Origin of the sequence: Cupriavidus mimosae (assembly GCF_023952485.1) — a bacterium.
Lineage (GTDB): Bacteria > Pseudomonadota > Gammaproteobacteria > Burkholderiales > Burkholderiaceae > Cupriavidus > Cupriavidus taiwanensis_C.
In genome coordinates this window covers 1-115343 of sequence record NZ_JALHRY010000010.1, presented here as the reverse complement: position 1 = coordinate 115343, position 115343 = coordinate 1, and the positions used below count along the sequence as shown (strand labels likewise).

Genomic DNA, 115343 nt, shown 5'->3' with positions numbered 1-115343 from the left:
TAGCTCCTCGAGATAAGGGAGGCCCGCCAGCAATACCACCGCCACCAGCAGGCCGGCCAGGTACGCCGGCGGCAGCGGCTGGGCCTTAAGCTCCAGCGCCATCCGCGCCGGCTCGGGGCCGCGCCCGAACAAGGCCAGAAACTGGTCCCAGTGCAACACCACCACATACGACGCCGCGGCCAGCGGCAGCACTTCCAGCAGGCTGTGCATGTGCTGCTCGACCGGTGCGATATGGCGGCGCCTGCTGGCGTAATGCACGTCCCACCATGCGGTGATCTCGTGGATGACCAGCGCCGCCAGCACCACCGCGATCACCAGCGCGTTGACCTCCACGAACAGCACCAGCAGCAGCGGCAGGCCCACTTCGGCCAGCATCAGCATGTGCAGCAGCGATTCGGTGACACCGGCGTTGCGTTCGATCTGCGTGGCCCGGTGGCAGAGCCAGTCCCCCACGCCAGCCAGCAGCCACAGCGGCACCAGCCCGTACATCAGCACGAGCCGGGCGGCATGTTCGAAGGCAGTGAGGTCGGCTGGCATGGCAGTGGTGTGGCCCGATGCACGCGGGCTACGGCCGCTCTTGCGGCGCGCGGTACTGTTGTCGCAGCACCCGGAACAGCTCGTGGTTCACCTGCACGCCGCGATACTGCCTGCGCACCACGGCGCGCAGGCGCGAGCCCAGCACATGCGTGCGCAGCGCCCGCGCATAGCGGCGCTGCACCGCGTGCTCGCGCTTGCTGATGGCGTGCACGATGGAACGGTCTGACCTGAGCTTGCCCATCACTTGTGTCGTCTCCGGGGCCGGGCCAGTGGCCGGCATCGGCAATGCCTCCGGCACCTCGCCCAGGTCGAGCAGGCACGTCTGCAACTCATGCGCGGCCTGCGCGAACGCATTGGCGCGGCTGGTGAGCACGGACTTGAGATGCGGGTTGGCCGCGGCGGTGGCGGCGCGGCGGCAGCCCAGTTCGCCCTCGCGCGAGGCCGCGATCAGGGCGTTGAGCAACAGGACTTTTTTCTTCGCCATGGCACACCTGCCCTTGGTCCGCGGGCGGACCGTGAAGTCACCGATCGGAGCCGGCGGCTGCCGGCGGTTGCGCATTGGCGCCGGACATGCGGTGCATGCCGGACTGGTCCAAGGATAGCGGCTGGCCGGGCCTGGCGCCAGCGGCGCTGAAGGCGTGCTGCGATGCGGCCCGCCACGCCTTGCGCGCCTCGCGCATGCCACGCAGGTTCATGGCGATCAGCGCCAGCTGCAGCACGATCAGCGCATGCGCGTCGCCATGCCAGCCCCACGCAATCCACAGCACGTTGCTGGCCAGGAACACCCAAAAGCCGGTGCGCCGCCGCGCGATCGAACGCGAGCCGACCAGCCAGGTCGCCAGTACCGTCACCACCATTGCCGGCCATTGCGCCGCCTCCAGCCACTGATCCATGGGTCCCCTTAGATGGCTTGCCACCGTGCCGGCGATGGCACGCATGGGTTCACAGGGGCAAGATCCATACCGGGGCATGCGGCGTCCGGCAGCGCCCGCGCGGCCTTGCGCGATATTTCCATCATCGCGGCGGTCACCAGTATTTTTTACAAGCCGTTGCCGAATCGGCTCATGCGCCGCGCGCCGCACGCCCTTGCGGTGCCTCGGCGAACCGGCCCGTGGCCGCGTGCGGGCGCGCTGGCACGCACTTCGCATGGCAGAGCCATCCCGGCGGCTGGCCGCAAGGCGCCGCTCCGGGATTTTTGTTGCTCCGCCGGAGCGAAACACCGGGAGGACATGTGCGGATCTGCCAGATCGACCTGACCGGAACGCCCGAAGCCGATCAGCATGCGCTGCAGCGCGTGGCGGCACTGGGGTTCGACCACGTATTGATCGGCGGCTGGCCGCACCTGCCCGAGGACGACACGCTCGCGGCGTGCGCCCGGCATGGTCTGGCCCCGCTGCTCGATATCTCACTGGACCGCTATATGGCGGACGGCGCCGCCGGGACCGACGACCTTCCCGATGCGGCCTGGCTCGACACCGCGGCGCCCGCTTTCGCGCCGCATGAAACCGACAACCACATCCCCGGCTCGCGCCTGCGCTGGCATGACCGCCAGATCGCCGAGGCGCTGGTGCAATGGTGGGCGGCGCGGCTGCGCCTGGCGTGGGCCGCCGGCGCAGCCGGCTTTTGCTGCCGTGCGCCGGCACGCGTGCCGGGCCAGTGCTGGGCCGCACTGCTGGCGACCTTGCGTGGCGATGCGGTGCCGGAAACGGCGCGCGGCACGCCGCGCTTTCTCGCCTGGACCCCGGGGCTGACGCCGGCACAGCTCGACGAGCTGGCGCCCGCCGACTTCGACGGTGCCTTCTGCTCGCTGCCGTGGTGGGACTACCGCAGCGCCTGGCTGACCGAGGAAATGGCGCGGCTGCGCCGCCTCGGCCGGGTGCTGGCTGCGCCGGCGCTGGCGCCGGCGCGCCATGACGCGCTCAGCGCGCGGCGCGCGCTGTGGACCGCCGCGGCGATCGGCGACGGCATCCTGGTGCCGGCGGGGTTCGAGACCGGCGGCGCGCAGGCGCGCGATCCGCTGGCGCCGGACGGCCACGTGCATGACGGCGTGCCCTACGACATCACCCACGAAGTGCTGGAAGCCAATACCTGGCTGGCCGCGCGCGACCCCGCGCCGGCCCTGGCGGTGCGGCTGGTGAGCGGCCCCGACGCGCCGCTGACCGTGCTGGCGCGCCTGCCCACCCCCGACGGCCATGGCAACGGGCCTGATGCCGCGCCTCGCCGCGATGACCCGGCCGTGCCCGACGCGGGCCCCGCGCTGGCGGTGGTGCTCAATCCCGATCCGATCGAGCCGGCCAGCCTCGGCGCCGACCGCGTGCTCAGTGCCATGCCGCATGCAAGCGCCCGCCTGGAGCCGGCCGCGGGCGGCCCGGGCGGCACGCTTGACGGCACCAGCCGCCTCGATGCGCTGTCCAGCATCACGCTGGCGCCGGCCGACATCCGCCTCTATGAAGTGCCGCCGGTGCCGCTGAGCCGGCCCGGCATGCCGCGGCCGGACGCGACCGCGCCGCACGGCCACGAAACCCTGGCAGTCACCGGCCTGGGCAGCGTGGTCGCCGCCATGGAGGCGCCGCGCATCGCCATCGAACGGGTCGAGCCCGCCTGCGATGCCGGCCGCTTCGCCGTTCGACGCGTGGTGGGCGAGCGCGTCGCGGTCAGCGCCGATATCTGGATGGATGGCCACGACAAGCTCGCCGCCGCGGTGCTGTGGCGCGCGCCCGGCGAGACCGACTGGCGCGAGACGCCGATGCAGCCAGGCATCAACGACCGCTGGGAAGGCAGCTTCCCGCTTGTGGCACTGGGCCGACATGAATTCACGGTCGAGGCCTGGCGCGACACCTACGCCAGCTGGCTCGACGAGATCGGCAAGAAGCGCGCGGCGGGACTCAACGTCGCGCTCGAGACCGAGGAAGGCGCGCGGCTGGTGGCCGATGCGCTGCTGCGGCCGGCGGGAAATGGAAAAGCGGCCAACGGCAAGGCGGGCAACGGCAGGAAGTCCGGCAGGAAGGACAGCCAGAAGGCCGGCACCGACAGCGAACTGTCCGCCATCGTCGACGAACTGACCGCCGCCGCCGGCGATGACGAACGGCGCCTGCAGCTGCTGCTGTCCGAGCGCACCGCCGCGGCCATGCAGGCCGTGATGCAGACCCCGGCCGGACGCCCGTTCGCGTCGCGCCATCCGGTGGCGATGCCGGTCGAGGCCGACCGGCTGGCCGCGCGCTTCGCCAGCTGGTACGAGCTTTTTCCGCGTTCGCAAAGCAACGACGCGCAGCGCCATGGCACCTTCGACGACGTCATCGCGCGTCTGCCCGCGATCCGCGCGATGGGCTTCGACGTGCTGTACTTCCCGCCGATCCACCCGATCGGCCGCACCCATCGCAAGGGACGCAACAACAGCCTGCGCAGCGAGCCGGACGACCCGGGCAGCCCCTATGCCATCGGTGGCGCGGAAGGCGGCCACGATGCGCTGCATCCGGAGCTGGGCACGTTCGAGGATTTCAGCCGGCTGATCGACGCCGCCGCGGCCAACGGCCTTGAGCTGGCGCTGGATTTCGCAATCCAGTGCTCGCCCGACCATCCGTGGCTGCGGGATCATCCGGAGTGGTTCGCGCACCGGCCCGACGGCTCGCTGCGCTACGCCGAGAACCCGCCCAAGAAGTACGAGGACATCGTCAACGTCGACTTCTACGCCGCGCCGCCGGCCGGTGCCGCGCTGTGGCAGGCACTGCGCGACGTGGTGATGTTCTGGGCCGACCACGGCATCCGCATCTTCCGCGTCGACAACCCGCACACCAAGCCGCTGCCGTTCTGGGAATGGATGATCGCGGACGTGCGCGCGCGCCACCCCGACACCATCTTCCTGGCCGAGGCCTTCACCCGGCCCAAGATGATGGCGCGGCTGGCCAAGCTGGGCTTCAGCCAGTCGTACACCTACTTCACCTGGCGCAACACCAAGTGGGAGCTGACCGAGTACCTGACCGAGCTGACGCAGAGTCCGCTGCGCGATTTCTTCCGGCCGCACTTCTTCGTCAACACGCCGGACATCAACCCTTACTTCCTGCATCACGGCGGCCGCCCCGCGTTCCTGATCCGCGCGGCGCTGGCGACGCTGCTGTCCGGGCTGTGGGGCATGTACAGCGGCTTCGAACTGTGCGAGAGCGCGCCCTTCGTGCTCGATGGCAAGGTGCGCGAGGAATACCTGGACTCCGAGAAATACCAGCTGCGCGTGCGCGACTGGCAGCAGCCCGGCAACATCGTCGCCGAGATCTCGCGCCTCAACGAGATCCGTGCCGGCCACCCCGCGCTGCAGAACCATCTGGGACTGCGCTTCTACCATGCCGGCAGCGACGCGGTGCTGTGGTTCGCGCGCTTCGTGCCGGGCACCGATTACCTGTTTGGCGACGACGTGCTGCTGGTGGCGATCAATCTCGACCCGCGCACCGCGCACGATGCCGATATCGAAATCCCGCTGTGGGAATGGGGCCTGCCCGACCAGGCCGGCCTGACGGTGCAGGACCTGATGCGCGGCCAGCGCTTCGAGCTGCGCGGCAAGCACCAGCGCATCCGGCTCGACCCGGCGCAGCTGCCGTTTGCGGTCTGGCATGCGCAGCCGCTGGAACGTCCCTCACCCCGCCCACCTGCTGCGCCGGTCTCGACCGACCCGCACGGCGCCTGACAGGCATACGTGGAGACACGGATGAAACGCCTTACCGAAACCGCCAGCGCCGCACTGCTCAACGCCGATCCGCTGTGGTACAAGGATGCGGTCATCTACCAGCTGCACATCAAGTCCTTCTTCGACGCCAATGGCGATGGCGTGGGCGACTTCGCCGGCCTGCTCGGCAAGCTGGACTACCTGGTCAACCTGGGCGTCGACACGGTATGGCTCCTGCCGTTCTATCCGTCGCCGCGCCGCGACGACGGCTATGACATCGCCGACTACCGCAACGTCCACCCCGACTACGGCACGCTGGCCGACGCGCGGCGCTTTATCGCCGCGGCGCACGCGCGCGGCCTGCGCGTGATCACCGAGCTGGTGATCAACCACACCTCGGACCAGCATCCGTGGTTCCAGCGCGCGCGCAAGGCCAAGCCCGGCTCGGCGGCGCGCCGCTACTACGTGTGGTCGGACCATGACCAGGCCTACGCCGGCACGCGCATCATCTTCTGCGATACCGAAAAATCCAACTGGAGCTGGGATCCGGTGGCGGGCGCGTATTTCTGGCACCGCTTTTACTCGCACCAGCCGGACCTGAACTTCGACAACCCGCAGGTGCTCAACGAAGTGCTGTCGGTGATGCGCTTCTGGCTCGACATGGGGGTCGACGGCCTGCGCCTGGACGCGGTGCCCTACCTGGTCGAGCGCGAAGGCACCAGCAACGAGAACCTGCCCGAGACCCACGCCGTCATCCGCAGCATCCGCTCGCACCTGGACCAGCACTTCCCCGGCCGCATGCTGCTGGCCGAAGCCAACATGTGGCCGGAGGACGCGCAGCAGTACTTCGGCCTGACCGGCCCCGACCCGGAGGGCGACGAATGCCACATGGCGTTCCACTTCCCGCTGATGCCGCGCATGTACATGGCGATCGCGCGCGAAGACCGCTTCCCGATCACGGACATCATGCGCCAGACCCCGGAGGTGCCGCCCAACTGCCAGTGGGCGATCTTCCTGCGCAACCATGACGAGCTGACGCTGGAGATGGTGACCAGCAGCGAGCGCGACTACCTGTGGGAGGTCTACGCCACCGACCGGCGCGCGCGCATCAACCTGGGCATCCGCCGCCGTCTGGCGCCGCTGATGGAACGCGACCGCCGCCGTATCGAGCTGATGAACAGCCTGCTGTTCTCGATGCCGGGCACGCCGGTGATCTACTACGGCGACGAGATCGGCATGGGCGACAACATCCACCTGGGCGACCGCGACGGCGTGCGCACGCCAATGCAATGGTCGCCCGACCGCAACGGCGGCTTCTCGCATGCCGATCCCGAGCGCCTGGTGCTGCCGCCGCTGCAGGGCCCGCTGTACGGCTACGAGGCGGTCAATGTCGAGGCCCAGGCGCGCGACCCGCATTCGCTGCTGAACTGGATGCGGCGCATGCTGGCGCTACGGCGCAAGCACCGCGCCTTCGGCCGCGGCACGCTGCGCTTCCTCTTCCCCGGCAATCGCAAGATCCTGGCGTACCTGCGCGAGTTCGAAGGCGAGCACATCCTGTGCGTGGCCAACCTGTCGCGCGCGCCGCAGGCGGTGGAGCTCGACCTGTCCGCGTTCAACGGCCGCGTGCCGGTGGAGATGATGGGCGCGACGCCGTTCCCGGCGATCGGCACGCTGACCTACCTGCTGACGCTGCCGCCCTATGGCTTCTACTGGTTCGTGCTCAGCGACGAGGCGCAGCCGCCGTCGTGGCACGTGGAGGCGCCCGAACAAATGCCTGACCAGATCACCCTTGTGATGCAGAACACGGGCCGGCCCGAGCTGACCGAAGCCTCGCGCCGGCTGATGGCCAGCGAGGTGCTGCCGCACTACATCGGCCGGCGCCGCTGGTTCGGCGCCAAGCACGAGCGCATCGAACGCGTCGCGCTGGCCTACCTGCTGCCGTTTGCGCGCGGCAGCGGCGGCGAGGACATCTACCTGGGCGAGGTCGAGGTGGGCCTGCCCGGACGCACCGAGCGCTATCAGTTGCCGGTGGGCATCCTGTGGGACCGCGAAAGCGCCGACGGGGTCTCGCAGCTGGCGCACGGGCTGTCGATGGCGCGCGTGCGCCAGGGCAGCCGCGTCGGGCTGGCCACCGACGGCTTCGTGGTCGAACCGTTCGCGCGCGAGGTGGTGCGCGCCCTGCGCAACGGCCTGCAGGTGCACGCCGGGCACGACCTGATCCAGTTCCGCGCCGAGCCCGGCCTGGCCGCGCTGGAACTGGAGCGCGACCCGATCGAGTACATGTCGGCCGAGCAGTCCAACAGCTCGCTGTCGTACAACAACACCGCCGTGCTCAAGCTGGTGCGCCGGGTCTCGGGCGGCATCCACCCCGAAGCCGAGATGACGCGCTACCTGACTGCGCAGGGCTATGCCCACGCCGCGGCGCTGCTGGGCGAAGTGGTGCGCACCGGGCCGGACGGCGTGCCGCATACCATGATGCTGCTGCAGGGCTATATCCTGAACCAGGGCAATGGCTGGGACTGGACCCTCGATTACCTGGGCCGCGCCATCGACGACGCGCTGCCGTCGCAGGACAGCGAGGACGAGTTCGACGAGGCCATGAACGGCTACGCCGCGCTGGCCGGCACGCTGGGGCGCCGGCTGGCGGAGCTGCACGCGGTACTGGCGCGCCCTAGCGACGACGATGCCTTCGCGCCGCTGCCCGCCACCGACGACGATGCGCGCGCCTGGGCCGCGCAGGCGATGGAAGCGTTGCAGCGCGCCCTGGGCAGGCTGCAGGCACCGTCCGCCACCGAGACCGCCAGCCCGGCCTTCGAGGCCGATGTGCAAACCCTGATGGCCGCGCGCGATGCGCTGCCCGGGCTGGTCGAGCAGCTCGCCGCCGCGGCGCCTGGCAGCTTGCAGACCCGCATCCACGGCGACTTCCACCTGGGGCAGGTGCTGATCGCGCAGAACGACACCTACCTGGTGGACTTCGAAGGCGAGCCGGGCCTGCCGCTGGACTGGCGCCGGCGCAAGACCTCGCCGCTGCGCGACGTGGCGGGGCTGCTGCGCTCGCTCGACTATGCCGCGGCCACGGTCGGCACCGACTGCAGCGAACGCACCCACAGCGAACTGCCACCGCAGCTGGCGGAACGGCGCGCGGTGCTGCTGGAGCGCTTCCGCACAACCGCCAACGAGGCCTTCCTGAACTGCTACCGGCAGCACATGGAGGCCGCGCCCGTGCCGTGGGTGGCGCCCGACCAGCTGCAGCCCCTGCTCGACCTGTTCCTGCTGGAACGCGCGGCGTATGAAGTCGAATACGAAGCCGCCAACCGGGTCGCCTGGATCGACCTGCCGGCCAGCGGGCTGGCCCGCCTGCTGCGCAAGCTGGTGCCGACCGGAGAACCGGCATGAGCGCTCCCGCCAGCACCGCCGTCGGCACGCTGCCCGGCCATGAACTCGACGCCCTGCTGGGCGGCCGCCATCCCGATCCGTTCGGCGTGCTGGGGCCGCATCCGGATGGCGACGCCACTCTGGTGCGCGCCTGCCTGCCGGGGGCGGCGTCCGTGCAGCTGGCCGATGCCGGCGGCGCGCCGCTGGCGGATATGGAGCGGCTGCATGGCGGCGGCGTGTTCGCTGCCCGCTTGCCGCGCGCGGCCGCAAACGGCGCCGCGGCCTACCGGCTGCGCGTGCAATGGTCCGACGGCACCGAGCAGTGCAGCGCCGACCCCTACGCCTTCGGCCTGCTGCTGGGCGAGCTGGACCTGCACCTGATCGCCGAAGGCCGGCACTTCGAGCTGGGCGCCTGCCTGGGCGCCCAATGCCAGCGCGTCGACGGCATCGACGGCGTGCGCTTCGCGGTGTGGGCCCCCAATGCGCGGAGGGTTTCGGTGATCGCCGACTTCAACGGCTGGCATCCGGCGCGGCATCCGATGCGGCTGCGCCATCCCAACGGCATCTGGGAGTTGTTCGTCCCTGCCGCGCTGGGTGCGCAGCCAGGCAGCCGCTACAAGTACGACCTGCTCGATCCGCACGGCACCGAGCTGCCCGACAAGGCAGACCCGCTGGCGCTGGCCGCCGAGCCGCCGCCCGCCACCGCCTCGGTCGTGACCGGTCCCGGCCAGGGGGCGCCCCCGTTCGCCTGGCACGATGACGACTGGATGGCCCGCCGCCAGCAGCGCGACCCGTACCGCACGCCGATGTCGGTCTACGAGGTCCACGTGCTGTCGTGGCTGCGCGCGGCCAACGACGCGCAGCACGGCTGGAACATCCTGGCCGACCGGCTGGTGCCCTACGTGCAGGAGCTGGGCTTCACCCATATCGAGCTGCTGCCGATCACCGAGCATCCGTTCGGGGGTTCGTGGGGCTACCAGCCGCTGTCGCTGTACGCGCCCACCGCGCGGCTGGGACCGCCGCAGGCCTTTGCCGCCTTCATCGACCGCTGCCACCAGGCCGGCATCGGCGTGATCCTGGACTGGGTGCCGGCGCACTTCCCCACCGATCCGCACGGGCTGGCGCAGTTCGACGGCACCGCGCTGTACGAGCACCAGGACCCGCGCGAAGGCTTCCACCAGGACTGGAACACGCTGATCTACAACCTGGGCCGCAACGAAGTGCGCGGCTTCCTGCTGGCCGGCGCCCTGCACTGGCTCGAGCACTTCCACGCCGACGGCCTGCGCGTCGATGCGGTGGCCTCCATGCTTTACCGGGACTACAGCCGCGAGCCCGGCCAGTGGGTGCCGAACCGTTTCGGCGGCCGCGAGAACCTCGAAGCGGTGGACTTCCTGCGCGAACTCAACGCGGTGGTCCATGAACGCTGCCCGGGCGCGCTGACCATCGCCGAAGAGTCCACCGCGTGGCCCGGCGTGACCGCCAGCGTGGCCAGCGGCGGGCTCGGCTTCGACTTCAAATGGAACATGGGCTGGATGCACGACACCCTGCACTACCTGGCCCATGAGCCGGTCCACCGCGCCTGGCACCACCAGAACATGACCTTCGGGCTGGTCTACGCCTGGTCCGAAGCCTTCGTGCTGCCGCTGTCGCACGACGAGGTGGTGCACGGCAAGGGCTCGATGATCGGCAAGGTGCCGGGCGACGAGTGGCAGCGCTTTGCCGGCCTGCGCGCCTATTACGGCTTCATGTGGACGCATCCCGGCAAGAAGCTGCTGTTCATGGGCGGCGAGCTGGCGCAGTGGCAGGAATGGAACCACGACGCCGAGCTCGACTGGCCGTTGCTGGACCAGCCCATGCACCGCGGCATGCACACGCTGGTGCGCGACCTGAACCGGCTCTACCGCGAGCTGCCGGCGCTGCATGCGCTGGATCACAGTCCCGAAGGCTTCCAGTGGGTGGTCGGCGACGACAACCACAACAGCGTGTTCGCGTGGCTGCGCCGCGCGGGGGCGGACAGCCGCGAGGTGGTGCTGGCGGTGGTCAACATGACGCCGGTGCCGCGCCAGGGGTACCGTATCGGCGTGCCTTATGCCGGCACGTGGCGGGAGAGCCTGAATACCGATGCTGACGTGTACGGCGGCAGCAACGTCGGCAACGGCGGCGCCGTGACGGCCATCGACGTGCCTTCGCACGGGCAGCCGGCTTCGCTGGCGCTGACACTGCCGCCGCTGGCCACGCTGGTGCTGCGCTTCGACCAGGGTGACGGCAGCGAAGGCGCCGCGACATGACGCGCCAGTTCGCTGACCGGCTGCTGCCCGGCAAGCCGTTTCCGCTGGGCGCCCACTGGGACGGGTTGGGGGTCAACTTCGCGGTGTTCTCGGCGCACGCCGCGCGCGTCGAGCTGTGCCTGTTCTCCGCCAACGGCCGCAAGGAACTGGCCCGGCTGCCGTTGCCGGAATGCACCGACGAGATCTGGCATGGCTACCTGCCCAACGCGGCGCTGGGCACGTTGTATGGCTATCGCGCGCATGGCCCTTACGATCCCGGCCACGGGCACCGCTTCAACCCGCACAAGCTGCTGCTGGACCCGTATGCGCGCCAGCTGAGCGGCCCGGTGCGCTGGTCGGACGCGCTGTTCGGCTATCGGCTGCAAAGCGCGCGCGCCGACCTCACGCTGGACCGCCGCGACAGTGCGCCGACCATGCCCAAGGCAGTGGTGGTGGACGAAAGCTTCCACTGGGGCGACGACCGCCCGCCGGCCGTGCCCTGGCCCGCCACCGTCATCTACGAGGCCCACCTGCGCGGCCTGTCGATGCTGCGCGACGACGTGCTGCCCAATCTGCGCGGCACCTTCGCCGCGCTGTGCGACCCGCGCTTTATCGACCACCTGGTGCAGCTGGGCGTGACCACCGTCGAACTGCTGCCGGTACACGCCATCCTGCAGGACCGCTTCCTGCTGGAGCGCGGCCTGCGCAACTACTGGGGCTACAACACGATGTCCTTCTTCGCTCCCGAGCCGGCCTACCTCGGCACCGGGCAGCTGCAGGAATGCAAGGTGGCGATGCGGCGCCTGCATGCCGCCGGCATCGAAGTGATCCTGGACGTGGTCTACAACCACACTTGCGAGGGCAACGAGCTGGGGCCGACGGTGTCCTGGCGCGGACTCGACAACGCCAGCTACTACCGGCTGGTGCCTGGCGACGAGCGCCACTACATCAACGACACCGGCTGCGGCAACACGCTCAACCTGTCGCACCCGCGCGTGCTGCAGATGGTGCTGGACTCGCTGCGCTACTGGGTGCATTGCTACCACGTCGACGGCTTCCGCTTCGACCTGGGCAGCACGCTGGGGCGCGAAGGCAATGGCTTCGACGCGGGCTCGGGCTTCTTCGATGCGCTCATGCAGGATCCGGTGCTGAGCCGCGTCAAGCTGATCTCCGAGCCCTGGGACCTGGGCCCCGGCGGCTACCAGCTGGGCAACCATCCGCCCGGCTTTGCCGAGTGGAACGACAAGTTCCGCGACGTCAGCCGCCGCTTCTGGCGCGGCGACGCCGGGCACCGCGGCGAGATGGCGGCGCGGCTGGCGGCCTCGGCCGACCTGTTCGACCGCCGCCACCGGCGCCCGTGGGCCAGCATCAACTTCATCACCGCGCACGATGGCTTCACCCTGGCCGACCTGGTCAGCTACAGCGCCAAGCACAACGAGGCCAACGGCGAAGACAACCGCGACGGCACCGACGACAACGCCAGCGCCAACTGGAGCCCGGACGGCAGCGTCGAAGGCCCCACCGACGACCCCGACATCCTGCTGCGCCGCAACCGCGTGGCGCAGGCGCTGATGGCCACGCTGCTGCTGGCGCAAGGCACGCCGATGCTGACCGCCGGCGACGAATGGGGCCGCAGCCAGGCCGGCAACAACAACGCCTACTGCCAGGACAACGAGCTGTCGTGGCTGGACTGGAAGCAGGCCCAGGCGCCCGGCGCGCAGCCGATGCAGCAGATGGTGCGCCGGCTGCTGGCGCTGCGGCGCAGGCTCCATGCGCTGAGCGGCGACCGCTTTGCCCATGGGCGCGAAGAACCGGCGCCGGGCATTGCCGACATCGCCTGGTTCGACACCGACGGCAAGGCCCCGACGCCCGAGGAATGGGCCGATCCGGAGATCCGCACGCTGGCGCTGCGGCGCGCGGCCGCCCCGCCGGAGCCGGAACGCCCGATGCTGGGTACGCTCGCGGAAGCGTCGCCCGGTGACGCGCGCGCGGTGCAGGTGACCCTGCTGCTGCTCAATGCCGGCGACAGCGATGCCACCTTCCAGTTGCCCGAGCCCGCGCTGCCATGGGCCCTGCTGTTCGACAGCAGCCGGCCCGACGCCGGCGACGAGAAGCTGGCTGGCGCACAGGTGCACGCGTCCCAGGCGGTCGCCGCCCACTCGCTGGTGCTGCTGGCCGCGCAGGGCCCCACACCGCGGGAGGACCACGCATGAGCCGCGCTGGCGCGCCCTCGCCGCTGCAGGCGCTCGCGCTGCGCGCCGGCCTGCAGCCGCACTGGACCGATGCCTGGGACCGGCCGCGCGAGGTCGCCGACGCGGCCTTGCGGCGCGTGCTGGAAGGACTGGGCCTGCCCTGCGGCAGTCCCGGCCAGTGCGCCGCCTCGCACGCGTGGCTGGCCGCCGACGACGCGGCGCATGCGCTGCCGCCGCTGCTGACGGCGGAGCGCGGCCAGCCGGTCGCGGTGCCGTGGCCACATACCCTGCCGCAGCGCGCCTACCGGGTGACGCTGGAAGACGGCGCGATCATCGCCGGCACCGCGGTGCGCGGCGCGGGTGCCGATGCCACGCTGATGCACTTGCCCGCCATCGATGTCTGCGGCTACCACCGGCTGGACCTCGGCGATGGCCAGGCCACGCTGGCGGTGGCGCCGCGGCGCTGCTACGGCGTCGCCGACGCGCTGCGGCATGCCGGCCGTGGCAAGGGCGACCGCGACAGCACGCGCTCGCCGCCGTGGGGCCTGGCGGTGCAGCTCTACAGCCTGCGGCGCGGCGCGGCCTGCGGCATGGGCGACCTGACCGCGCTGGCTGAAGGCTGTGCCAGCGCCGCCCGCACCGGGGCCGACGCCATTGCCATCAACCCGCTGCATGCGCCCTTCGCCGCGCTGCCCGAGCGCTACAGCCCGTATGCACCGTCCAGCCGGCTGTTCCTGAACCCGCTCTATGCCGACCCTGCCACGGTGTTCGGCCAGGCCGCGGTGGATGCCGCCATCGCCGGCCTGGACGCGGGCGACACGCTGCAGGCGCTCGACGCCCGCGGCGAGATCGACTGGATCGCGCTGGCGCCGCTGCGCTACGCCATCCTGCGCTGGCTATGGCAGCGGCGCGAGACCCTGCTGCCGCGCGCGGCGCAGGACGAGTATGCCGCCTTCCGCGCGCGCGGCGGCACGGCGCTGCATGCGCATGCCTGCTATGAGGCGATCCAGGCACGCCGGCTCGGCGACAATGCCAACGGCAACGGCAACGTCAACAACCAGCGGGCCGCGCCGGACTGGCGCTGCTGGCCGGTCACGCTGCGCTCGCCGGCGGATGCCGCGGTGGCCGCCTTCGCGCAGGCTCATGCCGATGACGTAGGCTTCCACGCCTTCGTGCAATGGCTGGCCGACGATGGCCTGGCACGGGCGCAGCAGGCGGCGCGGGACGCCGGCATGGCCATCGGCATCATCCGCGACCTTGCGGTCGGCGCCGACCCGGGCGGCAGCCAGGCCTGGACGCGCCAGGCCGAAACCCTGGCCGGCTTCCATGCCGGCGCGCCGCCCGACCTTTACAACCCGCTCGGGCAGGACTGGGGCGTGGCGGTGTTCTCGCCGCGCGGGCTGCGCCGGCACGGCTATGCGGCGTTCCTGGAGATGCTGCGCGCCAACCTGTCGCACGCCGGCGGACTGCGCATCGACCACGTGCTGGGCCTGTCGCGCATGTGGCTGGTGCCGGCCGGCGCGCCCGCCAGCGACGGCGCTTACCTGCGCTATCCGCTGCAGGACTTGCTGCGGCTGGTGGCGCTGGAGTCGTGGCGGCATCGCGCCATCATCATCGGCGAGAACCTCGGCACGGTGCCGCCGGAGTTGAATGCGGCACTGTCGGCGCGCGGCGTGCTGGGTATCGACGTGCTGTGGTTCCAGCGCGAGGCGCAGGACCAGGCGCAGGATGAGGCAACCGAAGATGCCGGCGACCCGGCCGGCCAGGAAGCCGAGCCAGCGGCCTTCCTGCCGCCGCAAGACTGGCCCGCGGATGCCGTTGCCACCACCACCACGCATGACCTGCCCACCGTCGCCGGCTGGTGGGCCGGCCAGGACCTGGCGTGGCGCGACCGGCTGCAGCTGCTGGCGCCGGGCGAAACCCTGGCGCAGGCGCAGGCCGGCCGCGCACGCGAGCGCGTAGCGCTCTGGCAGGCCTTGTGCGATGCCGGGCTATGCAGCGGCGCCGTGCCCGCGCCCGACCACGCCCCGCTGGACGCGGTGCTGGCCTGGCTGGGCACGGCGCGCACCGCGATGCGGCTGCTGCCGGTGGAAGACCTGCTCGGCCTGGCCGAGCAGCCCAACCTGCCCGGCACCACCAGCGGCCACCCCAACTGGCAGCGCCGGCTCGATACCGAGGTGCGTGCGTGGTTCGGCACCCCGGCGCTGCGCGCGCGCGCCGACGCATGGCAAGGCATCCGCCCCGGCGCACGCCATCCGCCGCCGCCGCGATGAGGGCTACAAGCCCCACCGCCACCGCCAATGTGCCGTGTCCGGAACTGCCGTCCGCATCGATCGTGCAACCGCCGTTCGATCCGCTAAGCTTGACCCACCCCCATGCGCAGGAGCCCCGCCATGAACGAAGCCATCCGGCCCGAGCATGCCGATGACACCCGCACCGCCCTGTCCGGCGCCAGCCTGCGCCAGGCCTTTCTCGACCACCTGTTCCACACCCAGGGCAAGCTGCCCGGTCAGGCCAGCCAGAACGACCTCTACCAGGCCGCCGCGCATACCGTGCGCGACCGCCTGGTGCAGCGATGGATCAGCACCGCCGAAGCCTACCTGGGCCAGCCCTCGCGCACGGTGGCTTACCTGTCCGCCGAATTCCTGATGGGCCCGCACCTGGGCAACAACCTGATCAACCTGGGCATCTTCGAAGAGGTCTGCGAGGCCATGGAGGCGGCCGGCCTGGACCTGGCCCGCATCCTCGACCAGGAAGTCGAGCCGGGGCTGGGCAACGGCGGCTTGGGCCGGCTGGCGGCGTGCTTCATGGATTCGCTCGCGACGCTGGAGATTCCCGCGCTGGGCTACGGCATCCGCTACGAGTACGGCATCTTCCAGCAGACCATCATGGACGGCATGCAGGTGGAGAAGACCGATACCTGGCTGCGCAACGGCAACCCGTGGGAAATCCAGCGCTCCGAATGGGCGGTGCAGGTGCGCCTGGGCGGGCACACCGAGCACTACACCGACGACCGCGGCCACTACCGCGTGCGCTGGGTGCCGGCCAAGACCGTGGTCGGCGTGCCGTTCGATTCGCCGATCCTGGGCTACCGCGTCAACACCGTGAACACGCTGCGGCTGTGGCGCGCCGACGCGACCGAGGCGTTCGACTTCCACACCTTCAACCGCGGCGACTACCTTGGCGCCGTCAGCAAGAAGGTGACCTCCGAGAACCTGACCAAGGTGCTCTATCCCAACGACGAAACCACGCAGGGCAAGGAACTGCGGCTGGAGCAGCAGTATTTCTTCGTTGCCTGCTCGCTGCAGGACATGCTGCGGCTGCTCGCGGTCGACGGCATCCCGGTGACGCGCTTCCACGAGAAGTTCGCGGTGCAGCTCAATGACACCCACCCCGCCGTGGGCATTGCCGAACTGATGCGGCTGCTGGTCGACGAGCACGACCTGCCCTGGAACGAGGCCTGGCACATCACCCAGAACGCCTTCGCCTACACCAACCACACGCTGCTGCCCGAGGCGCTGGAGCAGTGGCCGCTGCCGCTGTTCGGGCGGGTGCTGCCGCGCCACCTCGAGATCATCCTGGAGATCAACGCGCGCTTCCTGGACGAGGTGCGGATCCGCTTCTACGGCGACGAATCGCGGCTGGCGCGGCTGTCGCTGATCGACGAGCATGGCCAGCGGCATGTGCGCATGGCCAACCTGGCGTGCGTGGGCAGCCATGCCGTCAATGGCGTGGCCGAGCTGCACTCGCGCCTGATGCGCGAGGATGTGCTCAAGGACTTCTACGAGATGTGGCCCGAGAAGTTCACCAGCATCACCAACGGCGTGACGCCGCGGCGCTGGCTGGCGCTGTCCAACCCGCGCCTGACGCGGCTGGTATCGGACGCGATCGGCGATGGCTGGATCTCGGACCTCGAGCAGTTGCGCGCGCTGGAGCCGTATGCCGAGGACGCCGGCTTCCGCGACTCGTGGCAGACCGCGCGGCTGGCCAACAAGACCGACCTGGCGCAACTGGTGCGCGACACCACCGGCGTGGTGATCGACCCGACGTCAATGTTCGACGTGATGGTCAAGCGCATCCACGAATACAAGCGCCAGCACCTGGCGGTGCTGCATGTGATTGCGCTGTACCACCGCATCAAGTCCGACCCGGGCGCGCAGATCCAGCCGCGCACCTTCCTGTTCGGCGGCAAGGCCGCGCCCGGGTACGCCTATGCCAAGCTGATGATCCGCTTCATCACCTCGGTGGCCGACGTGGTCAACCGCGACCCGCAGGTGCGCGACCGGCTCAAGGTGGTGTTCTTGCCCAACTTCAACGTCACCTACGGCCAGCGCATCTACCCGGCGGCGGACCTGGCCGAGCAGATCTCGCTGGCCGGCAAGGAAGCCTCCGGCACCGGCAACATGAAGTTCGCGATGAACGGCGCGCTGAATATCGGCACCATGGACGGCGCCAATATCGAATTGCGTGAAGCGGTGGGCCATGACAACTTCTTCCCGTTCGGCCTGACCGCGCCCGAGGTCTATGCGCTGCGCGACAGCGGCTACGACCCGGCGGCGTATTACCACAGCAACCCCCAGCTGCGCGCGGTGATCGACCTGGTGCAGCAGGGCTTCTTCTCGCGCGGCGAGCCCGGCCTGTTCCGCCCGTTGTTCGAGCCGCAGCATGGGCACGATCCCTATCTGCTGATGGCGGACTTCGCCGCCTATATCGATTGCCAGCAGCAAGTGTCGGCCGCGTATGCCGACCAGGCGCGCTGGCAGCGCATGTCGGTGCTGTCGTGCGCGCGCTCGGGGCGCTTTTCGTCGGACCGGGCCATCCGCGAATACTGCGAGCGCGTCTGGCATGTCGCGCCGGTGCCGGTGCGGCTGCTGCACCGCGCCAGCGGCGCACCCTGGCAGGTGGAGGCCGGCACCAGCGGGCCGCGCGCAGCCTGAGGCGGGAACCCTTGGCGCACTGGTGGCATGGGCGCAAGGCGCAGCGTAGTTTCTACAATGCCACAGGTAACAAAGCCCGCGCCGCGCTGCGCTGCGGGCTTGCCGGTGGCGCCGCGAATGCGCCGTTCTGCTGGCATGGAGTTCGCATTGCGCAAGCATCCTATTCCCCCAGAAGGCAGGAGCCGAATTTGAACGCCGACCCCTTTCTCCTCGCCCCCGGCATCCGCTCCGCGGTGCCGCCGCTGGCGCCGTTCGACTGCTTTGCCGCGCCTTCGGCATCCGCCTTCCGCTCTCACGACGAACCCTCCCAGGACTACCTGTTCGGTCCGGCCTGGCTGCCGGACGGACAGGTACGCTTCCGGCTGTGGGCGCCCGACTCCGCCGAACAGGGCCAGGCGGTGCGTGTGGAGATCGCCGGGCTGGGCCCGGTGCCGATGGCGTGCGGCGCCAACGGCTGGTTCGAGGCAATCGTGCCGGGCTGCGCGGGCGCCCGCTACTGGTTCCGGCTCGACGACGGCACCACCGTGCCGGACCCGGCCTCGCGCTGGCAGGCCGACGATGTCCACGGCCCCAGCATCGTGCCGGCACGGGACGCCGCCAGCGCGTTTGCGTGGACCTGCCCGGACTGGCGCGGCCGCCCCTGGCACGAAGCCATCGTCTATGAAATGCACGTCGGCCTGTGCGGCGGCTACGCGGGCGCCGCGCAGCAACTGCCGCGGCTCGCGGCGCTGGGCTTCACCGCGGTCGAGCTGATGCCGGTCGCCGAGTTTCCCGGCACGCGCAACTGGGGCTATGACGGCGTGCTGCCGTTTGCGCCGGAGTCCGGCTACGGCACGCCCGACGAACTGCGCGCACTGGTCGATCGCGCCCACCAGCTCGGCATGATGGTGCTGCTCGACGTGGTCTACAACCATTTCGGCCCGGAAGGCAACTACCTGCACCGCTATGCCAGCGCCTTCTTCCGCGCGGACCGCCAGACCCCCTGGGGGCCGGCCATCGATTTCCGCCGGCCGCAAGTGCGGCGCTTTTTTACCGAGAACGCGCGCTACTGGCTCGAGCAGTTCCGCTTCGACGGCCTGCGCCTGGACGCCGTGCATGCCATCGAGGACGAAGGCTGGCTGGCGGCACTGCCGGGCGAACTGCGCACCGCGCTGGCCGATGGCGACGGCCCGCGCCATGTCCACCTGGTGCTGGAGAACGACGACAACGACGCCACGCTGCTGGCCGCTGGCTACGACGCGCAGTGGAACGACGACGCGCACCACGCGCTGCACGTGCTGCTGACCGGCGAGGACGATGGCTATTACCGCGACTACAGCGCAGCGCCGGATACGGCCGATGGCGGCAACGGCGGCAACCTCGAGAGCGCTGCCGCCGGGCGCGGCGCGCCTGCGCTGCGCCACCTCGCGCGCGTGCTGGGCGAAGGCTTTGCCTACCAGGGCGAACGCTCGGCGTTCCGCTCGGCCGCGCTGCCCGCAGTGGCGGAGGGCGTGCGGCGCGGCCAGCCCAGCGCGCACCTGCCGCCCACGGCCTTTGTCTGCTTCCTGCAGAACCACGACCAGACCGGCAACCGCGCGCACGGCGAACGGCTGGCGCAACTGGCCGGGCGCGACGCGCTGCGGGCGGCAATCGCCTTGCAGCTGCTGTGCCCGCAGGTGCCGCTGGTGTTCATGGGCGAGGAAACCGGCAGCGCGCAGCCGTTTTTGTATTTCACCAGCCATCCGCCCGAGCTGGCGCGCGCCGTGCGCGACGGGCGCCGGCGCGAGTTCGCCGCGACCGCCGCGTTCCGCGACGACGCCCGCGCGGCGGCCATCCCCGATCCCAACGACCCGGCCACGTTCGAAGCCTCGCGCCCGCAGCTTGACGATGACGGCGACTGGACGCCGTACTACCGCGAACTGCTCGCCGTGCGGCGACGCGAACTGCTGCACCGGCTGGCCGGCTGCCAAAGTGCCGGCGTCGACGTGCTGGGACCGGCGGCGCTGTGCGCGCGCTGGCGGCTGATGGACGGCGTGGAGCTGAGCCTGTGGCTCAACCTGGGCGACGAAGCCGTGCCCTGCACGCGGCCGTGCCACGACCGCAGCACCGCGCTGCATGAAAGCAGCGCCGGCGCGGCCGCGGCCCTGTCGGCCGGGCTGCTGCCGCAGCGCTCGTGCGTGGCTACCGTGTGCGAGCCCGCCGCGGTCCGCGCGCGATGATGCCTGACGGCGCGCCGCAAGCGCTGCCACGCGCAACCGCCCGGCTGCAGCTGCACCCGGGCTTCACCTTTGCCGATGCCGCCGCCGTGGTCGGCTACTACGCCGCGCTGGGCGTCAGCCACCTCTACCTGTCGCCCATATGCGGTGCGCGGCCCGGCTCCACCCATGGCTATGACGTCACCGATTTCACCACCGTGCGCGACGAGCTGGGCGGCGAGCCCGGCCTGAAAGCGCTGGCCGCACGCGCCCGCGACGCGGGCCTCGGCCTGGTCGTCGACATCGTGCCCAACCATATGGCGGCCGACCCCACCCACAACGGCTGGTGGCGCGACGTGCTGGCGCATGGCCGCGGCAGCCCTTACGCGGCCACCTTCGACATCGACTGGACCCCGCGCGACCCGGCGCTGCACGGCAAGGTGCTGCTGCCGATGCTGGGGCAGTCGTACTGGGACACCGTGGTGGCCGGCGAACTGCACTGGGTCCCGGCCAGCGACGATGCCCCCGCCCATCTTCGCTATTTCGACCACACGCTGCCGCTGGCACCGGGCAGCGTCGACACCGAAGCCGAGCGCGACGGCGCGGCCTGGTACGACGCCACGCGTGCCGAGGGCCGCGGCCGGCTCCATGCCTTGCTGGAACGCCAGCACTACCGGCTGGCCTGGTGGCGCACCGCGGCCGCCGCGCAGAACTGGCGCCGCTTCTTCGAGATCAGCGACCTGGTGGGCGTGCGCGAGGAGGACGAGCGGGTGTTCGACGCGGTCCATGCGCTGGTCCTGCGACTGCTGCGCGAAGGCTGGATCGACGGTGTGCGCGTGGACCACGTCGACGGCCTGGCCGATCCCGCCGGCTACTGCCGCCGGCTGCGCGCCGAACTGGACCGCCATGCCGCCGCGCGCCCGCCCACACTGCGACTGGAGCGTCCGTGGCTGGTGGTCGAGAAGATCCTTGGCCCGCGCGAGCGCCTGGCGCCGGACTGGCAGGTGCATGGCACCACCGGCTATGACTTCATGGACGAGGTCGCCGCGGTGCTGCATGACGGCGACGGCGAGGCGCCGCTGGACGCGCTGTGGGCCGCGGTCAGCGGCGATGCGCGCGACTTTCCCGCGCAGGTCGAGGCCGCGCGGCGCCAGGTGCTGGAGCGGCACCTGGTAACGGAATTCGAAGGCGCCGCCGCCTGCCTGCGCGACTGCGCCGAGCAGGAGCCCGGCACGCGCGACCTGACCCGGGCGGCGCTGCGGCGCGCGCTGGCCGCGCTGATGGCCGCAGTGCCGGTGTATCGCAGCTACTTCGACGCGTGTCCGGCCGAACGCGATGCGGCCGCGGCGCATGCCGATGACGCCATGCTCGAACAAGCCATGCGGGCCGCGCGCGCCGAGCTGGCGCCCGACGAAGCGGTGGCGCTGGCCTTTATCGGCGGCTGCCTGCGCACCGCCGCGCCGGCCGACAGCGAGACCGGCGCGCTGCGCCGCCGGTTGCAGCAACTGATGCCCGCGCTGGCGGCCAAGGCCGGCGAGGACACCGCGTTCTACCGCTACGGCCGGCTGCTGTCGCGCAACGAAGTCGGCAGCGATCCGGCCCGGCTGGCGATGCCGCCGGCGCAGTTCCACGCCCGCATGGCGGCGCGGCGGCTGGCCTGTCCCTATGCCATGCTCGCCACGGCAACCCACGACCACAAGCGTGGCGAAGACGCGCGCATGCGTCTGGCGGTGCTGAGCGAAGTGCCGGGCGCGTGGGCCGATGCCGTGGCCGCGTGGGAGGCTGCCTCGGCATCGCTGCTGGCGACCTTGCCGCAAGCGCCCGACCCCGGCGACCGGCTGATGCTGTACCAGACCCTGGTCGGCGCCTGGCCGATGGAGGATCTGAGCCTTGCCGACGATGGCGTGGCCGCGCAGCCCTTGCTGGAGCGCGTGGGCGCGTGGCAGCGCAAGGCCATCCGCGAAGCCAAGCGCCATGGCAACTGGACCTGCCCCGACACCGACTACGAAGCCGCCTGCGAGGCCTTCCTGCACGGCCTCTGCGCACACGGGACAGCAGGCGCAACCGGCAGTGTGCTGGCGCAGATCGGCCTGTTCGCGCAGCGCATTGCCGCAGCCGGGGCAGTCAACAGCCTGGCGCAGGTGCTGGTGCAGCTGACCGCGCCCGGCATCCCCGACCGCTACCAGGGCTGCGAAGGCTGGGACCTGAGCCTGGTCGATCCCGACAACCGACGCCCGCCCGACTACGCGCGGCTGCAGGCACGGCTGAGCTGCAGCGCGGGCTGGGCCCACTGGCTGGCGCACTGGCGCGACGGCCGCATCAAACAGCAGCTGGTGCGCCAGGTGCTGACGGTGCGCCGCGCCCATGCGGCGCTGTTCGCCGACGGCCAATACAGCATGCTGGCCGCGCAGGGTGCGCTGGTGCCGCAGGTGCTGGCGTTCGCGCGCAGCGCCGACGGGCGCCAGGCCATCACCGTGGTGACCCGGCTTGCCGCCGCGCGCGTCGATCCCGCCCTGCCGCGCATTCCGCAAGCGGCCTGGGGAGATACCACGCTCAACGTCGGTGCGCCGCAACCGAGCCGCTGGACCGATGCCCTGACCGGCCATGTCATCGACGCGCCCATGGGCCGCCTGCGGCTGCGCGAAGTGCTGGGCGGCCTGCCGGTCGCGCTGCTGCTGCGCGAGCCCTGAGGCGTCGGGCTCAGGAGTGCGGCGGCGCCGTCGACTGCAACACGACCGGCGCGAACGGCCCGCGCGAGGCCTGGGTCGGCGAGGCGCTGCGTTCCTGCGGCAGGTAGGGCCGGATCACCACGGCCACGTAGTCGTCTTCCTTGGGCGTTACCACGATGTACGCGAGCCCCGACATCACCAGGCCGACCTCGCCGAGTTCGGTGGCAATGCGCGCCACGATAAAGCGCTGCAGCAGCATCGGGTTGACGCTGTCGTCGATGGCAAGCGCGGCGGTGCAGATGGTCAGGAAGCAGCGTTCGACCTCGCGGCACACCACCACCACTTCATCGATGGCGTAGCCGGCGCGGCTGGCGCGCACCAGTACCGACACCCCCGAACTGGGCGCGGCGCGGTGCCATCCGGGCTTGACCTTGAAGCTGGGCAGCGCGAGGCCGGAACCGGTGTCCTGCGCGACGGTATTGAAACGCTGGGCGAAGTCCGAAGGCGTGATGGCGAGCAGCTGGCGCTCGACCGGTGCCGACGACACCGATACCGACGAGGCCAGGACCACGGTGGACAGAATGCTGGCTAGGTTCATAGCTTCCTCGCAACGGCTATACATTCCCCCGCGCTGTCGGGCCCGGCAGCACCCGGCCGCAAGCTGCGCCGCGGCGGGAAGGCCGGCGTTGCGGGTGCTCGCCGGCACCTGCCGCACGCCAGTTCTTGCCAGCATTTCCTTCACTATAGACAGGACCGCACGCCAGCACAGAACGGAACGCAAGCGCCACGCCAGGCCCCGCGCCGCAGCCCGCGCGCAACGCCATCAGTCACTGCGGCGCGCCAGCCACGCGCGCCATGCAGTTTCTGCAGCCACTGTAAAAACTACGGCGCATGCGGCACCGCCCCGCGCCGGCGGCGCCGCCGCATGGCGCACAGCCCGCGCCGCCGCGCAGCGTGGGCCGGCTGGTGCACTGGCTGCGCCCGTGGCCATGCGGGAACGGAGCTTGCAGGCAAATTGCAGGTGCGGGCTGACCGCAGGCCCGCCAGCATGTACAGGAGGGCCTTATGAGCGCACGCTACCGCTTCATCGCCGCGCTGGCGTTGCCGCTGGCCGTGCTGGCCATGACGGCCTCCGCGCCGGGCATGGCGGCACCGACCGATGCGCCGGCGGCGCCGTCTTCCACCGGCCGTACCGCGGCGCCACGCGACACCGCTGCCGTCAGCGATCGCGCCATCACTGCCGAAGTGCAGGCGCGCCTGGCCAATGCGCGCACGCTCGACCCCGGCAAGATCCGGGTTTCGACCACCGACGGCGTGGTCAAGCTCGAAGGCACCGTGCGCGACGACAAACAGCGTACGATGGCCATGGAACTGGCGCGTTCCGTGCGCGGCGTCAGCGCGGTTTCGGATGAACTGCGCGCCGGCACCGATTGAAGGACCACCTGTCGCCTGCCCGGCAGCGCCATGCCAACCTTGATGGAGACGTGATGAGCACCCATCGCCAGCCCGACCACGACACCACCCGCCGCCGCAGCGAGCCCCGCGACCCGCACAAGGGCGGCCCGGACACCGAGCACGAGCGCGGCAAGCCCGGACGCGACCGGCGCCATGATGTCGAGCGCGAGCACGACATTCCCGACGAAAACGGCGAGCCGCCCTCGGTCAAGCGCCCGGGCGGCAAGCCCGAGGAAAGCGAGCCGCCGGTCGAGAATTACTGAACCGCAGCGATTCGCCATATAGCCACCCGAACAGGAGGCAAACAGGAGGCATGATGAGCAAGACCGTACGTACCGGCCCCATCCGGCATGCCGGCATCCGCACCGATCGTGTGGGCAGCCCGCCAGCCGGCCGGCGCGAAGGCGCGCCAGCCGCTTCCGGCCGCGGCCGTTCGCGCCACAACACGGCCACCCGTGCGGCGCGCGCCGAGGCCGGCAACATCCCCAGCACGCTGGACCCGGATCTCGATCAGGAAACCAACGACATCGAGAACGAGCTCGAGCAGCGCGACGAAAACGCGCACAGCCCCGAGGAAGAGGAAACCCCGGAAGAAGAGATTGCCGATGAAGTGGTGCGTGCCGCGGAAGCGCTGCCGGCGGACGTGCCGGTCGACAAGGCCGACCGCACCGACGAGCGCGAAGAGAATCCGCCGCGCCCGCCCCGGGGGGATTAACCCGGCGCCAGAGCGCGGCGTCGCAAAGCCACCAGCCGGCGGCTCCTGAGGCTACGGAGCCGCCCTGTTCATTCGGACGCCAGGATGCCGTAGGGGCGCACGCGGATGTGGTTGATCACGTCCTGCACGCCAAACACGCGTTCGGCAATCGCCTCGATGTCGTACTTGCTGCGGCGATCGCCCACGTGGCCCTCCAGCGTCACCAGGCCGTCCTGCACCCGCACCGTGACTTCGCTGACATCGAGCTCATGCGCATGCGCGAGCCGGTCGCAGACTTCATCGTGGACGCGGTCGTCGCCGCGGCGGTAGTTCTTCGGGCCGCCGCGGCGGTAGTCCCGGTACGCCGGCGCGTCCCAGTCGTGCGCGCCGTAGCCGCCCGCGCTACCGTATGGCGCGCCCGCAGGCCCGCCATACCAGTCGCGCCGGCCCTCCCAGCGCTCTTCGCCATACGGAACGCGGCGCCGCGACCATTCGTCTTCATAGCGGGCCTCGTCCCAGGGTTCGCTTGCGGGCCCCCGGCGCCAGGATTCGTCCTCCCTGCCGTACCAGCCCTCCTCCGCGCCTTCGAACGGACGGGTGTCATCGCGCGGCAGGCGCTCGGCGGTATTGCCATAGCGGCCCGCGGTCAGGTTGCGCTGCCTGCGGTTGCGCGCCTGCGCGGGAATGCCGCTATAACCCTGGTCGTTGCTGCCGTACTGGTGATCGGGGCGCCTGCGCAGGTATTCATCGTCACGGTGTTTCATTGAAATCCTCCTTTGCGTGCGCAGTGGTACGCCGCTGATTCCACCCGCCTTCGGGCACCTCGAAACAGGCCACCAGCGGCAGGTGGTCCGAGGCTACGCGCGCCAGCGGCGAACGGTGGCTTGCCACCGACACCAGGTGCGCGCGCGGCGACACCCAGATGCGGTCCAGCGCAAACACGGGCAGCCGCGAGGGAAAGGTCGCCGTGTGCGGAGTGTGTTCGAAATAGGCGTGCAGCCAGCGCAGCGGCCGGCCCCACAAGAACCACTCGTTGACGTCGCCAAGCAGGATGGTCGGCAATGGCGGCGCGGCGGCGACGTAGTTGAGCAACTGCTGCACCTGGTGGCGGCGCTCGCCGGGGCGCAGGCCCAGATGCGTGGCGACCACGCGCAGCGGATTGGCGCAGCCGGAGGCGGTGCAGGCAACGGTCGCGTCGATGGCACCGCGCGGCTCGCAGCCCTTGACGGTCAGGTCGATCTGGTTCACTGCCTCGGGGGCGAAGCGCGTCAGCAGCGCATTGCCGTAGTCGGCGCTGCCGCGTACCCGCGTAAAGCCCGACACCACATGCATGCCGGTATGTCCGGCCAGGTATTCCAGCGTATGGTCGTTGCTGCTGCCCGATTCCACTTCCTGCAGCGCAACGATATCGGCGTCGAGTTCCGCCAGCACGGCTGCGATCCGATCGGGGCGATAGCGGCGATCGGTGCCGACGGCGCGGTGGATGTTGTAGCTGACCACCGTCATCTGGGCCAGGCCGGCCGCGCGCGTCGGCGGACAATGCAATGCCGCCGGGGCCCCGGCCCCCGCCGGGGTATCGCCGGGCTCACGCGCGTGGGCAGGATTTACAAGAGACGGTAAGTCCGGTTGCATTCGCATGGCCGGTCTCGGTGAGCGGTTGCAAGGCGCGATTCTCAGGCCCCGTCGAGGAACTGGTTTGGCCTGCCGATGCGGCGGCCCAGGTCAGGGCTTTCCCAGCGGGCCCCTTCCATATACGGGTCCGGCGTGCGTTGCATGGTGGTGCCGGGCATGCCAGGCTGCGCCGGCATGGTCGAGGGCTGCGCCTCCGGCGCGGCAGCCGCAGGTGCCGTCGGGGCCAGGTCAGTACGCGTCGGCGCATTGGTGCCCTGCGTGTAAGGGTCGAACTTGTCGGTGCTGCGCGCGCCCTGCGAATACGGGTCGTAGGAGCCGCGCGGGGTACCCGGCGTCTGTGCCATGGCGGGGATGGCGGCCGCCGCCACGGCAATGGCAGCGAGCAGTCGGCTGGTGCGGATATGCTTCATGGTTACCTCCGTTGGGGCGCGATGTGCGCGCCAGTAACCATGGGCAAGCGAAAGGCGTGCCCGTACCCCTTTCGCTTCGCCGTGCTCCTGTCCTGACCGGCCTCAGGCGATACTCACCTTGCCGGCCTCGGCGTTGCCCCGCGCCAGCACCGGCACCAGCGCCGCGCCCGTATGGCTGGCGCGGTTGCGCGACAGCGCTTCGGGATCGGCCGCGCCGACGATGGTGCCGCCGCCCGCGCCCCCTTCCGGGCCGAGGTCGATGATCCAGTCGGCCTCGGCAATCACGTCGAGGTCATGCTCGATCACCACCACGCTGTGGCCGCCGTCGGTGAGCCGGTGCAGCACGCGGATCAGCCGCGCCACGTCGGCCATGTGCAGGCCCACGGTCGGTTCGTCGAGCACGTACAGCGTGTGCGGCGCCTTCTGGCCGCGCCGCGTGATGTCGTCCCGCACCTTGCTCAGCTCGGTCACCAGCTTGATGCGCTGCGCCTCGCCGCCGGACAGCGTCGGCGACGGCTGGCCCAGCGTCAGGTAGCCCAGGCCCACATCCTTCATCAGCTGCAGTGGATGGGCAATGTTCGACATGGCCGAGAAGAACTCCACCGCCTCGTCGATCTCCATGGTCAGCACTTCGCCGATATTCTTGCCGCGCCAGGTCACGGCCAGGGTCTCGGGGTTGAAGCGCTGCCCGTGGCAGACATCGCACGGCACCTTCACGTCAGGCAGGAAGCTCATGCCGATGGTGCGCACGCCCTGCCCTTCGCACGCCGGGCAGCGCCCGTCGCCGGTGTTGAACGAGAAGCGCGAGGCGGTGTAGCCGCGTGCGCGCGCTTCCAGCGTATCGGCGAACAGCCGGCGGATGGTGTCCCACACGCCGATATAGGTCGCCGGGCAGGAGCGCGGGGTCTTGCCGATCGGAGTCTGGTCCACCTCCAGCACGCGGTCGATGGTTTCCCAGCCGGTAATCGCTTCGCAGCCGTGCCAGTTGTGCTGGACGTTGAGCGGCTTCCTGGCACTGCCCCTGGCCGCGCCGTTGCCTTCCTTCGCCGCGTTGCGCGCGCGCCGGGTGGCCGGCGACGACAGCACCGAGCGGCCCACCGCATCGAGCAGGTTGGTCATCAGCACATCGCGCGCCAGCGTCGACTTGCCCGAGCCCGACACCCCGGTAATGGCCACCAGCCGCGACAGCGGCAGGCGCGCGGTCACGTGGCGCAGGTTGTGCAGCGACGCGCCGTGCACCGTCAGCCATTGCGGCGGATCCGCCGGCTTGCCCGCGGCGCCGGGCCTGACCTTGCGCCGCGGCTGCAGCGGATGGACGATCGGGTTGGCCAGGAACTGGCCGGTGGTGGACGCCGTCGCCGCGGCCAGTTCGGCCACGCCGCCCTGCGCCACCAGCGTGCCGCCGCGCTTGCCCGCGCCCGGGCCGATGTCGATGATGTGGTCGGCGCGGCGGATGGTGTCTTCGTCATGCTCCACCACCACCAGCGTGTTGCCCTTGTCGCCCAGCTTGCGCAGCGCGTCCAGCAGGATCTGGTTGTCGCGCGGATGCAGGCCGATGGTAGGCTCGTCCAGCACGTAGCACACGCCCTGCAGATTGCTGCCGAGCTGCGCCGCCAGGCGGATGCGCTGCGCCTCGCCGCCGGACAGGCTGGGCGCGGCACGGTCCAGGCTCAGGTAGCCCAGCCCCACTTCTTCCAGGAACTGCAGCCGGCTGCCGATCTCGCTGACCACGTCGCGCGCGATCTCGGCATCGCGTCCGGACAGGCGCAATCCGTCCACCCAGCGGCGGGTCTCGGACACGGTCCACTGCGCCACGTCGACGATCGCGTTTTCATCGAAGGTCACCGCGCGCGCCACCGGGTTCAGGCGGGTGCCGTGGCAGTCCGGGCACGGCGTGTCGACCACGCCTTCGGGTTCCTGCTCTTCCGACGGCAGGCTCTGCTCGCGGCCGCGGTTATCGTCGGCCAGCACGGTGTCGTCGAAGGCCGCGCGCTGCTCGCGCGTCAGCGCCAGCCCGGTGCCGACGCAGGTGCCGCACCAGCCGTGCTTGCTGTTGTACGAGAACATGCGCGGGTCCAGTTCCGGATAGCTGGTGCCGCATTGCGGGCAGGCACGCTTGGTCGAGAACACCTTGACCTCGCCCACGTGCGCGGTGCCGCCGTTGTGCATGGCATGGTCGAGACCGTCCAGCGGCGCCAGCAGGTGCATCACGCCCTTGCCGGCTTCCAGCGTCTGCGCCAGCAGCGCGCGCAGTTCGGCCTCGTTCTCGGCCGACACCACCAGGTCGCCTACCGGCAGCTCGATGGTGTGCTCGCGGAAGCGGTCCAGCCTTGGCCATGGGTCCACCGGCAGGAATTCACCGTCGACGCGCAGGTGCGTATTGCCGCGCGCCTTGGCCCACTTGGCCAGGTCCGTGTAGACCCCCTTGCGGTTCACCACCAGCGGCGCCAGCAGCCCCACGTGCTGGCCGCGATGGTCGCGCAGCAGCTGCGCGGCGATCGACTCGGGACTCTGCGAGGTCACCGGCGCGCCGTCATGCACGCAGTGCTGGATGCCCAGCTTGACGTACAGCAGGCGCAGGAAATGCCAGACCTCGGAGGTGGTCGCCACGGTGCTCTTGCGGCCGCCGCGCGACAGGCGCTGCTCGATCGCCACCGTCGGCGGGATGCCGTAGACGGCATCCACTTCGGGCCGGCCCGCGGGCTGCACGATCGAACGCGCATAGGCATTGAGCGATTCCAGGTAGCGGCGCTGGCCCTCGTGGAACAGGATGTCGAACGCCAGCGTCGACTTGCCGGAGCCCGACACGCCGGTGACCACATTGAACTTGCCGTGCGGGATGTCGACGTTCAGCGCCTTCAGGTTGTGCTCGTGCGCATTGACGATGCGCACCACGTCCTCGCCTTCGACCTCGCGGCGCGCGCGCCGCGCCTGCAGCGCGGCCTGGAGCGGCACGCCCTCCGCCTCGGCGCGTTCGGCGGCCAGCGTGCCGGCTTCCCCGAGCGCCGCATCATAGTGGATCAGCGCCTGGCCGGTATGCGACCCGGCGCAGCGCTTCACGTCCTCGGGCGTGCCGGTGCAGACCACGCGCCCGCCCGCGTCGCCGCCTTCGGGGCCCAGGTCGATCAGCCAGTCGGCGGCGCGGATCACGTCCAGGTTGTGCTCGATCACGATGAGCGAATGGCCACCGTCGAGCAGCTTGCCGAAGGCCCGCATCAGCTTGGCGATATCGTCGAAATGCAGGCCCGTGGTGGGCTCGTCGAACATGAACAGCCGGCGCGGCATGGTGCTGGCACGGGTGCGAGACGGCGTCGCCTGCGCGGCTTCGGCGAGGAAGCCCGCCAGCTTGAGGCGCTGCGCCTCGCCGCCCGACAGCGTCGGCACCGGCTGCCCCAGCTTCATGTACTCCAAGCCGACATCGACGATGGGCTGCAGCACGCGCAGCACCGCCGCATCGCCGGCAAAGCAGGCCGCGGCCTCGCTGACGGTAAGTTCCAGCACGTCGGCAATGCTGAGCAGGCGTGGCGGCTGGCCGGACGCGGCGCGCTCGATCTTTACCTCGAGCACTTCGGGGCGATAGCGGGTGCCGTCGCAGTCGGGGCAGCGCAGGTAAACGTCGCTGAGGAACTGCATCTCGACGTGCTCGAAGCCGGAGCCGCCGCAGGTCGGGCAGCGCCCGTCGCCGGAGTTGAAGCTGAAGGTACCCGCGGTATAGCTGCGCTGCAAAGCCAGCGGCGCCCTGGCGAAGAGCTTGCGGATCTCGTCGAAGGCCCCGACATAGCTGGCCGGATTGGAACGCGCGGTCTTGCCGATCGGCGACTGGTCGACGAAAACCACGTCGTCGACCAGTTCCGCGCCGGTCAGCTGGCGGAACGCGCCCGGCGACTCGGTGGCCTTGCCGAAGTGCCGCGCCATGGCGGGATACAGCACATCCTGCAGCAGCGTGGACTTGCCCGAGCCGGACACACCGGTCACGCATACCAGCCGCTGCAGCGGGATCTCCACCGTGACGTCTTGCAGGTTGTGCTCGGTCGCGCCCTCCAGCACGATGCGCGGCTGCTTGCCATCGACCGGGCGGCGCTGCCAGTGCGAGGCGTCGGCCACGCGGCGGCGCCCGCCCAGGTAGTCGCCGGTGAGCGTGCCGGCCTGGCGGATCGCCGCCGGCGTGCCGTCGAAGATGATGTTGCCGCCGCGCTCGCCAGGGCCCGGGCCCATGTCGATCAGGCGGTCGGCGGCCAGCATCACCGACGGATCATGCTCGACCACCACCAGCGTATTGCCCGCGTCGCGCAGCCGGTGCATGGCCTCGACGATGCGGTTCAGGTCGCGCGGGTGCAGGCCGATGCTGGGCTCGTCCAGCACGAACAGCGTGTTGACCAGCGAGGTGCCCAGCGCCGTGGTCAGGTTGATCCGCTGCACCTCGCCGCCGGACAGCGTGCGGCTCTGGCGGTCCAGCGTCAGGTAGCCCAGGCCCACGTCGCACAGGTACTTCAGGCGCGTGCGCACCTCGGCCAGCAGCAGCTTAAGCGCATCGTCCAGCATCGCGCTGGGCAGCGACAGCGCGTCGAAGAAGCGGCGGATCCGCTCGATCGGCAGCAGCATCAGGTCATGCACCGTCAGGCCCGGCAGCGCCTCGAGCCGGGTGCGGTCCCAGTCCACGCCGCGCGGCAGGAAGCGGCGCTGCGGCGCCAGCACGGCGTCGGCATTGTCCTTCGAGCCCAGGCGCCACAGCAGCGACTCGGTCTTCAGGCGCGCGCCGCCGCAGGTTTCGCACGGCGTGTAGCTGCGGTACTTGGACAGCAGCACGCGGATGTGCATCTTGTAGGCCTTCGACTCGAGGTAGTTGAAGAACCGCATCACGCCGTACCACTGCTTGTTCCACTGCCCGTTCCAGTCCGGCGAGCCATGGACGACCCAATCGCGCTCGGCCTCGGTCAGTTCAGCCCAGGGCGTGTCGCGCGGTATGCCGGCCTTGCCGGCATAGCGCATCAGGTCGTCCTGGCATTCCTTCCAGGCCGGCGTCTGCATCGGCTTGATCGCGCCGCCGCGCAGCGTCTTGCGCGCATCGGGGATCACCAGGCCGAGGTCGACGCCGATCACGCGGCCGAAGCCGCGGCAGGTTTCGCAGGCACCGTAGGCCGAGTTGAAGGAGAACAGCGCGGGCTGCGGGTCGGCATAGCGCAGGTCGCTGTCCGGGCTGTGCAGGCCGGTGGAATAGCGCCACACCGGGCCGTCGTCGCCATCGGTCAGCACGTAGATGTTGACGCGCCCGCCGCCCCGCCTGAGCGAGGCCTCGATGGCCTCGACCACGCGCACTTTCTCGGCATTGCCGATGCGGAAGCGGTCCGCAACCACGTCGAGCAGCTTGCGCGCGCCGGTGGGCGACTGCACCACGCGCTGGGCCTGCACGCGCGTATAGCCGCTGACCGACAGCCACTGCTGGACTTCCTCGTCGGTGGCCGATTCCGGCAGCTCTACCGGGAAGGTCACCACCAGCCGTGCGTCGTGGTGCGGCTGGCCGGCGGCCGTGCGCGCGACCAGCTCGGCATAGATGGTTTCGGGCGAGTCATGCCGCACCGGCTGCGCGGTCTGCTTGTCGAACAGCTCCGCCGCGCGCGCGTACAGCAGCTTCAAGTGGTCGTTCAGCTCGGTCATGGTGCCGACCGTCGAACGCGAACTGCGCACCGGATTGGTCTGGTCGATGGCAATGGCCGGCGGCACGCCATCGACGCGCTCGACCTGGGGCCGGTCCATCCGGTCCAGGAACTGGCGCGCGTAGGCGCTGAAGGTCTCGACGTAGCGGCGCTGGCCTTCGGCGTAAAGCGTGTCGAACACCAGGCTGGACTTGCCGGAGCCCGACGGCCCCGTCACCACGGTCATTTCGCCGGGACGCAGGTCGAGATCGACATCCTTGAGGTTGTGCTGGCGGGCGCCGCGAATGCGGATTAGCTGCTTGCTCGACACGGTTTCTCTTTCGGATCAGGACGTTAAGGAAATGCCGGGAGACCCCCGGACCACTGTACATCCATACAGTCTATCAGGTTAGAAACGAATTCGTATCGATTGCCCGGATCGGCGGGTGCATGAAACCGGAATTAGCCCCCACGTGAGCGGCTCCGCCGATTTAGCGCTCCGCTGACACCACTCCGCTCCACGGAACGGCGTATCATCGGCGGCATTCCGCCTGTGACTGCCGGAACGCCCGCGATGACCAAGGATCCACACCTGTCTCCCAAGCTTCACCTGACCGCCGAGCATGGATTCGCCCTGCATGACAGCCGACAGCCTGCTTTTCGCCGGGCATGGCATGTCCACGACTGCGGCATGCTGTTGTGGCCGCGCATGGGCAGGCTCAGGACGGTTTGGAGCAATTCGTCCGGCGAGCCAGACGCACTGCATACCGCTTCGCTGGTACGCGGCACTGCTGTATTGCTGCATGCGTCAACGTCGCACCTGACGGCATCCGAGCACGGCCTTCAGCAGCACGGGGAACTCTATCTGCCGCCCGATCGCCTGCCGGCGTGCCTGCGGTTCGGCGCCATGCACCTGGACGCCGCGACGATCGCGATGCTGGAGGCACTGCTCGCGCCTACGATCTCATGCAACAGCGCGTCCTGGCTCGTGCGCGCCATCGTGGCGCAGATCGCGACGAGCCGGCCGCTGGCGATGCCCGAAGAGCCGGCGTCCGTCGCACTGCGCATGGTCCAGCGCTTCCATGCGGCGCTTGAACGCGACATGCCCCTGCCATCGATCGATACTGTGGCCGGCGAACTGGGTATTTCGATCCGACATTTGCAGCGCGCCTGTCAGATCGAGTTCGGCGCGACGCCCGTGACGATACGGCGTCGTATTCTGGCCGAGCATGCACGCAAGCTGATTGCAGGAGGCCGGTCCGCGGCCTGCGTCAGCATGGACCTCGGCTTTGCCTCCAGCGGGCATCTGCACCGGCTGCTGCGCGAGGTGCCGGCGCCGTCGTAGCCTGGGGGCCGGCGCCTTCAGGCCCTCATCACAATGGCGTCGACCTCAATCTCCGTCCAGGCCCGGTCCGGCAAGCTCGCCACGCCAAGCGCGCTGCGTGCCGGCAGCGGCTGACCGGGGAATGCTGCGCGCATAACCGCCGAGGCCGCATCGAGCACTGCCGCATGTCGTGTGAACTCCGGTGCCGCGCGGATGAAGCCACGCAAGCGAACGATCTGGACCACGCGCGACAACTCGCCATCGCAAGCCAGCCGCAGTATGGCCAATGCATTCAGCACCGATACTTCGGCGGCATGGCGGGCCAGGTCCAGATCATCGTCGCTCCGGCATTGGCCGGCCATGGCCACGCCGTTACGCCGGCATACCTGGCCGGCAATCGACACCCATTGCGATGTGCCGACCTGGATCGCGCAATACGGCGCATAGCTGCCACGTGGACTTGGCACGTCTGGCAACGTGAATCCGGCTGCGGCAAGCCGCGCCTCGGGGGAGCTGCCCGTCATGCATTGCTCCAAGTCACACTGCCGCTGAGCCAGCACCCGTCAGGCTCGCCCGAATCCGTGTGGCGCGGCGCCACGAGAATTTCCGAAGGGCTGCCCATGGCATCGCCTTGCCAGACCGCGATGGAAGACACCGTTCCATCAGGACCAGCCAGTTCCCCCGTCTGGTTCAGAAAGCCCCATAAGGCAGCCGCCGCTATGCCGGTGGCGGCATCCTCGGGATAGCCGGACGACTTTGGAAATTGCCGCGCATGGATCACGGGTCGGCCATCCGCTTTCGATACGCCAAAGGCATAGGGATAGAGCCCGGTCGAGCCGATCGATGCGCAGAGCGACTCCATCGTCGAGAAGTCCGGTTGCAAGCTGTCGAGCACCGTCACGGAAGGCAAGGCGATGAGCGTCTTGACGCGACTCGTCGCGGCATTGGTGGCCGCATACGTACCGGCCGGAAGACCAAGTTGCGCCGCCACTCGGCGCGATGCCCCGGCGTCCAGCGCCTGGGTACGCACCGCCGGCTGCGAGACCCAAACGGATTGCCGCGCATCGTCCCAGTACGCCAGCACGATGCCACTCTGCGTCTCGATGCGCGCCGCCGGGGTCGTCCAGCGACCCCATTGGCGCAACGCCCACAGCGTGCCCACGGTGGCATGGCCGCACATCTCCATCTCGTGCTGCGGAACGAAGAATCGGAAACGCCAGTCGCAACCGATATCGCTCGGCAATACAAAAGCGGACTCGTGCCCATATGCGGCAGCAACGCTGCGCATCTCTGCCGCGCTCATGCCACCGGCATCGGCGACCAGCGGCACCGGATTGCCGCCTCGCCCATCGCGTACAAAAACCCGGATCAGACTGACGTTACTCACCTGTAGCTCCCACGGATCCGGCAATCTTGCCCCAGTACGGGATGTCTGCTTGAATTGCGGCCTGCAGTGCCGCGGGTGTACCGGGGCGCGCCGTCACACCTTTGCTCGATAGATCGGCCGCGACGGCATGGTCAGAGAGCACCTTGTTCAGTGCTGCATTGAAGCGATCGACAATCGCAGCGGGCGTTCCCTTGGGAAAGGCAATGCCATACCACAGTTGCTGCTGGAAGCCTGGCACGCCCTGACTGGCGAACGTCGGTACATCGGGCAGCAGCGGTGTCGGAGCGGTCACGGCAATGGCGGCAATCTTGTGTGCCTTGATGTATGGCGCCAGTCCTACCGGATTGTCGAACATGATTTGCACCTGTCCACCAATCAGATCAGTGTATGCCGGCGCCGCACCGCGATACGGGACGTGAACCATCGGCACCGCGACGAGCTTCTGAAACTGCTCGCCCATCAGGTGCGACACGGTGCCAACACCGACCGAAGCGAAGCTGTGCTGCGCCTTGTCGGCCTTCAGTTTTCTGACAAGCGCCTTGGCATCCGCCACCTGCAAGGTGTTGTTGACGGCCAGCACATAAGGCGACGTGCCAATGAATCCGGCATAGACGAAGTCCTTTGCCGGGTTGTACGCCAGCTTTGGATACAGGGCGACGCTTACCGCGTGCGTGCTGGTCGTGACCACCCCGGCCGTATAGCCATCGGCCGCAGCCCGCGCCACATAGGCAGACCCAAGCGTGCCGCCTGCGCCGCTGCGATTGTCGATCACGACGGGGTGACCGAGCTCACGCTGCAACAGCGGCTGGATGGAGCGAACCACCAGGTCGGTACCGCCGCCAGCCGGAAATGGAACGACCACGGTGATCGGCTTTGATGGCCAGGTCTGCGCATGCGCGCCGACGCAACCTGCTGCCGCCGCGGCCGCCAGCACGCCGCAGCAGGCCTTGCGCGTTGAAATGGACAGGATGGACATGTGCACTCCGCTTGTTGGAATGCATGGAGTCTACGAACGCGTCGGGCGGGCTGCGAACCGGCATGCGACGTTCAGCCATCCGAAATGCGCATGCGCCGGGGGCTTGGAATGACGACCGGCGCTTGGCGGCCAGGAGGCGCCGTTCGGTCGCTCCTTTGTTAAGACGTTCGGACGTTCGGTGTACCGCAAAGGCGCCATGCGCAGGCGACTACGCACGTCACCTCGGTAGGCCACTGGCATGCTTCCTGCGGCCTTGCAGCATCGGCACGTCGGCTGTGTCCCAAGGAGCATGCGATGAAGAACCCCTGGCTCAAAAAGAACCCGATGCTGAGCATGTGGCTCAGCGGCGCGAATGCGGCGGCCGGCGCGGCTCGTGGGCGCGCGGTGGCAGAGGGCAGGCGCCAGACAGCCACGGCCGCCGCGGCGATGACCAAGGCCGCAACGGACGCGTGGATTGCGGCGCTGACGCCGCCCAAGCCCGCCCGCAAGCGCGCGGCCAGGCGCCGCAGCAAGTAGCCGGATGTACATGGTCGCGGCCGGCAATTTGTGCAAGCGAAGGCGCGCATGAGCGCCGATATCCGGCCACCCCGGCGCAAGTCCCGCGCGGGTCGGGAGGCGGACCACGTCGCCACGGACTCGGACAACTTCGTCAGGGTGCGCGGCGCGCGCGAGCACAACCTCAAGGATGTCGATGTCGATATCCCGCGCAATGCGCTGGTGGTGTTCACCGGCGTGTCGGGCTCGGGCAAGTCGTCGCTCGCGTTCGGCACGCTCTACGCGGAAGCGCAGCGGCGCTATTTCGAATCCGTCGCACCCTATGCAAGGCGGCTGATCGATCAGGTGGGCGTGCCCGAGGTCGACAGCATCGAGGGCCTGCCGCCCGCCGTGGCGCTGCAGCAGCAGCGCGGCACGCCGAACGCGCGGTCGACGGTGGGCAGCGTCACCACGCTGTCGAGCCTGGTGCGCATGCTGTACTCGCGCGCTGGCACCTATCCCGCGCGGCAGCCGATGCTTTACGCCGAGGACTTTTCGCCCAACACCGTGGAGGGCGCCTGCCCGGAATGCCATGGTCTCGGGCGTATCTACGATGTCACCGAGCAGTCGATGGTGCCCGACGATTCGCTCACCATCCGCGAACGCGCCGTGGCCGCGTGGCCGCCGGCCTGGCACGGGCAGAACCTGCGCGACATCCTCGTCACCCTTGGCTATGACGTCGATACGCCGTGGCGCGACCTGCCGAAGGAGGATCGCGACTGGATCCTCTTCACCGAGGAGCAGCCCACCGTGCCGGTTTACGCTGGCTTCACGCCGCGCGAGGTGCGCGCCGCGCTCAAGCGCAAGCTGGAGCCGAGCTACCAGGGCACCTTCACGGGGGCACGGCGCTACGTGCTGCAGACCTTCGCCACCACGCAGAGCGCGCTGATGAAGAAGCGCGTGGCGCAATACATGATCGGGCGCGAATGTCCGGCGTGCCACGGCAAGCGGCTCAAGAAGGCGGCGCTGTCCGTGACGTTCGCCGGGCTCGACATCGGCGAATTCACGCACCTGCCGTTGGCCCGCGTGGCCGAGATCATGCTGCCCATCGCGCAAGGCGAATCGCCCGGCCCGCCCGGCCCGGCCGGTGCCGCCGGCGCCGTGCTGAGCCGCAAGGCGGCGCGTGCGGACACCGCGCGGCGCGTGGCCGCCGGCGGCTCGGCGCACAAGGCCGCCCCCGACGTGCGGCGCACACCCAACCTCTCCGACGAGAAGCGGCTCGCCTCGCAACGCATCGCCGAGGAACTGATGGAGCGGTTGTCCACGCTGATCGACCTGGGCCTCGGCTATCTGTCGCTCGATCGCAGCACGCCAACGCTGTCCTCGGGCGAGCTGCAACGGCTGCGGCTGGCCACGCAGATCTCGTCGCAACTGTTCGGTGTGGTCTACGTCCTCGACGAACCCTCGGCCGGGCTGCATCCCGCCGATGGTGAGGCGCTGCTCGTGGCATTGCGCCGCCTGAACGCGGCCGGCAATTCGCTGTTCGTCGTGGAGCACGACACGCAGACCATGCGCCAGGCGGACTGGATCGTCGACGTGGGGCCCGCGGCCGGCGAGCACGGCGGGCGCGTGCTCTACAGCGGCCCGCCCGACGGCCTGGCCGAGATCGCGGCCTCGCGCACCGCGGCCTACCTGTTCGGGCCGCCGGAGACGCAGCAGCGCGCGCCGCGAGAGCCGGCCGGGTGGCTCAGGCTGGCCCATGTCTCGCGCAACAACCTGCATCGCGTGGATGCGGATATCCCGCTTGGCTGCTTCACCGCGGTGACCGGGGTTTCGGGTTCGGGTAAGTCGAGCCTGATAAGCCAGGCGCTGCCTGAACTCGTGAACCGGCACCTGGGCCGCGCCGACGACAGCGATTCCGAGGACCCGCGCGACCCGCTGTTCGCGGTAACCGATGCCCCGACCGAAGGCCGCATCGCTGGTGGCATGGAGTCAGTGCGCCGGCTGGTGCGCGTGGACCAGAAGCCGATCGGCCGCACGCCCCGTTCGAACCTGGCGACCTATACCGGATTCTTCGACCATGTACGCAAGTTGTTCGCCGCGACGCCCGCCGCGCGCAAGCGGCGCTACACGGCCGGCCGTTTCTCGTTCAACGTGGCGCAGGGACGCTGCCCGACGTGCGAAGGCGAGGGCTTCGTCAGCGTGGAGCTGCTGTTCCTGGCGAGCGTCTACGCGCCCTGTTCGGCGTGCAACGGCACGCGCTACCGGCCGCAGACGCTGGAAATCACCTGGAAGGGCCGGAACATCGCCGAGGTGCTGGACCTGACCGTCGACGCGGCCTGCGAGGTCTTCGCCGACGAGGCGCCGGCGATGCGAGCCCTGACGGCGTTGCGCGATATCGGGCTCGGTTATCTGCGGCTCGGGCAGCCGGCCACGGAACTGTCGGGCGGCGAGGCGCAGCGCATCAAGCTGGCCACCGAATTGCAGCGCGCGCAGCGCGGCGACTCGCTGTACGTGCTCGACGAGCCCACCAACGGCCTGCATCCCGCCGATGTGGATCGCCTGCTGGTGCAGTTGCAGGCGCTGGTGGACGCCGGCAACACCGTGGTCGTGGTCGAACACGACATGCGCGTGGTGGCGCAGGCGGATTGGGTTATCGACATCGGACCCGGCGCCGGCGACGAAGGGGGGCGCATCGTGGCAAGCGGCCGTCCGGCCGTCATCGCGGTCTCCATCGCAAGCGTGACGGCGGCCTACCTCGCGAAGGAGTTCGGCTGAGCCGATCCCGGAACAGGTTCGGGTTCGGTAATAGCCTGGCAATGCAGCGAACTGAAGCAGAACGGTCGAGGAAGAATTACGCGAGCTAGACAATATGGATGGAACCACCATTGGCCGAAGGCCCACGGTGATACGCAGTGAGTAGAACGCGAGCTAGTTTCCCGATGCTGGGTTGGGAGGTTGCAGGGTCAAGACCAGCGAGGGCCGAGACCGGCCACAAGCCGCCATCACGAAAAGCGCGCACCGGACAATTTTTCGAACCGATTTAATCGCCATCTGAATCCGTAGGCGTTGCGCGCCGCGCAACGCAGACTTGCTCTGCGTTGTGATTCAAATTGCGCTTCTCGGCTCCTAAGCTTGGGGCACCGCAACCCGAATACCCCAAGCGATGAAATTCACGCGGTTGGATCCGCACTGGCGAGCACGCTGTACACGCATCTCGGTTGGGCCGGCGTGGTTGCGACAGGCAGCGGTCTTGCCACGGTATCGCTGGTGGCACTGGTGATCGCTTCGCGGCGCTGAAAATCATACCCCTTCAAAGAGCAACCACAGGAGTCTTTATCATGACATCGCACTTGTTCGCACCGATCGAAATCGGGTCCTTGAAACTGAATCACAGGGTCGCCATGGCACCGCTGACACGATCGCGTGCTACGCAGCGTGGAAATGTGCCTGGCGCCATGAACGTTGAGTACTATCGGCAACGCGCGTCGGCAGCGCTGATCATTACCGAAGCCACGCAGATTTCGCAGCAGGGACAGGGCTATGCCTGGACGCCCGGCATCCACACCACCGAACAGATCGACGGCTGGCGCGCCGTGGCCGATGCCGTGCACGCCGAAGGCGGCCGGATATTCCTTCAGCTTTGGCATGTCGGTCGCGTATCCCACCCATCATTCCAGCCCGGCGGCGAGTTGCCAGTCGCCCCGAGCGCGTTGCCTGTGCCGGGGAAAACGTTTGTTGTCGACGCCGAGGGCAATGGCGTATGGAAAGAAATTCCGACACCGCAGGCACTGACGACCGAAGGCATCGCGGAAATTGTGCAGGACTACCGCCAGGCCGCGCGCAACGCCATGGAAGCGGGCATGGATGGTGTGGAGATCCACGCCGGCAATGGCTATCTTCTGGACCAGTTCATCAACTCGGACAGCAACCATCGCACCGACGCCTATGGCGGCAGCATTGAGAACCGGACGCGCCTGTTGCTGGAAGTGGTCGATGCCGTGACGGCGAAAGCCGGCGCAGGACGTGTGGGCGTGCGCCTCACACCAATGGGCCGCTTCATGGGCATGGGCGACGCCACTCCTGAAGCGACCTTCGGCTATATCGCGCGTCGCCTCAACGACTGGCCGCTCGCGTACCTGCACCTTGTGGAACCGGCGATGGTCGGCACGGTCAAGGATGAAGTTGCAGACCCACGCTGGGATGCCATGATCCTAGAGATGCGCGAGGCCTACCGAGGCGTAGTGATGCTTGCGGGCGGCTACGACGGCCAGACCGCGGACAAGGCGATTGCAGACGGGCGCGCCGATATCATCGCGTTCGGCCGCCCATTTATCGCCAATCCCGATCTGCCTTACCGCCTCAGAACTTCAGCGGCGCTCAATTCGCCGGACCCTGCCACGTTCTTCGGCGGATCCACCGTCGGCTATACAGACTATCCAAAACTTGCGTGAGCGCAGCGCCGCGATGGCGGCCCGACGAGATGAGGCCACTGTGTCCAGTCATGCCACCATCAGCACACGGCCGAGGACGGTGCACTAACCGTGGTCACGCTGCCACAGCAGGGACGTGCGATCAGTCGCGGCGCCGGGTCGGCCCTGGCAGCACTGCCAGGAAATCCAGAAATGCGGCGATTCTCCGTGAACCGCGCTGGTTCGGCAGATACAGCGCGGAGATCGCGGAACTGGCTTGATCCGGGTTGACTGACCATGCATCGAACAATGGCATTAGTCGTTTGCATTCGATTTCGTCATCGACCAGCCAGTCCGGCAGCAGGCCGATTCCGCCGCCCGCCAGCGCAATATCACGCAAAACTTCGGCGTTGTTGCAGCGAAAATGCCCGCTGACGGGGACCCTGGTCTCGCTGTCGCCCTGGCGAAACGTCCAGACCTGGTCGCGCGTGCCGTAGCTGAACCGAAGGCAACGATGGTTGACCAGGTCAACGGGATCATCGGGACGACCCCGGCTTTCCAGATAGGCCGGACTGGCGACAACCCGGCGACGAAAGCGTCCGATCTCACGCGCGACGACGTTGTCATACGACGCAGGGCTGCCAAGCCGCACGGACAGATCGATGCGCTCGCCCATGAGGTCGATGATATCGTCGGTCAGCGTCACGTCAACCTCAAGCTGTGGATGCTTCGCCAGCCAATCGCCTAAATACGGCGCGATGCATCGCCGCCCGAAGGCCATCGGCAATGACACACGCAATTGCCCCACCGGCTCCTCGCCTCGATCTGCGATCAGCGCATCGGCCTCTTCCACGGCATCCAAGATCCTGCGAGCCCGCTGATAGTACGTAGCACCTGCCTCCGTCACCGTGATCTGTCGCGTGGAGCGGTTCAGCAGCACGGCACCGAGCGACGCCTCCAGTCCGTCGAGCGCACGCGTCACGGACGACGTAGCCAGGTCCAGCCGTCGCGCAGCAGCGGAGAAGCCCTTTGCGTCCACGGTCTCCACGAACATCTTCAGTGCAAGCAGCTTGTCCATTCTTGCCGTGATCCTTTTTGATTGAATTCGCTTGATCGTACCAATGGCATGGACAGATTATGCCGAGGCATCGCGTCAAGGTCCGCCACGCGCTCGCCGCAAGCTCGTTCATGCCCGACTCGCAGCATGGCGTGGCCACGCTTTGTATTGGTCTGATCACTTCCCAGACCCATTTACTCCTCCACCGGCGCGTAAGGGTTAATACCGAGACCCACGCCCCTTGTCTTCTCTTCGTTACGCCCTATTATTTATCAACCGATCACTGATCGATTGATAAACAAAGGAGGAAGCGATGGCACTGACCAAGCTGGCACATTTTTCCATCCGCACCACCGACCTGGAACGGACTTGCGCGTTCTACGAACGCATCCTGGGTTTCCGACGCGGATACCGGCCTCCGTTCGATTTCCCGGGTGCGTGGCTCTACATGGGCGATGACGAGCGCGACTATGGAACCGTGCACATCATCGGCCTCGATTCCGATGGCGCGGAGGGACTGTCCGCCTACCTGGGCGACAAACCCCTGCCCGCATCCGGAACCGGCACGCTGGACCACATCGCGTTCCTTGCCACGGGTGTCCAGCAGATGTGGGTGACTCTGCGCGCGGAGGGAATCGCCTGGCGCGACCGCACCGTTCCAAGCCTTGGCCTGCACCAGGTGTTTATCGAGGACCCGTCTGGCGTGACGATTGAATTGAACTATCCGGCCGCCGAGGTGGCAGGCCTGGAGCAGCCGAAGGCGGCGCAAGCATGAACCGGAGTCATGGCATGAACAACGTACTGCAACAACGACCCAAGGCAATCATCGTAGGTGGCTCGCTCGGCGGACTCTTTGCGGCCAACATGCTTCAACGCAATGGCTGGGACGTCGCGATTTTCGAGCGCACGCCCGAGACATTGACCGGCCGCGGCGCGGGCATCGTCACGCATCCGGAACTGTTCGAAGCGCTCGCTGCTGCCGGCGTGGCGATTGACGACAGCATCGGGGTTCGCATCCGTACCCGTGTCACGCTCTCGCACGACGGCTCGACTGTGTCCGACCGCGAGATGCCGCAGACATTGACAGCCTGGGGCAAGATGTATGACGTACTGGGCAGCGCATTTTCCGGCGTGTATCGGACCGGCGCCATGGTGACGGACGTCGATTCGCGCAGCAACCATGCGGCGGTCACGCTGGAGGACGGTTCCTCGCACAGCGCCGACCTGGTCATTGCCGCCGACGGCTTTCGCTCCGGCGTGCGCGAACGGCTGCTGCCATCCGCAGCCCTGGAGTACGCCGGATATATCGCCTGGCGTGGTCTTGTCGATGAAGCGCACATTTCGCGCGAAACGCATGCGGCAATCTTCGACAAGTTTGCCTTCTGCCTGCCGCCGCATGAGCAGATCCTCGGCTACCCCGTGGCGGGCGATGGCAACAGCACAACGCCGGGGCAACGCCGCTACAACTTTGTGTGGTATCGCGCCACGCGCGAGCACGACGAACTGCGGGACCTGCTGACCGATGCCACTGGCAAGGTCTGGAACAACGGCATTCCGCCGGGGCTGATCCGCCCGGACGTGCTCTCCGACATGGAAGACGCCGCCACCGACCGGCTTGCGCCGCAGTTCGCGGAAATCGTGAAAAGGACTGCGCAGCCGCTGTTCCAGCCGATCTTCGACCTGACCGTGCCCCGCATGGCATTCGGCCGGATCGCGCTGCTCGGTGATGCCGCCTTCGTGGCGCGCCCGCATTGCGGCATGGGTGTCACGAAAGCCGCCGGGGACGCCATGGCACTCGTCCGTGCGCTTGCCGGACATGAGTCAGTCGAAACGGCGCTCGAAGCGTACAGCGCGGAACGCGTCCAGGTGGGACAGGCAGTCGTCGAGCATGCCCGCCATCTCGGCGCGTACATGCAGGCGCAACTCAAAAGCGCGCAGGACCGCGAGATGGCTGAACGCTATCGCACCCCCGAGGCAGTGATGCGTGAAACCGCAGTTTCGCGCCGATTCTGACCGGTCTGGAACCACAAACATTCGGAGACAAAGCATGCCTCACGCCGCCCCCGCCCATTACCCAACAGATCTCGGCCCGGTCGGAGGGATCGATCCGCCGGTACCACACCCCATGCTGAGCGAGCCCGCCTTCGAGCGCCTGCACCGCATGCGACGCCGATTTTCGTGGACGCTCACCGCAGCCATGCTGGCCGTCTACTTCGGCTTTATTCTCACGCTGGCGTTCCGGCCGGACCTGCTCGCCCTGCCGTTGACTTCCGGCCAGCCGATGAGCATCGGCATACCGGTCGGCTTCGGCATGTTTGCGTTCACCTTTGCCCTGGTGGCCATCTACGTGCATCGCAGCAACACCGTCTACGACAGGATGATCGCGGACATCCGCAAGGGAATTCAGCCATGAAACGCCTATTGATCACGGCTGCCGCGCTGGCAGCAACCACGCCGGCCTGGGCGGCGACGCCTCCGGTCGGCCAGGGCCTCAACCTGATTGCCATCGGCATGTTCTTGGTTTTTGTCGCGGCGACCCTCGGCGTCACGCGCTGGGCAGCGCGGCGCAATCACAGCGTTGCCGACCACTACGCGGCGGGCGGCAAGATCACTGCGATGCAAAATGGCTGGGCCATCGCCGGCGACTATATGTCGGCAGCGTCCCTGCTCGGCATCTCGGCGCTGGTGTTCACGAGCGGCTACGACGGCCTGATCTACTCGATCGGCTTCCTGGCCAGCTGGCCGATCATCCTGTTCCTGATCGCCGAGCCGCTGCGCAACCTCGGGCGCTACACGCTGGCCGATGTCCTGTCCTATCGCCTCAGGCAGCGCCCAATTCGGGGCTTCTCGGCATCGAGTTCGATCGTCATCGTGCTCCTGTACCTGGTCTCGCAGATGGTTGGCGCCGGCAAGCTAGTGGAGCTGTTATTCGGCTTCAACTACACCTCGGCGGTCGTGCTCGTGGGCGTGCTCATGGTGGTCTATGTGTTCTTTGGCGGCATGCTGGCCACCACCTGGATCCAGATTATCAAGGCTGTCATGCTGCTGGCCGGTTGCGCATTCATGGCTTACATGGTGCTCAGCCGATTCGGCTTCAGCCTGAACAGCTTGTTCGACCACGCCATTACCGCGCACGGCAAGCACGAGGCGATCATGCGTCCGGGCGGCCTGGTTTCCGATCCAGTCTCGGCGGTTTCGTTGGGGTTGGCGCTGATCTTCGGTACGGCTGGACTGCCGCACATCCTGATGCGCTTCTTCACCGTCGGGAATGTCAAGGCCGCGCGCAAGAGCGTGCTTTATGCGACCGGCATCGTCGGCACTGTTATGCCATGATCATCGTGATCGGATTTGGCACGATCGCGCTGGTGGCGCAGGATCCGCTGTACCACGATGGCGCGGGCGCGGTGATCGGCGGGGTCAACATGGTGGCCGTGCATCTTGCGCACGCTGTCGGCGGCAATGTGTTCCTCGGCTTCATCTGCGCCGTGGCGTTCTCGACCATTCTGGCTGTGGTGGCAGGCCTGACGCTCGCCGGATCGTCGGCGATCTCGCATGACCTCTATGCAACGGTCATCCGCAAGGGACAAGCGTCCGACAAGGACGAGCTGCGAGTCTCCCGCATGACGACGCTCGTGCTCGGCGTACTGTCGATCCTGCTCGGCATCCTGTTCGAGAAGCAGACCATCGCGTTCATCGTCAGCCTGACTTTCTCGATCGCGGCAAGCTCCAACTTCCCGGTCCTGCTTCTGTCCATTTACTGGAAGGGACTGACCACGCGCGGCGCGGTGGTCGGAGGGATGCTGGGCCTCGTGACCGCCGTTGTCCTGACGATCCTGAGTCCTACAGTCTGGGTACAAGTGCTGGGACATGCATCGGCAATCTATCCGTACGAGTATCCTGCGTTGTTTTCGATGCTGGTGGCATTCCTCGGCATCTACGTGTTCTCCGTGACAGACCGATCGCCGCGCGGTGCATGGGAGCGCGAGGCCTTCCAGAATCAGCGCGTAGCTTGCGAACTGGGACTCGGCAGCAAAACCGCCGGCTAACCTGTCCCCATGATGAGAAGCGGGCGACGCAGGCTTCTGCGGGCCCATCTTCTCATTTATCGCCCGATTGGTAGAATCCTGACATTGTCCGCATCACCACTGCGAGAAGAAGCGTCATGGAGACCAGCACTGCATCGGCCGAGGAAGATACCCCTGTCAAAGCGTCCAGGCGGCGGCTGCCCGAGGAGCGCGAACAGCAGATTGTGGAAAAGGCGATCGAGCACTTCACCCGGAACGGCTTTGGCGGGAGTACCCGCGAACTGGCCCGCCAGATCGGGGTTACGCAGCCGCTGCTCTACCGCTACTTCCAAAGCAAGGATGCACTGATCGAGCGCGTCTACAACGAAGTCTTCCAGTGGCGTCCAGGCTGGGAGGGGCAGATCGCTGATCGCTCGTTGCCGCTAACGGAACGGCTTCACGCCTTCTACCTCGATTATTCGTCGGTGATCCTTCGTGAAGAGTGGATTCGCCTGTTCATCTTTGCCGGTCTCACGCACGAAGGCATCAACAAGAAGTATCTCAGCAAGCTGCGCAGCAAGGTGTTCCTTCCGGTGCTGGCCGAGGTCAGAGAGGAGTTCGGCATTCCCGCACCGCGTAATGCAGCCGAAACTGAAGCCGAGATCGAGATGATCTGGAGCCTGCATGCTGCCATTTTCTATATCGGCGTGCGCAAGTGGATCTATGGCCTCAAGGTGCCGACCGACATGGATGCCGTGATCCGACGTCAGGTCGATATGTTCCTGAACGGAGCTGCGGCGGCCATACGTGCGATGCGTACGGGCCCGCCCTCAGCCGCCACTTCTGCTGTGTGAATGGCTACCCCGCTCATTGGGCGACCGTCTAGCGGGCGCTTGCCGGCCATTCTCGGTCGATCATCGCTTGCTTACCGAGCGAGCGTGGGTGCTCCGACACCGGTCTTTACACTGCAGTAACTTCGATGCCACGCACCTAGAGTTTTGCTGTTCCTCTTCGGATCAGCATGTCAAAGAGAATCTGCGCGGCCGGCGCCAACGGGCGTCCTCGTCGCGAGATCAATCCCAACGTTCGAGTTATGGCTGGGTCGGTCAGCGGGATCGCAAGCAGGCCACTGCCGGACTTCGGCGGCAAAGCCATTCGAGGCACAACACCGATTCCCAGGCCGGCCTGGACCAGGCTTACCAGGGCGGGAACATGATTTACCTCGCAGTACCAACGCGGTCTTACCTGCAGCCGCGCAAGGGCCTGGTCAATCAGGAAGCGATTGCCGCTGCCTTGCGCGAGCGTGATGTAGTCAAGACCTCCAAGGTCTTTCCATTTGACGCTTTTTCGCGAAGCCAGCGGATGCCCTTTGCGACAGGCAACAACAAACGCCTCTTCAATCAAGGGGCAGAATTCGATGTCAGGCTCCTGCGTCCCGATATAGGTCAGACCGAAATCCGCATCGCCGCGCGCGACTGCCAGGAGGACATCGCCCGAAGACTCGTCAATGATGCGGAGTCTTATCCCCGGATAGCGCTCGTGATACGGCCCCACGACAGAGGGCAAGAAATGGCCTACCGCAGACGGTACGCACGCAAGCGTCACCTCGCCCGACAGCCGCTCGGCAACGGTCTGAATGCCGAGCATGGCCTCTTCAAGCTCGTTGATGACATTTCGCGCCTTGTGCACAAACATGCGGCCCAGGGTGGTCAATTCGACCTTCCGGGTGGTCCGCGTGAAAAGCGCAACACCAAGCGCGTCTTCCAGTTTGTCGACACGCCGCGACAGTGCCGACTGCGACAAGAACATCGCATCGGATGCTGCCTTGAAGCTGCCCAGATCGGCTACGGCCAGAAACGCCCGCAAGTCCGCCAGATCGAAATTCATGTGCTCAACGCAACAATACTTGTGATATTTGCACTTTACACTGGAATCCAGCAAGCGTGATCATTTGCGGCACGGACAGAGCAAGACGCTGTCATGACCAAGCCGGAGACACAATGCCCAACAAAGTACGAGAGCCGGTGCGGCGCATGCCGCGCCGTACCGCCCTTGCCGCCCTCGCGATCCCGCTAGCCGCTTCACTGCTCCCCGCACATGCGCAGACCTGGACGCCCGTCAGGCCGATCCGGCTGATCGTCCCGTACGGACCCGGCGGAAGCTCGGACGCCATTGCCCGCGCCATCGCGGCAGAAATGTCGAAGGGGCTGGGCCAACAGATCGTCGTGGACAACAAGGGCGGTGGCCAGGGTGTCATCGCCATGCAGGAAACCGCGCGCGCCGCGCCTGACGGATACACACTGGTTCTTGGCCACGTTGGCACGCTTGCCGTCAATCCCGCCATGATGCGCAAGCTTCCCTACGATCCCCTAAAGGATTTCACGCCGGTGACATTGCTCGCGAAAGTGCCGATGGTGTTCGCGGTCGGGCCTACCGTCCATAGCGATTCCATCAAGGCATTCATCGCTCAGGCCAAGGCGAAGCCGGGCGCCATGACATACGGATCGGCGGGCAACGGGAGCGCTGGCAACGTTGCCTTCGAGATGCTCAAGCAGGCCGCGCATATCGATCTTGTGCACGTGCCTTACAAGGGCACCGGCGCCCAGATTACCGACTTGCTGGCCGGAAACATTGACGCCGCATCGGCGGGCCTCGCCGGGATCCTGCAACATGCCAGGGCAGGCAAGCTGCGCATCCTCGCGGTTGGATCGTCAAAACGCCTCACGCCGATTCCCAACGTTCCCACCATTGCCGAGGAGGGCTATCCCGGATTCGAAAGCTCTCAATGGTTTGGGCTGATGGCGCCTGCGCGCACACCCACGCCAGTTGTCAGTCGTCTGCATGCCGAGGCAGTAAAGGCCCTGGCCAGCCCACTGGTGCGACAGCGACTTGCAGAGGACGCAAGCACGCCTGTCGGTGCGGGCAGCGCCGAATTCACGTCATTCATTCGTACCGAGCAACAACGCTGGGGCACCGTCGTGCGCAGCGCGGGAATCCAGGCCAACTAAATCTTCAGAGAATCCAGCATGCAACAAGATCGAATCACGGTATCCGAAGCCGAACTCCGTCAGCTCGGAACACGCGCGTTCCGGGGCCTCGGCCTGGCCGAAGGTGACGCCAGCGATGTCGTTGACATCCTCGTACTCGCAGACCTCTTCGGGCTCAGCACCCATGGACTGTCCCGCATTGAATCCTATGGCGAACGACTCCAGTCCGGCGGTATCTCGGCACGCCCCACCATTACCGTCGAACGCGCCGCGCCGGCGCTGGTAAAGGTCGATGGCGGCAACGCGGTCGGTCCGCTCGCTGGTATGAAGGCGCTGCGCGCTGCCATGGAAGTCGCCGGAGAATTCGGCATCGGCATGGCCTTCGTCCGGGGCAGCAATCATTTCGGGCCGGTTTCGCCGTACAGCTACATTGCGGCGGAAGCAGGGTTCGCCAGCATGATTGGCAGCAATGCCACGACGACCATCGCGCCATGGGGCGGAAGCGATGCTCGCCTGGGCAACAGCCCACTGGGCTTCGGCGTACCAGGGCATGACGGCCGCCACTTCCTGCTGGACATGGCAATGAGCGTGGCCGCGCGCGCCAAGATTCGCAACGCACTCAAGGCAGGACAATCCATTCCGGATTCGTGGGCCACCGACGCGCAAGGACGAAGAACCACCGATCCCAAAGCCGCCCTCGATGGCTTCCTGCTGCCGATTGGCGGGCACAAGGGCTATGGGCTGGCACTGATGGTCGATCTCTTCGCTGGATTGCTCTCGGATGCCGCGTACCTGACGCACGTCAAGTCTTGGGTCGATGCACCTGACCAGCCCCAGAACCTGGGCCATTTCTTTATCCTGGTCGATACCAGGCGACTGGGATCGGCGCAATGGCTGGCTGCCCGCATGAAAGATTTTGCAGCCATCCTCCACGGTAGCGCACCGGCCGAGCCCGGCAAGCCTGTCATTGTTCCCGGAGAGATCGAACTGGACAAGCTGACGCATCAGCGCGAAGAGGGCATCGCCATGGACCCCGCAGTGAAAGCACTACTGGATCGACATGCGAACAAGAAGAACTGAGATTGCACACTCCGGAAGCACCATGACCAATGACCATGCACGGCTCGAGCTTGCGCCGACGGGAATCCTTCGCGCATCCATTAATGTAGGCAATCCTATCCTCGCAAACCTCGATGCCGAGGGAAAACCATTCGGCGTTTCAGTAGACCTGGCAGGCGAGTTTGCCCATCGCCTTGGCCTGCCGCTTGAGCTTGTGGTGTTCGATTCCGCGGGAAAGTCGGTGGATGCCGTCGCGGCCGAGCAGGCTGACTTCGGATTCTTTGCCGTCGACCCAGTCCGGGGGGCCGGAATCGCCTTCTCTGAACCCTACGTTCTGATCGAGGGCGCATACCTGGTGAAGACAGAATCCCCCGTCAGGACCAACGATCAAGTCGACCTTGCCGGACGCCGCGTCGTCGTAGGAGAAGGGAGCGCCTACGACCTTTATCTCACTCGTACGCTGCAACAGGCACACATCGTGCGCGCCCCAACGTCTCCATCCGTGGTGCAAACATTCCTGGAACAAGATGCGGACGTCGCTGCAGGGGTGCGACAGCAATTGGAAAAAGATGCCAGGCGCACTGCGGGCCTGAGGTTGCTGCCGGGCCGGTTTATGGTCATACGGCAGGCAATGGGCCTCCCCAAAACCCGCAGCGCTGAAGCTGTGGAATGGCTACGGCGGTTCGTCGAGGAGATGAAGGCCTCCGGCTTCGTTGCGCAAGCTCTCAGGCGTCATGGAATCGAGGGCGCGTCTGTCGCCCCCGCGAAATCATAGCGAGGGGCTCGACACTGGAACGACTACCGAGCCAAAAGGCGCACCGCCACTGCGCTGTTGCATCATTTTGGCCATCGCCATGTTGGCTCGGAAAGGTGCTCGGCGAAGTAATCCGACAGCGCCTGCTGAGCTGGCACGACTGCACGAGAACTTTACAGGGCCGCCATTTCGAAGTCGGCCTGCGAGCGTCGCCCGAAGACAGGAAAGTATTTGTCCTCCCGATCCTTATGCGCATATGCTGAAACCACCACCTCGCAAGCAACTTCCAGGAGTTCCACCATGGCCAATGTCCAGTTGCGCGGCGGCGGCGAAGCCAGGAAGCCCACCATGCGCTGGATCAAGAACCCGGCTTGGGACCTCGTTTGGGTACTGAATGCGCTGTGGTTAGCCCCTCTGGTCCTTCTGCTGGCCTGGGGTCATGACGACGTGCGCGCCAGCCCGGTGGACGGACTGTTTTTTGCCTTTGCAGTACCCCTATGGTTCGGCCACCGCGTCTCGTCGGCCTGGTTGGCCTACGCAACCCCGGCCTACCGTCCTCTGCTCACGACTCAGCGGCTACGCTTCGTAGTGGCCCCGTTGACCATCGCCCTGGCCTGCTTCGTCCTGCTTCTGGCGCCTGAGAAGGTGCTGCCGATCCCGGTAACTGAGCGCGTGGCCTGGCTGGCCGTGCTGGACTACCTGCTGGTGAGTCACCATTTCGCCGCGCAGCATTTTGGGCTACTTAGCCTCTACCGCTCGCGCGCGGGACGAGCATCCGACGCGGTCACGCGACGGCTTGACCGGTGGTTCGCGCTCGTCGTGGGCGGTGGCCTGGTCGTACTGGCAGACGCCTTGGCCGGATCGATAGCCTTCCAGGATCGCTGGGTCGAGCCGCTGCTGGGGGTGGGCTGGTCGGACGTGTTCGCGCGCATACTGCACGATGGCGGCATTGCCTTCGTCATGATCCTGACTGGCCTGATGCTATACATCGAACTGCGCTCGCAGCGTGCATCGCTGCCGCGCGCGGCCTACGTCCTCAGCGTCTCGTCCATGGTGCTCTTCGCCTTCCTCGCGCGCGACCCGTTCCTGTTCATCGTGCTGTGGAGCGTACAACATTGGAGCGCGGCAATGGGACTCACTTCGCTCGCAGCTTCCGGTAAGGCTCAGGCGCCCGGCACACATTGGCAGCAACTGCTCGCACCTATCAATCGACGCGGCTGGGCGGTGCTGCTCGTCCTCGCCGTCATCTCCACCTTGCTGCTACCCGTCCTGGAGGTGGAGGCCGTGACCGACGAATACGCCTACGCCGATCGCATCTTCGGCGAGGCGGCGCGCTGGCTGCGCTCCTCGCCTTACGTGCCGGCGCTGCTGGCACTGGGCTTCGCGACTGGCTTCATCCACTACTTGCTGGATCGCGCCGTCTTCCGCTTCTCCTCGCCGGACGTCAGGCAGGCCGCCCGCGGGCTGATCGAAGGATGATGCCGCAACCGGCCACTCATGACTGCGGAGTTGCTGCTGTGTCGCCTGGAGACCGATGTAGCGCCGCGAGGCGATACATGCCCGCATACGGCATGCGCGCTCACACAGCGCGACGCCCGCATATCTCGGATGTTCGATGGTGGCACTATGCCATCAGGAGCGCCTCGTATTCCTCCCGAAACTGATTGAGGGAACTGTCTACCACCGTCACGGCGCCATCGATTAACCCGCAGCGACCGCTGCCGGGAAGGATGCGGCAAAGGATGGTCCGCAAGGCCTCCCAGCTGTCGCCGATCTCCTCGATGCGATAGACGTGCCGCTCCGAGGCCGTGAAGTAATCCAGAAACGCGACTTGCATACCGTCCTCGACCAGCGTCTCGCAGGCGAGTGCCGTGCGCACGTCCTGCTCGCCGCTGCGCCGCACCATGACACGGCAAGAGCCGCATACACCCTGGCCCATGCAGCCAACGCCCTCGACAAGCGTTTCTCCCGCCTGCAAAAAAAGGCCTGCAGGATGGAGCAGTTTGCCGGGGCTTCGAGCTGCCGTCCTTCGACGCTCAGACGTACCATTGCGCGCTCTTTTGGTAGCTGGGCCGGCCAACGCACACTGGCGCCCTAGCCGAAAAGGTCATATAAAAACCATAGCACACCGATGGTTTTTGCCCAGGCACGCCGCATGACGAATCTGTGGAAGCCGCTCGCGTCCTGGATAGCAGATCTGGTCACTTTGCCCGCTCCAGAGTGACCGGTGGCGGCGGGCAAGGTAGCGGGGGCGACGAATTTTGATGCTCGTTTGGAGTGATGCAGGTCGCGTACCCTGGTAGCGCTGTGACTTTTGAATTACGTCCTTCTATGCCGCAAATTTCATCGTACTGACTGCCGGCGTCGGTGTGAACCCAACTCTTCTGAGAAGGAGCGCAAGATGCTTACAAAACTAAAAACAGCGTTCCGCTACTTCAATAGTGTGGTCCCGTTCCGACTGGGCCCAGCGCTGATCACCACGGTCGTGCTGATCACCCTGCTGCTGCTGCCCGTGCCGGAGGGGCTCACCCCCAAGGCCTGGGGCCTGGTTGCCATCTTTCTGACCACAATCGTTGCGATCATCCTGAAGGTCATGCCGATCGGGGTGATGGCAATGATGGCCATCGTGGTGCTCTCGCTGTCGCAGGTCACCTCGACCTCCTCCAAGGGAGCGATCGCCGACGCGCTGACCGCCTTCGACAGTCCGCTCATCTGGTTGATCGTGGTGGCCATCCTGATCTCCCGCGGCGTGAAGAAGACCGGCCTGGGCACCCGCGTTGGCCTGCTGTTCATATCCCTGATGGGGAAACGAACGATAGGCATCGGCTATGGTCTGGCCACCTGTGAACTGGTGCTGGCCCCGTTCACGCCGAGCAATACCGCTCGCGGTGGCGGCATCGTACATCCGATCATGAAGTCGATTGCCAACGCGTTCGACTCGGACCCGGCCAACGGCACCGAGCGCAAGGTTGGCACCTACCTGGCCCTGGTCAACTATCACGCCAATCCCATCTCCTCGGCGATGTTCGTCACCGCCACCGCCCCGAACCCCCTGGTGGTGGACTACATTGCCAAGGCAACCAACCAGAATCTGCATCTGAGCTGGACGAGTTGGGCGCTGTGCATGTTGCTGCCCGGTCTGCTATGCATGCTGCTGATGCCGCTGGTGATCTATGTGCTGTCGCCGCCGCAGCTCAAGGCCACACCCAACGCGGTGGAATACGCGCACGCCGAAATGGCGAAGATGGGACCAGTGTCGCCGAAGGAAATGGTCATGATATTTACCTTCGCGCTGCTGCTGCTGCTGTGGGCCAACGTTCCGGCGATGGTGTTCGGTCCGTCGCTCACGCTGGACCCTACGGTGGTCGCCCTCGTCGGCCTGTTCGTGCTGATCATCACCGGCACCATCGACTGGGACGACGTGCTGTCCGAAAAGAGCGCCTGGGACACGCTGATATGGTTTGGTGCGCTGATCATGCTGGCCGAGCAACTGAACAAGCAAGGCGTGATCACGTGGTTCTCCAAGGGCATGAGCGACGCGATCGTGGCCAGCGGCATTGGCTGGGGCGGCACGGCTGCGATCCTGCTGGCGGTCTTCGTTTTCTCCCACTACCTGTTCGCCAGCACGACGGCGCACATCAGTGCGATGCTGCTTGCCTTCCTGTCAGTCGGGGTCAATCTGATACCGCCAGAGTATGTGGTGCCGTTCATGCTGCTTATGGCGGCCGGCTCGGCGATCATGATGACGCTGACCCACTATGCGACGGGCACCTCGCCGATCATCTTCGGAAGCGGATATGTCACGATGGGAACCTGGTGGCGCGTCGGATTTGTGATGTGCGTGGTGGAGCTGATGATCTTCGCCGTGGTCGGGAGCGTCTGGTGGAAGGTGCTTGGCTTCTGGTGAGCACTCAACCGTACGACGCCCGACGCGCGCACTGCGCCGCAAGCCTTCGCGCTCGGCTGGGTTGAGTTCCGGATAAGCCAGTGCTCGTGCAGATCAAGGCATCGCACCGGCAACCGTCTCACGTCATCAGTCCGCGATGGCAAAGCGGATCTCGTCGCGGGCTCGGGTTCGGATTCGCATCGAGCAGCGCCTTGGCGGCCACTACGAAACCCCGGCGTGCAGAAACCCACTGTGCGGCTCATCATCGGGCGATACCTCCATCAGAATGCTTAATGCGCATCATGCATAGCATTGAAGAAATCAGCCGCTTACGGGGTTGGGCAGCCCTTTTCTTCACTTTATGACAGCCCCAGCCATACGCCGCCCCTTGAAAGATCTTTTTCGCGTGATGGGGCCAGGACGCCACCTCGGAGACCGAGATCCATGGCACAGATACGCACATCCATTTCCGCTTGGTAAGGATTTACCCCTAGATCTGCCCCTCCAGAATTTCGGACACGTATGCAAACGAACCGCGTGACGGTATGGTGGAGCCGTCTATTAAGTAACTGCCTCATGAATAAAGGCGCTTTGAGGGCGCTGGTGCAGCAATGATTAGATCGTTACAGATTCGATCCGCCACCGTTGCGGACCTGCCTGCAATTACTGCGGTGCTAGACGAATGCGGATTAATGCAAAACACATTGTTGTCGCAGTACTCGTTCCACATTGCGTTAATGGATGGGCGCATTGTCGCCTGTGCCGGAGCGGAGCGGCACGCGCAAGTGATAGTCGTCTGTTCGGTAGCGGTGCTGCCCCCATATCGGGATCGCGGAATTGCCAAACACCTGGTATCTGCCGTTCTGGTGCGCGCGCGTGCAGAGGGCTGCGAACGCGCGGTCCTCGCCACCGCAAAATGCCCTGGCTTCTTTTCGCGTTACGGTTTTTCCCTTGTTTCGACGACCTCTCTGCCTGTCAGCCTACGGAATTCGCATACATTGACGTCGCCGGGAATGCCAGCGGGAGTCTGCATGCAATGCGAATTGAATTAGTGACCGGGACTGCAACAAAGACGGGAACCCCATTGCGGTCCAGTGAGAGGGGTACTGCCAAACGGATTTACCGTAGAACTTTGGCATCCTTGAGACAAGGGTTCGGGAAAACTTCACTGATTTGCACGGTCGAGTGGGACTCGTCTTCATTGAAACCCATGTCGGCCATCGGCTGCAAAGCTCAGGTCTTCTCTATGCGGCCAAGCACTCGACGGACCGCCGCCTCGAATCTCGGGTCCAGGACGGCGCCAACATTGAACCGCGACCATGGCGATTTGGCTTCGGAGTTGACGCGGAAAACGCGGCCTGGCGCGATGACCACCTTCTGCTGCAGAAGGTGCTCGGCCAGAACCAGTGAGTCTTCCACCTTCGGTAGTGCGCCCCACAGGTACAGACTTTGTTCAGTCCTGGCGAGTACGTCAAGATTTAGCCTTTCAAAGAGCGCCAGCGCCCTGGCGGTGGCTTCAGCCAGGCGCGACCGCAGCCTGGTCACGTAGCGCTGGTAGTGGCCTTCGCTGAGAATCACATCGACGGTCCGCTCGCAATACTCTGAACTGCTGACATGGATCAGCGCCTTCAGGTCGGCCAGATCGCTTGCCAGGTCGGCGCCGCATGCAATGAAGCCTACGCGCAGGGCAGCCGAGAAAGACTTTGAGAAGCTGCCGATATAGATGGTGCGTTCGAGCTGGTCCAGCGCCGATAGCCGGGGCAGTGTCGTGGGCTTGAAGTCCGCGAGCGCGTCGTTCTCCACGAGCAGCAAGTTGAAGCGCTGCGCGAGCTGCAATACTCGGTACGCCTTGCCCGGCGAGAGATCCGAGCCGGTCGGATTTTGTGCCACGGATTGCGTGAAGAACAAGCGTGGGCGGTGCTGGACAAGAAGCTGCTCCAGCATCTCCACGTCCGGCCCGTCGGCCAGCCGCGGCACGCCAATGATGGTAGCGCCGGCCAGCTTCAGCTTGCCGAACAACGGGTAGTAGCCAGGATCATCAACCAGAACCGTGGCGCCGGCCGGGACAAAGTACCGGATCACCAGGTCGAGCGCATCGTTGGCGCCATGGGTCAGGAGGATCTGCCGGGGATCGGCGCCCACGCCGACGTCGCCCAGCTTGCGCACCAGATGGTCACGCAAGGGGCCGTATCCGAAGCGATTTCCGTACCGGAACAACGCACCCAGACCGGTGCGCACAACTTTGTGGTGATACTTGTCCAGTCGCGCTTCCGACAGCCATTCGACTGGCGGGAATCCATCCCCCACGGCTAACACGTCTGGCCGGCTTTTCAGTTGCTCTCGCATCAGCCAGACGATGTCCATCGCCCGCCTCAGCGAGCCGGCGTCCTCGTCGGCCTGTGCCTTCACAGGCCGGTCGAGCACAAAATAGCCGGCGCCGCGCCGGGGTTCCACCAGCCCGCGGCTGACCAGCAGTTCGAACGCAGCCACGATCGTGTTCTTGCTGTATCCGTGCAACAAGGCCAGTTCCCGCAGCGAGGGCAGCTTGTCGCCGGTCCGGTAGGCGCCTTCGACAATCTGTCTTTCCAAGGTGTTCGCCAGCGTTGCGGCGAGTGTAGGGGACTTTGTATGCATCGCAGGCGTTATGGTTTTGGCCGCGCTTCGCGCCGGCAGGTTTCACCCAAACTGTCCCGTCGAACTGTACCTTTTTTCACGGGTACAGTCAGCCTAAAGTGTCACCGTTCCATACCCCAAGGAAGGAGACATTCAATGGCTACCGATTCCAGGCTGCCCAATTTCCGCGCCATGACCCCGGCCCAGCGCCTCGAATATGTCGCGGGCGCAACATCGCTGACACAGGAAGAGATTCGCTTGCTCGCCGAACCCGGCGCACTGGGAGCGGCCCGGGCCGACGGCATGATCGAGAACGTAGTGGGCACCTTCGAGCTACCGTTCGGCATGGCGGGATATTTCCAGGTCAATGGCCGCGATGTGCTGGTGCCGATGGTGGTGGAAGAGCCGTCTGTGGTGGCGGCAGCTTCCTACATGGCAAAGCTTGCGCGCGAATGCGGCGGCTTCGAGACCTCCAGCACCGGGCCGCTCATGCGAGCACAGGTGCAGGTACTGGGGGTGACCGATCCCTACGGCGCCCGACAGGCCCTGCTGCGTCATCGCGAACAGATCCTCAGCGTGGCGAACAGCCGCGACCAGGTGCTGATTGGCCTGGGCGGCGGCTGCAAGGACGTCGAGGTCCACGTCTTTGCCGACACGCCAAGGGGCCCGATGATCGTGTTGCACCTGATCGTCGATGTGCGCGACGCGATGGGCGCCAACACGGTGAACACCATGGCAGAAGCGGTTTCGCCACTGGTGGAGCAAATCTCCGGTGGCACGGTGCGCCTGCGCATCCTGTCCAATCTAGCCGACCTGCGCCTGGCACGGGCGCGGGTCCGGCTGACAGAGGCGGTGCTGGCAACCAGGGAACGCAGCGGCGCCGAGATTATCGAGGGCATCATCGATGCATACACCTTCGCCGCCATCGATCCCTACCGGGCGGCCACGCACAACAAGGGCATCATGAACGGCATCGACCCGGTCATCGTGGCGACCGGCAACGACTGGCGTGCCGTCGAGGCCGGTGCCCATGCCTACGCCTGCCGCGGCGGACGCTACACGTCGCTGACGCATTGGGAGAAGGACAGCAGCGGCGCCCTGGTCGGCACCATTGAAATGCCGATGCCGGTCGGCCTGGTGGGCGGTGCGACCAAGACCCACCCCCTGGCACGTCTGGCCCTGAAGATGCTCGACGTCGATTCAGCCCAGCACCTGGGCGAGATTGCCGTTGCCGTGGGCCTGGCGCAGAACCTAGGCGCACTACGTGCACTGGCCACCGAAGGTATCCAGCGCGGCCATATGGCGCTGCATGCGCGCAACATCGCCCTGGTAGCGGGTGCCGTCGGTGAAGAGGTCGATCGTGTGGCCAAACGCATGGCCGATGAGAAGGACGTGCGCACCGATCGTGCCGTAACACTGCTGGCCGAACTCAGGGGCCAATAGGCAGCGCAAGGCGCCACCGCGTGGCGCCACATTCAACACACGACCAAGAGCTGCCGACGCGCCAGAGCGCCTCAATGCCGGCCAACTTACGGAGCAACCCAATGAAAACAAATGAAGCGCGACTCGCGTCGCCCCTGGTCGAAGTCTGGGGAGACACCGCGGATACCGGCCATCTTGCCTGGTCCATCCTGATTGGCGGCGGCGTCAGCATCGTGGGCTTCCTGGTAGCAAGCCGCCTCCTGGCGGGGCTGGTCGCGACACCGGAGCTGGCGCGCGCCTACGCCATGCTGGCCGGCCTTGCCGGCTGCCTGCTTGCCGGCGTCATCTGCGCAATCCTGTTTCGGCCCAAGCGAGAAGTCACCGAAGACGACTCCGGCGACCCGAGCTGGCGCGAGGAAGTCCTCGACAAGCTCGCCGCGGAATCTGGCGGTCTCGGGTCGGTCGCCGACCTGCCCGCCGCCGCCGTGCGCGAGATGCAGGAGCTGGAGTTGTTCGAACTCTTCGCATCGCGCGAACGCCATAGTGCGGGGATCGAGCCGATTGGCAACGCCGCTTCCCCGGCAGCGCCTGCAGCGTCCACAGTGCCCATCCAATCCACCGCGACGTGAACGCCTGCCCAAGAATATCGGAGACACATCATGCTTGAATCCGCAATACTGAACCACATCCTCGTTGCCGCGGGCATGGGCCTGGCCGGCGCCATCATCTTCGCCGCCATCGGGCTGATCTCGGGCACCGACGAAACCACCACGCTCGCCCCGCTCACCCTTCTCGTCGTGTTGCTCGGCGTGCCACCCGAAGGGGTCTTCACCTTCTTTCTCGCGGGAGCCGTCGCCAAGCACATGACCCACGCGATTCCGACTGCGCTGCTCGGCATTCCCGGCGACACCATGGCGACGCCCTTGCTGCAGGATGCCAACCACCTGCGCAACCTGGGCGTGCCGCATATCGCCCTGCGCAAGATGATCTCGGGCGCGATCATCGCGGCCTTTGTCGCGGTGCCGCTCGCCGTGCTGTTCGCGGTGCTGCTCGCCCCATTCGGCGCCGCGATCACCAAGGCCGCGCCGTGGATCTTCGTCGTGGCCGCCGTGATCATCGCTTACAGCTCCGCCGGGCGCTGGGCCTCGATTGCCACGCTGGTGCCGTTCGTCGTCGTCATCGTCGCGCTGCAAACGTTCACGGGGAAGTTCGGCGTGAAGCTCAGCATCAGCTACTTCCTGGGCATTGCCATTGGCCCGCTGATTGCGGATTTGTTCTCGGTGATCTCCCCGGCGGACAGCGCGCGCATGCGCCGCGACAAGGTGCGCACGTTCACGCTCGCGCCCGATGTGAAAGGCTGGTCGGGATACTTCCCGAATCCGTTCCGGGTGCTCGACCGCGACCAGACCAAGTGGACGGTAGCGACCGCCGCGGTGTCCAGTGCGACCTTTGTGTTCAGTCCCGTGGCCATGACCGTGGTCCTGGGTGAAATTGTCGGCGCGCGCGTGAAACATGCCTATCATCGCCTGACCACCGTGCTCAGTGCGCGCAACGGCGTGACCGAAGCAACCTATATTGCCGAGGCGCTGGTCCCCCTGATCGCCTTTGGCTTGCCGCTGAGCCCCGTAGCGGCCGGCCCTGCCGCGCCGTTGTTCAACGCGCCGCCGGTATTCACCGTCGATGCCGCCTCGGGCCAGACGCATAACCTGCACAACCTCCTGAACCACTGGGAGTTCCTGGGCTACGGGCTTCTCGCCGTCCTGCTGGCCGCGCTGGTCTCCTACCCGTTCGCCATGAACTACGCGCGCAGTGCCGCACTGTTCGTGTCCCGCAGGATCTCCCACGAAGCCATCATCGCTACCTTCGTCGGCCTGATCCTGGTGATCAGCGTTTGGGAGGGCCAGCTTCTTGGCCTGCTGGTGATCCTGACGATGGGGCTGCTGGGTGGACTGCTGTCCAGGACGATCGGGTTCAACACGGGCGTGCAGTTCATGGGCTACTACACGGCGGTGCTGACGGTGCCGGCGTTGCTGAAGCTGATTGGGTGATTCCAAGCTTGCGGATACGGGGCGCTTCATCAGCGATGCTGTCGGTCGCACCTCAGCTTCCCGGGTGGCACGCGCGCCAGACAAATGCTGACGGTAAGAGCAGTCGGTGAGAGGTTTTGCAATGAGAAGTGCCAAAAATGGCACACGCCCTCCCGGCCGGCGTTTCACGCCTTGCGCGGCGCCGCCGTGGAACCCCGCACGATGAGGTGGGGCTGCAATTGCACGGTGACCGGATCGGAGGCCGGCTTGCTGATCTTCCTGAGCAGAAGGCGCGCCGCCTCCTCGCCCATCTCGTGCACGGCGATCCGGATGGTCGTCAGCGGCGGCGTCAGTGCATCGACGAAGGGCATGTCGTTGTGGCCGATGACCGAGATGTCGTCGGGGCAACCCAGGCCCTGCTCGCGCAGGTAGTCGTAGCAGCCCATCGCGATCAGGTCATTGGCCGCCGCAATCGCGGTCAGCGCGGGAAACACGGTCATCAGCTGCGCGCAGGCGACCCGGCCCGCATTGCGGGAATAGCTGGACGCCTCGACCACGTGCCAGTCCGCTCGACGCAGGCGATGGCGCCTGACGGCCTGGATAAAGCCCTCGCGGCGCAGGTAGCCGGTTGACAGCGATGCCGGCCCGGCGATATGCCCGATGCGGCGATGACCCAGTTCCATCAGGTGATCGACGGTCAGCTGCATGGCCCGCACGCTGTCGCTCACCACGGAAGACACGCTGCCCGACCCTTCGCCGCGGTTGACCGTCACCACTGGGACGTGCCGTGCCAGGCAATACTCGAGCACCGGATCCTCGCGTTCCGCGGTGGCCAGCACCAGCCCTTCGACCTGCCGCCCGAGCAGCTGGTCGATCACGAACCGCTGCCGCCGCTTGTCGCTGCCCGCGTTGACCACGATTGGCACGTAGCCCTGCTGCGCCAGCACCACCTCGATCCCGGCCAGGATCGGCGGAAACACAGGGTTGGCAATATCGGGCAGCACCACGCCGATCAGCCCGGAGCGCTGGGTGCGCAGGCCGGCGGCAATGCGGTTGGGGGAAAAGCCGCGCGCCTCGGCAACGGCCAGCACGCGCGCCGCCACGTCTTCTGCCACCAGATGCCGCGTCGCCGGGTTCATCACCCGCGACACGGTCGAGTAATGCACGTCGATCTCGGCGGCCAGGTCTTTGAGGGTGAGGCGCTTGCGCTCGGGCATGTAGGGTGAGGGCCGGGAAGGATGGGAGTACGCCATTTTAAGCCAGCGCGCAATCCGTCTCCCGGCGCCCCGCTCCGCGCGGCGCTACTGCCCCGCAAGCGCCCCGGATTGGCGGATGACCGGCGCAAGCTTGCCGATCTCTGCCTGGATATACGAGGCGAATTCCTGCGGTGACGAGCGCTTCGGCTCGGCGCCCTGCGCCGCCAGCCGATCGCGCACGTCGGGCGCCGCCAGCGCCCTGCCGATCTCGGCGTTGAGGGTATCGATGATCTCCTTCGGCGTGCCGGCCGGCGCCAGGATGCCAAACCACGAGTCGAAGGCATAGCCCGGCAAGCCGGACTCTGCCACGGTCGGAATATCGGGCAGCGAACTGCTGCGCCTGGCCGTGGTGACCGCCAGCGCGCGCAGCTTGCCCTGCCGCACGAACGGCATGGCCGACACCGTCGGGGCGAACATCATGTCGCCGCGGCCGGCCATGACGTCGGTCAGCGCCTCGCCCGTGCCCTTGTACGGGATATGGACGATGTCGATGCCGGCCTGCATCCTGAACATCTCGCCGCTGAGATGCGTGGAGCTGCCGGAGCCAGCCGAATCGAAATTCAGCTTTCCCGGCGCCGCCCTGGCAGCCGTCACCAGGTCGTGCACCGATTTGTACTTGCTGCCGGCGCTGACCACCAGCACGTTGGGCACCGTCGCCACCAGCGACACCGGCGCGAAGTCCTTGACCGTGTCGTAAGCCAGTTTGGGATACAGCGTGGCGTTGATCGCATGGCCGACCGACACCAGGATCAGCGTGTAGCCATCCGGCGCCGCCTTGGCGACGCCGGTCGCGCCGAGCGTGCCGCCGGCGCCCGGGCGGTTGTCGACGATCACCTGGTAGGTACCGCCTTCGCTCATCTTGGTGCCGATGATGCGCGCCAGGATGTCGGTGGCGCTGCCCGCCGAAAACGGCACTACCAGGCGGATCGGCTTGGCGGGGTACGGCGCCTGGGCCACCGCGGCGGGCGCGGCGACAAGCATCAAGGACGAGCTCAGCGCCACCACGGCGCCTCGGATGGATCGAATCATGGTCTGTCTCCTCACTACCGGATCGGGTCGAAGCGGCACGCCTCAGAAGAAATGGCGCATGCCCAGGGCAAAGGTCTGTGGGTCGGCGCCGGCGCTGACACCCAGTTCATTGATGGCAAAGTCGTAGATCGCATTGCGCTTGTTATGGATGCGGCTGTAGTAGGCGTACAGCGCGGTGCGTTTGGACAGCGGATAGTCGTAGCCCACCGTCACCTGCGTGGCGCCAGTCTCCGCACCGCTGCGGAAAAAGCCCACCGTCTCCGTGGCGCTGCCTGCGCCATTGCCGGCCAGCGCCACGCCCACGCGCACGCTGCCCGGGCCCAGCTTCTGCACCAGCGACGCGTAGTAGCCGTTACGCGTCAGGTCGCCGGTGGCGGTGCGGTAGTGCAGCCGTTCATAGAGCAGCGCGACGGTCGTGCTGGGAAATTTGTAGGACACGCCCGCCTTGATCGCATCGTCATTGCGGCCGGCGGTCTGGTAGTGCTGGTGGAGTTCGTATGCCAGCACCACGTTGAGCGGACCGTTGTCATAGGCCGCGGAGAAGGAGTACAGCGCCGGATTGCGCGGCACACTGGTCTTCTCCTCGTTGACACCCCAGGCCGCGGCACCGCTGAACCCCGCCAGCGAGGGTGTCTTGTAGACAATGATGTTCTTCTGGCGGCGGTCGAAGGCGCTGGTGTCCTGCACGTTGTCGGAGCTCGACGCCGACCCGTTGCCCATCAGCGCCATGTAACCGGCGGTGGTGGGGTAATACGGGTCATAGCCCGCGGTCGCCTCGGTATAGGGCGTCTGCCAGTGGCCCATGAACAGGGTGCCGGCCTTGCCCTGCAGGCCGATGCGCGAATTGCGGCCAGCGATCTGGCCCTGGCCGTTATCCAGCGACAGATTGCTCTCGATCTGCCAGATGGCCCTCAGGCTGCCGCCCAGTCCTTCTTCGCCGCGCATGCCGAAGACAGAGCGGTTGTTGGTCAGGCGGCCAGTGCCGCCGAGATGCGTCCCGTCGGTGGCCGTGCTGGCCCGGGAATATTCGAGTGCCGTGTTAAGACGCCCGTACAGGGTCACGGTGGACTGGGCGCCAGCCTGCCCGGCCCAGCCGGCCGCGGCGCTGGCGGCCAGCAGCCAGGCCCTTCCGCGCATGGGGGCGATTGTCATGGGTGTCTCCCTTTGCTTGTTGTGGTTGTGGTGGTTGTCGTCTGGCAAGCGATCCCGAGGTTTTGCAATCGTTTGCAGAACAGTCTCAAAAAATCAGGTGGCCGGGAACGGCATCGCCAGCAGCAGCATTGCGGGCCGGTTGCCCGGATTCGATACCTGGCGCGCTTCCCCGGGCGCAAGCCGTACCGAATCGAACTGTCCCAGCAGCGCCGCTTGTTCCGACGTGCGGATGCAGACCTCGCCTTCCAGCACGACGTAGTGCTTTTCCACCGCCGAGGCATCGAGCGCGGTATGCCCGCCCGGCAGCAGCACCGAGACGCCGAGCCACAGGGACGCCGCGGGCCCCGCTTCATGGCCTTGCAGGCGCAGGCAATGCATGCCCTCATGATTCGCCGGAAAATACGCCGGCGCCTGGGCGAACCGGGTGACGTTCATGGCTGGAGCACCACGCGTTCCGCCGCGCCCGCCAGCACGGCACGGTAGGCCTCCGTGGCCTGCGCCAGCGAATAGGTGTAATCGGGCAGTACCGGGAACGGCCGCAGCTTGCCGCTGGCGAACATCGGCGCCAGCTGGTCCAGGATGCGCGCGCAGGCGTTGCTGTCGAGCGCCAGCGTGTCGACGCCCACATAGGTGTGCTGGCCGCGATAGAAGGCGAAGATGTCGAAGGGCACCGGCTTCTCGATGGTCGAGATGAAGATCTGCGTGGCGCCGATTGCCATGCTGCGGTTGGCCTGCTCGAAGTACGGACTGCCGACGGTGTTGTAGACGATGTCCGCGCCGTGCCCGCCGGTCTCTTCGCGCACGACCTGGGCAATCGGCTCGCGGCTGGCATCGATCATGCGGACCGCGCCGCTCGCATGGCCGCGGTAAGGCTGGGCCGTCCGCTCCACGGCAAAGACACGCGCGCCCAGTGCCGTGGCGATCTGGATGGTGGCCTGCCCGACCTTACCATTGCCGCCGCACACCAGCACGGTGCTGCCGGCCTGCGGCATGCCCGCGCGGCGCAGTCCTTCATAGGCGGTGATGAACGGCACGCCCACCGCGCCCGCTTCCAGCAGCGATACCGATTCCGGCTTGGCGCGCACCGAGGCCGCGTCGATGCGCAGGTACTTGCCATGGGTGCCGTCGCGGCGAATGCCCAGCTCGCCGCCGCTGCCCCACACCTGCAGCCCCAGCAGCTGCGACGGGCCATCGACCACCAGGCCGGCATAGTCGCGCCCAGGCGTGCGCGGCCAGACCGCATGCGGCATCAGGCCCAGCGTGGCTTTGACGTCGCTGGGGTTGACCCCGGCACTGGCGACTTCGATGATGCACTGGTCAGCCGCGGCTTGCGGACGCGGCATGCCTTGCAGTTCTAGCTGCAGGGTCTCGATATCGTTGGCTTTCTGGTTGACTCGGATAGCGTTCATGATGGTTTCGGTTTGGTTGGAATCCGGTGCGGCGTTGCCTCAGGCCTCGCGCAGGCCCAGCGTGCGGCGCGCCTGCGCCGGCGAGGCCAGCTCGCCGCCGAGCGACCGCACAATATCGCGCGCCTTGGCGACCAGCGCGGCGTTGTCGGGCGCGAGCACGCCCTTCTCCAGGTAGATGTTGTCTTCCAGGCCGACGCGCACATGGCCGCCGGCGAGCCACGCCTGCGCGACGATGGGAAATTCAGCGCGGCCGATGCCAAAGGCGGACCAGTGCGCGCCCGCGGGCAGCATGTTGCGGGCGTAGAAGATCGTCTCCGGCGTGGGCGCGAAGCCATACTTGACCCCCAGCACGAAAGTCCAGAGCCCCGGGCCGTCCAGCACCCCTTCGCGGATGAAATCGAGGGCCATGTTGAGGTCGCCCGAATCGAAGATCTCCAGCTCCGGCATCACGCCGGCGCCGCGGATGATGTCCGCCATCTTGCGCACGTTGGCGGGCGTATTGATGACCACGTCGGCGCCGGAATTCATGGTGTTCAGGTCGAGCGAGCATACGTCCGGCCGCAACGCGGCAATATGCTCGACACGCTTGGACGGGTGCAGCAGCGTGGTCCCGGGCGCGGCCACGCGCGGCTCGTGCTCGCTCGGCACGAAGCGCCCGCCCGGCCCGGTGGTGAGATTGATGATCAGCGCCCGGTTGCGCTTGCGGATGCGGTCCATGACGTCGGCGTAATAGTCGAGGGACATCGACGGGCGTCCGGTCTCCGGGTCGCGCACATGGATATGGGCGGCGGCGGCGCCCGCTTCGGCGGCCTCCAGCGCGGCATCGGCGATCTGTGCCGGCGTGACGGGCAGGCCGGGATGCTGTTCCGGGGTGACGATGTTGCCGGTCACCGCGCAGGTGATGATGGTCTTGCGTGCATGCATGGCGTGGTCAGAAGTTGCGTGATTGGCTTGGCTGCGGCCTAGCCCAGCTGGCGGCCGCCATCGACGACGATGGTGGTGCCGGTGGCAAAGCGCAGTGAAGTGGCACAGGCGGCGATGGCATCGGCCACGTCTTGCGCCTGGCCGATGCGGCGCAGCGGCGTGGTCCGGGCGGCGCGCTCGTTGAAGCTGTCATCGCGCCCCGGCACGAAGCCGGTGTCGACCACGCCCGGGGAGACATTGAGCACGCGGATCGCCGGCGCCAGCGCGCGTCCCAGCGACATCGCCATGGCGTCCAGGCCGGCCTTGGCGGCGCAGTAGGCCACGTTGCTGCCCTGCCCGGTGCGGCCCGCGATGGAGCCGACATTGACCACCAGCCCGTCGCCGTTGGCGCGCAGCAGCGGCGCGAAGGCGCGGATCGCCGCGAACTGGCCGCGCCAGTTGATGGCGAACAGCGCGTCGATCAGGGCGTCGTCCAGCGCGTCGAGGTCATCATGCGGAATGGCGCGAGTAAAGCCCGCGCTGTTCACCAGGATATCGACGCGACCGTAGTGATGGCTGGTTGCGTCGGCCAGCTTGCGCAGCGATGCGCTGTCACCGATCTCGGCCACCGCGGCCAGGTGGTTGCCGGCCGGAAGCGCGGCCGCGGCGCTGGCCGCCTTGTCGGCATCGCGGCCGGCCAGCACGATGCTGGCGCCCAGGCGCGCCAGCGTCTCGCCAGCCGCCAGGCCAATGCCACCGCTGCCGCCGAGGATCACGGCTACCTTGCCGGAAAGAGAAGAGGCGCTCATGGTTTCGATGTGTGTAGTCAGGGATGATGCGAAGGGCCCGGTTCAGTCGATGGGCGGCTTGGGAAAGGTCTGCTCGCCCGGCTCGAGGGTGAAATCGAACGCGAGCGTAAAGAACGGCGCCGGCACGCTGCCCCACGGGCTGTATCCGTGGTCGTGCCGCTGCAGCTGGCCGACGAGTTGCCGGTGCACGCCAAAGGTGACATCGGATTCCAGCTGGGCTGGTTCGTCGGCGAATACCTGCGTCACCAGTGTGCGGTAGCCCGGCGCCGCGACGATGAAATGGATATGCGCCGGCCGGTACGGATGGCGCTGCTGCGCGGCCAGCAGGGTGCCCACCGGGCCGTCGGTCGGCACCGGATAGCCTGCCGGGCGCACCGAGCGGAAATGGTAGTGACCGCCTTCATCGGCATGGAAGCAGCCGCGCAGATTGCGGTCGGGCTGGGCCGGATCCTGGTTGTCGTACAGCCCCACCGGCGAAGCCTGCCAGACTTCGACCAGCGCACCGGGCAGCGGCGTGCCGTCGGTGGCGCGCACCGTGCCGCTGACGAACAGCGGCAGGCCGGGCGCGTTGTCCTGCACCACGCAGTCGCCGCACGCATAGCGCGGCGCGTTGGCGCGGTAGAACGGGCCCAGCAGCGCCCCCGGCGTGCGTCCGTGCCGCGTGCCGTTGTTCATCACAGTCACCAGGGTCGACAGCCCGAGCACGTCCGCGGCCAGCACGACTTCGTTGTGCGTGGCATGCGTGGCCTGACCCAGCCGGGCCACGAACTCGAGCGCTAACTCGAATTCCGCATCGGTCAGGCGCGCCTCCCGCACAAAGGCATGCAGGTGCCTGACCAGCGCGCCCATGACAAAGCGCAGGCGCGGATCGGGCGTATCCGCCATGGCGGCCTCGACGATGCGGGTCACCGACTGCTCGTCGTCGACCAGTGAAAGCGCGCCGTCCAGGGGTCGCCGCTCGTGTTCCAGGTATGTATCCACCTGACCTCCTTTGCAAACGTTTGCAGTGTTTGCATTATCGTCGCCGGCGAAATCCGGTCAAGGCGAATTCGCCGCGCAGCGCGGGCCGGATGGCACGACAGCGTCGATTAGCTCAATAAATTCAAGGCGCTACGGCGCGAGGCTGGGACAAACCCGTAGGCGTAGCAAAGTGCGGAGATAGCAACTGGCTTGTGACCCGCGGCCAGCCTTCTGGATCAAAGAGCAGCGGGGACTGGCTGTTGCGCCCGCCGTTCCAGGTATGCGGCCGCAAAGTCCGCGAAAACACGACACGCCGGGTTATGTGTCGCCTCTCGCCAGATCAGATGCAATTCGGCCCGCACGTCGTCGCGCCAGATCGGGCGAAACAGCACATGCGGAAAGTGAAGGTGGCGCGCCGACGCTGGCACCAGCGCCACGCCAAGGCCTGCGCGGACCAGCGCGATCACGCTGTGGGTCTGGCTCATCTGCTGGACGACACGCGGCGGCCGCGACGTGCCCGCCAGCACCGAGCCGATGAGGTCGTGAAAATACTTGCCCTCGGTAGCGGAGTACTGGATGAACGGCAAGCCCGCCAGGTCTTTGCTTAAGATTTGCTCGCGTTGCGCCAGCGCGTGCCCCGCCGGCATTGCCAGTTGCAGCGGCTCGCTGACGGCCAGGCGCCATTGCAGTTCGGCGTCCATGTCAGCGATTGGCCGCATAAAGCCGAGGTCGATGGTGCCGGCTTGCAGCGCACTGACCTGCGCGACCGTGACCATTTCGTGCAACGTCGCCTCGATTTCCGGCAGCGCCTCGCCTGCCTTGGCGATGAGGTTGGGCACGAGATCGTAGCCCGCCACCGCGGTAAAACCGATCCGCACCTTGCCGCTGACGCCTTGGTCGATCCGGCGCGCCGTGTCGACCGCGTGTCCCGCCAGCGCGAGCAGGCGCCGGGCGTCATCGAGCAGCGCCGCGCCGGCTGCGGTAAGCCGCACCGCGCGGCTATTGCGGTCGAACAGCCGCACGCCGAGCATGTACCGCCGCCTGACGGAGGCCGAGCGCTATGTGCGCGCCGGCCAGTGGGGCAAGGCTCCGCTACCGCTGGCCCACCGCTTCAGCGGCAAACGTGTCGGCATCGTCGGCCTTGGCCGTGTGGGCCGGGCCATTGCCGCGCGCGCGGCGGCCTTCGACTGCCCGGTGTCGTACACCGACCTGCGCGCATTCACCGACGTGCCTTACACCTTTATGCCGGACATCGCCACGCTGGCTGCCAATTGCGACGCCCTGGTCCTGGCCGCGTCCGCCGATGGCGCAAAGCCGGTGGTGGACGCCGCCGTGCTCGAGGCGCTCGGCAAGCACGGCGTACTTGTCAATGTGGCGCGCGGCAGGCTGGTGGACGAACCGGAACTGGTGCGCGCGCTGGCATCCGGTCGTATCGCCGGCGCCGGGCTGGATGTGTTTGCCGATGAACCCGCTGTGCCCGCCGCCCTCCTGAAGATGGACAACGTCGTGGTCCAGCCCCATCGCGCCAGCGCCACGTGGGAAACCCGCGACGCGATGGGCGAGATCGTGCTGGCCAACCTCCGCGCCGGCCTGTCCGGTCAGCGCCCGCCGGACACAGTGCTGGCATAGGCCCGCCCGTCCTCGCCGACGGCCATCGCTTCATCGAACAGGCGCCAGTCAAGAGCGCCACAGAAATTTCCCGGAGACACTCATGCCATACCGCGTTCCGCTAGCTCACTCCCTTTCACTGCTTGCACCAGGCTGGCTGGCCGTTGCGGCTGTCGTTGCCATCGCCCCCCAGCCCGCGCACGCCGGCGCTTATCCCGAGCGGCCCGTCACTATCGTCGTGCCCTTCCCCCCGGGCGGCGGCACCGACACCGGCGCACGCCTGATCGCGCAACGCCTGGCCGAACTGTGGGGTCACGCCGTCATCGTCGAGAACAAGCCAGGCGCCGCGGGCCAGATCGGCAGCGCCTACGTGGCGCGGACGAAGCCGGATGGCTACACCCTGCTGATGGGCAACATCGGTACGCATTCGATCAACCCTACGCTGTACAAGACAGTCCCCTACAACGCCGTCAAGGACTTCGCCCCGGTGTCGCTGGTGGCGGAACTGCCACTGGTCATGGTCACCGCCAGCAGTAACGCCGCCAACACCGTGCCGCTGGCCATCGCGGCGGGCAAGCGCGAGCCGGGCAAGGTCACGTACGGCAGCTCCGGCAGCGGCAGCTCGATGCATCTTGCCGGCGCCGTCTTTGCCCGGCAGGCCGGCGTCGACATGCTGCACGTGGCCTACAAGGGGGGCGGCCCGGCCGTGGCGGACGTGATGGCGGGGCACGTGAACTATGCCTTTGCGACGCTCTACGAAACCATGGGCCTTATCAAAGGCGGCAAGCTCAAACCCGTGGCCGTGACCAGCGACAAGCGCGCACCACTCATGCCCGACGTGCCGACCGTGGCGGAAGCCGGGCTACCCGGCTACGACTCGATCTCGTGGATAGGCCTGTTGGCACCCGCCGGCACGCCGCCGGCGATCGTCGGCAAGATTGCGCAGGACGTGCGCACCGCATTGGCCGATCCGAAGGTAAAGCAAACACTCGCCGATCAGGGCGCGGTGCCGTCTGGCAGCACGCCAGAGGCGTTTGCGTCTGTGATGGCACGGGATACCACGCGGTATGCCAGGGTTATCCGCGAGCAGGGCATCAAGGCGGAATGATCGGCACAGGCAAAATCGAAGAGGAGACACCATGATCGCACTGCTTTCCCGGACCCTGAGTACGCTGCTGCCGGCCCTCGTCGTGGCGACATCGCCCGCGCTGTACGCTCAGACATCGGACGCCTCAGAGGAACTCGCCGCCGCCAACGAAAGGCTTCGCGCCGCCATGCTCGCACCCAGCCCGGCACAGCTCGACGCCTTGCTGCATGCGCAGCTGACTTACGGCCACTCGTCGGCCAAGGTCGATACCAAGGACAGCCTCGTGAAGGCGCTCCTGACTGGCACCTCGAAATTCACACGCCTTGACTTTACAGACCGGAAGATCGACGTGGTCGGCGAGGTCGCAACCATCCGATATACGTTCGACGCCGATACCCATCCCGCTGGCAAGCCCCCCACCACCGTGCATCTGCAAGTATTGTCGGTGTGGCTGCATCAGCCATCGGGCTGGCAATTGCTCGCCAGGCAGGCGGTGAACCAGCCCAGGTAAAGGGTCGGAGCCGGTGACGCAAGGCGGAGCCAGGACGGACATTCCGCATCCGGCCCCGCCTGGCCGCACCGCGCTACCGCGACAGCGCTTCCGCCACCGCCCTGAAGGCCCGGAACGTGATCGCGTTGTTGGCGGCATTGCCGGCCACCGGGTGCGAGGCGTAGCGCACGATGGTCAGTTCGGCCTGCGGGTCGATGTAGATGCGCTGGCCGTGGATGCCGGCAGCCTGGAACATGCCGTGGCTGTCGTGCGACACCCACCACATGTCGCGGTAGCTCCAGCCCGGCAACACCGTCGCGCTGCCCGACCTGGCAAACAGCTCGCGGCTGCCGCCGCGGCGGATATCGGCCACCACCGATGCCGGGATAATCTGCTTGCCGTTGAAGCGCCCGTTGCCGCGGATGGTCTCGCCAAAGCGCGCGAGGTCGCGCAGGGTGGTGTTCAGCCCGCCGCCGCCGGATTCGGTGCCGATGCTGTCGACGGTGAAATACGCGTCCTGCTCGGCGCCCATCGGCTGCCAGATCCGCTCGGACAGCAGCTTCGCCAGCGACTGGCCCGAGGCGCGGCGCACGATCCACGCCAGCACCTCGGCATTGACGGTCTTGTAGGCAAACGCGGCATCGTGGCTGCCGTCTTTCTGCAGCGTCTTCAGGAAGTCATAGAACGTGCCGGGGCCGTTGTAGTTTGCGGGTCGGGCCAGCATGCCGCCGGCACGCGCGTAGTCCCAGACCTCGGCCCTGGGATCGGCATAGTCCTCGGAGTAGCGCACGCCGATGGTCATGTCCATCACCTGGCGCACCGTGGCATCGCCATACGCGGTGCCGGCCATCTCCGGCAGATAGCGCGTCACCGGCGCGGCCGGGTCGAGCTTGCCTTCTGCCGCCAGCATTGCGGCGAGCGTGCCGACGAACGACTTGGTCACCGACATGGCGATATGCGGCGTATGGCTGTCGAGCGCGCCGAAATAGCGCTCGTAGATGACCTTGCCCTGGTGCATCACCAGGATGCCGTCGGTATAGGTCAGCGCCAGCATCTCGTCGAAGGTGCGCCGGGTACCGTCGGCATCGGTGAACGGGATCGCGCCGATGGCCTGCTCCGCGCGCGGCAGCGTGCTGGCCGGGCCGGGTCCGCGCCATACCGATGCAGTCGGTCCCAGTTCGCGCACATGCGAAAACAGCCAGCGGTTGCGCGGAAACCGGTTCCCCCCCGGCACATGGGTGATGAGCTTGTCCGGCGGCGGCGGAAAGCCCTGCATCCAGCCCATGAGGTTCGGATCGGTGGCCAGCGCCGCCGCCACCGTCGTCGCCGGTGCGGCGGCCGCAGGCGCTGCGCTGGCCGCGCTGGCTGCAGGCTGGCTCCACGTTGGCAGGCTCGCCGCGAACAGGGCCACGCCAGCCAGGCGGCGCCATGACCGCGGGGATTGCCGATGGGGCTTCAACGACATGCTGTCTCCTTCATTGGTTATTTTGGTCAGCGGATTGCCGCCCTCGCCCTCAGTCCGCCGATGCTTCCGCGCCTTGCTGATGTGCGATGAGCGCGTTGGTGAGCTTGTCGATGCAGCGATCCAGTGTCTTTACTTCTGCCTCGCTCAGCACCGACAGGAACATCTTCTCCAGCACGTCGCCACGCTGGTAGGTCTGCGCCACCAGGGCTTCGCCTGCCGGCGTCAGGTAAAGGTTCAGCTGCCGGGCATCGGCTTCGCCCACTTCACGACGCAGCAGGCCGCGCTTTGCCAGCGCGGTGACCAGCTTCGACGTCACCGTTTTTTCCAGCAACACCAGTTCCATCAAGCGCGTCAGCGTCAAGCCCGGTTCCAGCCCGGCGAAACGCAGCACACGCAGTTCGCGCAGGCCGATGCCGAATTCCCGCTCGTAGAAGCCGGAGGCCGAATTCTTCGTCATTTCGCAGAGCCGGTTCAGGCGGAACGACATGAATTCGAGGATGGAGTGGGTCGAGCGGGTTGCGTTGGACATGTGGGCGGTAGGTGGGGCGGCCAATTGATTCTATGGTCAATAGTTTCCATTGGCAACTATATGGGCCAATAAATGCCGCTGCCGGGGCAACACGCGCGAAGCGCGCTCAGTCGAGCAGATGTCCCATGCGCGTGCGCTTGGTCGCCAGGTATTTCTCGTTTTCGGCGTTGGAAGGCACGATGTGGCGCAGCTGCTCGGAGACGGTGATGCCAGCCTTCTCGAGCGCGGAGGCCTTCAGCGGGTTGTTGCTCATCAGGCGCACGGACTTGACCCCCCACTGGTGCAGCAGGTCGGCGGCAAAGGCGTAGTTGCGCGCGTCGATGGCCTGGCCCAGGGCCAGGTTGGCGTCGACGGTGTCGAGGCCGCCGTCTTGCAGGCGGTAGGCGCGGATTTTTTCCGCCAGGCCAATGCCGCGCCCTTCGTGGCCGCGCAGGTACAGCAGGATGCCGCGGCCCTCGGCGGCGATCTTTTCCATGGCGAGTTCGAGTTGCGGCCCGCAATCGCAGCGGCACGAGCCGAACACGTCACCCGTCAGACATTCGGAATGCATGCGGATCAGCACGTTGTCGCCCGCCACATCGCCCACGCTGAGGGCAAGGTGCTCGATGCCTGAATCGGCGCCCTTGAAGGCGTGCGCCGTGAAGTCGCCGAATCGCGTCGGCAGGCGCGCCGAATCGATCAGCTCAATTTCTGTGTCGTTCATACCGGAATTCTTGGTCAAAAGGCGGGGGCGCAGCCCGGCACCGCCGACATTATGAGCGGAATCGGACATTCGCGCTGGAAATCCCCGCCGGGCCTGGCTGCAGGGGTGGTCGGCCAATTCCTACAAGCGCAAGCGCCGTCGACTTATGCACCCGCTTCAAACGGGTCCCTAGACTCGGTATACAGGACATGGGTCGTCCCCCGCGGGCACGGAAACAATGCGCAGCTCCCGCCTCGTGGCACGGCCGCAGCAGGAGTTCGCCATGACAGCCAATCCGTTGAATGCCGAGGCCGCCGGCACCAAGCTCGCAGCATTGTTCGACACCAAGCTCGCGGCCAGCGGCGCCGCCGAGCGCGTTTGCTACGAGGCACACCTGAAGCGGGGGCAGGTGCGGCTGGTGCACCCGTACGAGGCCCATTTCGGCCGCAAGCTCGAGCCCGAAAACGACGGCATCGTCCACACCGCGGTGCGCTCGCACCTGATCATGGCCGCGTTGGGCATCATTGTCGGCCTCGCCGTGGTCGGCATCCTGCATCGGCAGGAAGTCGACGCGGTGATGCAGAGCCCGGGCCTTGCGGCCGGCGCGGCAGTGTTCCTGGGGGCGATGTTCGGCATGCTGCTGGCGGGCCTGATGACCGCGCGGCCAGACCACCAACTGGTGATCACGCCGGTGCGCGAGGCGGTGCAGCATGGCCGCTGGGCCGTGCTGGTGCACCCGACCACGCCGCAGCAATGCAACGAGGCCCTGCGCGCCCTGCGCAACACGACCAACGAAGTGCTCAGGACCGCCTGATCACGGCTCGACCGAAGTCTCGCGCTTGAGTGTGCGCAGCACGAAGGTCGAGCGGCTGTGGCGCAGGCCGGGCAGCTTGTACAGCTTGTGCCGCAGGAATTCCTCATAGCCCTGCGTGCCGGCCACCGCCACCTTGATCAGGTAGTCGTATTCGCCCGTCAGCAGGTAGGCCTCCATCACCTCCGGCAGTTCCGCCAGGGCCTTGCCGAAGCGGTACAGCATGTCGTCGTCGTGCCGCTCCAGCGTGACTTCGATCAGCACGGTGTCGGGCAAGCCCAGCGCCTTCTGGTTCAGCAGCGCGGCATAGCTTTCGATGACCCCACTTTCTTCCAGCGCGCGCACGCGGTTCCAGCAGGGCGTGGCCGACAGGCCCACCTGCTCCGCCAGGCGCGCATTGGACAGGCGGCCGTCGCGCCGCAGTTCGCGCAGGATGCGGCGGTCGGTGTCGTCGAGTTTGGGTGACTGTGCCATCAAACACCACCTGCTAGGAATAATCTCCCTGATATTCTATCAAATGAAGATGGATCACCTAATCTTGACGCATATATGGAGAAAATCAGGAAGCCAATTTTGCGGCACCGCTGGTAAATTTACCGGCATAGATCGACTGCCGGAAACGACACATGCCAGCCTCCCGCCATCTCCCCACCCTGCGCCTGTCGCTGCGACTTGCCCCTGCCGACCTGTTCGGCGCCATGGAATGGGTGCTGGCCAATGCGCGCCGTACCGGGCTTGCGCCGCAGCAGCTGAGCTTTGATGCCGCCCCGCAAGCCGTGATGCATGCCACGCTGACGGCAGATGACGCCGGCCTGTTGTGGCTGTTCCTGCGCCGCCTCGATAACGGCTTCGACGTGGAATTGCTGGTGGCGGACGTGGAGGATCCGGACGACGACACGGTGGCGGAACCGGCGCCGCGCGCGGCCGCTCGCCGCGACCGGTCCGCCGAACTGATGTTGACGGCGTGAATCGATCCGGGCGCCGCTACGCCGCCGGCGCCAGCAGTTCGATGCCGTCGAGCTGCGCTGCGCAGGTATCGCGCACGATCGCGACAAAATCCGCCACGTACGGCCGCCGCGCCAGCGCGGCCGGCACGGTCGCGTAGAGTTCGCTCCACAGGCCCTTCACGCCGATGCGCTTGGCCAGCACGTAGTCGTGGTCGACGTAATTCTTGACGCCCCAGTTGGGCAGTGCCGCCACGCCGCGGCGGCTCGCCACCAGTTGCAGCACGGCCACCGTCAGTTCGGCGGTGCGCCGCTCCAGGTGGATGCCGGCGGGTTCGAGCACCTCGCGGATCAGGTCGATGCGTGACTCGGGCACCGGGTAGGTGATCAGGGTTTCGCCGGCAAGGTCCGGGGCTTCGATGCGGCGCTTGTTGCGCAGACGGTGTTCGTTGGCGATGACCGCGAGGATCTCGAAGCGGAACAGCGGCGCCACCTCCAGCCCGCGCCGCGCCGCCGGCTGCGAGCCGATCACCATGTCTGCGCGGCCGTTGCGCAGCAGCGCGATCGGATCGGCATGGAAGCCCGCGACCAGGTCCACCTCCACTTCAGGCCAGCGCCGGCGAAATTCATCCATCACCGGCATCAGCCAGTCAAAGCACGTATGGCATTCCAGCACCACGCGCAACTCGCCGCGGGTGTCGCCCTTGAGCCGTTCGATATCGCGGTCGGCCGCGCTGACCGCGGCCAGCACCTCGCGCGCCAGCGCCAGCAGGCGCTCGCCCGCCGGCGTGAAGCGCAGGCCCTGGCGCGTGCGGTCGAACAGCGGCACGCCGTAGTGCGATTCGATCGCCTTGATCTGATGCGACAGCGCTGACTGGCTGACATGCACCCGTTCGGCCGCCGTGGCCAGCTTGCCCGATTCGGCGATGGCCACCAGCGAACGCAAATGGCGGACCTCGATCATGCACCGCCTCCGCGTCGCCGCCTGCCAGCCATGATATGAAATTGGTTCATACGTTGTTTAAAACTTGTCGCTTGATTCATTTTATGGGCAAACCGACACTGTGCGCCAGACCTCTACCGGAGCAACACCATGGCACGCACCCATATCCTCGGCTTTCCCCGTATCGGCGAACGCCGTGAACTGAAATTCGCGCAGGAAGCGTTCTGGCGCGGCGAACGCACCGAGGCCGAACTGCGCACGGTGGCCGCCGAACTGCGCCGCCGCCACTGGCAGTTGCAGGCCGAGCGCGGCCTGGACACCGTCGCCACCGGGGACTTTGCCTGGTACGACCAGATGCTGAGCCTGACCGCGCTGCTGGGCGCGCTGCCGCGCCGCTTCGGTTTCGACCCGGCGCAACTGACGCTGGCGCAGTATTTCGAGCTCGCCCGCGGCAACCGCGAGCAGCCGGCGATGGAAATGACCAAGTGGTTCGACACCAACTACCACTACCTGGTCCCGGAGCTCGACGCCGACACCAGCTTCGATGGCGGCCCGCAATGGTTTTTCGAGGAGACCGATGAAGCGCTGGGGCTGGGACTGCGCGCCCGTCCGGCGCTGATCGGGCCGGTCACCTACCTGTGGCTGTCGAAAAGCCATGTGCCAGGCTTCGACCGGCTGTCGCTGCTGCCACGGCTGCTGCAGGCGTATCGCCGCATCCTGGGCCAGCTCAAGGCTCGCGGCATCGAATGGGTGCAGATCGATGAGCCGGCGCTGTGCCTGGACCTGGAACCGGCGTGGCTCGATGCCTTCGACACTGCTTATGCCGCGCTGCATGAGGGTGGACCGACGGCGCGCCCGAAGCTGCTGCTGGCGACTTACTTCGACAGCGCCGCCGACCATGCGCAGCGCGCGGCCGCGCTGCCGGTCGACGGCTTCCAAATCGACCTGGTGCGCGCCCCCGAGCAGCTGGCGGCATGGCAGGCCGTGCTGCCAGATCACGCAGTGCTGTCGCTCGGCGTGATCGATGGCCGCAATATCTGGCGCACCGACCTGCGCCGCGTGCTGGACCTGCTGCGCCCGCTGCACGGCGCGCTGGGCGAGCGCCTGTGGCTGGCGCCGTCGTGCTCGCTGCTGCATGTGCCGGTGTCGCTGGCGCAGGAAGCGCGGCTCGATGCCGAGCTGAAGTCGTGGCTCGCCTGCGCCACCGAAAAGCTGGACGAACTGTCGGTGCTGGCTCGCGCGCTGAACCAGGGCGACGGGGCCGTCGCCGACGCCCTGGCAGCCTCGGACGCCGCGCAGGCGTCGCGCCGGGCGTCGCGGCGGGTGATCAATGCGCGCGTACAGCAGCGCCTGGCTGGCGTGAATGATGCGATGGCGCACCGCGCCAGTCCCTTCGCCGAGCGCATCGAACGCCAGCGCAAGGCGCTTGCGTTGCCGCTGCTGCCGACCACCACCATCGGCTCGTTCCCGCAGACCGCCGCGATCCGCCAGACCCGTGCGGCATTCAAGCGCGGCGAGATCGGCGCGCTTGAATACCTCGAGCGCATCCGCGCCGAGATCGCGCTGGCGGTGCGCAAGCAGGAAGCGCTGGGGCTGGACGTGCTGGTGCACGGCGAGGCCGAGCGCAACGACATGGTCGAATACTTCGGCGAGCAGTTGTGCGGCTATGGCTTCACCGAGAACGGCTGGGTGCAGAGCTACGGCTCGCGCTGCGTCAAGCCGCCGGTGATCTACGGCGACGTGTACCGCCCCGAACCGATCACGGTCGACACCGCCCGCTACGCGCAGTCGCTGACCGAGCGGCCGATGAAGGGCATGCTGACCGGCCCCATCACCATGCTGCAATGGTCTTTCGTGCGCGACGACCAGCCGCGTGCCACCACCGCGCGCCAGCTCGCGCTCGCAATCCGCGACGAGGTGTGCGACCTCGAGCAGGCCGGCATCCGCGTGATCCAGATCGATGAACCGGCGCTGCGCGAAGGGCTGCCGCTGCGCCGCGCCGACTGGGACGCCTACCTGGACTGGGCCGTGACCGCGTTCCGCCTGTCGGCCAGCGGCGTGCGGGACCAGACCCAGATCCACACGCATATGTGCTATGCCGAATTCAACGACATCCTGCCCGCGATCGCGGCAATGGACGCCGACGTGATCACCATCGAGACCTCGCGCTCGGCGATGGAACTGCTGGAGGGCTTTGGCGACTTCGACTATCCCAACGAGATCGGGCCGGGCGTCTATGACATCCACTCGCCGCGGGTGCCGTCGGTGCAGGCGATGGAGCGGCTGCTGGAGCGCGCCTGCGAGGTAGTGCCGCCGCAGCGGCTGTGGGTCAATCCGGACTGCGGGCTGAAGACACGCGGCTGGGAGGAAACCGAAGCGGCGCTGGCCAACATGGTCAGCGCGGCGCGCGCGCTGCGCCAGCGCCTGTCGGCGCCGGAAATCGCGGCGTGGAAGCGCGTCGAGCGCACCGCCGCGGCCGGCACCGCACCGGTGCCGCACACGGCCGGCGGCTGCACTGCCTGCGCTACGCACGCACACTGACCAGCCAGCCTCACGCAGAACACCGCGGCGTAGAAAAACAGGCCGCATGCCCGTCAGGGCATGCGGCCTGTTTGCCTGCCGGCGTCCGGCGGATCAGTTCACGCGCATCACCGGCGGCGGCATCCAGCTGCCGTCCAGCAGCGCCTGTTCCGGCCAGTACGCGCGCAGCATCATGTTCAGGCCATCGGGCGGCGCCGGCAGCCAGTTGGCAGCCCTGGCGCCGGCCGGGCGCTCATGCTGGATGTAGATGTCGAGCGAGCCGTCGCGGTTGTAGCGCAGGCGGTCGCGGCTGCCGATGGCATAGCGCTGGATCGGGTTCGGGACAAAGGCCTGGCGCTCGTTGTACAGGGTCAGCGACCAGAACGCGCGCGCCGGCGGCAGCTGGTTCTTGTCGAAGTGCAGCACATAGCGCGCCCCACCCTGCAGCGGCTTGCCGTTGGCATCGGTGCGGGTGGAGGCGTAGATCGCGTCCTCCGGCAGGTTGGCGCCCAGGCCCACCCACGCCGTGACCGCGCGGCGGCCATAGCTGGTGCCGTAGGTGCCCAGGTCGCGATGCATGACCCAGCCGTTGCCGGCGTCGGCGTTGCCCTTGCGCGCCGCCTGCTCGATCGCCGCCAGCGCGGCCGTGGCCCCTTCCTGCACGGCCCGCGCGGTGGACGGCTCCATCACCGTGGTCTTGAACGGCACGCCCGGGCGGATGCCCATGCGGCGCATTTTGTCGACCATGGCGCTGTCGGCCGGCGCCGGCGGGTTGGCCGGCAGCAGCGCGGCAAACCGCGTGAAGAACGCCTGCGCGTCCATGGCCGCCACCTGCTCGACCGGGGCGCTGTCCGGATCCAGCGCGGGCCGCGCGGCGGCCTTGTCCGGCACGCGGCGGCCGCCGCCCCAGGCCGACAGCGGCGTCAGCCGGTACTGGTCCTGCAGCCGGTGCACCGCCGCGAAATCCTGCTTGCCGCTGGCCTGAGTACGGCCGATCAGCCAGACCATCGACGTGGGCGAGCGGATCTCCTGCAGGCCCCTGGGCAGCGTGCCGCGCCAGTCCGGACCGGTGATGGCGAAATTGCCGCGACGGGTGCCGGTGGTGCGCTTGCCCGGTGCGGCAAACACATTGGTCCAGGCATCCATCAGCGGCATCAGGTAATAGCGCCCGCTCGTATCGGGCACCGACAGGATCACCGGCTCGCGCGACAGGTCCAGCCACGCCGACGAGTACAGGGTGTCGGCATTGGGGCTGACCACATCGGTGAAGGTGGCGTCCGGGAAGGCGCGCTTGTGGCTGAAGGTGTTGACGGGCGTGCGCAGCGTCATCAGCTCGCGCGTCACGTCCATCAGCACCATCGGATAGGCAAAGGTGAAGACCTCGGCGGACAAGGCCTTCATGGCCTGGTCGGAAGGCGGCTGCTCGGCGGCCGCCGGGTTGCCGGCATAGTCTGGCCCGGTGGCGCAGCCGGACAGCATGACGGCGAGCGTGACCGCGCCCGCCAATTGACGAAAGTTAGGCTTCATGACCCCGATTCCCAAAAGTTCTTGTGCGCTCAGCGGGCATTTCAGCTATGGCTGCCGGCATGTCGTCCCGGAGGCGCATCTGTCGGTCGCATCTTGTCCGCGTGCTACGACCCTGTCAATGACTCGGATGCGGGGATCCGAGACCGGGCGCACCAACGGCAGGACAATACGGAAAGGGGTGCATGATAAGCCACGCGGCCGGGCTACGGAAAGGTCAGGTACTGTCGGTCAGGGATCACGGGCGGTGCTGCGGGTCGGCGGCTCAGTTCTGCGCGATGGCGGAGCCGTGCTGGGCCAATGGCGTGACCTTGATCTCCATGTACGGGTACAGCGGCAGCGCGATCAGCAAGGTGTGCAGTTCATCGTTGTCGCTGACGTCGAAGATGCTGACGTTGGCGTACTGGCCCACCACGCGCCACAGGTGGCGCCACTTGCCTTCGCGCTGCAGGCGCTGCGACATGGCCTTTTCATCGGCCTTGAGCTGCTCGACCAATTGCGGGTCGAGCGATGCGGGAATCCTGACGGTCATTTCGGCCATGAACAGCATGGAGTCTCCGGTGTTGGGTGGCGATGGGCAGCGCGCGCGGCCCGGTCAGAGGCGGCAGGTGCCGTCGAGATAGGCCTTGCGCCAGCGCACGATGCGCACCTCGGCAAAAAGGCCAGCCGCGGCGAACGGGTCGGCGTCGATAAAACGCTGCGCGGCCTCGCGGCTGTCGACATCGACGATATAGACGCCGCCGCCGGCGTCGGAGCCGTCATCGTTGAGCTTGGCGCCGCAGGCCAGCAACAGTGCCTTGTTGGCGTCCAGGTAGTCCAGGTGGCTGGCGCGGGTGGCCTGGCGCACGTGCTGGTGGTCAGGCTTGTCGACGGTTTCGATCAGGTACGGCATGTGGTTCTCCTGTCAGCCTTGCGGCCGGGTATCAAAGTCGGGCAATCTGCGCGCCCCACATCGGCATCGCAGCGATATAGGTGGAGCATAGCGCGGCTCAGTACCGCATCTGGACATCATCGACCTTGCCGGTGCGCGCGTTGTACAGGCAGGCGTAGTGGAAGCCGATCGCGGTCGAGCTGTCGTCCGGCTCGAACACGCCTTCGCCGTTGACCGATGTCTGCGCGTTGGGGCGCTGGTAGTACTGTTCGCGGTCGGCCATCAGCATGACGCTGCCGGGTTGCGGATAGCGGCGCTGGAGCGCTTCCGCCACCGCCGGCTCGCAGGCCGCGGAAGCCGCCCGGGACATGGCCTGGGGGTCGACGGTGATGCGGGTGGTGGGCGGCGGCACCGGGCGCGGTGCCCGTTGCGGCGGCGTCTCGCAGGCCGCCACCAGGCAAGCAACCGTCAGGCACAGGTAAGAAGCTCGGATCACGCGGACCTCCTCCGATGGAAGCGCCGGCGGTGGCGCTCCGGAAAGTGAAGCGGAGCTATCAGGTTACTGCCTGTGGCCGGAAAAGCCAAAGCCCGTCCGCTGGGGCCCGCCGGCTCGGCGCACCGCGGCAGCGGCCGCGGCGCCGGGATTCCCCGGACTTTCGAATCCGCGAACGCGGCTAAACTAGCGCACGCGGCCGCGCCTTGCCTGCCTTGCCCCCGGCGCGCCGCGCGTACAAACCACGATGCCGACCAATGACAACCACAGAGACAAGCGGCAACCGCCCCGCCCATCCCACCCCGCTGCTGCGCACGGCCGCCAGCCTGCTGGTGGTGCGCGACGCGCCCGCCGGCATGGAAGTGCTGCTGGTGCGCCGCGTCGAACGCGCCAACGACCGCAGCAGCGGCGCCTATGTTTTTCCCGGCGGCACCCTCGATGCGCAAGACCGGCACCTGCACGCGCACGCCCACGGCCTCGATGACGTGCTCGCCAGCGAACGCCTGGGCCTGCCGGCCAGCGGCCTGGACTTCTACCTCGCCGCGGTGCGCGAATGCTTCGAAGAGGCCGGCCTGCTGTTCGCCTGCGATCATCAGGGACGCCCGCGCGCGCCGCACGAACTGGACGCCGCGCAGCAGGCGCTGCTGCGCGAGGCCGTGCAACGCGGCGGTCCCGGACTGGCCCACGCCTGCGAGCAACTGGGCCTGCGCCTGGCGGCGGACCGGCTGGCTTATCACAGCTACTGGCTGACGCCGCCCGGCCTGCCCAAGCGTTTCGATACCCGCTTCTTTGTCGCCATCGCCCCGGAGGGCCAGCTGGCCGTACCCGACGGCACCGAGGTCGTCGAACACCGCTGGGTACGCCCGGCCGAGGCCGCCGACCCGGCCAGTGGCCTGCCGATGATGCATGTCACGCGCCGCACGCTGGACTCGATCGCGCAATTCGACAGCGCCAGCGCCTGCTTTGCTTATTTCTCGCAGCTGCGCGGCATCGCCTGCATCATGCCGCGCCTGGCAAACGGCGCGGCCGGGGTGCGCCCGGTGATGCCGAACGAGCCCTGCTACGCCGAAATCGGCCGCATCGATCCCGACGGCAAGGTGCATGGCCGCTACGAGCTGGCGCCCGGCGTGCCGGTGCCGTTGTCGCAGCGGATATGGCGCGTCACGGCCAACAACGGCAGCGTGATGACCGGCCCGGGCACCAACACTTACCTGGTCGGCGGTGGCGCGCGCAACGAATGGGCGGTGATCGATCCGGGCCCGGACGATGGCGAGCATGTGCGCGCCATCCTGGAAGCGGCGCCCGGCCCGATCCGCTGGATCCTCGCCACGCATACGCACCTGGACCACTCCCCCGCGGCGGCGGCCTTGCAGGCCGCCACCGGCGCCACCGTGCTGGGACGCGCCGCCCCCGCCGGCCCCTGGCAGGACACCACCTTCGCACCTCAGCGCGAACTGCAGCACGGCGAACGCCTGGCCCTGGCCGACGATTGCACGCTGCGGGTCTGCCACACCCCCGGCCATGCGTCCAACCACCTCTGCTACCTGCTCGAGGAAGAAAAGACGCTCTTCACCGGCGACCACGTGATGCAGGGATCGACGGTGGTGATCGGCCCGCCCGATGGCGACATGCGCGCCTACCTCGACTCGCTCGCGGCGCTCCAGGAAGAAGACCTGGAGTGGCTGGCGCCGGGACATGGTTTCCTGATCGCGCGCCCGCAGGACGCCATCCGCATCCTGGTGCGGCACCGCCTGCAGCGCGAGGCCAAGGTCGCCGGCGCGCTGCGCGAACTTGGCCCGGCCGCGCTCGGCGAACTGGTGCTGCGCGTCTATGACGATGTGCCGCCGCGCATGCATCCGGTGGCGCAGCGCTCGCTGCTGGCGCACCTGATCAAGCTGCGCGACGAAGGCAAGGCGCGGGAGGCGGATGGCGTCTGGTCGGAAGCCGCAGGCTGACGCCGACAGAGGCGGTTAAAGATTTTTGGCAGGGGGGGCTTGCGCAAATCGATAATTGCTATACAATTCCGCTTCTCGTGTGCGGCTGTAGCTCAGTTGGATAGAGTACTTGGCTACGAACCAAGGGGTCGTGGGTTCGAATCCTGCCAGCCGCGCCACCTATGCAGAAAGAAAAAGGGCTTCCGGAAACGGAAGCCCTTTTTTGTTGCCGCGCGCGTTGCGCGCGACTGCCCCCACCACCCCTACCACCGATAGCGCGCGCCGACGGTGCCGCTCGGGTTGCGCCCCGCCCGGACCTTGAACCACAGCTTCACGCCGGTCTTGGTATTGCCATGCGCGCCGATATTGAACGAGAACAGTCCGCGCAGCAGGTCGGCATCGATCTTGGTGCCGTTGATATTGATGACCTGCTTGCGGCTCTCCTGCCACCAGTCGGCCTCAACGAACGGATAGATTCCGGCCAGCCGCGTCGGCTGCGCGCCGTACAGGCGCACGCCGATGCCGGTGGCGCTGGCATCGCCGGGCATCGCCTGCGACAACTTGTTCGGATCCGCGCTCGTGCCGGGCTGGTAGGCGAGTTGCAGCCGCGGCTGGATGGTCAGCCCGCCGGCACGCGGCACCACGGCATCGACCGCCAGCGCCATGGTGCGCACGCGATTGTCGGCAAAGCCGCTGGCGGTGGTGATGTCATCGAGATGCAGCGACAACCGGCGCGCACGCTCCGGCATGGCCGCGGTCTCGCGGTCCGCGGCGGCAAGGCCAGGGGCATCGTCATCGGGCCCGGCGCCGATGGCGCGGGGCAAGGCTGAAGTAGATGGGGATGAGGATGGCGTCGGCACTGCCGCGTATTCGACCACCACCGGCTCCAGCGGCTGGACCATCCAGCCACCCGCTTCGGAGCCGTCGGCCGGTTGCCCGGAAAGCTGCGCCGGTTCCGCCGGCCCGGCTTGCGCCAGGCTTGCCTGCAGCGGCGGATCAGCGGCAGGAACGCCGTGAAAATCCGGCAAGGCTTCGTCTGCGTGGGCCAGCGCACACATCAGCATGGCCAGCATGGCGCAGTAGTGCAGGTGATGGTGGGCGATGCCGGGATGCGCGGCACAGCCGTGCCATCCGGGGCTCGTGCCCGCCTCCCTTTCTCTCGATGATGACAAGACCACAGTCATGGCAACCACCTTCGGGACGTTATAAATGCCTGCCCGATGAGCTTGAGCATAGGTCAAATGCCCCGCCAGCGTTAGCCGCGTATGTTCGGCTGCGCGCGCCCGTGAAAACCTGCCGGGCAGCGGCGGCGCCGGTGTCGCCCGCGCGAATCGCGGAAGATTTGGACAGGTGCCGCAGCCTTTTCGTCAATAATGTCGGGATTGACAGAATTTTCACGCATGGCCCGGCCACTGGCAGCCGGGTGGAGACAGCATGGCCCTGCGGCATCGCGCCCGACAGCTTGATCCCGGCAACGCCACTGCCCTGACCGCCGGCAACGGACCGCGCCGCAGCCTGCAGCGCAAGCTGGCGGTGGCGACTACGGTGGGCGGCCTGTGCACGGTGGTGCTGGCGGCGCTGGTGATCGCCGCCTCGTACGGCGACTTCGCCGCGGCCCGGCAGAACCTGTACGACATCTCGGCGTACCGCGAGGTGCTCGACGCCGCCAACACGCTGTCCGCCGAACGCGGCCCGGCCAACAGCGTGCTGGGCGAACCGCCCTCGCCCCACAGCGCGGCGCGCGAGCGCCTGCAGGCGTTTCGCGCTCGCAGCGACGCGGCGCTGGCGCGGCTGTCCGCACCGCCGCCGGCCCCTTTCGGCTTGCACAGCCATCACCCGCCACCGCTGATGATCGAGCGCGTGCGCGAGCGCCTGGCGCGGGCGCGCGCCGAGATCGACGAACTTGCCGCGCGCGCGCCGCAGCAGCGCGACATGGACGAGATCCGCCATGCCATCGAAAGCATGTTCGAGGTCGTCGACGCACTGCAGCCCGCCATCGCCTGGCAGGTGCGCGAGCTTTCCGTTTGCGATGACGGCCTGGCCGCGCCCGCGCTGACCGGCAAGATGCTGGGCGACCTGCGCGAGTACGCCGGGCGCATGGCATCGCAGATCATGGCGCCGGTGGCGGCGCGCCAGCCGATGCCGGTGCAGAGCCTGGTCGACGCGACGCGCTCGCGCGGACGGCTGCTGGCGCTGTGGCAACTGGCCGGACCGGCGTACAACATGTTCGGCGCCGCGCCGGCGCTGGAACAGGCCTATGCCGACACCGGCCACCAGTTCTTCGGCCGCGGCGTGGCCATGGTCGACAGCCTGGTCGCGCAGGGGCGCATCTCAGGCAATTACTCGATGACGCCCACCGAACTGACCAACCGCTACGTGCCTACGCTTGAGCCGCTGGAGCGGCTGCGCAGCGTGTTCCTGGACGAGGTGGTGGCGCATTTCACCAGCACGCGCGAGCGCGCGCTGCGCCGGCTCGCGGCCGCATGCGGCACGTCCGCGCTGATCCTCGCGGTGCTGGGCTACGTGCTGGTGTTCGCGCGGCGCGCGGTGTTCCTGCCGCTGCTGCGCGCGCGGGCGGAAGTGATCGCGCTGGCCGAGGGCCGCGGCCAGCGGCACGAGACCGCGCCATCCGAGGCTGCCGCGCAGGCCCGGCGCATGGGCCAGGCCGCCGAGATGCGGCGCCTGTTCGATGCCATCGACATCCTGCGCCGCAAGCTGCGCGAGCGCGCCGCGCTGACCGCGCAACTGGAGCAACAGGCCCGCACCGACAGCCTCACCGGCCTGCTGAACCGGCGCGCGCTGGAACTGGTGGCGGCCCGGTACGGCGCGCACGAAAGCGCCAGCCTGGTGCTGATCGACGTCGACCGCTTCAAGCAGATCAATGACCGCCACAGCCATGCGGCGGGCGACCAGGTGTTGCGCAATATCGCCGCGCAGATGCGCGCGCTGGTGCCGGCCGAGGGCGTGCTGGCCCGCTTCGGCGGCGAGGAGTTTGCGCTGTGGCTGCCGCACGGCCGGCCCGGCGAAGCCGCGGCACTGGCGGAAACGCTGAGGGCTGCCATCGCGGCGCAGCCGGTCTACCTGTCCGGCACCACGCAGCTTGGCGTGACCGCCAGCTTCGGCGTCGCCGTCGGCCATGGCGGCGCCAGCCACTGGCAGCGCCTGTTCGGCGCGGCAGACGCGGCCATGTACCGCGCCAAGGCAGAGGGACGCAACTGCGTGCGCGAGGCGCAGGAACTGGAGGGGATGGCGGGACGCTAAACTACTGCGCCAGCCAGATCAGAAACTACGGACGAAAAAAAGCCCGCTGGCGCGGACGTGGTTGCCATGGAGCATGGCCTGAAACGAAAAAAGGCTCGCTTGCGCGAGCCTTTCCGAATTTTGGTGCCCAGAAGAGGACTCGAACCTCCACAGTGTTGCCACCGCTAGGACCTGAACCTAGTGCGTCTACCAATTCCGCCATCTGGGCTTCGTTTTGCTGCATTGCTGCAGCGCTGCGAAGAACAAAATTATGCCGAGTGCTGCCGACACTGTCAACATCCGCCCGCAAAAAACTTTGTGCTCGCTATGCCGCACCGCCGCCGCGCCGGAAATCCACCTGCCCCGGGCGGCCCGGCAGCGTCAGCGCCGCGGTCGCCGCCGGCATGGTGGCGATGGTCTTGCCGGCGCGCAGCACGCGCAGCCGCGTGGCGCGCAGCCGGATCGCCTCGACCGGATCGCGCGCCTGCAGCAGCACCAGGTCGGCGCGGCAGCCGGGAGCCACGCCATAGTCCTCCAGCCCCAGGATGCGCGCCGGCGTGGCGGTGACCGCGTTGAAGCAGGCGCGCATCGCCTCCTGCCCGGTCATCTGCGCCACATGCAGGCCCATGTGCGCCACTTCCAGCATGTCGCCGGAGCCCAGGCCGTACCACGGGTCCATCACGCAATCGTGGCCGAAGGCCACCGGCACGCCGGCCGCCATCAGCTCGGGCACACGCGTCATGCCGCGGCGCCGGGGATAAGTATCGTGCCGCCCCTGCAGGGTGATGTTGATGAGCGGATTGGCAATCGCCGCCACGCCAGCCTCGCGCATCAGCGGGATCAGCTTGGACACGTAGTAGTTGTCCATCGAATGCATCGAAGTCAGGTGCGATCCCGCCACCCTGCCCTGCAGGCCCAGCCGCACGGTTTCGCTGGCCAGCGTCTCGATATGGCGCGACAGCGGATCGTCGCTTTCGTCGCAATGCATGTCGACCCGCAGGCCGCGTTCCGCCGCCAGCTCGCACAGCAGCCGCACCGACTCCGCCCCCTGCGCCATGGTGCGCTCGAAATGCGGAATGCCGCCGACCACGTCGACCCCCAGCTCCAGCGCGCGCTTCAGGCTGGCCAGCGCGCCGGGCGCCCGCAGCACGCCGTCCTGCGGAAACGCCACCAGCTGCAGGTCCAGGTATGGCCGCACGCGTTCGCGCACGTGCAACAGCGCCTCCACCGCCAGCAGGCGCGGATCGCACACATCCACGTGCGAGCGGATCGCCAGCAGCCCGCGCGCCACGGCCCAGTCGCAATAGGCAAGCGCGCGCTCGACGATGGCCTCCTGCGTCAGCAGCGGCTTCAGTTCGCCCCACAGCGCAATGCCTTCGAGCAGCGTGCCCGACTGGTTCACGCGCGGCAGCCCGTACGACAGCGTCGAGTCCATATGGAAGTGCGCATCGACGAAGGGCGGCGTCACCAACTGGCCGGCGGCGTCGATCTCTTCGCCCGCGCGCGCCGCCAGGGCCGGCTCGACTGCGGCGATGCGCCCGTCGGCGATGCCGATGTCGATGCCGGTGCGCCCGTCGGGCAGGTTGCAATGCCGCAGGATCAGGTCGAGCATGGGTCGTGTCGTGGTATCCGGTATGGGTACGGGCGTGGGATCTCAGGCCAGCGGCACCGGCGCCAGGCCGCAGCCGCGCAGCAGCATCACCACCACGTGCTCGGTGGCGTGCGCATAGTCCTGCGGCTGCAGCCGGCTGATCCCCAGCACCGCGCAGACCTGCGATTCAAAGTCCGCGTAGGTCTGGGTGGCGGCCCAGATGGTGAAGAACAGGTGCTGCGGATCGACCGGCGCCATCTGGCCACGGTCGATCCACTGCTGCACCACCGCGGCCTTGCGCGAGACCAGTTCGCGCAGGGCATGGCGCAGCACCTCGCCGATCTCGGGCGCGCCGTGCAGCAGCTCGTTGGCGAATACCCGCGATGCATCCGGATGGCTGGCCGAGAGCCGCATCTTGGCGCGGATGTACTGCTCCAGCGCCACCTGCGGCGGCAGTTCGGCGCGGATCACGTCGGCTTCCGACAGCCACAGCTGCAGCGTGTGCGCCAGCACCGCGCGGTACAGCGCCTGCTTGGTGCGGAAGTAGTAATGCAGGTTCGACTTGGGCACGCCGGCGCGCATGGCGATCTCCGCCATGGTGGCGCCGGCAAACCCGGCGCGCGCGAACACGTGCTCGGCCGCGCGCAGGATCATGGCCTGGTTCTCCTGCCGGATGCGGCCGCACGCCGCCGCGCGCCCGGGCGGCGCGCGCAGTGTCGGCGCAAGGCCGGCGCGCGGGTCCATCAGCGCGTGCCGTACAGGCGGTCGCCGGCGTCGCCCAGTCCGGGCACGATATAGCCGTGCTCGTTGAGGGTGTCATCGATGGCCGCGGTGACGATGCCGACGTCCGGATGCGCGCTGCGCAGCGCGCGCAGGCCCGGGCGCGAGGCGATCAGGCACACATACTTCATGGTGGTGACACCGGCCTCCTTGAGCCGGTTCAGTGCCGCGATGGCCGAATTGCCGGTGGCCAGCATCGGGTCGACCACGATTACCATGCGCTCCTGGATGTCCTCGGGCATCTTGAAGTAATACTCGATCGGCTCCAGCGTCTCGGGATCGCGGTACAGGCCGATATGGCCGACGCGCGCCGCCGGCAGCAGGTCGAGCATGCCATCGATAAAGCCGTTGCCGGCGCGCAGGATCGACACCAGGCACAGCTTCTTGCCGGACAGCACGCGCGATTGCGTGGCCGCGATGGGCGTGCGGATGGCGATGGTTTCCATGGCCAGGTCGCGCGTGGCCTCGTAGGTCAGCAGCTGGCTGATCTCGCGCACCAGGCGGCGGAAGTTGTCGGTGGTGGTCTCCTCGCTGCGCACCAGCGTGACCTTGTGCTGCACCAGCGGATGGTCGACCACCATCACGCCGGACAGGCTGGCAGGGTCGGCGGGGTCCGGCGCGCGCGCCTCGACTGCGGGAACAGCGGTCATGTCGTTCATGGTGACGCTCCTGAAGCCACGTTGCACAAGCCTTCCCTGCTTGCTACGCCGCCCGCGGCGCGGGCGGCGCGTTCAGAACACCGTGCCGTCGCTGGTGATGGCAAACGGCGGCGCGCCGCCGGGCCGGCGCTTGGCGGCGATGCGCCGCCCCGCCGCCCAGGTGCCGCCTTCCAGCACGCGCGCCAGCGGAAACTGCGCTTCCTCCAGCCCCAGCGCCTGGCGCACGCAATCGGCCACCAGGTCCAGGCCGCTGACGGTCAACGCGCGCCATTCGACGATGACGGGCTCATCGACCGCATGCGGTTCGGCGGCAAAGCCGGGATCGCGCGGCACCATCAGCTCGAAGTCGTACAGCAGCCCGCCGTTGCGGTACTCGGGCAGGCCGGTCAGCGCGTCGAGGCCGGTCACGGTCAGGCCGGCGTCCTCGAGCGGCTCCAGCAGCGAATAGGTCAGCCACTGGGTCAGCTTGTGGAACGGCACCAGCCCGCCCGGCGCCGCCGGGTGGCGCCAGCAATCGCCCAGCGACACGCCCTCGACCACGATGCGCCCCGGCCACACCGGCCCAAGGCCCACCAGCAAGGTGCGCAGCAGGAAGCCGGCATCGAGCTGGCCGCCGACGGCATGCGCCTTCAGGTAGTCATAGAGGTTGCCCAGCCGCGCCGGCCGGCCGAACAGCGCCGGAGTCGCGTCCATCACCTCGCCCAGCCGGCGCAGCAGCCCGGCGCGGCCTTCCAGGCCCACCAGCGGGTTGTGCTGCGCGACCTGGAAGGCATGGGCAATGCTGTCGGCATCGATGCGTTGCAGGCGCTCGGCATCGGCGCGCAGCGGGTCGCCCGGCGCCGCGGAAAAGCCACCGCGCGCGAACAGGTCGAAGCTGGCCGCGCCCAGTCCTTCCGAACGCGTCAGCACCAGGTCGCTGGCCGGATCGCGGTAGCGCCACTCCGGCCCGGCGCCTGCATCCAGCAGCACGCTGGGGATCACCAGATCGATGCCGATGCGGGCGCGCTCCTCGCGGTGTTCGGGCCCGCTCAGCGCGGCGCGCTCGCACAGCACCTGCCAGCGGTCCGTGCGCTGGTTGCCCGCGCCGCTTTCGAAATGGCGCCAGCGGCTGTGATAGGGCACCTGCAGGTCGGGATAGCGCTGCCGGATGGTGCTGGCGACGTAATCGGCAATCGCATGCACGCGGTCGGGGTGCCAGCTGAAGAGTTCGGATGCGCCGCTGGCCACGTGTTCGGTGACCGCGGCGCAATGGGTGCGCACCGCCTCGGCGCACAGCAGCGCCGCCGCGGGATGCCCTTCGGGCACCGGGCTCAGCCAGCCGTTGCCATGGCGTTCGTCGCCGGCACTGTCCTCGGGATACCTCGTCATTCGTTCAACCCCCTGCCCTTGGCCAGGGCCAGTTCGTTCGCATCTGGCGGCGTGTAGTGCGTAAAGTAGCCTGCGGCCACCTTGGCATCGATCTCGACACGGGCGTCGGCGGGGATCAGCGCCTCGGGGATCGCCACCTGCTCGACCACCTCGATGCCCTGCGCCACCAGCGCGCCATGCTTCATGTTGCTCATCGACGCCCAGCGGTCGATGCGGCGGATGCCCAGCCAATGGAACACATCCGGCATCAGCTCCTGGAAACGCATGTCCTGCACGCCCGCCACGCATTCGGTACGGGCAAAATAAGTCTCGGCGCGGTCACCGCCAACCTGTCGCTTGCGGGCGTTGTAGACCAGGAACTTGGTTACCTCGCCCAGCGCGCGCCCCTCCTTGCGGTTGTAGACCACCAGCCCGACACCGCCCTGCTGCGCCATCTCGATGCACACCTCGATGCCATGTGCCAGGTACGGCCGGCAGGTACAGATGTCTGACCCGAACACATCCGATCCGTTGCATTCATCGTGCACGCGGCAGGCCACGCGGGTCTCGGGCTTGCCCAGCTGGCTGACATCGCCGAAGAAATACAGCGTCATGCCGCCGATCGGCGGCAAGAAAACCTTCAGGTCCGGCCGCGTCACCAGTTCCGGGAACATGCCGCCGGTCTGCTCGAACAGGCTGCGGCGCAGCACGCTTTCCTTGATGCCGAAGCGGGCCGCCATGCCGGGCAGGTACCACACCGGGTCGACCGCCGCCTTGGTCACCCGCACGTCGCCATTGGCATGCAACAGGTCGCCGTCGGGCTTGAGCCGGCCCGCGGCGATGGCCGAAACCAGTTCCGGCATGTTGATGTGCGCACGGGTCACCGCGATGGTCGGGCGGATATCGACGCCGGCGGCGATGCGGTCGGCAAAGACGCTGGAGACCAGGTGTCCCCACGGGTCGAGCGAAACGATCTTGTCAGGGTCGCCCCATTGCGGATGCGGGCCGATGGCTTCGGCGGGTGCGGTATCGGTCAGGTCGGGACGATGGTCGCGCTGCAGCGTGCCGGAGGCGACCGCGAGGGCGCGGTAGATGGCATAGGCGCCGGCGTGCGTGCCGATCACATTGCGCTGCGCCGGATTGCCCAGGCTGGCGATCACCGGTCCGCGCTGCGCCGCCGTGAGGGCGCCCCAGTGGATCGGCTCGGCCGGCTTGTCGCGGCGCGCGTGCGAAGTCAGGACGATATGGTCGGACATGACACCCTCGGTTCCCGATGGAATCCTGACCAAGCGGTCAGGTTTACGATTCCATACTAGGCAACCTTTGTGCCATCGCCCAATGCCCGTTTACGCCAGTGTGGCGCCACTGTGTGTGGCGTCCAACGCAGGTCCGTGGCAGCGCCATGCACGCCGGGCGTGCCGGCGGCACCACGCCGGCGGCGTGCATGCACCACCCGGATGCCGCGGGTGGCGATGCCACGCGCGCAGCCGCCGCGTAGTGCGGCGCGGCGATGCTTGCAACGGTTACATGGTCGGGCGGCGCGCCGAGCCCGGGCCCGAGTCGCCTGCCGCGTCACCGCGGCCGCCCAGCAACGCCCGCAGTGCCGCGAACGGCTGCGCGCTTTCGACGAAGCGGTAGAACAAGGCCCCCGCCACATTGCTCAGGGCCCACGCCGCCGCCATGCCCAGCGCGTTCAGCACCGGCTGCCCCGGTGCCAGATGCGACATCAGCGCATTGACCACCAGGCACACCGGGAAATGGACCAGGAACACGGAATAGGAAATGCGCCCGAAGTAGCCCACCACGCGCGCCCGGGGCCAGCGTTCCAGCCATTCGCCGCGCCGTGCCAGCGCCAGCAGCAGCGCGGTGGCCAGCGCCACGGCGATGCGCAGCCGGAAGTCCAGTGCCAGCGCGCCCAGCGCCACCGCGCCGAGCAGCGCCAGCGGCAGCAGCGGACGGCCGGGCGTCGACGCCCAGTAGGCCAGCGTGCCCATGCCATAGGCACCGAAGAAGTACACCGCCCAGATATCCCATGCGGCATCGCGGTTGAACCAGAACAGCGACGCCACGGCCACAAGCGCCACCAGGCCGATGCTGACCGCCACGCCCGCCGGCGCCCTGCCGCGCGACACCGCGCGCGCGGCCCACAGCGTGCCCAGCAGCAGCGCGAACAACTGCAGGTCGATGGCCACGTACCAGACCCCGGCCGACAACGCGTCGACGTCGACGATGTCATGGAGCAGCGTCAGATGCGCGAGCAACTGTCCCAGCGAGGGCGACGCCGGGATCGAGTCATGCGTCATCCAGTGCCGGGCCACGGCGGCACCGGCAATGCTGAGCAGGATCGCCGCGGCAAACGGCACCACCAGTTTCTGGTAGCGGCGCCACAGCAGCGACAGCGGGTGCTGGCGGATCTCCAGCCGTCCCTCGGGTGCCAGGCTGCGCGCCGCCAGGAAGCCGCTGATCACCAGGAACACCTGCACCGCGATGCGGGCGTAGTCATAGAGCCACTCCACCAGCCCCGGCGCCAGTTGGTAGGCGGCGTCGGACATCGGTCCATAGAAGGCGAGGTGGTGCAGGACGATCAGTTGCGAACTGACGGCTTTGAGGGCGTCGATGCACGGCAGGCGCGACGGGCGGGAGCTCATTGTTATAGGGATGATGCAAAGGGCACGGAAGGCGCGATTCTACCCGTTGCACCACCACTCAATGTGGCGCAATGAATACATTTTGCGGATTGGTTACACAGTGGACCCGCTTGTTGCGAGTTCGCCAGCCGATGCACTGTCGCACAGGCCGGCGGTTGGGGGCTACCCGCACAGCGCCATCAGCGCGATCCACGCCTGGGCATGGGCGGGATCGAGCCACCCGGCCAGCGCCACGGCGCACACGGCGGCGCCACCGAGTACCGACAGCCAGGTGCCGAGCGCGGTTGCGCCAGGCCGCCTCACGGCCGTGCCGGCGCCAGACCGGTGCGGACAATCTGGCGGTCGTCGATCGGCGAATGCAGCGCCGCGGCGACGATCCCCAGGGCCATGGCGCCGTACCAGACCGCGTCGTACGAGCGGGTCACCTCAAACACCAGCCCACCCAGCCACACACCCAGGAAAGAGCCGAACTGATGGCCCAGGAACACGAAGCCGAACAGCGTGGCGAGATAGCGCACGCCGAACACCTGGGCCAGGATGCCGTTGGTGAGCGGCACCGTGCCCAGCCACAGCAACCCCATCGCCGCACTGAAGGCGTACAGTGTCGCCGGGCTCAGCGGCAGCAGCAGAAACAGCGCCATCGCCGCGGTGCGCGCGAGGTAGATGCCGGCGAGCAGGTACTTCTTGCTGTGACGCCCGCCCAGCAGCCCGCACACATAGACACCGGCCACGTTGGCCAGCGCGATGATGGCGAGTGCCGCCATGCCGTCGGCCGGGCGCATGCCGCGGTCCAGCAGATAGGCCGGCAGGTGGCTGGCGATGAAGGCAAGCTGGAAGCCGCACGCAAGAAAGCCCAGGTTGAGCAGCCAGAAGCCCGCATGGCCGAAGGCCTCCCGTACGGCGGCGCTCAGCGGCTGGCCCCCGGCCGCGTCCGGCGCGTGGCAGTCCGGCGCTGCCGCCGCGCCGCGGTCCTGGAATGGCAGCGCCAGTGGTGCCAGCACGGCCAGCGCCACGGCAAGCAGCAGCAGCGCGCCGGCCCATCCCCTCCCGGCAAGCAGCGCCTGGGCGCCCGGCACCAGGACAAACTGGGCGATGCCGCCGACGGCGCCGGCCAGCCCCAGCGCGCGGCTGCGCTGCGCGGCGCCGGTCATCCGGCTGAGCGCGCCGTAGACCACACCGAAGGTAGTGCCGGACAAGGCCAGGCCGAGGCAAAGCCCCGCCGACCACACCAGCGCCGTCGACGTATGCGCCTGCGTCATCCCATAGAGCCCCACGGCATACAGCGCCAGCCCGCCCGCCATCACCTTCCACGAGCCGTAGCGGTCGGCCAGCATGCCGGTGAAGGGCTGAGCCAGCCCCCACGCCAGGTTCTGCACCGCCATGGCAAAGGCGAAGGTCTCGCGGGTCCAGCCGCGCTCGGCAATGATTGGCAGCATGAACAGCCCTTGCACATGGCGCACGCCCAGCGCCACTCCCATCAGCACGCCCCCCGCCAGCACCAGCACCCAGAGTTGCCGCCACCAGGGCGTGGCGGCAGAACCGTAACAGCGTGGCAAATGGGTGGTCATGACAGCCCTCTTGTCGATCGATGGCGCCCGCGGCGCGATGGCTCTATTGCAAGCGACGGCAGGCCTTCCTTCAACCGATCTTTCGGGCGTCCTGCCATGCGTAACGCGCATGCCAGGAGCCTCCCGGATCGTGCTGTAATGAGGTTTGCGCGTCTGCCTGGAGCTCACTGCATGTCCACCCCGCTGGTTCGCCTGTTCTCGCTCGACCTGCTCAAGGGCTTCGTCGCCGTCGGCCGGCGCATGAGCATTACGCAGGCAGCGGACGACCTGTGCCTGACCCAGTCGGCGGTAAGCCGCCAGATCCATGCGCTGGAGGCGCAGCTGAAGGTGCAGCTGTTCGTGCGCAAGCATCGCGGCGTCGCCTTCACCGCCGAGGGCGAGCGCTTGTTTCGCAGCGCCGACAGCGCGCTGCAGCAGCTGCAGGACGTGGTGGCCGAAGTGCGCCGCAGCGAGGGCCGGCAGCCGGTCACCGTCACCGCCAGCATCGGCGTGACCGGCCTGTGGCTGCTGCCACGGCTGGGCAGCCTGCAGAAGGCCCATCCGCACCTCGACGTGCGCCTGTCGGCCAGCAACCGTATCAGCGACCTGCGTGAAGAAGGCATCGACCTCGCGGTGCGCTATTGCCGCGACGCCGCGGCGCCGCCCGATGCCGTGCGCCTGTTCGGCGAGCACATCGCCCCGATCGCGCATCCGTCGCTGCTGGCTGCGCTCGGGCCGCACGGCGATGCCCTGCTGCAGCTGCCGCTGCTGGAATTCGACGATCCGCGTCCTTGGCTGCAATGGCGCAGCTGGCTGGCAGCGCGCGACCTGCGCCAGGCCAGCCAGCGCGGCATGCTTCGCTTCAACCAGTATGACCAGGTCATCCAGGCGGCGCTGGCAGGGCAAGGCGTCGCGCTGGGACGGCTGGAACTGGTGCGCCCCCTGGTCGACGGCGGCCAGCTGGCGCTGGTGCCGACCGCGCGGCAAGCGCCGCCAAGCCCGAACGCCTACTGGCTGATCCAGGCCGCCGCGCAGCCGCGCGCCGACGTCAAACGCGTGGCGCAATGGATCTGCCAGGAAGCCGCGCACACGGTCAAGACGCCCGCGCGCGCCGCAGCCAGCTAAACCGCAGCGGGCCGGCCCCGCGCGGTGGCGCTTCGATCCCGCACAGCGCCGGACCCGCGCCGTGCAGCGCCGCGACAAACACCTGGGCATCCGCTTGCAGCCGATGGCGCTCGCCCGGCGCCAGCAACACATCGGGCGACGGCCGCCCCGGCACTTCGAAGGTAAGCCACAGGTTGCCGCCGCGGCAGACCAGTTCCGTGCCGGCGCGCAGCCGCAGGCCGAGACATTCCGCTTCCAGGGAAAAAGTGCGTGACATGAAAGGCTCCGGTTAGGGCCATTTCATTGTGCTGAGCGGGGTCGCACGCTGCCATGAGCAATGCGTCGGCCAGCCATCTGGCAGCGGCATGCGAGCCCCGCATGCTAGCGCTGCCCCGTGCGCGTCCCGCCCTGTGCCAGCGCCTCGCCGGGGGGCGCGACGTTTAGTGTCGCCAGCAGCAGCCCGATGCCCGCCAGGATGCGGTACTGGCTGGCGAGTTCGGTGTACTGGCCCGTCACATAGGCGGTGCGGGCACTGAAGTACTCGTTCTCCGCATTGAGCAGGTCCAGGAGGCTGCGCTGCCCGATGCGGAATTGCCTGCCGTAGCTGAGCCGCGTGGCATCGCTTGCCTGCACATATTGCTGCAGGCTGGCCAGGCGGTCCTGCGCGGTACGGTTGGCGTTATAAGCCAGCGACACGTTTTCCTGCACCTGCCGCCGCAGCCGTTCCAGGTTCTGCTCGGCTTCCTGGATCTGAAAGCCAGCCTCGCTGATGCGGGCCTTGTCGGCATTGCCGCGGAACACGTTATAGCGCAACCGCAGCATCACCCGGCGCTCGTCAGTGGTGCCCAGCACACGGTCGCGGTCGCGTGCCCCGCCCACCTCGAGTTCCAGCCTTGGCCACAAGGCCGAGCGCGCCAGCGCGCGCGCGGCCTCGGCTTCGGCGATATCGGCCTGGCCCGCGCCCAGTGCAGGGTGGCTGGCACCGGCCACTTGCTGCGCTTCGCGCTCGGTTGCGGGCAGGACGGCGGCCAGCGATTCCGGCCGGGACAAGCGCTGCGGTGCCGTCCCGACCACGCGCACGAACGCCGCCTCGGCATCCTGCAGCGCGCCTTGCTCCGCCCGCAGGCTGGCCTTGGCCAGCGCCAGCCGGCTTTCGGCCTGGTAGAGGTCGGCGCGGCGCAGCACGCCGTTGTCGGCGCCAAGCCGGATCTGGTCATGGATATGCTGGTGCGCCTCGAGGTTGGCGATGCCGATCGCCACCGTCTCCTGCCGGCGCAGCACCTCGACATAGACCCCGACGGTGCGCAGCGCGATGTCTTCCGCAGTGGCGCCGACCCGGTAGGCCGAGCCCTCGATCCGGGCGCCCTGGCGCTCGACATCGCTGCTCACGCCGAAACCGTCGAACAGCATCTGCGTGATGGTGACGTCGGCGGCATGGCGGCCATACGAGGCGTCCGTCATTCCGGCCACGCGGCTGCTTTGGCTGTCCAGCCGCACGCGGCCGGTGGCGCCGCCGATATCGATCCGCGGCAGGTAGCCGGCACGCGCCTGCTTCAGCCCCTCGTCGGCAGCCAGGCGGCGGCTGCCCGCGGCCAGCACTTCGGGATTGCTGTGCACGGCCAGGTCGACCGCCTGCGGCAGCGCCTGGCCCGCGGCGTGCCCGGGCACCGCCAGCGCCGTCCATAGCAGTACGGGTGCCAGCCGGCACCATGTCGTCGTCATGCTTCCCCCAGCCCGGGTACACCGCGTTCGCACGCCATACGCGTCCGAACGCTGCGCCCCTACCCGCTTATTATGGTTTTGACACTGCCGGCAGCACTGCTGCCGTCCCGCCTTGCCGCTTGTCGCGGTCTCTTCCCCCTTCCTGCTCGCCCCGTCCCCTTGCTGGCGCCTGGCTCAGGCCGTATGAATATTGCCGTTGCTCAGCAGCGTATTCAGGTCGAGCCCCACTACGCCCTGCAGCACAGCCACATCCTGGAACCCGCCGGCAGCGCCACCGCCGTCCCGGTCCAGGCTGACCACGGTATTGCCATCGACTTCCGCCAGCCGCACGAACTGCGACGCGTTGGCGCTGGTTACGCTGACGCCCGACAGCAGGTCGGAAAGGTCGAGCACATCGCCGCCGCCAGCAGCGGGAGCGAAGTCAAAGTCAGTGATCGTGTCGACCGAGGCGGCATCGGCGCGCAGGAAGCGGAAGGTGTCGCTGCCGGCGCCGCCCGCGAGCGTGTCCGACCCGGCGCCGCCGACGAGCAGGTCATTGCCCGCGCCACCCGTCAGGTGGTCATCGCCGGCGCCGCCACGCAGCACATCGTTGCCGGCCGAGCCGTTGATCGTGTCATTGAAAGCCGACCCGATCACGCCCTCCATGCCCTTGTAGCTGTCGGTGCCCAGGTTGACGCTGCCAAGATTGACCGACGTCGCACTGCTACCCTGGACCAGCGTGAAATTGATCGCGCCGGTGGCATCGGAGAAATCCAGCAGGTCGATGCCCGCGCCGCCATCGAGGGTGTCGTTGCCCGCGCCACCGCGCAGGATGTCGTTGGCAGTGCTGCCGGTCAGCGTGTCATTGAAGCGCGACCCGATCACGCCTTCCATATTGCTGTAGGTGTCGCTGCCAAGGCCCGCACCGGACAGGTTGACCACGGTGCTGCCCTGCGTCAACGACAACGTCAGCCCGCTGCTGGCATCGGAAAGATCCAGCATATCGATGCCGTCGCCGCCGTCGAGCGTATCGTCTCCCGCGCCGCCGCGCAGCACATCGTCGCCGCCACCGCCGTGCAGCGTGTCACTCGCTGCGCCCCCGATGAATACATCGCTGGCCGGGGCCCCGGTCAGCGTATCGTTGTTGCTGCCGCCGTCGAGGTAAGAAGCCTGGTAGGTCTGGCCTGCCAGCGTCACCTGAGCCGCGCCATTGGTCGACGAGACATTGACCGTCACGGTAGCCGTGCTGGTGCCGCCAGCACCGTCGGAGACGGTATAGCTGAAGCTTCCTGTCGCCGAGTTGCTGGAGTCGAACATGATGTAGCTGTTATTGGTGCCGGGCGCGAACCTGAGGTTGCTGACGGCTCCGGTGGCCCCGGTGAGCGCCGTTATCGTCAGTGCCAGACCATCGACGTCGCCGTCATTGGCGAGCAAGGCACTGACCGGTATCACGATGCTGCCTGTGTTGTTCGAGACATAGACCACGTCCGCGGCAGCCACCGGCGCGTCATTGACCGGATTGACGGCGATCGCCACCGCATCGGTGTCGGTCGCTGCGCCATCGCTGGTCTGCATCTGCAGCAAGGCCGTGCCGGCATAGTCCTTGTTTCCGGCAAACTGCAGGCCATCCAGTGCGGCTTGGATCGCCGCGTCGGTGCCGGTGAAGGTCATGGTGCCGTCCGCGCTGCCATCTCCGGCCAGGAACTGCAGCCCCGCCGTGCCGTTCAGCGTGATCGTACCCCCGCTCGCCGTCAGCGTTACCGTGTGGCTGCCTCCGTCCACATCGAAGAAGCCGAGCGCATTCCCGTTGGCCGTGCTGAACACCAGCGGCGTGTCTTCGTTGACCGACTGCGCGGCAGGAACGCTGTTGACGACGGCATCGTTGGTGCCGGTGATGTTGACCTTGATTTCCTGGCTCGCACTGAGATCGGCAGAGTGCACCAGCAGCGTATCGCTGACCTGCTGCCCTGCGATCAGCGCATCGGCCTTGCTGTTATCCAGCGTGTAGGTCCAGGCACCGGTGGTGCTGTTGAACGTGAAGGTGCCGTACTGCCCTACCAGGCTGTCCGGCGCCACCGCAGCAAACTGCGCTTCGCCACTATCGACATCGCTCACCGTCAGCGTGCCGCTGGCTGATGCATCGCCTGCGGTAGCGTTTGCCACGCCGCCGGCTTCTGTCACCGTCGCATCTTCGCTCGCCGACGCGGTGATGGTCGCGGCATCGTTGGTGCCGGTGATATTGACCGTGATGGTCTGCTGCGCGGTCTGGTCGGCCGAGGACACCGTCAGCGCATCGCTGACTTGTTGTCCGGCGATCAGCACATCGGCCTTGGTGTTGTCCAGCGTATAAGTCCAGGCGCCGGTGGTACTGTTGAACGTGAAGGTGCCGTACTGCCCTACCAGGCTGTCCGGCGCCACCGCGGCAAAGTGTGCTTCGCCACTATCGACATCGCTCACCGTCAGCGTGCCGCTAGCTGATGCATCGCCTGCGGTAGCGTTTGCCACGCCGCCGGCTTCTGTCACCGCCGTGTCTTCGCTCGCCGATGCGGTGATGGTCGCGGCATCGTTGGTGCCGGTGATATTGACCGTGATGGTCTGCTGCGCGGTCTGGTCGGCCGAGGACACGGTCAGCGCATCGCTGACCTGCTGCCCGGCGATCAGCGCATCGGCCTTGGTGTTGTCCAGCGTATAAGTCCAGGCGCCGGTAGTGGTGTTGAACGTGAACGTGCCGTATTGCCCGATCAGGCTGTCCGGCGGCACGGCCGCGAAGTGAGCCTCGCCGCTGTCGACATCGGCCACGGTCAGCGTGCCGCTGGCCGAGGCATCGCCTGACGTGGCGTTCGCCACGCCGCCGGCTTCCGTCACGGCCGTGTCTTCGCTCGCCGATGCGGTGATGGTCGCCGCATCGTTGGTGCCGTTGATGCGGATGCTCAGCGTCGACGCCGCCGAGGCCTGGCCATCCGTTACGCTGTAGCCGAACGACTCCTCGACATGGTCGCCAAGGCGCAGCGACTGGACCAGCGGATTGCCGTTGTCCAGCGTGTAGCTGTAGCTGCCGTCGGCGTTGATCTGCAGCGTGCCGTACTGGCCGACATAGGTGCCGGGACTGGCTACGGCCAGCACATTGCCGGCGTCGACGTCGCTGTCATTGGCCAGCACGTTGCCGGTAACCGGGTTCGGATGGTTATCTTCGCCGATGGCGTTGGCATCGGCCGCGGCGGTAGGGGCATGGTTGTCGTAACCGGCAAAATCGGATTTGGTCAGGTCGTGCAGGCCGTCAAGGCGAATCACCATTTCGGCCGTGGCGGGATTGCCATCGACATCGACGTAGACATAGGTGTTGCCGCCCGATTGCTGGTACCAGGCACCATGGGCCGTCGGCGTCAGGCCGCCCCACTGGAAGCCGGTGTCGCCCAGCACCGGGCGCAAGTCCAGGCGATCCGTGCCGCGCTGGAAGTCGGCGATGACGTCCATGGCGGCCGCGGTGGAATCGGCGACAGCGTTGTAGACGAAGGTGTCGCGGCCGCTGCCGCCCCTCAGCGTGTCGGCGCCGCCCCCGCCGGCGATGGTGTCGTTGCCGCCTTCGCCGTAGACGGTGTCCCTGCCATTGCCGCCGGCGATGATGTCGTCGCCGCCGACGGCGGCGCCGTCGCCGTTGTCGCCAAAGATCAGGTCGTCGCCGTTGCCGCCCTGGATGCGGTCATTGCCGGGCTGGGCCGACTCATGTCCGCGCCCGAGCAGATAGTCGGCATGGCTGTCGTAGCCGTCGCCATACAGCGTATCGCCGCCGTTGTCGCCGGTGTAGAGCGTCGACGCACCGTCGGCGCTGCCAATCACGTCGTCGCCGCTGCCGCCATAGACCGCGTCGGTGCCGTTGCCGCCGGACAGGCTGTCGTTGCCGCGCCCGCCGAACACGCGATCCTTGCCATTGGCCCCCAGCAGCGTGTCGTTGCCATCGCCACCCTCGACAATGTCGTCGCCATTGCCGGCGTCGACATAGTCGCTGCCATCGCCTGCGCTGACATAGTCGTTGCCGTTGCCGCTCAGAATGGTGTCGCTGCTTGCGGTGCCGGTGAGGCTGTCGCTGCCGTTGGTGCCAGTCAAGGTTGCCATGGTCGTTCTCTCTCCGTCCTCAATGCAGGCCTGGTGGCCGTGCCTTGCTTGTTATGGTTGCAAAAGGCTCGCGTGCGAGCGCGGGTCCTACCGTTCACGGAACGCCATGTCCCGGGTCTTGATGAGGGGCTTGAGCAGGTAATGGAGCACCGTCTTCTGGCCCGTCAGTACATCCACCGTGGCGACCATGCCGGGCAGGATCGGCACCTGCACCGCACTTCCCGCCGGCCGGTTGTCGCGGGTGCGCACGCGCACCAGGTAATAGCTCTCGGGGCGCTCGCCGGGCCGTTCCGGCATGAGCGTATCGGCGCTGATATGTTCGACGGTGCCGGCAAAGCCACCATAGACGGAGAAGTCGTAGGCCGACAGCTTGACCACGGCGGGCTGCCCCGGCCGCAGGAAGGCGATGTCGGCCGGACGCACGCGCGCCTCGACCAGCAAGGTGTCTTCCAGCGGCACGATTTCCACCAGGTCCATGCCGGGCTGGACCACGCCACCCACGGTGTTGACCTTGAGCTGCTTGACAATCCCGGCCAGCGGCGCGCGCACCAGGGTGCGATCGACCCGGTCCTGCAAGGCCGTGTTGGTCGCGCTCAGCGCTGCCTGCTCGGCCTTGGCCTGGTTGAGCTCGCGCATGGCCTCGGCGCGGAAATGCGCACTCGCTTCGTCGAGCTTCTGCTGGCTCTCGCGATAGGCCGCCTCGAGGCGCGGCATCGCCAGCCGCGACGCGTCGAGTTCGCCTTTGAGGTCATTGGTCTGCCGCTCCAGCCGCAGCACGTCGACATCGGAGACCACGCCCTGCGCCACCATCGGCCGCATCATCGCCAGTTCCTGCGCTACCAGGCGATGGCTCTGCCGCAGTTGCTGCTCGCGCGAGCGCTTTTCGGCCAGCTCCTGCCGGCGCTGCTCCGACTGCTGGCGCAGCACCGCCAGGTTCGCTTCCAGCGCATGCTTGCGCGAGGCGAACAGCGAGCGTTCCTCGGCCACGAAACGGCGCGCATCGCCGTCGCCGCCGCCCGCACTGGCGTCGAAATCGGTGCCAGCGGCCTCGGCACTCAGGCGCGCGATGCGTGCCACCAGCGCATCGTCCTTGGTGCGGCCTTCCTGGTACGAGGCGGTAAAGCGCGTATCGTCGATGCGCATCAGCGGCTGGTCCTTGCTGACCACCTGTCCGGGCCGCACCAGGATCTGCGCCACGATCCCGCCTTCCAGGTTCTGCACCACCTGCACCTGGCTCGACGGAATCACCTTGCCCTCGCCCACTGCCACCTCATCGACCCGCGCCAGCGCCGCCCAGCTCAGCGCCACGATGACGAAGACCACGGCGCACCACAGGATCCAGTGCGCGAACCAGCGTGGCCGCGCCAGCGCCGCCGCGTCGCGCGCATCCATGAAGGCGGTGTCGTCGGCGTGCGGCCGCAGCGCGGCGGCCACGCGGCGCGCAAGGGTGCGGGGCTCAGGCGGAGGCAACATGGAGCTTCCTCCCCGCGAGCGCGTTCAGCACCTCGGCCTTGGGTCCGTCCGCGACGATGCGGCCCTGGTCCATCACGATCAGGCGATCGACCAGGCTCAGCAGCGAGCCGCGGTGGGTCACCAGCAACAGCGTGCGCTCGCCCAGCGCTGCCGCGAGCCGCGCCTTGAACTGTTCTTCGGTGCGGTTGTCCATGGCGCTGCTGGGTTCGTCGAGCAGCAGCACCGGCGGCTGCAACAGCTCCGCGCGCGCGATGGCGATGGCCTGCCGCTGTCCGCCTGAAAGACCCTCCCCGCGCTCGCCCAGGCGCAGGTCATAGCCCTCGGGCAGGCGCTCGATGAATTCGCTGACACCGCCCAGGCGCGCGGCGCGCAGCACGGCGGCATCGTCGGCCCAGGGGGCGGCCATCACGATGTTGTCGCGCACGGTGCCGCTGAACAGCATCACGTCCTGCGGCACATAACCGATCCCGCGCCGCAGCGCCGCCGGGTCTAGCTGGCGCACCTCGGCGCCGTCGACCAGCACCGAGCCGGCATCGGGCGGATACAAGCCCAGGATCAGCTTTTCGATGGTGGTCTTGCCCGAGCCGATGCGGCCGATCAGCCCGACCCGCTCGCCGCTGGCAATGCGGAATGACACACCGTCGAGCGCGGCACCGTCGCGGCCGGGATAGCGGAAGCTGACCGCGCGGAATTCGATCTCGCCGCGCAACGGCGGGCGGTGCAGGAAATGCTTGCCCGGCGGGCGCTCGACCGGCAGCGCCATGGTCCGGTCGAGGGCGGCCAGCGCGGTGCGCGCCTGGTGATAGCGCGTGGTCAGTCCGGCCATCTGCGACAGCGGCATCAGTGCGCGCCCGGCCAGGATGGTGCAGGCGATCAGGCCGCCCATGGTGAGCCGGTCGTCGGCAATCTGGTAGACGCCAATCACGACCACCGCCAGGGTAGCGGCCTGCTGCGCGAACAGCGCAGCGTTGATGACGCAGGCGGACAGCCAGCGCGAGCGCAGCGCCAGCCTGGCCATCTGCCCGACCACCTGCTCCCATTGCCGCTGCGCGACACCTTCCGCGCCCGTGGTCTTGATGGTCTCCAGCCCCACCAGCGTCTCCACCAGCGCCGCCTGCCGCTGTGCCGCGCAGGCACTGCTGGCCCGCACCGCGCGCGACAGCGGCCCCTGCAGCGCCAGGCTGAGGCCAAGCACCAGCGGCACCGTCAGCAGCGGCACCCATGCGAGCGGGCCGCCCACCCAGAACATCGCGGCGATGAAGACCACGGCAAACGGCAGGTCGACCAGCGTGGTGATGGTGGCAGAGGTCAGGAAATCGCGCACCGATTCGAATTCCTGCAACTGGCTGCTGAGGCTGCCGACCGAGGCGGGCCGTGACTTCATCTCGATGCCCAGCACTTTCTCGAACAGCGTGGCGGATACCGTCACGTCGATGCGCTTGCCGGCCACGTCGACAAAGTAGCCGCGCAGCATGCGCAGGGCGAGCTCGAACAGCAGCACCAGGCCGACGCCGACGGCAAGTGCCCACAGGGTCTCCAGCGCATGGTTCGGCACCACGCGGTCGTAGACGTTCATGGTGAACAGCGGCATCACCAGCGCAAACAGGCTCAGCAGCAGGGACGCCACCAACACCTCGCCATAGACTGGCCAACACTGCCGCATCACGCCCCAGAACCATGCCCGCGGCGCTTGATCGGGCGCGTGATCGGTTGCGGCGGCGATGTCAGCCCCGACGGCATCCGAACGATACGCGGGCCGGGCAAAGATGGCGTGTCCGGTGTAGCGTGCCAGCAGCTCTTCGCCGCGCACGGCCTGTTCGCCGTCGCCGAACTCAGGCAGCACCACCACCAGCATGCCCGCCTCGGCGCGGCGCACCAGGATGCAGGCGTCGCCCTGGTCCAGCAGCAGCATCGCCGGCAGCACGCGGTCAGGGATCTCGTCGGGCTTGCGTCGCACCAGCCGCGCGCAGAGGCCTGCGCGCGCCGCGGCGCGCGCGCACAACGCGGGGGTGAGGCGATGGCCCTCCAACGGCAGCCCGGCGACCAGGGCCTCGGCGGAGGCCGGCTCGTGGAAGTGCCGGGCGAGCCAGAGCAGGCAGTCCAGCAGCGCATCCTCCGGACGCGCGTCGCCGGAGAGACCCGGGGCAGCATGCCGGATCTCGCGCGCAGGCGTGGCGGCTGCGTGCATGGCACGGGTCCCGGTGTTACCGCGACGGCAGACGAGGCAGATGCCGGGCGATGGCACGTACCGCCATCGTCGTGCGCCCACGATTGCTTGCTGACATCATGCCCCCCGTTCCGTTGCCATGTCGTTTTTCGCAAGCGTAGGTGAGCCGGACGCCGGCGCCCATCGTCCGAATGGCGCAACCGGCGCTTCGAATGCGCGCAGGGGCCTCATCCGTTTGGCGTTTCACCGATGCAACAGATGCGGGGAACCGGGGCCGACCCTGGGGAATTTGCTTATGACGACAATATCCTTCGCCCCGCGCGCTCTCGGGTATACCCTAGCGTCTTCGCCGGATTGCCGGCTGCTTTCCAGATTCCCCGCATGACCGCCTTTGCCTTCCCTGCCCTGACCGCCCGCCTTCCCCGCGCCCTCCGCCCGCTCGCGGCAATCCTGCTCGCCGCCGCCGTGCTGGCCCCGGCTGCCGCGCGCGCCCAGAGCCCGGTGCTCGACAAGATCCGCGACGCCGGCACCATCGTGCTGGGCTACCGGGAATCCGCGCTGCCGTTCTCGTTTGCCGACGACAAGGGCCAGCCGGCCGGCTATGCCGTCGACCTGTGCCTGCGCGCGGCCGAGGCGGCGCGCCAGAAGCTGGGCCTGAAGGACCTGAAGGTGCGCTGGATGCCGCTGACGCCGCAGAACCGCATTCCGGCGGTGGTGAACGGGCTGGTCGACCTGGATTGCGCCCCCAACACCAACTCGCTCGAACGCCAGAAGCAGGTCGCGTTCAGCGTCTCGCACTATGTGTCGACGGTGCGCATGCTGGTGCGCGCCGACTCGGGCATCCGCTCGTTCGGCGACCTGCGCGGCAAGACCGTGGTCACCAGCGCGGGCTCGACCGGAGACCGCCACGTGCGCCGCTTCAAGGGCCAGTACGGCTATCACGACGTCTACGCCAAGGACCACGGCGAATCGTTCCTGCTGCTGGAATCGGGCCGGGCCCAGGCCTTCGTGATGGACGACGTACTGCTGGCCGGCCTGCGCGCGCGCGCCAAGGACCCCTCGCAATACGTCATCGTCGGCCCGGCGCTGTCGGTCGAGCAGAACGCACTGATGCTGTCCAAGGCCGATCCGGAATGGAAGCGCCTGGTCGACCAGACCCTGGCCACGACCTTCGCCGGCCCCGAAGTCAAGGCGCTGCAGCAGCGCTGGTTCCAGCAGCCCATCGGCAGCCGCGGCATCAACCTGGCGCTGGCGCCTTCAGGCGAGGTGCGCGCGGCCTGGAAGCATCCGTCCGACGCGGTCACCGAATAAGGCGCGCCGGCGGCGCCACGCGCAATCGCGCTGGGGCCGCAATTCAGGGTTTCCATGAGGTTGCCGTGCCGGGCAAGCCCCAAGTTGACAGTCGTGAATGATGTTGGCGACACTGGCCCGAGCCATCCCTGTGCAGGGACGGGCCATAGACCCGACCGCCCTACGGCGGCATATCTCAGGAGAAACCATGAACAAGTTCGTCGCGACCGCGATCGCACTCTGCGTTGGCGCCGCATCGCTGGCCGTGCAGGCACAAACCGGCGGAAAGCAGCAGTTCGATCCGTATTCCCAGGGTGCCAAGTCGGGCGAGAAGTTCGACCCGTACAGCCAGGGTGCCAAGGCCGGCGACAAGTTCGATCCGTACAGCCAGGGGGCGAACAAGAGCACCCGCACCGACCTGACCGACCCTGCCGCGCCGGCCGCCGACAAGAAGCCAGCCAAGCAAGGCACCAAGAAAAAGAACAACAAAAGCAGCAAGAAGAAAGCCACCCCCGCCCCGGCCGCCAGCTGAACTACGGCTGCCGCCGGATACAAGAAAACCCGCCGCGGCGGGTTTTTTTGTGCCCTCGCGGGCCAGGTTGCCATGGCGCCGGCCACGGCATCTGCTACGGCGCCTGCGTGTCGCGCTCCAGCGCGGTGACATCGACGCGCTGCACCTTGTCGTCCTGGCGCACCTCGGTGCGCAGCACGAAGGCCTCGGCCGGGCAGTACCAGTCGGTGACGTGCATCACGGTGGGTTCGACCTGCACCAGTTCCCCGCCGATCATCAGCGGTCCCAGCGAAGTGCGCTTGTCGTAGGAAATCGGCTGGCATTCCTTGCGCCCCATCAGGGTGTCGATCATTTGCAGCCTGCCCACGTGGCGCGAGCCGATATGGATGGTGGCACGCTGCGCGTCCATGGTGCTGACCGCTTCATCGGAGCCCAGCGGATAAACCTTCAGCGAGACGCTGGAGCGGAACACTTCGCCCTCCAGCGTGGTGCCTTCGCGCAAGTCCAGGCCGGCGTAGTTGAACACCCCCTTGCCGCGGAACGCCGCCTCGCCATACATGCGGGCATAGCGGGCGCGCGCGTTGATGACCGCATGCTGGCTTTCGATGCTGGTCTGCGCCTCGGGCGCACTGCGTTCGATCACCACCTCGTGGACCTGGTTGGTGATCACCGGCGGCCCCATCAGCGCCGACAGCGCCGACTTGGAATTGACCTCGAGCTGAGCGCGGCAGCCGGTCGGGCTGCGCTTTACATCGCGCAGGGTCATGCGGATCGACATCGGCATCACGCCGTCGCCTTCCATCTGTACATGAGAGCCGGAGCGGAACCACGGCGCATTGCACAGCACCGCGGCGGCGGCCGCCTGTGCCTGGCTGGCCGCGGCCTGGGCGATGCCGCCGGTGCCGGGCAGCACCGCCATCCCCTGCGCGCGGGCGGGTGGCGCGGATAGCCCCACACCCAGCGCCACGAAGGCCGCCGCGCACGCCACCAGGCCGGCCTGCCGGTTTTGCTGAACCTCTGTTTTCACCTCGATCCCCAATTCTGGATTGTCCCGCGCGCATTCGGTGCCCGCCTGGCTGGCAACTGACTGGTGATCGGAATTATCGCGTTTTTGTTGCGTGTGTAACTGGTCATTTCACGCCGGCGCCGGTCTAACGGACAAGCCGACAAGGATGCTGGGGGGCAACCAGGCGTTCATTCTGACCGCATATGCTTTATACACCGCATTTGTCGCGCAGCCGGCGCTGCCGGCACTTCCGAAGCCTGACCGGAGTGACTTGGCCGCCGTGCTACCATTGCGCGCCTCGCGTATTCCAGCGGTTGTGGCGTTCCGGGCACCTGGCGCTCACGGCGTGCCTGCGGCGCGCCCATGCGGATGTTTTCGCGCGCTGTCCACCGCCAGACCCGGCTCTGCGTTGTGAGGGCTTCCGCGTCACCGCGCCTCGCCCGAGACCCGTTTCGCCGCGCTTTTCCAGGAGATCCATGCGTAGTTCATCGACCTCGCGGTTTGTCGCCGCGCCGTCCGTCGGAGCCACCGCAAGCACCGTCGCGCTGGTCAGCCTGCTGATCCTGCTGGTCTGGTTCGGTACCCTGGACATGCGCCACCTGCTGCGCTCCGATGAAGGCCGCTACGCCGAGATTGCCCGCGAGATGGTCGCCACTGGCGATTGGGTCACGATCCGCTACCACGAACTCAAGTATTTCGAGAAACCGCCCTTCCACATGTGGGTGACGGCGCTGGCCTACACCCTGTTTGGCGTAGGGGACTGGCAGGCGCGCCTGTGCGTGGCGCTGTCCGGCATGCTGGGCATCGGCGTGTCGATGCTGGCCGCGGCCCGCTGGTACGGCTGTCGCGTGGCGATGCTGACCGGGCTGGTGCTGGTGTCGACGCCGATGTGGAATGTCGCCGGGCACTTCAATTCGCTCGACATGACGCTATCCGGGGCCATGGCGTGCGTGCTCGCCTGCATGCTGCTGGCCCAGCATCCCGCGGCCACGCCGGCCGCGCAGCGCAACTGGATGCTGGCGTGCTGGGCGGCGATGGGAGTTGCGGTGCTGGTCAAGGGCCTGGTCGGCCTGGCCTTGCCCGGGCTGGTGCTGGTGGTCTATACGCTGGCGACGCGCGACTGGAAGCTGTGGGGCCGCCTGCATCTGCTGGCCGGCATCGCGGTGCTGCTCGCCGTCACGGTGCCGTGGTTCTGGCTGGTGTCCGAACGCAATCCGGAGTTCCTGCGCTTTTTCTTCATCCACGAGCACTGGCAGCGCTACACCTCCAACGTACACCACCGCGAGGGCTCGATCTGGTTCTTCGTGCCGCTGCTGCTGGGCGGCTTCCTGCCATGGCTGGGCCTGGTGCCACAGATGTGGCAGGCGGTGCGCGAGCGCGCCGGCGTGGCGCGGGGCAACGCGCCGCGGCCGTTCCAGCCGGCGTTGCTGGCCGGGCTGTGGGCGGTGGCGATCTTTGTCTTCTTCAGCCTGTCCGGCTCCAAGCTGCCGGGCTACATCGTGCCGGTGTTCCCGGCGCTGGCGCTGCTCGCCGGCGTGGCGCTGGACACGACCACGGAACGCGCGTGGCGCTGGCAGGTCAATGCCATGATCGCGCTCGGCGTGATCGGGCTGATCGCGAGCCCGTTCGTCGGCATGATGGAAAAGCAGGGCACGCCCAATACGGTGTATCGTGAATTCGCCGAATGGCTCGCGGTCGCCTTTGCCGTGATGCTGGGCGGCGCGCTGCTGGCACACCGGCTGCTGCGCACGCGCGGCGTGTTCCCCAGCGTGGCCGCCTATGCGCTGGCCATGTTCGTCTGCGCCACGGTGGGGCTGCGTGCCCACGAAGCCATGGGCCGGCCGAGTTCCGGCGCGGACCTGGCGCCAGCGATCAGTGCCGTGCTCAAGCCCGGCATGCCGCTGTACAGCGTGCGGCTGCTGGACCACACGCTGCCGTTTTACTTGCGCCGCACCACGATCCTGGTCGAGCATCCGGACGAACTGGAATTCGGCATCAGACAGGAACCGCAGAAGTGGATCCCGACCATCGACCAGTTCATTGAGCGCTGGCAGGACGGCCAGCGCGCGGTGGCGATCATGGCGCCGCAGACCTATGCCGCGCTGGCCGCGCGCGGCGTGCCGATGCACAAGATTGCCGGCGACCGCCGGCGCGTGGCGGTCGCTAATTTCGCCCTGCCCGGACAGCCAGCACAGACGCAAGCACCGTAATCCGCCAACCGCCTTGCCATGACGCTTTCCACCTTTGCTTTCATCCTGACCGGCGTGCTGCTCAACGCGGCGGCGCAGCTGCTGCTCAAGGCCGGCGTCAACGCCGTCGGCGCCATCACGCTGGATCGCGGCACGCTGGTGGTAACGGCGCTGCGCGTGCTGACGCAATGGCCGGTGCTGGCCGGGCTCACGCTGTACGTGGTCAGCGTGGGCGTCTGGATCGTGGGCCTGTCGCGCGTCGATGTGTCGATCGCCTATCCGATGCTGTCGCTGGGCTATGTAGTCAATGCGCTCGCGGCCTGGTGGCTGTTCGGCGAGATCATCGGCCCCTTGCGCGTGGCCGGCATCCTGCTGATACTGGCGGGCGTCTTCCTGATTGCCCGCTCCTGAAGGCTGTCCGCGCCTTCGCCTGGCCTGACCGCCGCTGCCTCCTTCGCCCGCCATGACCGCTTCCGCTCCCGCCTTCCTGCCGTTTGTACGGCCCGAAATCGACGCCGCCGCCATTGCCGAAGTCGGCAAGGTGCTGGCCTCGGGCTGGATCACCTCCGGACCGAAGATGCAGGCCTTCGAGACCGCGCTGTCCGACCTGTTCGGCGGGCGCCCGGTGCGCACCTTCGCCAACGGCTCGGCGACCATGGAGATCGCACTGCGCATCGCCGACATCGGACCCGGCGATGAAGTCATCACCACGCCGATCACGTGGGTCGCCACCGCCAACGTGGTGGTGGCCGTGGGGGCGAAACCCGTGTTCGTCGACATCGACCCGCGCACGCGCAACCTGGACCTCGACGCGGTCGAGGCCGCCATCACGCCGCGCACGCGCGCCATCATGCCGGTCTACCTGTCCGGCCTGCCGGTCGACATGGAGCGCCTGTACGCGATCGCCGCCAGGCACGGGCTGCGCGTGATCGAAGACGCGGCCCAGGCGATCGACTCGCGCTGGCGCGGCCAGCGCATCGGCGCCTTCGGCGACCTGGTCAGCTTCAGCTTCCAGGCCAACAAGAACATCACCACCATCGAAGGCGGCTGCCTGGTGATGAACACGCCCGAGGAAGCCGTGCGCGCCGAGCGCCTGCGCCTGCAGGGCGTGATCCGCACTGGCCTGGACGGCATGGATGTCGAAGAGCCGGGCGGCAAGTTCAACCTGACCGATGTCAACGCCGCGGTCGGCCTGGCCCAGCTGGAGCGGCTCGACGCCATCACCGCGCGCCGCGCCGAACTGGCCGACGCCTACTTCCGCTGCGCCGCCGACAGCGGCCTGCAGGCCCTGGGCATCGAACTGCCGCAGGCGCTGGACCCGCACGCGGCCACCACCAACTGGCACATGTTCCAGGTGGTACTGCCGACCGACCGCATGCAGGGCGGGCCGGCGCAGGCCCGACAGAAGCTCATGGAGGCCATGCGCGAGCGCGGCATCGGCACCGGCGTGCACTATCCGCCGGTCCATCTTTTCACTTACTACCGCTCACTCGGCTGGCGCGAAGGCATGCTGCCGCACGCCGAGCGCATCGGGCGCGGCATCGTCACGCTGCCGCTGTTCCCGGCGATGCAAGCCTCGGACGTGGAGCGGGTCTGCGCAATCCTCAGCGAAACATGCAAACGTCTTTCCCAATGAGCCCGGTCCAGGTCTCGGTCGTCATTCCGGTCTACAACGAAGAAGACGGGCTGCAAGCCCTGTTCGACCGCCTTTATCCGGCGCTGGACGGCCTCGGTGACAGCTACGAGGTCATCTTCATCAACGACGGCAGCGTCGACCGCTCGGCGCAGCTGCTGGCGGCGCAGTTCCACAAGCGTCCGGACGTGACCCGGGTGGTACTGTTCAATGGCAACTTCGGCCAGCACATGGCGATCCTGGCGGGCTTCGAGCACACCCGCGGCAAGATCGTGATCACGCTCGACGCCGACTTGCAGAACCCCCCCGAGGAGATCCCGCGCCTGGTCGAGACCATGCGCGCCGGCCACGACTACGTCGGCACCATCCGCCGCCAGCGCAACGACACCGCATTCCGCCGCTTTGCCTCGCGCGCGATGAACCGGCTGCGCGAGCGCATTACCAAGATCCGCATGACGGACCAGGGCTGCATGCTGCGCGCCTATGACCGCAGCGTAATCGACACCATCAACGCCTGCCGCGAGGTCAATACCTTCATTCCGGCGCTGGCGTACACCTTTGCCTCGAACCCGGTCGAGATCGAAGTCGGCCACGAGCAGCGCCACGCGGGAGAGTCCAAGTACTCGCTGTACCAGCTGATCCGCCTGAATTTCGACCTCGTGACCGGCTTCTCGATCGTGCCGCTGCAGTGGTTCTCGGCCATCGGCACCTTGCTGTCGCTGCTGTCCGGGGTGCTGTTCGTGGTGCTGCTGGTGCGGCGCTTTGTGCTGGGCTCCGAAGTGCAGGGGGTGTTCACGCTGTTCGCCATGAATTTCTTCCTGATCGGCATCCTGCTGTTCGGCGTGGGCCTGCTGGGCGAGTACGTCGGCCGCATCTACCAGGAAGTGCGCGACCGCCCGCGCTACCGCATCAAGGCCATCCTCGAGGCCGACCCGGCCCGCACCGTGGAGCCATGATGCGCGCCGTCGTCTTTGCCTATCACAATGTCGGCGACCGGTGCCTGCGCGTACTGCATGCGCGCGGCGTGGAAGTGGCGTTGGTGATCACGCACCGCGACCGGCCCGACGAGAACATCTGGTTCCGCCGCGTGGCGGACACCGCCGCCGAGCTGGGCGTGCCGTTTCTCTATGGCGAGGACCCGGCCGATGCCGCTGTCGAACAGGCAGTGCGCGACGCACGCCCGGACGTCATCTTCTCGTTCTACTATCGCGCCATGATTCCCGCCGGCGTGCTGGCGCTGGCACCGGGGGGCGCGTTCAACATGCATGGCTCGCTGCTGCCGAAGTACCGCGGCCGCGTGCCGGTCAACTGGGCAGTGCTGCACGGCGAGACCGAGACCGGCGCCACGCTGCACGTGATGGAAGCCAGGCCGGACGCGGGCGATATCGTCGACCAGACCGCCGTGCCGATCCTGCCCGACGATACCGCCGGCGAAGTGTTCGAGAAAGTCACCGTGGCGGCCGAGCAGACGCTGTGGCGCGCGCTGCCCGCGATGCTGGCGGGACAGACGCCGCGCCGCCCGAACCGGCTCGCCGAAGGCAGCTACTACTCGGGGCGCAAGCCCGAGGACGGCCGCATCGACTGGAGCCGGCCCGCCGCCGAGGTCTACAACCTGATCCGTGCGGTGGCGCCGCCCTATCCCGGCGCCTTCACGGAAGTTGGCGGGCAGCGCTTCATCGTGGCGCAGGCGCGCCGGCCGCTGCCGGGTGCGGCGCCGGCCATGCCCGCCGGCACGCCAGCCGGCCTGCAGGTGCGTGACGGCCACGTGGTCGGTGTGTGCGGCGACGGCGGCCTCGTCCTGGTCACGCAACTGCTGGCACCGGACGGCGCGGCCGTCACGCCGCAAGCGCTTGCCCGGCATCTCCATACCGAACAGTCCAACGAGGGAAACCGATGAAAAAGGTCCTGATTCTC

At 67.7% G+C, this 115343-nt stretch carries 91 protein-coding genes, 2 tRNA genes and 3 pseudogenes (1 of these 96 running past the window's edge); 46 read left to right on the top strand and 50 right to left on the bottom strand.

The window, feature by feature from the left end:
- The 3 genes in view from MKD50_RS19255 to MKD50_RS19245 are tightly spaced (at most 37 nt apart) and all read right to left on the bottom strand, a layout consistent with a single transcriptional unit that may run on beyond the window.
- Positions 1 to 537: the 5' portion of a diguanylate cyclase gene (locus MKD50_RS19255; RefSeq protein ID WP_115700910.1), read on the bottom strand. 81 nt of this gene lie to the left of the window's left edge; only the first 537 of its 618 coding nucleotides appear in the window; the start codon lies at positions 535 to 537; its stop codon lies beyond the left edge, outside the window.
- Positions 538 to 565: 28 nt separating this feature from the next.
- Positions 566 to 1021, bottom strand: a complete 456-nt coding sequence (locus MKD50_RS19250) for a PA2169 family four-helix-bundle protein (RefSeq protein WP_252668253.1) — start codon at positions 1019 to 1021, stop codon at positions 566 to 568.
- Between the two features lie 37 nt (positions 1022 to 1058).
- On the bottom strand, positions 1059 to 1430 hold the full coding sequence (locus MKD50_RS19245) for a hypothetical protein (protein WP_115700913.1): 372 nt from the start codon (positions 1428 to 1430) through the stop codon (positions 1059 to 1061).
- Between the two features lie 338 nt (positions 1431 to 1768).
- On the opposite strand from MKD50_RS19245, the gene MKD50_RS19240 reads away from it, so the two are divergent.
- The 8 genes from MKD50_RS19240 (at position 1769) to treY (ending at position 22826) form a co-directional block, all read left to right on the top strand.
- A complete protein-coding gene (locus MKD50_RS19240; RefSeq protein ID WP_252668250.1) occupies positions 1769 to 5212 on the top strand; it encodes a maltotransferase domain-containing protein in 3444 nt (1147 codons plus the stop codon).
- 21 nt (positions 5213 to 5233) lie between these two features.
- Positions 5234 to 8587: a maltose alpha-D-glucosyltransferase gene (gene treS / locus MKD50_RS19235; RefSeq protein ID WP_252668249.1), complete on the top strand. Its 3354-nt coding sequence runs from the start codon at positions 5234 to 5236 to the stop codon at positions 8585 to 8587.
- Positions 8584 to 10854, top strand: coding sequence for a 1,4-alpha-glucan branching protein GlgB (gene glgB / locus MKD50_RS19230; RefSeq protein ID WP_252668248.1), 2271 nt, complete (start codon positions 8584 to 8586; stop codon positions 10852 to 10854). The genes treS and glgB overlap by 4 nt, the downstream gene beginning before the upstream one ends.
- Positions 10851 to 13046 (top strand): glycogen debranching protein GlgX, encoded by a 2196-nt coding sequence (gene glgX, locus MKD50_RS19225; protein WP_252668247.1) that lies wholly within the window; start codon positions 10851 to 10853, stop codon positions 13044 to 13046. The genes glgB and glgX overlap by 4 nt, the downstream gene beginning before the upstream one ends.
- A complete protein-coding gene (malQ, locus tag MKD50_RS19220) occupies positions 13043 to 15298 on the top strand; it encodes a 4-alpha-glucanotransferase (RefSeq protein ID WP_252668246.1) in 2256 nt (751 codons plus the stop codon). The genes glgX and malQ overlap by 4 nt, the downstream gene beginning before the upstream one ends.
- A 120-nt stretch (positions 15299 to 15418) precedes the next feature.
- The gene (locus MKD50_RS19215; RefSeq protein ID WP_115700931.1) at positions 15419 to 17962 is read left to right on the top strand and encodes a glycogen/starch/alpha-glucan phosphorylase; all 2544 of its coding nucleotides are present in this window, start codon (positions 15419 to 15421) and stop codon (positions 17960 to 17962) included.
- Positions 17963 to 18150: 188 nt separating this feature from the next.
- On the top strand, positions 18151 to 20160 hold the full coding sequence (locus tag MKD50_RS19210; protein WP_240070774.1) for an alpha-amylase family glycosyl hydrolase: 2010 nt from the start codon (positions 18151 to 18153) through the stop codon (positions 20158 to 20160).
- A complete protein-coding gene (treY, locus tag MKD50_RS19205) occupies positions 20157 to 22826 on the top strand; it encodes a malto-oligosyltrehalose synthase (protein ID WP_252668245.1) in 2670 nt (889 codons plus the stop codon). Before MKD50_RS19210 ends, treY begins: the two co-directional genes overlap by 4 nt.
- Before the next feature lie 10 nt (positions 22827 to 22836).
- Here treY and MKD50_RS19200 read toward each other — a convergent pair whose 3' ends face one another.
- The gene (locus MKD50_RS19200; RefSeq protein ID WP_115700937.1) at positions 22837 to 23403 is read right to left on the bottom strand and encodes a malto-oligosyltrehalose synthase; all 567 of its coding nucleotides are present in this window, start codon (positions 23401 to 23403) and stop codon (positions 22837 to 22839) included.
- 467 nt (positions 23404 to 23870) lie between these two features.
- Between MKD50_RS19200 and MKD50_RS19195 the strand changes: the two genes are divergently transcribed.
- The 3 genes from MKD50_RS19195 to MKD50_RS19185 are packed head-to-tail and all read left to right on the top strand — an operon-like array spanning position 23871 to position 24975.
- Positions 23871 to 24239 (top strand): BON domain-containing protein, encoded by a 369-nt coding sequence (locus MKD50_RS19195; protein WP_240070776.1) that lies wholly within the window; start codon positions 23871 to 23873, stop codon positions 24237 to 24239.
- A 53-nt stretch (positions 24240 to 24292) separates the two neighbouring features.
- Positions 24293 to 24523: a hypothetical protein gene (locus tag MKD50_RS19190; RefSeq protein ID WP_092315677.1), complete on the top strand. Its 231-nt coding sequence runs from the start codon at positions 24293 to 24295 to the stop codon at positions 24521 to 24523.
- A gap of 53 nt (positions 24524 to 24576) precedes the next feature.
- Positions 24577 to 24975 carry a hypothetical protein gene (locus tag MKD50_RS19185; RefSeq protein WP_252668243.1) on the top strand — a complete coding sequence of 133 codons (399 nt, stop codon included), beginning with the start codon at positions 24577 to 24579 and terminating at the stop codon, positions 24973 to 24975.
- A gap of 68 nt (positions 24976 to 25043) precedes the next feature.
- Here MKD50_RS19185 and MKD50_RS19180 read toward each other — a convergent pair whose 3' ends face one another.
- The 4 genes from MKD50_RS19180 to uvrA all read right to left on the bottom strand — a co-directional run bounded on the left by MKD50_RS19180 (position 25044) and on the right by uvrA (position 32960).
- Positions 25044 to 25718 carry a BON domain-containing protein gene (locus MKD50_RS19180; protein ID WP_252668240.1) on the bottom strand — a complete coding sequence of 225 codons (675 nt, stop codon included), beginning with the start codon at positions 25716 to 25718 and terminating at the stop codon, positions 25044 to 25046.
- Positions 25705 to 26592, bottom strand: a complete 888-nt coding sequence (locus tag MKD50_RS19175) for an endonuclease/exonuclease/phosphatase family protein (RefSeq protein ID WP_371925375.1) — start codon at positions 26590 to 26592, stop codon at positions 25705 to 25707. The genes MKD50_RS19180 and MKD50_RS19175 overlap by 14 nt, the downstream gene beginning before the upstream one ends.
- A gap of 35 nt (positions 26593 to 26627) precedes the next feature.
- Entirely contained in the window at positions 26628 to 26996 is a 369-nt protein-coding gene (locus tag MKD50_RS19170) for an endonuclease (protein ID WP_115700947.1), read from the bottom strand.
- Between the two features lie 102 nt (positions 26997 to 27098).
- Complete coding sequence (uvrA, locus tag MKD50_RS19165; protein ID WP_252668236.1) at positions 27099 to 32960, bottom strand: excinuclease ABC subunit UvrA; 5862 nt, start codon at positions 32958 to 32960, stop codon at positions 27099 to 27101.
- 243 nt (positions 32961 to 33203) lie between these two features.
- On the opposite strand from uvrA, the gene MKD50_RS19160 reads away from it, so the two are divergent.
- Complete coding sequence (locus MKD50_RS19160; RefSeq protein WP_252668234.1) at positions 33204 to 33974, top strand: helix-turn-helix transcriptional regulator; 771 nt, start codon at positions 33204 to 33206, stop codon at positions 33972 to 33974.
- Positions 33975 to 33991: 17 nt separating this feature from the next.
- Here the strand turns inward: MKD50_RS19160 and MKD50_RS19155 are convergent, their stop codons facing one another.
- From MKD50_RS19155 to MKD50_RS19145, 3 genes are read right to left on the bottom strand one after another with little or no spacing between them, the layout of a single operon-like run.
- On the bottom strand, positions 33992 to 34477 hold the full coding sequence (locus tag MKD50_RS19155) for a RidA family protein (protein WP_115700954.1): 486 nt from the start codon (positions 34475 to 34477) through the stop codon (positions 33992 to 33994).
- Entirely contained in the window at positions 34474 to 35340 is an 867-nt protein-coding gene (locus tag MKD50_RS19150) for a PhzF family phenazine biosynthesis protein (protein WP_252668232.1), read from the bottom strand. Before MKD50_RS19150 ends, MKD50_RS19155 begins: the two co-directional genes overlap by 4 nt.
- The gene (locus tag MKD50_RS19145) at positions 35333 to 36316 is read right to left on the bottom strand and encodes a Bug family tripartite tricarboxylate transporter substrate binding protein (protein WP_252668229.1); all 984 of its coding nucleotides are present in this window, start codon (positions 36314 to 36316) and stop codon (positions 35333 to 35335) included. Before MKD50_RS19145 ends, MKD50_RS19150 begins: the two co-directional genes overlap by 8 nt.
- A 294-nt stretch (positions 36317 to 36610) precedes the next feature.
- Here MKD50_RS19145 and MKD50_RS19140 point away from each other — a divergent pair, with 294 nt between their 5' ends.
- From MKD50_RS19140 to MKD50_RS19130, 3 genes are all read left to right on the top strand, one after another.
- Positions 36611 to 36832, top strand: a complete 222-nt coding sequence (locus tag MKD50_RS19140) for a hypothetical protein (protein WP_025581656.1) — start codon at positions 36611 to 36613, stop codon at positions 36830 to 36832.
- A gap of 48 nt (positions 36833 to 36880) precedes the next feature.
- Positions 36881 to 39568 (top strand): excinuclease ABC subunit UvrA, encoded by a 2688-nt coding sequence (locus MKD50_RS19135; protein ID WP_252668228.1) that lies wholly within the window; start codon positions 36881 to 36883, stop codon positions 39566 to 39568.
- A gap of 563 nt (positions 39569 to 40131) precedes the next feature.
- Positions 40132 to 41244, top strand: a complete 1113-nt coding sequence (locus MKD50_RS19130; RefSeq protein ID WP_252668227.1) for an alkene reductase — start codon at positions 40132 to 40134, stop codon at positions 41242 to 41244.
- Between the two features lie 121 nt (positions 41245 to 41365).
- Here the strand turns inward: MKD50_RS19130 and MKD50_RS19125 are convergent, their stop codons facing one another.
- Entirely contained in the window at positions 41366 to 42280 is a 915-nt protein-coding gene (locus MKD50_RS19125; RefSeq protein ID WP_240070787.1) for a LysR family transcriptional regulator, read from the bottom strand.
- Positions 42281 to 42572: 292 nt separating this feature from the next.
- On the opposite strand from MKD50_RS19125, the gene MKD50_RS19120 reads away from it, so the two are divergent.
- The 5 genes and pseudogenes from MKD50_RS19120 (at position 42573) to MKD50_RS19100 (ending at position 47117) form a co-directional block, all read left to right on the top strand.
- Positions 42573 to 43034, top strand: a complete 462-nt coding sequence (locus tag MKD50_RS19120) for a VOC family protein (RefSeq protein ID WP_252668225.1) — start codon at positions 42573 to 42575, stop codon at positions 43032 to 43034.
- A gap of 14 nt (positions 43035 to 43048) precedes the next feature.
- Positions 43049 to 44272 carry an FAD binding domain-containing protein gene (locus tag MKD50_RS19115; RefSeq protein WP_252668223.1) on the top strand — a complete coding sequence of 408 codons (1224 nt, stop codon included), beginning with the start codon at positions 43049 to 43051 and terminating at the stop codon, positions 44270 to 44272.
- 34 nt (positions 44273 to 44306) lie between these two features.
- Entirely contained in the window at positions 44307 to 44672 is a 366-nt protein-coding gene (locus MKD50_RS19110) for a DUF485 domain-containing protein (protein WP_115700967.1), read from the top strand.
- Positions 44669 to 46305: pseudogene (locus MKD50_RS19105) on the top strand (cation acetate symporter). The gene MKD50_RS19110 and the pseudogene MKD50_RS19105 overlap by 4 nt, the downstream one beginning before the upstream one ends.
- Positions 46306 to 46421: 116 nt before the next feature.
- On the top strand, positions 46422 to 47117 hold the full coding sequence (locus tag MKD50_RS19100) for a TetR/AcrR family transcriptional regulator (protein ID WP_252668222.1): 696 nt from the start codon (positions 46422 to 46424) through the stop codon (positions 47115 to 47117).
- Between the two features lie 136 nt (positions 47118 to 47253).
- On the opposite strand, the gene MKD50_RS19095 is transcribed toward MKD50_RS19100, so the two are convergent.
- Positions 47254 to 48150 carry a LysR family transcriptional regulator gene (locus MKD50_RS19095; protein WP_252668221.1) on the bottom strand — a complete coding sequence of 299 codons (897 nt, stop codon included), beginning with the start codon at positions 48148 to 48150 and terminating at the stop codon, positions 47254 to 47256.
- 113 nt (positions 48151 to 48263) lie between these two features.
- On the opposite strand from MKD50_RS19095, the gene MKD50_RS19090 reads away from it, so the two are divergent.
- The 3 genes from MKD50_RS19090 to MKD50_RS19080 are packed head-to-tail and all read left to right on the top strand — an operon-like array spanning position 48264 to position 51084.
- Positions 48264 to 49271 carry a Bug family tripartite tricarboxylate transporter substrate binding protein gene (locus MKD50_RS19090; RefSeq protein WP_240070792.1) on the top strand — a complete coding sequence of 336 codons (1008 nt, stop codon included), beginning with the start codon at positions 48264 to 48266 and terminating at the stop codon, positions 49269 to 49271.
- Positions 49272 to 49289: 18 nt separating this feature from the next.
- Positions 49290 to 50330, top strand: coding sequence for an Ldh family oxidoreductase (locus MKD50_RS19085; protein WP_252668220.1), 1041 nt, complete (start codon positions 49290 to 49292; stop codon positions 50328 to 50330).
- A gap of 22 nt (positions 50331 to 50352) precedes the next feature.
- Positions 50353 to 51084 (top strand): ABC transporter substrate-binding protein, encoded by a 732-nt coding sequence (locus MKD50_RS19080; RefSeq protein WP_252668218.1) that lies wholly within the window; start codon positions 50353 to 50355, stop codon positions 51082 to 51084.
- 152 nt (positions 51085 to 51236) lie between these two features.
- Here the strand turns inward: MKD50_RS19080 and MKD50_RS30670 are convergent, their stop codons facing one another.
- Positions 51237 to 51365, bottom strand: coding sequence for a hypothetical protein (locus MKD50_RS30670; RefSeq protein WP_256461645.1), 129 nt, complete (start codon positions 51363 to 51365; stop codon positions 51237 to 51239).
- Between MKD50_RS30670 and MKD50_RS19075 the strand changes: the two genes are divergently transcribed.
- The gene (locus tag MKD50_RS19075; protein ID WP_252668216.1) at positions 51364 to 52542 is read left to right on the top strand and encodes a hypothetical protein; all 1179 of its coding nucleotides are present in this window, start codon (positions 51364 to 51366) and stop codon (positions 52540 to 52542) included. The two genes, MKD50_RS30670 and MKD50_RS19075, sit on opposite strands and share 2 nt — an antisense overlap.
- 145 nt (positions 52543 to 52687) lie before the next feature.
- Here the strand turns inward: MKD50_RS19075 and MKD50_RS19070 are convergent.
- Positions 52688 to 52804 (bottom strand): annotated as a pseudogene (locus MKD50_RS19070) (NADH-ubiquinone oxidoreductase-F iron-sulfur binding region domain-containing protein); the annotation flags it as partial.
- 660 nt (positions 52805 to 53464) lie between these two features.
- On the opposite strand from MKD50_RS19070, the gene MKD50_RS19060 reads away from it, so the two are divergent.
- Together MKD50_RS19060 and MKD50_RS19055 are read left to right on the top strand one after the other, a co-directional pair.
- A complete protein-coding gene (locus tag MKD50_RS19060) occupies positions 53465 to 54970 on the top strand; it encodes a DASS family sodium-coupled anion symporter (protein WP_252668215.1) in 1506 nt (501 codons plus the stop codon).
- Between the two features lie 590 nt (positions 54971 to 55560).
- A complete protein-coding gene (locus MKD50_RS19055) occupies positions 55561 to 56001 on the top strand; it encodes a GNAT family N-acetyltransferase (protein WP_371925374.1) in 441 nt (146 codons plus the stop codon).
- 181 nt (positions 56002 to 56182) lie between these two features.
- Here the strand turns inward: MKD50_RS19055 and MKD50_RS19050 are convergent, their stop codons facing one another.
- Complete coding sequence (locus tag MKD50_RS19050; RefSeq protein WP_252668214.1) at positions 56183 to 57583, bottom strand: aminotransferase-like domain-containing protein; 1401 nt, start codon at positions 57581 to 57583, stop codon at positions 56183 to 56185.
- Between MKD50_RS19050 and MKD50_RS19045 the strand changes: the two genes are divergently transcribed.
- From MKD50_RS19045 to MKD50_RS19035, 3 genes are all read left to right on the top strand, one after another.
- Positions 57578 to 59005: a hydroxymethylglutaryl-CoA reductase, degradative gene (locus tag MKD50_RS19045; RefSeq protein ID WP_371925373.1), complete on the top strand. Its 1428-nt coding sequence runs from the start codon at positions 57578 to 57580 to the stop codon at positions 59003 to 59005. The two genes, MKD50_RS19050 and MKD50_RS19045, sit on opposite strands and share 6 nt — an antisense overlap.
- Before the next feature lie 101 nt (positions 59006 to 59106).
- Complete coding sequence (locus MKD50_RS19040; RefSeq protein WP_252668213.1) at positions 59107 to 59613, top strand: ABC transporter permease; 507 nt, start codon at positions 59107 to 59109, stop codon at positions 59611 to 59613.
- A 30-nt stretch (positions 59614 to 59643) separates the two neighbouring features.
- On the top strand, positions 59644 to 61032 hold the full coding sequence (locus tag MKD50_RS19035; RefSeq protein WP_252668212.1) for a tripartite tricarboxylate transporter permease: 1389 nt from the start codon (positions 59644 to 59646) through the stop codon (positions 61030 to 61032).
- A 164-nt stretch (positions 61033 to 61196) separates the two neighbouring features.
- Here the strand turns inward: MKD50_RS19035 and MKD50_RS19030 are convergent, their stop codons facing one another.
- The 9 genes from MKD50_RS19030 to MKD50_RS18990 all read right to left on the bottom strand — a co-directional run bounded on the left by MKD50_RS19030 (position 61197) and on the right by MKD50_RS18990 (position 69560).
- The gene (locus tag MKD50_RS19030; protein WP_252668211.1) at positions 61197 to 62228 is read right to left on the bottom strand and encodes a LacI family DNA-binding transcriptional regulator; all 1032 of its coding nucleotides are present in this window, start codon (positions 62226 to 62228) and stop codon (positions 61197 to 61199) included.
- A gap of 84 nt (positions 62229 to 62312) precedes the next feature.
- Entirely contained in the window at positions 62313 to 63296 is a 984-nt protein-coding gene (locus MKD50_RS19025; RefSeq protein ID WP_252668210.1) for a tripartite tricarboxylate transporter substrate binding protein, read from the bottom strand.
- Between the two features lie 42 nt (positions 63297 to 63338).
- A complete protein-coding gene (locus tag MKD50_RS19020) occupies positions 63339 to 64433 on the bottom strand; it encodes a porin (protein WP_240072126.1) in 1095 nt (364 codons plus the stop codon).
- A 108-nt stretch (positions 64434 to 64541) separates the two neighbouring features.
- Positions 64542 to 64883: a cupin domain-containing protein gene (locus tag MKD50_RS19015; RefSeq protein ID WP_115682623.1), complete on the bottom strand. Its 342-nt coding sequence runs from the start codon at positions 64881 to 64883 to the stop codon at positions 64542 to 64544.
- Positions 64880 to 65857 carry a quinone oxidoreductase family protein gene (locus MKD50_RS19010; protein WP_252668209.1) on the bottom strand — a complete coding sequence of 326 codons (978 nt, stop codon included), beginning with the start codon at positions 65855 to 65857 and terminating at the stop codon, positions 64880 to 64882. The genes MKD50_RS19015 and MKD50_RS19010 overlap by 4 nt, the downstream gene beginning before the upstream one ends.
- A 39-nt stretch (positions 65858 to 65896) precedes the next feature.
- Positions 65897 to 66781, bottom strand: coding sequence for a beta-keto acid cleavage family enzyme (locus tag MKD50_RS19005; RefSeq protein WP_240070805.1), 885 nt, complete (start codon positions 66779 to 66781; stop codon positions 65897 to 65899).
- Positions 66782 to 66819: 38 nt separating this feature from the next.
- Positions 66820 to 67569 (bottom strand): SDR family NAD(P)-dependent oxidoreductase, encoded by a 750-nt coding sequence (locus MKD50_RS19000; protein ID WP_240070806.1) that lies wholly within the window; start codon positions 67567 to 67569, stop codon positions 66820 to 66822.
- A gap of 42 nt (positions 67570 to 67611) precedes the next feature.
- Positions 67612 to 68454, bottom strand: a complete 843-nt coding sequence (locus MKD50_RS18995) for a dioxygenase family protein (protein ID WP_240987528.1) — start codon at positions 68452 to 68454, stop codon at positions 67612 to 67614.
- A gap of 311 nt (positions 68455 to 68765) precedes the next feature.
- Positions 68766 to 69560, bottom strand: coding sequence for a LysR substrate-binding domain-containing protein (locus MKD50_RS18990; protein WP_252668208.1), 795 nt, complete (start codon positions 69558 to 69560; stop codon positions 68766 to 68768).
- A gap of 4 nt (positions 69561 to 69564) precedes the next feature.
- On the opposite strand from MKD50_RS18990, the pseudogene MKD50_RS18985 reads away from it, so the two are divergent.
- The 3 genes and pseudogenes from MKD50_RS18985 to MKD50_RS18975 form a co-directional block, all read left to right on the top strand.
- A pseudogene (locus tag MKD50_RS18985) lies at positions 69565 to 70158 on the top strand (NAD(P)-dependent oxidoreductase); the annotation flags it as partial.
- An 82-nt stretch (positions 70159 to 70240) separates the two neighbouring features.
- Entirely contained in the window at positions 70241 to 71245 is a 1005-nt protein-coding gene (locus MKD50_RS18980) for a Bug family tripartite tricarboxylate transporter substrate binding protein (protein WP_252668207.1), read from the top strand.
- A 31-nt stretch (positions 71246 to 71276) separates the two neighbouring features.
- Positions 71277 to 71735 (top strand): nuclear transport factor 2 family protein, encoded by a 459-nt coding sequence (locus MKD50_RS18975; RefSeq protein WP_172582382.1) that lies wholly within the window; start codon positions 71277 to 71279, stop codon positions 71733 to 71735.
- 73 nt (positions 71736 to 71808) lie between these two features.
- Here the strand turns inward: MKD50_RS18975 and MKD50_RS18970 are convergent, their stop codons facing one another.
- The 3 genes from MKD50_RS18970 to ribA all read right to left on the bottom strand — a co-directional run bounded on the left by MKD50_RS18970 (position 71809) and on the right by ribA (position 74411).
- Entirely contained in the window at positions 71809 to 73179 is a 1371-nt protein-coding gene (locus MKD50_RS18970; RefSeq protein ID WP_240070810.1) for a serine hydrolase domain-containing protein, read from the bottom strand.
- A gap of 49 nt (positions 73180 to 73228) precedes the next feature.
- Positions 73229 to 73708 (bottom strand): MarR family winged helix-turn-helix transcriptional regulator, encoded by a 480-nt coding sequence (locus tag MKD50_RS18965; protein WP_115701039.1) that lies wholly within the window; start codon positions 73706 to 73708, stop codon positions 73229 to 73231.
- Between the two features lie 106 nt (positions 73709 to 73814).
- Entirely contained in the window at positions 73815 to 74411 is a 597-nt protein-coding gene (gene ribA / locus MKD50_RS18960; RefSeq protein WP_115701042.1) for a GTP cyclohydrolase II, read from the bottom strand.
- A gap of 262 nt (positions 74412 to 74673) precedes the next feature.
- On the opposite strand from ribA, the gene MKD50_RS18955 reads away from it, so the two are divergent.
- Positions 74674 to 75204: a riboflavin biosynthesis protein RibA gene (locus MKD50_RS18955; RefSeq protein ID WP_115702542.1), complete on the top strand. Its 531-nt coding sequence runs from the start codon at positions 74674 to 74676 to the stop codon at positions 75202 to 75204.
- Here the strand turns inward: MKD50_RS18955 and MKD50_RS18950 are convergent, their stop codons facing one another.
- Complete coding sequence (locus MKD50_RS18950) at positions 75205 to 75675, bottom strand: Lrp/AsnC family transcriptional regulator (RefSeq protein ID WP_115701045.1); 471 nt, start codon at positions 75673 to 75675, stop codon at positions 75205 to 75207.
- Positions 75676 to 75827: 152 nt separating this feature from the next.
- On the opposite strand from MKD50_RS18950, the gene MKD50_RS18945 reads away from it, so the two are divergent.
- On the top strand, positions 75828 to 76169 hold the full coding sequence (locus MKD50_RS18945; protein ID WP_252668206.1) for an AsnC family transcriptional regulator: 342 nt from the start codon (positions 75828 to 75830) through the stop codon (positions 76167 to 76169).
- Positions 76170 to 76185: 16 nt separating this feature from the next.
- On the opposite strand, the gene MKD50_RS18940 is transcribed toward MKD50_RS18945, so the two are convergent.
- Positions 76186 to 77109, bottom strand: a complete 924-nt coding sequence (locus tag MKD50_RS18940; RefSeq protein ID WP_115701049.1) for a LysR family transcriptional regulator — start codon at positions 77107 to 77109, stop codon at positions 76186 to 76188.
- A gap of 129 nt (positions 77110 to 77238) precedes the next feature.
- On the opposite strand from MKD50_RS18940, the gene metE reads away from it, so the two are divergent.
- Entirely contained in the window at positions 77239 to 79629 is a 2391-nt protein-coding gene (gene metE, locus MKD50_RS18935) for a 5-methyltetrahydropteroyltriglutamate--homocysteine S-methyltransferase (RefSeq protein WP_252668205.1), read from the top strand.
- 93 nt (positions 79630 to 79722) lie between these two features.
- Here metE and MKD50_RS18930 read toward each other — a convergent pair whose 3' ends face one another.
- From MKD50_RS18930 to MKD50_RS18915, 4 genes are all read right to left on the bottom strand, one after another.
- Entirely contained in the window at positions 79723 to 81135 is a 1413-nt protein-coding gene (locus MKD50_RS18930) for a DUF1254 domain-containing protein (RefSeq protein WP_252668204.1), read from the bottom strand.
- 262 nt (positions 81136 to 81397) lie between these two features.
- Positions 81398 to 81682: a muconolactone Delta-isomerase gene (gene catC, locus MKD50_RS18925; RefSeq protein WP_115701055.1), complete on the bottom strand. Its 285-nt coding sequence runs from the start codon at positions 81680 to 81682 to the stop codon at positions 81398 to 81400.
- Positions 81683 to 81727: 45 nt separating this feature from the next.
- Positions 81728 to 82024: a YciI family protein gene (locus tag MKD50_RS18920; RefSeq protein ID WP_092315624.1), complete on the bottom strand. Its 297-nt coding sequence runs from the start codon at positions 82022 to 82024 to the stop codon at positions 81728 to 81730.
- 97 nt (positions 82025 to 82121) lie between these two features.
- Positions 82122 to 82499: a short-chain fatty acid transporter gene (locus tag MKD50_RS18915; protein WP_240070816.1), complete on the bottom strand. Its 378-nt coding sequence runs from the start codon at positions 82497 to 82499 to the stop codon at positions 82122 to 82124.
- A 254-nt stretch (positions 82500 to 82753) separates the two neighbouring features.
- Between MKD50_RS18915 and MKD50_RS18910 the strand changes: the two genes are divergently transcribed.
- Both MKD50_RS18910 and MKD50_RS18905 read left to right on the top strand, forming a co-directional pair.
- Entirely contained in the window at positions 82754 to 84451 is a 1698-nt protein-coding gene (locus MKD50_RS18910) for an MBL fold metallo-hydrolase (RefSeq protein ID WP_252668202.1), read from the top strand.
- Between the two features lie 81 nt (positions 84452 to 84532).
- Positions 84533 to 84609: transfer RNA gene (locus MKD50_RS18905), tRNA-Arg, on the top strand.
- Between the two features lie 84 nt (positions 84610 to 84693).
- Here MKD50_RS18905 and MKD50_RS18900 read toward each other — a convergent pair.
- Positions 84694 to 85614: a hydrolase gene (locus tag MKD50_RS18900; RefSeq protein ID WP_252668200.1), complete on the bottom strand. Its 921-nt coding sequence runs from the start codon at positions 85612 to 85614 to the stop codon at positions 84694 to 84696.
- A gap of 250 nt (positions 85615 to 85864) precedes the next feature.
- On the opposite strand from MKD50_RS18900, the gene MKD50_RS18895 reads away from it, so the two are divergent.
- Entirely contained in the window at positions 85865 to 87691 is a 1827-nt protein-coding gene (locus tag MKD50_RS18895; protein ID WP_252668198.1) for a GGDEF domain-containing protein, read from the top strand.
- A gap of 121 nt (positions 87692 to 87812) precedes the next feature.
- Here the strand turns inward: MKD50_RS18895 and MKD50_RS18890 are convergent.
- The 9 genes from MKD50_RS18890 to MKD50_RS18850 all read right to left on the bottom strand — a co-directional run bounded on the left by MKD50_RS18890 (position 87813) and on the right by MKD50_RS18850 (position 96263).
- Positions 87813 to 87899: transfer RNA gene (locus tag MKD50_RS18890), tRNA-Leu, on the bottom strand.
- Positions 87900 to 87995: 96 nt separating this feature from the next.
- Positions 87996 to 89282 carry an amidohydrolase family protein gene (locus MKD50_RS18885; RefSeq protein ID WP_252668195.1) on the bottom strand — a complete coding sequence of 429 codons (1287 nt, stop codon included), beginning with the start codon at positions 89280 to 89282 and terminating at the stop codon, positions 87996 to 87998.
- A 42-nt stretch (positions 89283 to 89324) separates the two neighbouring features.
- Positions 89325 to 90005: a TetR/AcrR family transcriptional regulator gene (locus MKD50_RS18880; protein ID WP_172581826.1), complete on the bottom strand. Its 681-nt coding sequence runs from the start codon at positions 90003 to 90005 to the stop codon at positions 89325 to 89327.
- Positions 90005 to 90700, bottom strand: a complete 696-nt coding sequence (upp, locus tag MKD50_RS18875) for a uracil phosphoribosyltransferase (protein ID WP_115701066.1) — start codon at positions 90698 to 90700, stop codon at positions 90005 to 90007. Before upp ends, MKD50_RS18880 begins: the two co-directional genes overlap by 1 nt.
- Before the next feature lie 72 nt (positions 90701 to 90772).
- Positions 90773 to 92068, bottom strand: a complete 1296-nt coding sequence (locus MKD50_RS18870) for a URC4/urg3 family protein (protein ID WP_115701068.1) — start codon at positions 92066 to 92068, stop codon at positions 90773 to 90775.
- Entirely contained in the window at positions 92065 to 93303 is a 1239-nt protein-coding gene (locus tag MKD50_RS18865) for a GTP cyclohydrolase II (protein WP_115701071.1), read from the bottom strand. Before MKD50_RS18865 ends, MKD50_RS18870 begins: the two co-directional genes overlap by 4 nt.
- A 267-nt stretch (positions 93304 to 93570) precedes the next feature.
- Positions 93571 to 94695 carry an acyltransferase family protein gene (locus MKD50_RS18860; RefSeq protein ID WP_252668193.1) on the bottom strand — a complete coding sequence of 375 codons (1125 nt, stop codon included), beginning with the start codon at positions 94693 to 94695 and terminating at the stop codon, positions 93571 to 93573.
- A 162-nt stretch (positions 94696 to 94857) separates the two neighbouring features.
- Complete coding sequence (locus tag MKD50_RS18855) at positions 94858 to 94998, bottom strand: hypothetical protein (RefSeq protein WP_252668191.1); 141 nt, start codon at positions 94996 to 94998, stop codon at positions 94858 to 94860.
- A complete protein-coding gene (locus MKD50_RS18850) occupies positions 94995 to 96263 on the bottom strand; it encodes an MFS transporter (RefSeq protein WP_252668189.1) in 1269 nt (422 codons plus the stop codon). Before MKD50_RS18850 ends, MKD50_RS18855 begins: the two co-directional genes overlap by 4 nt.
- A gap of 171 nt (positions 96264 to 96434) precedes the next feature.
- Here MKD50_RS18850 and MKD50_RS18845 point away from each other — a divergent pair, with 171 nt between their 5' ends.
- Entirely contained in the window at positions 96435 to 97367 is a 933-nt protein-coding gene (locus tag MKD50_RS18845) for a LysR substrate-binding domain-containing protein (protein ID WP_115701077.1), read from the top strand.
- On the opposite strand, the gene MKD50_RS18840 is transcribed toward MKD50_RS18845, so the two are convergent.
- The 5 genes from MKD50_RS18840 to MKD50_RS18820 form a co-directional block, all read right to left on the bottom strand.
- A complete protein-coding gene (locus tag MKD50_RS18840) occupies positions 97336 to 97623 on the bottom strand; it encodes a DUF2917 domain-containing protein (RefSeq protein WP_115701079.1) in 288 nt (95 codons plus the stop codon). The two genes, MKD50_RS18845 and MKD50_RS18840, sit on opposite strands and share 32 nt — an antisense overlap.
- A 104-nt stretch (positions 97624 to 97727) precedes the next feature.
- Entirely contained in the window at positions 97728 to 99068 is a 1341-nt protein-coding gene (locus MKD50_RS18835) for a TolC family outer membrane protein (protein WP_252668185.1), read from the bottom strand.
- Positions 99069 to 99242: 174 nt separating this feature from the next.
- On the bottom strand, positions 99243 to 103160 hold the full coding sequence (locus MKD50_RS18830; RefSeq protein ID WP_252668183.1) for a beta strand repeat-containing protein: 3918 nt from the start codon (positions 103158 to 103160) through the stop codon (positions 99243 to 99245).
- Positions 103161 to 103247: 87 nt separating this feature from the next.
- Positions 103248 to 104633, bottom strand: coding sequence for an HlyD family type I secretion periplasmic adaptor subunit (locus tag MKD50_RS18825; RefSeq protein WP_252668181.1), 1386 nt, complete (start codon positions 104631 to 104633; stop codon positions 103248 to 103250).
- Positions 104617 to 106821: a type I secretion system permease/ATPase gene (locus MKD50_RS18820; RefSeq protein ID WP_252668179.1), complete on the bottom strand. Its 2205-nt coding sequence runs from the start codon at positions 106819 to 106821 to the stop codon at positions 104617 to 104619. The genes MKD50_RS18825 and MKD50_RS18820 overlap by 17 nt, the downstream gene beginning before the upstream one ends.
- Before the next feature lie 360 nt (positions 106822 to 107181).
- Between MKD50_RS18820 and MKD50_RS18815 the strand changes: the two genes are divergently transcribed.
- Positions 107182 to 108111: an amino acid ABC transporter substrate-binding protein gene (locus MKD50_RS18815; protein WP_252668177.1), complete on the top strand. Its 930-nt coding sequence runs from the start codon at positions 107182 to 107184 to the stop codon at positions 108109 to 108111.
- Between the two features lie 187 nt (positions 108112 to 108298).
- Positions 108299 to 108622: an amino acid ABC transporter permease gene (locus MKD50_RS18810; RefSeq protein WP_115701093.1), complete on the top strand. Its 324-nt coding sequence runs from the start codon at positions 108299 to 108301 to the stop codon at positions 108620 to 108622.
- 94 nt (positions 108623 to 108716) lie between these two features.
- On the opposite strand, the gene MKD50_RS18805 is transcribed toward MKD50_RS18810, so the two are convergent.
- Entirely contained in the window at positions 108717 to 109628 is a 912-nt protein-coding gene (locus MKD50_RS18805; RefSeq protein WP_115701096.1) for a hypothetical protein, read from the bottom strand.
- Between the two features lie 455 nt (positions 109629 to 110083).
- On the opposite strand from MKD50_RS18805, the gene MKD50_RS18800 reads away from it, so the two are divergent.
- From MKD50_RS18800 to MKD50_RS18780, 5 genes are read left to right on the top strand one after another with little or no spacing between them, the layout of a single operon-like run.
- On the top strand, positions 110084 to 111817 hold the full coding sequence (locus tag MKD50_RS18800) for a glycosyltransferase family 39 protein (RefSeq protein WP_252668175.1): 1734 nt from the start codon (positions 110084 to 110086) through the stop codon (positions 111815 to 111817).
- An 18-nt stretch (positions 111818 to 111835) separates the two neighbouring features.
- The gene (locus tag MKD50_RS18795; RefSeq protein WP_115701101.1) at positions 111836 to 112207 is read left to right on the top strand and encodes a DMT family transporter; all 372 of its coding nucleotides are present in this window, start codon (positions 111836 to 111838) and stop codon (positions 112205 to 112207) included.
- A gap of 52 nt (positions 112208 to 112259) precedes the next feature.
- Positions 112260 to 113432, top strand: coding sequence for a DegT/DnrJ/EryC1/StrS family aminotransferase (locus MKD50_RS18790; RefSeq protein ID WP_240070831.1), 1173 nt, complete (start codon positions 112260 to 112262; stop codon positions 113430 to 113432).
- The gene (locus tag MKD50_RS18785) at positions 113411 to 114385 is read left to right on the top strand and encodes a glycosyltransferase (RefSeq protein WP_115701107.1); all 975 of its coding nucleotides are present in this window, start codon (positions 113411 to 113413) and stop codon (positions 114383 to 114385) included. The genes MKD50_RS18790 and MKD50_RS18785 overlap by 22 nt, the downstream gene beginning before the upstream one ends.
- A complete protein-coding gene (locus MKD50_RS18780; RefSeq protein WP_240072128.1) occupies positions 114385 to 115326 on the top strand; it encodes a formyltransferase in 942 nt (313 codons plus the stop codon). Before MKD50_RS18785 ends, MKD50_RS18780 begins: the two co-directional genes overlap by 1 nt.
- Positions 115327 to 115343: the final 17 nt, after the last annotated feature.

Excerpts from the sequence above, each read along its gene's own strand:
- MKD50_RS19250 (WP_252668253.1), bottom strand. The coding sequence starts at position 1,021 with ATGGCGAAGAAAAAAGTCCTGTTGCTCAACGCCCTGATCGCGGCCTCG.
- MKD50_RS19245 (WP_115700913.1), bottom strand. The coding sequence starts at position 1,430 with ATGGATCAGTGGCTGGAGGCGGCGCAATGGCCGGCAATGGTGGTGACG.
- treS (WP_252668249.1), top strand. The coding sequence starts at position 5,234 with ATGAAACGCCTTACCGAAACCGCCAGCGCCGCACTGCTCAACGCCGAT.
- glgB (WP_252668248.1), top strand. The coding sequence starts at position 8,584 with ATGAGCGCTCCCGCCAGCACCGCCGTCGGCACGCTGCCCGGCCATGAA.
- glgX (WP_252668247.1), top strand. The coding sequence starts at position 10,851 with ATGACGCGCCAGTTCGCTGACCGGCTGCTGCCCGGCAAGCCGTTTCCG.
- malQ (WP_252668246.1), top strand. The coding sequence starts at position 13,043 with ATGAGCCGCGCTGGCGCGCCCTCGCCGCTGCAGGCGCTCGCGCTGCGC.
- MKD50_RS19215 (WP_115700931.1), top strand. The coding sequence starts at position 15,419 with ATGAACGAAGCCATCCGGCCCGAGCATGCCGATGACACCCGCACCGCC.
- treY (WP_252668245.1), top strand. The coding sequence starts at position 20,157 with ATGATGCCTGACGGCGCGCCGCAAGCGCTGCCACGCGCAACCGCCCGG.
- MKD50_RS19200 (WP_115700937.1), bottom strand. The coding sequence starts at position 23,403 with ATGAACCTAGCCAGCATTCTGTCCACCGTGGTCCTGGCCTCGTCGGTA.
- MKD50_RS19195 (WP_240070776.1), top strand. The coding sequence starts at position 23,871 with ATGAGCGCACGCTACCGCTTCATCGCCGCGCTGGCGTTGCCGCTGGCC.
- MKD50_RS19190 (WP_092315677.1), top strand. The coding sequence starts at position 24,293 with ATGAGCACCCATCGCCAGCCCGACCACGACACCACCCGCCGCCGCAGC.
- MKD50_RS19185 (WP_252668243.1), top strand. The coding sequence starts at position 24,577 with ATGAGCAAGACCGTACGTACCGGCCCCATCCGGCATGCCGGCATCCGC.
- MKD50_RS19180 (WP_252668240.1), bottom strand. The coding sequence starts at position 25,718 with ATGAAACACCGTGACGATGAATACCTGCGCAGGCGCCCCGATCACCAG.
- MKD50_RS19175 (WP_371925375.1), bottom strand. The coding sequence starts at position 26,592 with ATGCGAATGCAACCGGACTTACCGTCTCTTGTAAATCCTGCCCACGCG.
- MKD50_RS19170 (WP_115700947.1), bottom strand. The coding sequence starts at position 26,996 with ATGAAGCATATCCGCACCAGCCGACTGCTCGCTGCCATTGCCGTGGCG.
- MKD50_RS19160 (WP_252668234.1), top strand. The coding sequence starts at position 33,204 with ATGACCAAGGATCCACACCTGTCTCCCAAGCTTCACCTGACCGCCGAG.
- MKD50_RS19155 (WP_115700954.1), bottom strand. The coding sequence starts at position 34,477 with ATGACGGGCAGCTCCCCCGAGGCGCGGCTTGCCGCAGCCGGATTCACG.
- MKD50_RS19145 (WP_252668229.1), bottom strand. The coding sequence starts at position 36,316 with ATGTCCATCCTGTCCATTTCAACGCGCAAGGCCTGCTGCGGCGTGCTG.
- MKD50_RS19140 (WP_025581656.1), top strand. The coding sequence starts at position 36,611 with ATGAAGAACCCCTGGCTCAAAAAGAACCCGATGCTGAGCATGTGGCTC.
- MKD50_RS19135 (WP_252668228.1), top strand. The coding sequence starts at position 36,881 with ATGAGCGCCGATATCCGGCCACCCCGGCGCAAGTCCCGCGCGGGTCGG.
- MKD50_RS19130 (WP_252668227.1), top strand. The coding sequence starts at position 40,132 with ATGACATCGCACTTGTTCGCACCGATCGAAATCGGGTCCTTGAAACTG.
- MKD50_RS19125 (WP_240070787.1), bottom strand. The coding sequence starts at position 42,280 with ATGGACAAGCTGCTTGCACTGAAGATGTTCGTGGAGACCGTGGACGCA.
- MKD50_RS19120 (WP_252668225.1), top strand. The coding sequence starts at position 42,573 with ATGGCACTGACCAAGCTGGCACATTTTTCCATCCGCACCACCGACCTG.
- MKD50_RS19115 (WP_252668223.1), top strand. The coding sequence starts at position 43,049 with ATGAACAACGTACTGCAACAACGACCCAAGGCAATCATCGTAGGTGGC.
- MKD50_RS19110 (WP_115700967.1), top strand. The coding sequence starts at position 44,307 with ATGCCTCACGCCGCCCCCGCCCATTACCCAACAGATCTCGGCCCGGTC.
- MKD50_RS19100 (WP_252668222.1), top strand. The coding sequence starts at position 46,422 with ATGGAGACCAGCACTGCATCGGCCGAGGAAGATACCCCTGTCAAAGCG.
- MKD50_RS19095 (WP_252668221.1), bottom strand. The coding sequence starts at position 48,150 with ATGAATTTCGATCTGGCGGACTTGCGGGCGTTTCTGGCCGTAGCCGAT.
- MKD50_RS19090 (WP_240070792.1), top strand. The coding sequence starts at position 48,264 with ATGCCCAACAAAGTACGAGAGCCGGTGCGGCGCATGCCGCGCCGTACC.
- MKD50_RS19085 (WP_252668220.1), top strand. The coding sequence starts at position 49,290 with ATGCAACAAGATCGAATCACGGTATCCGAAGCCGAACTCCGTCAGCTC.
- MKD50_RS19080 (WP_252668218.1), top strand. The coding sequence starts at position 50,353 with ATGACCAATGACCATGCACGGCTCGAGCTTGCGCCGACGGGAATCCTT.
- MKD50_RS19075 (WP_252668216.1), top strand. The coding sequence starts at position 51,364 with ATGGCCAATGTCCAGTTGCGCGGCGGCGGCGAAGCCAGGAAGCCCACC.
- MKD50_RS30670 (WP_256461645.1), bottom strand. The coding sequence starts at position 51,365 with ATGGTGGAACTCCTGGAAGTTGCTTGCGAGGTGGTGGTTTCAGCATAT.
- MKD50_RS19060 (WP_252668215.1), top strand. The coding sequence starts at position 53,465 with ATGCTTACAAAACTAAAAACAGCGTTCCGCTACTTCAATAGTGTGGTC.
- MKD50_RS19055 (WP_371925374.1), top strand. The coding sequence starts at position 55,561 with ATGATTAGATCGTTACAGATTCGATCCGCCACCGTTGCGGACCTGCCT.
- MKD50_RS19045 (WP_371925373.1), top strand. The coding sequence starts at position 57,578 with ATGCATCGCAGGCGTTATGGTTTTGGCCGCGCTTCGCGCCGGCAGGTT.
- MKD50_RS19050 (WP_252668214.1), bottom strand. The coding sequence starts at position 57,583 with ATGCATACAAAGTCCCCTACACTCGCCGCAACGCTGGCGAACACCTTG.
- MKD50_RS19040 (WP_252668213.1), top strand. The coding sequence starts at position 59,107 with ATGAAAACAAATGAAGCGCGACTCGCGTCGCCCCTGGTCGAAGTCTGG.
- MKD50_RS19035 (WP_252668212.1), top strand. The coding sequence starts at position 59,644 with ATGCTTGAATCCGCAATACTGAACCACATCCTCGTTGCCGCGGGCATG.
- MKD50_RS19030 (WP_252668211.1), bottom strand. The coding sequence starts at position 62,228 with ATGCCCGAGCGCAAGCGCCTCACCCTCAAAGACCTGGCCGCCGAGATC.
- MKD50_RS19025 (WP_252668210.1), bottom strand. The coding sequence starts at position 63,296 with ATGATTCGATCCATCCGAGGCGCCGTGGTGGCGCTGAGCTCGTCCTTG.
- MKD50_RS19020 (WP_240072126.1), bottom strand. The coding sequence starts at position 64,433 with ATGCGCGGAAGGGCCTGGCTGCTGGCCGCCAGCGCCGCGGCCGGCTGG.
- MKD50_RS19015 (WP_115682623.1), bottom strand. The coding sequence starts at position 64,883 with ATGAACGTCACCCGGTTCGCCCAGGCGCCGGCGTATTTTCCGGCGAAT.
- MKD50_RS19010 (WP_252668209.1), bottom strand. The coding sequence starts at position 65,857 with ATGAACGCTATCCGAGTCAACCAGAAAGCCAACGATATCGAGACCCTG.
- MKD50_RS19005 (WP_240070805.1), bottom strand. The coding sequence starts at position 66,781 with ATGCATGCACGCAAGACCATCATCACCTGCGCGGTGACCGGCAACATC.
- MKD50_RS19000 (WP_240070806.1), bottom strand. The coding sequence starts at position 67,569 with ATGAGCGCCTCTTCTCTTTCCGGCAAGGTAGCCGTGATCCTCGGCGGC.
- MKD50_RS18995 (WP_240987528.1), bottom strand. The coding sequence starts at position 68,454 with ATGGCGGATACGCCCGATCCGCGCCTGCGCTTTGTCATGGGCGCGCTG.
- MKD50_RS18990 (WP_252668208.1), bottom strand. The coding sequence starts at position 69,560 with ATGCTCGGCGTGCGGCTGTTCGACCGCAATAGCCGCGCGGTGCGGCTT.
- MKD50_RS18980 (WP_252668207.1), top strand. The coding sequence starts at position 70,241 with ATGCCATACCGCGTTCCGCTAGCTCACTCCCTTTCACTGCTTGCACCA.
- MKD50_RS18975 (WP_172582382.1), top strand. The coding sequence starts at position 71,277 with ATGATCGCACTGCTTTCCCGGACCCTGAGTACGCTGCTGCCGGCCCTC.
- MKD50_RS18970 (WP_240070810.1), bottom strand. The coding sequence starts at position 73,179 with ATGTCGTTGAAGCCCCATCGGCAATCCCCGCGGTCATGGCGCCGCCTG.
- MKD50_RS18965 (WP_115701039.1), bottom strand. The coding sequence starts at position 73,708 with ATGTCCAACGCAACCCGCTCGACCCACTCCATCCTCGAATTCATGTCG.
- ribA (WP_115701042.1), bottom strand. The coding sequence starts at position 74,411 with ATGAACGACACAGAAATTGAGCTGATCGATTCGGCGCGCCTGCCGACG.
- MKD50_RS18955 (WP_115702542.1), top strand. The coding sequence starts at position 74,674 with ATGACAGCCAATCCGTTGAATGCCGAGGCCGCCGGCACCAAGCTCGCA.
- MKD50_RS18950 (WP_115701045.1), bottom strand. The coding sequence starts at position 75,675 with ATGGCACAGTCACCCAAACTCGACGACACCGACCGCCGCATCCTGCGC.
- MKD50_RS18945 (WP_252668206.1), top strand. The coding sequence starts at position 75,828 with ATGCCAGCCTCCCGCCATCTCCCCACCCTGCGCCTGTCGCTGCGACTT.
- MKD50_RS18940 (WP_115701049.1), bottom strand. The coding sequence starts at position 77,109 with ATGATCGAGGTCCGCCATTTGCGTTCGCTGGTGGCCATCGCCGAATCG.
- metE (WP_252668205.1), top strand. The coding sequence starts at position 77,239 with ATGGCACGCACCCATATCCTCGGCTTTCCCCGTATCGGCGAACGCCGT.
- MKD50_RS18930 (WP_252668204.1), bottom strand. The coding sequence starts at position 81,135 with ATGAAGCCTAACTTTCGTCAATTGGCGGGCGCGGTCACGCTCGCCGTC.
- catC (WP_115701055.1), bottom strand. The coding sequence starts at position 81,682 with ATGCTGTTCATGGCCGAAATGACCGTCAGGATTCCCGCATCGCTCGAC.
- MKD50_RS18920 (WP_092315624.1), bottom strand. The coding sequence starts at position 82,024 with ATGCCGTACCTGATCGAAACCGTCGACAAGCCTGACCACCAGCACGTG.
- MKD50_RS18910 (WP_252668202.1), top strand. The coding sequence starts at position 82,754 with ATGACAACCACAGAGACAAGCGGCAACCGCCCCGCCCATCCCACCCCG.
- MKD50_RS18900 (WP_252668200.1), bottom strand. The coding sequence starts at position 85,614 with ATGACTGTGGTCTTGTCATCATCGAGAGAAAGGGAGGCGGGCACGAGC.
- MKD50_RS18895 (WP_252668198.1), top strand. The coding sequence starts at position 85,865 with ATGGCCCTGCGGCATCGCGCCCGACAGCTTGATCCCGGCAACGCCACT.
- MKD50_RS18885 (WP_252668195.1), bottom strand. The coding sequence starts at position 89,282 with ATGCTCGACCTGATCCTGCGGCATTGCAACCTGCCCGACGGGCGCACC.
- MKD50_RS18880 (WP_172581826.1), bottom strand. The coding sequence starts at position 90,005 with ATGGACCCGCGCGCCGGCCTTGCGCCGACACTGCGCGCGCCGCCCGGG.
- upp (WP_115701066.1), bottom strand. The coding sequence starts at position 90,700 with ATGAACGACATGACCGCTGTTCCCGCAGTCGAGGCGCGCGCGCCGGAC.
- MKD50_RS18870 (WP_115701068.1), bottom strand. The coding sequence starts at position 92,068 with ATGACGAGGTATCCCGAGGACAGTGCCGGCGACGAACGCCATGGCAAC.
- MKD50_RS18865 (WP_115701071.1), bottom strand. The coding sequence starts at position 93,303 with ATGTCCGACCATATCGTCCTGACTTCGCACGCGCGCCGCGACAAGCCG.
- MKD50_RS18860 (WP_252668193.1), bottom strand. The coding sequence starts at position 94,695 with ATGAGCTCCCGCCCGTCGCGCCTGCCGTGCATCGACGCCCTCAAAGCC.
- MKD50_RS18850 (WP_252668189.1), bottom strand. The coding sequence starts at position 96,263 with ATGACCACCCATTTGCCACGCTGTTACGGTTCTGCCGCCACGCCCTGG.
- MKD50_RS18845 (WP_115701077.1), top strand. The coding sequence starts at position 96,435 with ATGTCCACCCCGCTGGTTCGCCTGTTCTCGCTCGACCTGCTCAAGGGC.
- MKD50_RS18840 (WP_115701079.1), bottom strand. The coding sequence starts at position 97,623 with ATGTCACGCACTTTTTCCCTGGAAGCGGAATGTCTCGGCCTGCGGCTG.
- MKD50_RS18835 (WP_252668185.1), bottom strand. The coding sequence starts at position 99,068 with ATGACGACGACATGGTGCCGGCTGGCACCCGTACTGCTATGGACGGCG.
- MKD50_RS18830 (WP_252668183.1), bottom strand. The coding sequence starts at position 103,160 with ATGGCAACCTTGACTGGCACCAACGGCAGCGACAGCCTCACCGGCACC.
- MKD50_RS18825 (WP_252668181.1), bottom strand. The coding sequence starts at position 104,633 with ATGTTGCCTCCGCCTGAGCCCCGCACCCTTGCGCGCCGCGTGGCCGCC.
- MKD50_RS18820 (WP_252668179.1), bottom strand. The coding sequence starts at position 106,821 with ATGCACGCAGCCGCCACGCCTGCGCGCGAGATCCGGCATGCTGCCCCG.
- MKD50_RS18815 (WP_252668177.1), top strand. The coding sequence starts at position 107,182 with ATGACCGCCTTTGCCTTCCCTGCCCTGACCGCCCGCCTTCCCCGCGCC.
- MKD50_RS18810 (WP_115701093.1), top strand. The coding sequence starts at position 108,299 with ATGAACAAGTTCGTCGCGACCGCGATCGCACTCTGCGTTGGCGCCGCA.
- MKD50_RS18800 (WP_252668175.1), top strand. The coding sequence starts at position 110,084 with ATGCGTAGTTCATCGACCTCGCGGTTTGTCGCCGCGCCGTCCGTCGGA.
- MKD50_RS18795 (WP_115701101.1), top strand. The coding sequence starts at position 111,836 with ATGACGCTTTCCACCTTTGCTTTCATCCTGACCGGCGTGCTGCTCAAC.
- MKD50_RS18790 (WP_240070831.1), top strand. The coding sequence starts at position 112,260 with ATGACCGCTTCCGCTCCCGCCTTCCTGCCGTTTGTACGGCCCGAAATC.
- MKD50_RS18785 (WP_115701107.1), top strand. The coding sequence starts at position 113,411 with ATGCAAACGTCTTTCCCAATGAGCCCGGTCCAGGTCTCGGTCGTCATT.
- MKD50_RS18780 (WP_240072128.1), top strand. The coding sequence starts at position 114,385 with ATGCGCGCCGTCGTCTTTGCCTATCACAATGTCGGCGACCGGTGCCTG.